Origin of the sequence: Paenibacillus taichungensis (assembly GCF_003287275.1) — a bacterium.
Classification (GTDB): domain Bacteria; phylum Bacillota; class Bacilli; order Paenibacillales; family Paenibacillaceae; genus Paenibacillus; species Paenibacillus taichungensis_A.
In genome coordinates, this window is sequence record NZ_QEVW01000006.1 from 173,015 (window position 1) to 288,357 (window position 115,343).

The window sequence follows — 115,343 nt, forward strand, 5'->3', positions numbered from 1 at the left end:
TCCACCACACTGACGATATCCGGCACACTTACAACGTTCCAGTAATACGTTTTGTTGCCTTTGTGATCCGACTGTTCTTCACCGCGTGTCAGGATATCCCCGTTTTTGGAGAAGATCGAGCTGAGTGCGTTCAGCGTTTCGGTAAATACGTTATAAATGCGGCTGTTCTCTTGGTTCAGCAATTCATACAGATCTTCGTAGAACTCGATCATCTGATCATTGCGTTCCACATCGGCATGCAACCAGTATTCATGAATTTTTGCTTCAATATAAGCATTCTTCTTCTTCTCTTTGGAGACGAACGCACTCTTCGCATCGCCCAGTTTCTCTTCGGACTGCTCCTGAGCAGCCTCAATGTCACGCGGAATGCGGAAGGCATTCTCACGCAGGGTTTCAATGTAAGACTGAATCATCTTCAGTACACAGAAGCCTTTTTCCGTGTAGATCAGACGGGAGACATAGAACGGACCCTGTTCAGGATGCAAAAACATACGCCGGATCTGTTCGGTGAACTGACCCGCAATTTCTCCCGGCAGTTGCTTCTTCGCCTTGATATATTCCTCACGGGCACGGGCCAGGAAGTTCTGCTCCAGTTCGGTGTCCATGTTCACGACCTGCGATTTCACTAAATTGCCATAGGATAAACGCTCACTGTTCTGGTAACCTGGCAACGGCTCCGGCACACGGGCTTCGAAGGACTTGACCACACTTTCGAGATCAATGCCGAGCTTGCGGGCAAACTTCTCCGTGTCCTCCTGGTTCGGCGCTTTGGAGAACATGGTACTCATTTTGTCGAACATGCGGTAAGCCAGATACGTCGTCATTTCTTCGATCGGCAGTACCGCTGAAGATGCACCGATAATGTTGTAATCATAGTTGGCCGGATAGGCTTTGTTCATCTGTGCAATGTTCGTGCGAATGTTGCTAATATAATCGTGGATGGCAAACTCCTCGCCGGATTGCTTTTCCTCACTCGCCATAAAGTTGGTGATGTTCTCGGCGGTGACGTTCATGCAGTAATCATAAGCATTCTCCAGCAGTTTGCCTTCCGTGTTGGTTGCAGAAATGAGATGACACAGGTTGAACGGCGGCAGCGGTGAATTAACGGTCAGAATATTGCCGTATTTCTGGGAGAAGCGCTCCCCCCGACTGTCCACGTTCATCCAGTAATCCAGTTCCTTGAGCGCAGCGTATCCATTCTTACGGATATATTCACGAGTGTGCTCACTCAAGCTTTTGTTGGACAGGTTCACGTCTGGAGTGAACAGATATCCCAGCGTGTTCACGCGGTCAATCCCGGCAGAGCCGTGATCACGTTCGATAATCCCGCGCACAATATAAGAAATATCGAGGAAGCAACCACTGCCCGTACCGCCGGAAAGACCGGTCAGCAGGAACACCATCAGTTTCTTGTTGGTGCCTACTGATAATGTTTTGATCTTTTTGTCGATCGCCTGCACGACCTGATTAATCTTGGTGAACAACAGCAGACGTCCAGCCTGACGCACCCCTGCGGCGCCATTCATGCCGTCGGTGATGCTCAGCTCCGGAGACAGCCAGTCCGTAATATACGGCTCCAATACGCTGCGGTTCTGAAGCAGTCCACCAATCTCGGCGTTGGACAGCAGTACGAATTCATTAATGGGATCAAGTCCGATGCCTTTATACTTTTTGGCGCGATCCTGTTCGTTCGTTTCAAAAGCAAGAAACTCCACGTTGGACGGTTTGTCCATTTTTTTCTTGGATACCGGGTCCTGTGGCAGCTTGAAACGTCGGTTAATCTGGTATTTAAGACGCAACAGTGCATCAATACCTGTTCCTCCAAGACCGATAATCAGAATCGGATTATCAATCGTATCGACTCTGATTTTCTCACTGACAATACCTCCGCCAAGTGATACATCCAGTTGCTGAATATGTTCTCTAACAATCGGTTTCATTCCATGTCCTCCCTTGGATTAACGCAGTCGGAACTACAACATAATTACACTTGCCACTCCGATGACAGAACAACCTTCCGATCGCTGTTATCCCCTTATTTTTTGATTTATTTTACAAAGGTGAAAATCCGGGGATAGCGTATGCTTCCGTAGCAGCTTTCTTTCAGAAAGCTTTCAGGCGCACGCTACGCTTCTTCAGGTTATTTCTGTCCTCTACGTTCTTGTGTAAACGGTTAGTACCAACTTCTATTGGCAATCATTTTTAGACCAAGTACTCGATCAAAATCGTTTTGTCCGCCTGTTGCAGCGGGATGCTCAGTCGGTCACCGTTCTTCAGTTCAACGCCTGAGCTTGCATCAACGGCACGGCCGGATTTCTCCAGCGTTCCGCCTGCAGTGTTGCGGATTATAATTCGATCCCCATTGCTGGGTGTAAATACATATCTCTCGGTTTCCTTCAATTCAGGGTCCAGCTGTAACAGCTGGTGCAGATGGAATCTACCCCGGAACGATGCCAGCTTTTTATATTGCGGGTACGACTTGTCGCCGGTATTCTCATCACGAATTTCGACAACCATCTGTCCGACAAACCCACGGTTTTTGCGTTTCAGCCAGCCTAACAGGAACCAACCACCCACGGCTACTATGATCAAGGCGATCACTCCCAAAATAACAGGCATCCATGGAAACGGCTTATCCTGCTCGCCCGCAGGAGTCGTTGGCTGAGTCCCGCTACCGGCTGCTCCGCCCGCATTGATCGTAATCGGAGCACTTTCCCGGTAGAAGCTGTCTTCTTCTGCACGGATAACAAGCTCGTAGTTATGTTTGTCCGGCACTTCAAACGTTCCGGCGAACCCGGAGCCCGTGTTTTCGAGCGGTTGCTCCGTGCTTTTACCTGTATCCTGATCGTTTACGACCAATGTCGCCTTCATATCGGCATACAGATCATTATCCTGCAGAGGCTGGCCTCCATTCTCCAGCTTGGCACTCAGATCCACTTTGTCGCCCTTCGTATAGGACTTGGTCTTAATTGGGTCCACGACGAGCTGGAGATCATAGTTGAATAACAGGTTGATATCGATGCTGTCTTTCGGAGCCCCTTTTACCCGAAGTTTCCAGTCGCCTTCCTGAGGTTTGAGCAGCTTCACCAAGGAATAACTCTTCGAAGTCGAAAGCTTGGCTGCGTCAGAGTTCAGATCTACGGCCTTGCCTGAAGGATCGGTTAATTCAATTTGAACTTGTTTTGAAGACATAATCGAGATGTTGGCTTCAAGTACACTGTCGTTCGGTACGTTCACGGTAACTTCCTGATAACTGCCGTTTCCAGTAATGGAGGGCAGCTTCACGACATTCAGTTTGGCATGATCGGCGAAAATCTCACTCAGAATCTGTGGCAGATCATCCGGTGTATCTGTAATAAAGGACTTGCCTCCGGTCTGCTGAGCCAGATCTGCAAGTGCGTCCTTGTTCAGTTTTCCGTCTGCGTTCAGTCCAATCGTATACACGGGAATCCCCTGATCCTGTGCTTCTTTGACGGCTTTTGCCAGATCCGCATCCGATTGAGACTGGGTGCGACCTTTCGTTTTGTTAAAATCGTTGTTGCCGTCAGCCAGCAGCACGATCATTGGTGAGTGAGACTTGTCAGCCCCATGGTTGAGCACATTCACCGCTTCGGCCACCCCAACAGAGATATCGGTATATGGCCCTCGGCCGAGCTGATCAATAAAATCTTTCAGGCTGCTCTTGTCCGCATCGGATTGAATCTCCAGCAATGCCTTTTCCCGCTCCACCTGATCGGTGTAAGCGACAATCCCTACCTTGTCCCCCTGGACCGGCAGCATATCAATAAACATTTTCATGGCTTCATTGCTGATCTTGTCACGGTCACTTGTATTCATTGAATTACTTACATCGGCTACAAGTACCGCATCGATTCCGCTTGTCTGTGCCTGAGCCGCTGCAGCATGTGGCAGCAACGCCTGAGGTAACAGCAGCGTTAGAAATGCCAGCAGAACCAGAGTTCCGCTGAGCCAGCGTATTTTGCTTGTCCGCAGCATTGGGTGTACTCCTTCACGTTTGAGATTAAAATGGGAATAGTTTATTATAGGCGTCAAGCCTTAAGGAAATCTTAACAGTCTACTAATAAATTCTGAAAAGCACCCCTATCTTGAGTTACAGTTTTGTAATGACTGACAAAAATCGACGAATTCACGTCATTAACTGGCATGAAAGTTCCAACTATGGAAATATGATATAGTTATTGCCAGCAAACTGCAATATAACGACGCTTGATCAGATTATCGTTTATAAGATGAATATAAGAATCACACTCTAACCGAGAGGGCAGAAAGGACCTGAAGAAGCGAAGCGATCGCCTAAAAGCTTTCTGTAAGAAAGCTGCATCGGAAGCATACGCTTATCACCGGATTTCTCCCTTTAGCAAAAGGGAATCAAGGAAATCTGGGGTAACAGCGATCGGAAGGTTATTCTGCCATCGAAGTGACTCGGGTCTGCAAACAATAGTTCATCTTATAATAAAAGCAAAATGATCAAGCCATAGAAAGGAACGGATTATGGTTACATACGGATGCCTCGCCATATTGTTTCTTTTTGTCATTATAAAGGTGATTGCGTTCCTGCTTCATCGGCGCAAACCCGTTTCCCGGGAAGATGCCGATCGAACCCTCTACACTATTCTGAATGGCGAGCGTGATTGAGCATGAGCACTAAACAAGTTGTATCCATCAGACCTTTTATAAGAACAACGCATGCGTTTCAAAAGTTGCGTGTTTGCAAGCGGTGTGGCCAGTACACCTGCCTGTGGGAGGACCACTGTACTGCCTGTGGACGCGGCACTCTTGCCAAAGTGGATGAACGCGCCTCTTCTCGCGTCAAACGGCGAATCGCACGCGACCTATTTATCACGGTAATCCTTGGTGCAGCGGCCACCTATTTTGGTGAAACCATAGACCAAACGATGGCAGCGGCCAGTATCTCCCTCCTGTTTCTGGCTGGATTGATCTTCATGCAAAAGCGGTCCTTCCAAGTCGAACAACAGCGTGAACTCAAACGCATGCTGCGTCAGGATGAGGAAGCGATTCGCCAAGGCATTAACCGGAATTGGGCTCTTGTCGCAGAAGCACGCAAGCAGGATGAAGCGTTAGCCTATGAAATGCTCCGGGAGATCGGTTCGCTCGTCTATAATGACCGGATTCGTCTGCAGCAGGTTGCGCTGCTGCAATCCTTTGTGCTGCGCAGTGATATGGACCTGCAGCTCAAACCTTTGCTGCTGCATAGCTTCGAGCGGCTGCTCGCTGAATATATCGGTGAAATCGCACGGCTGAAGCCCGAACTGGTCCGTGAAGATGCGATTAGGTATATCGCAACGTACGAAGTAAATATTTTGCAGCTGCACAACGGGATTCAGATTCTGACGGCTGTAGCCGCCGCCGCTGTACGCAAAAGTAAATATATTGAGTTGTTCCCAAGTCTTATTACCCGCTACGCGCGCTTTATGCCCAAAGATCGGTTTATGCGGCTCTATCAAACTCTGGAGCTGTATCCTGGTAAGGCACGCGGTGGGCTGGCGGAGTCGGTTGGTCGGGTCTATAACGAGAAATATCGGGATTCGTACGCAGATGTTCGTGTGTAGAGCTGTTGTAAATGGACTCGAAATGTAAATTAGTGCAAACTCAATCCCTGTTATATAGACGAACCAAAATCTGTTTACCCCTGCATACGTACTGGAATTACGCGTGACATTGTATAGTTTTATCATATAAGTTTCCACGAAAAAACACCCCATCCTTAGGTCTAGGATGAGGTGTTTTGATATTTGGAAAATGTATGGCGTCCTTCCAGATTACCCGCCATAGGTTTTATCGTTTTTACCGCCCGCGACGAGAATCGCGGCGGTCGCTCTTGGCCGGCCCACGTCCTGCGGAGTCCGGTCGGCGTGAACCTTCACTGCTGCGCCCGGAGCTGCGCTTGTCGGCGCTACGGCCGCCCCAGCCGCTGCTGCGCTCATCGCCGCTGCGACCTGCACCGCGCCCGCCTTGTCCCGCTGCACCGCGACTGCTGTCGCTGCTGCGCGCGGAACCACGGCCTGGGCTGCGCTCGTCGCCACTGCGGCCGCCACTACGACCACCGCTGCGACCACCGCTGCGTCCAACTTCACCGCCACGGGAACCACCACGACCGCCACGTCCGCCTTCACTGCGGCCGGTACGTCCTGCGCCGCGACGGGCACTGCCTGTCCCAGCGGAGCGTCCGCCAGAACGTTCTTCATCACCCTGACTGTTGATGGAACGTCTATTGGCTCCAGTTGATGCTACCGGACCTTCACTTGTCCACTGGATACGGGAAAGCTTCTGATTGGTGCCTTCCTCAATACGAGCGAGCTCAGGTCTGTCGTGCTGTGTCGCAAATGTCACGGCAAGGCCCGTGCCGCCAGCACGACCCGTACGGCCGATCCGGTGGATATAGCTTTCCGCATCATGCGGCATATCGTAGTTGAATACATGCGTTACGCCTTCAACATCCAGTCCGCGTGCAGCAACATCCGTAGCAACAAGGATTTGCAATTTCGCGTCGCGGAATGCTTTCATTACATTCTCACGCTTGGATTGGGACAGGTCTCCATGAAGTTCATCGCTCGCATAACCTGCTTCACGCAGATCTTCGTTCAGCTTGGATGCACGGCGCTTGGTCCGGCAAAAAACAATCGCCAGGTAAGGGCGATACGTATCAATCATGCCGCGAAGTGCCTCAAGTTTGCCACGATCCGTGCACTCCAGCACCTGCTGGCGAATCTGATTGATCGGAATCACAGACTTGGAGGATACCTTCACATCCTCCGGATCTTTCATATAGTTCTTCGCCAAGACGCGAATGCCTTTCGGCATCGTTGCCGAGAACAGCATCGTCTGACGTTTGTGTGGCAGTTCACGAAGGATGGTCTCCACATCATCCAGGAAGCCCATGTGCAGCATTTGATCGGCTTCATCCAGCACCAGTTTTTTCACATTATCCAGCTTCAACGTGCCACGACGCAGATGGTCCAGGAGACGCCCCGGCGTACCAATCACGATCTGTGTACCGTTTTGCAATTTGCGGAGTTGCTTGTCCACATCTTGTCCGCCGTATACCGCGAGAACATGCAGCTTATCGTCGTTTGCAGTCAGCTTCTTCGCTTCTTCCGTAATTTGCAGCGCCAACTCCCGCGTAGGAGCAATAATCAGTGCTTGCGGCGAGCGGTCGGATACGTTAATTTTCTGAATAATCGGCAGCAGAAAAGCCAGCGTTTTCCCTGTACCCGTCTGTGCCTCAGCAATAATATCGCGCCCACCCAGCAGTACCGGAATCGAACGCTCCTGTACCGGAGTCGGCACGGCGATACCCTGATGTTTCAGGATCTCGCACCATTCCGGGCGAATGCCCAGTTGTTCAAAGTTTGCCAATCGTTACACCTCTGTATATTCATTTAGATAAGTCCATTTCATAATTGCTTTCACTTGGCTTCAATCAAGACTAGTTTTCCGTATATCAATCATGATTATGAAATGAATTTTTTAAAAAGCAATCGGTCCGTTGCTCTTCTTCTCCATACCCTGTAGTTTACACGTTAGTCAAGCAAAACAAAAGGGGATCGGGCGTTACACCCTCAACTTGTAGCACAAAATCCCAAGATCAGTGTGACTTATAGCGACCAAGTGAGCTTAAGGATAGCTTTGAGAGCAACTATAGGAGCTTCCCTGAGAATGGTGACTACCACTTTATCACTAATTTCAACGAATCCAGTACACCCTATTCCGACAATTAGAACCGTTTGGAATTTCTAACGAACTCGAGCCACCTTATTACCCGGAAATACAAGCAGAACGGCTACAGTATTGGTGAGATCGGCAAAATAAGATGTCTGAGATTCTTTAGAATAACGAAAACATCAAATAACCCCATATAAGACGTGCCAGGTTCGTTAGAACTTACGCAGAGAGAAAGACACAACCTTCAACACAATAACATCAACCACTAAAACTAGCATTACCACTCCAACGCAGTGCACACCCATCCTCTAATAAAAACAGCGGCGCCCTCTTCCGACTTAAATCCGGAAAAAGCGCGCCGCTGATAAAAAATAACTTTTTTGTTGTCTACTTCGTTGCAACCAAGTTACGAACTGTGCCCTTGCACCGTGGCAAAACCGCTCTTCTCAAGCAAACGAGAGCTTTCCTCATTCAGTCCGCGAAGATGCACCGTTTTGCCCAGTTTCGCATATTTAAACTTCACTTTACCAATGGCAACAACCGCCGTGTTATCCCAAATATGTGAGCCCCCAAAATCAATCGTGATTTCCTGAGGATCAGCCTCAGCATTGAACTCATCAACGAAGCGGGAAGATGAACCAAAGAAGAACGGTCCGTGAATACGGTACACCTTCTGTCCCTGCTCCTCATTTGCCTGAACACGAATCTTGGTCTGTTTCCAACCAAAATGAAGCACACTAAGCACAACGCCGACCATCACACCGATAGACAGATCGTGGGTATACACCACAATGGCAACCGTGACTACCATAACGAAGGCTTCCGCACGTGGCACACGCGCAATGTTCTTGATGGAACTCCAGTCAAACGTACCAATGCACACCATAAACATCACACCAACGAGTGCACCCATTGGCACCTCTTTCACCACACCACTAAGCAATAACAACAATATGGCCAGAAAAGCACCAGCCGTAAATGTGGATAATCGACCTCGTCCACCAGATTTCACATTAATAACCGACTGTCCAATCATCGCGCAACCACCCATGCCACCGAAAAGGCCATTAACGAAGTTGGCAATCCCCTGACCACGTACTTCACGGTTCTTGCTGCTCTTGGTCTCGGTCATTTCATCCACAATCGTTGCAGTCAGCAAAGATTCCAGCAAACCTACCAGAGCCATCGTGAACGAATAAGGCAGAAGGATCATTAGCGTATTGAGGGACCAGTCGATATTCGGCAGATGGAACATAGGCAGGGTACTCGTGAGATTCCCCATATCACCTACGGTTTTGACGTCCAGATGTAACAGAGCCGTAATGATCGTCATGATTACAATAGCAATCAGTGGAGCCGGAACGCTTTTGAAAAAACGTGGCAAAATATAAATAATCGCCAACGTACCCGCTACCATCACATACATAATCCAATTAGCACCCGTGAAATGGGTAAGCTGAGCCATAAAGATGAGAATCGCCAGTGCATTCACAAACCCGGTCAGTACGGAATGAGGCACAAATGTAATAAACCGACCCACCTTGAAAATCCCCAGAATAAACTGAACTATACCTGTCAGAATTGTAGCGGCAAACAGATACTCCACGCCATAATCCTTGACGAGTCCCACCATCAGTACCGCCATAGCGCCCGTTGCTGCCGAGATCATGCCCGGTCTTCCGCCCGCAATTGAGATCACGATGGCAATCGTAATTGAAGCGTACAATCCGACCATCGGATCGACACCCGCAATGATCGAGAAGGCAATGGCTTCCGGAATAAGCGCCAGCGCTACCGTTATGCCTGCCAGCACGTCTCCGCGAATGTTACCAAACCATTGTTGTTTTAAAGTATTCATATCGTCCTTTGCCGGTCCTCCTACGTATTTAAACTCAAATTTGTCTTATCTACTGAACGGCAATGGAATGGTTCGTCACTAAGCAACTACAACAGACAACACAAAACAGCGGAATACCCTCCCGCAAAAATGTGTCTGTATAGGTTGAAAACATGTGGGTTGACCATAATCGGAATAAGATATCCGATATCATGTCCGTACATGTCTCGTCCGTTCCAGTGTGCACCTATTATTTCCACTCCAACATTCAGGTGTCTTGCTTTCGAGACATCATGAACCAATCATGATGTCTCTAGGTTTTCCCCTCTCAGAAAAACCGGGTCCGTTAATGTACTGACCTATTATTATAGTCCCAGTGTCTCTTCTACACGAACAGAGTATGTATCCGCAATTGGTATATTATCTTGTATTATCTCTTATTTATGTAAAATATCTCAGTTATGCTCTGTTTATCTTATATATGCATCACCAAGCCATGACCAAACCCAAAAAAAGTCGTTAATGCTCCCCTGCTAGGAAGCGTTAACGACTCTCTTGATTACGCTTATACTTAAAATCTTCCCGATTTAAATATCGAATAAAGCAGAAAGGCCACCATCAGAATGGCTACCAGAAAACCGATCTCAATGACCGGAATATCCCATAACATGGTGGACTGGTGACTAATCGAAGAACCGATGATCAACCCAACCATAATGATACAAAATGCGAGCAGTACAATACTGAAGGACAGCCGATTACTGATCTGGTCCATTCTGCGCATGAGCGCGTCCAGTTCAGGGACACTGATCTCCAGCCGCAGTTTTCCTTTGCTAATAATGGAAGACAATTGCCTTAACTGCCCAGGCAGACCCATGACACTCTCAGCCATATCAGCCGCGCTGCGGAACACCCGATTCCTGATCCTTCCTGGATTAAAGCGTTCCTTGATCAGCTTGCGGCCAAATGGTTCTGCCATATCCACGATACTCAAGGAAGGATCGAGATGTTCGATAACACCTTCCATGGTAAGCAGCGACTTCCCTAGCAGCAGAATATCAGCAGGCATGACGACCCGATGCCGCTGGGCTACACCGAACAGATCGTTCAATGCTTGTCCCACACTAATTTTGGAAAAGGGAATATCATAGTATTTGGTGCGCAGCTTATCCAGATCGCTATGAAGTCCTCGCAGATCCATATCATCCGGCATCATGCCCAGCTTCTCGATCGCCCGAATCATGCTGTCCGTATCTTTGCGCATCAATCCGATGATGAGGGAAGCCAGGTGCTGCTTCATCTCATCGCTCAGACTGCCCACCATGCCAAAATCAATAAAGGCAAGCCTGCCATCCTTCAGAACCATCAGATTACCCGGATGTGGATCGGCATGAAAGAATCCATGAATAAAGATCTGATTCAACAGTGAATCCACCAGCCGCTGCGCAATGTTATTCAGATCATGCCCACGTTTAATCAACTCGTCACGGTCATTCAGCTTGATACCTTCAATGTACTCCATGGTAAGCACACGAGAAGACGTTTGATCCCAGTAGATCACCGGTATTTTTACTTTGCCATCCTGCTGATATTGCTGTGCAATCTTCTCCGTATTACGACCCTCAACGGTATAATCCAGCTCGGCCATCAGTGCCTGAGCATACTCTTCTACCATTTGCGGAATCTGATATTGCTTTACCCAATCCCAGCGTTTCTCCGCCATGGACGTCAATTCTCTTAAAATATCCAGATCGCGCTGAACGATACGCGATATACCGGGCCGCTGAATCTTAATAGCTACGGCCTCACCGCTTCGGAGTTTACCCAGATGCACCTGTCCAATACTAGCCGCAGCCACAGGGGTATCCTCGAACCGGGAAAAGATCTCCTCCAGCGGTGTATCCAATTCCTGTTCCAAAATACCCCGTGCTGTCTCCGAGGAAAACGGCGGGACTTGATCCTGCAGCTTCACCAATTCCCGAATCACAGACTCGGGCAACAGATCCGCCCTTGTGCTTGCCAGTTGCCCCAGCTTAACGAAAGCTGGCCCCAGCTCCTGCAGCACGAGTCGTATGCGTTCACTTAATGTCTTGGTGGTGTGGGCTTCACGCGACATCCACCGCCGGGGTATGGCCAGCAACTGGAACAAACCCAGCTCCTCAACCATATAACCGAAGCCATGACGCACCAGCGCCATGGCAATTTCCCGGTATCTGCCGACATGTTTGATTCGCACAGCCATCTACTCGATCTCGTTTCCTTTGAGAGGAGGAACTTCAAGTGGAGCTGGGGATACATCAGGTTGAAGCTGTGGTGTGTGACCCAGTTCCGCAAGCTTTTTCTCAAGGACGGCAACACGCTGTTCCAAACTGGTTACATCACTCTCGGATGGAACGCCCACTTCCTGAAGAACGCGCTTGACCTGTTCGTGAATCATTCTTTTGAACTGGCCCTGCTCTTCATCGCCCCGTTCCATCAGGCGTTCAACCAACGCTTTGGATTCACCAGGTGCCAGTTCCCCGCGCTTGACCAGATCATCCACGGTTTTCTCAATTTTCTCCTTGCTTACAACAGTAAGACCGAGCCCTAACGAGATTGCCTTTTTGAACAAATCGCTCATTCTTGTCATCCTCCTCTTCGTTGATCTCTATAGTATACCCCTAATCAGCTGCTCACAAAAGAAACGGTCAGGCTATACGTAGCGCGCAGCCCATTTTCCTGCTTGCAGAATTAACTGACGATAGGTTTCATGGGCAAAAGATGGTACATGATGTCCTGGCATCAGGTAAACAATGCGTCCAACACCATATCTATGCGCCCAAGCTGCGGGCTTCGGCCCTTCTTCGGATTGATACTCCAGCAGAACTTTCGTTTCTGCAAATGAACCGAATTCGAACTGATAAGGCTCTTCCTCCATCGTAAATCCCGAAATGCCTTCCGTCACTGGATGGCTCTCTGCCGTTACTGTGAACTCTAGTGGGGCATAAGGTGGATGATGCAGGAATTTGGCACCAATCATCTGCTTCAGCTCATAACGATTTTGGAGCGAAATTCCGTTATGTATAATGAGCAGTCCACCTCCATTACTAACATAGGACAATAAGCCTGCTGTCTGCTGAGGAGAGACTTTTCCCTTCCAATCATCCATGTAGCAGATACACACATCAAAACCGGTTATATTTTCTTGCAGCAGCATGTTGCGATTCTCACTGCACTGCACAGTCATAGTATCGTGAAAAATCCGACTAATTTCCGCATCCACCCCTTGCAGCGGATGCCAGTCCGGATGAGTATAATCACCAAGTAACAACGCTTTTTTACGATGATCCATCAATAAAAACTCCTTTCAAATTACCTATAACAGAATTACCAAGGAAGGGTATCCCCCTTGTAATCTACATACGCGGGCGAATCGCCCATAAACTCCTTATGGCGATCGATGAGTGCTGTGATATGCTGAGCCGATTGATCTGGCGTAAGGTCCGCATCGGTATTTAATTCCCCGCTCATATAACTCTGTACCCAGCCGGGATGTATCAGCATCACTTGCCCACCCTCATTTTTCAGACCATTATGCACAAGGCGGGCCTGCATGTTTAACGCAGATTTGGACATACAATAGGCGAACCATCCATCCCGGCTACACTGCTCAATACTGCCTGCCTCCGAAGATATATCGACGATCAGCTTGTTTGTCCCTTGCAGAAGGAGGGGCAATAAGGCATGAGTCACACGTAATGTCCCCAGGGTATTTACATTGAATACTTCTGCCATCTCCGCCATATTTAACGGTCCGCGGATATGATCGGTAATACTTCCTAGTATAGCCGCATTATTGATAAGCATATCCAAATGCTCTGTATCCAGCTTAAGTGTCTCCGTGAACAAAGCTACGGACAGATCATCCGCAATGTCCAGTTCGATGATGCGTAAATGTTTTGGATAGGCATCCGTCAGAGTACGAATCCCTTCGGACTCTTCCATGTCCAACCCTGCCGCATAAACGATATAACCTCTCTTCAGCATTTGTGCCGTCAGAGCCAACCCCAGTCCCCGGGCTGCCCCGGTTACACATACGGTTTTCATCATGCTGTCCCTCCCTCACAAGCTTAATCTGTCTTTAATTCATTCCACATTATTATCCAAAAACCTTTAATTATGAATGGGTACAACTAACTTCACGACCAAAGTCTCAGGTGAATTTCCTTGAATCAGAGTCGTTCAGTTTATAGAGAGTGAACCGATCATAGAGACAAAAACAAAAAAAGTTCTGACCCGTATAGCGGATCAGAACCGGGAACAACGTGACATCTTAAATGCGTTTTATTCAACGCATCCATATGAGTCCAGACTGGATCACATGTTATTGTAAAAGATGAGCCTTGCCCTCAGATCGGGCAGCGTAATAACGCCCCAGTTCAACGATTAGTGCTCCCATCTTCTCATCCTCTGGGACCACGAGGGCCTCAATACCTTCTTCTCGCATCGCGTTTGCCGTTACCCTGCCCACCGAAGCAGGCACCACGCCTTGGCGGAAGGCTTCCTGCATGGATTCGAGCTTGCCCTTAGACGCCGCGTATTCAACCAAAAATCGTACTTGCGGCCCACTTGTAAACGCGACAGCATCAACCTCATGCAGCAAAATATCATTCAACAACTGTTCCAGTTCACCCTCTTCGGGTGGGACGTGACGATAAGGGAGCACCTGACGTACTTGCGCCCCTTGTTCCTCCAGCCAACCGACCAACTTGGGTGCGGTTTCCCCATGCAGTTGCAACATGACCTTCTGTCCTTTAAGTTCATGAGGCGCAAATTCACGAATCAGCCCGTCTGTGCTGCCATCATCATCCCGCACTAGCGGGGTCAGTTTACGTTTTCGGAGTGCATTCACTGTTTTGTATCCTCTTGCTGCAATCAAGGATTCCGATAATACGTCCAGCAATTGATCAGCAATCTCCATATCCTCAGCCATATCAAAAATAGCGTCCAATCCCATACCCGTGGTTAATACCGTCCAGTCTGGCGGGTCGGATATCCAGGATACCAGACCATCCCGAATATTACGATCGTCCAGAAAAACAGTTCCCTGTGCAGGTCGGACTATTGGAATCCCTCCCATTTTCTCAACCAGCAAGGACATCTCTTTGGATTTTCGTGGTCCTGTCAATGCTACGCGTATACCTGCCAAATGTTGAGCCATCCATGTTCCCCCCGTTAATTCAGCCGAATGTCATCAGTCTGACTACAGTATACAGGGTACTGCTATGGAGGGAAACCGAGTTCCCCCTCTTTTCAGTGGTTCATCTATAACGATTTTTGATGGGATATATCAGGAAGGCTGTAGTTCTCCACCCTGATGTCCTTCACGTTTGTCCCCGTCAGAATTCTCTCTGCCCTGTGATACTTTCCCTTGTTTGTCCTCTTTTGGTTTCTGCTTTTGTTTCTGGTTATCTGTTGTCCGTCGATCATTCGCACTTTTTTTGCGAGGACGAAGGAACACGAAGAGTATGATGGGAAATAGTATCTCGAACACAATCCCAATCCATGTCCATTCGCGTGTAAAGCGGAAGAGCTGAACAGCGTTTTTGAAAAACCAGAAGGCGCAGACAAATCCGATCAAAGCAACTGGCCCTGTCATGACTTTACCCGAGACGTTCGGAATCATTCGTTTCAGTCCCCAACAGACAAAATACAGATCAAATGCGATCTTTGTAATCAACGTAGGTAGCGTTACCGCTGCTAGTGCAAGGTCAAACCGATCAAGAAAATCACTAATTTGCAGTTGCCTTGCAAGCTCATAGGAGGGATATACCAGTCTGGATGCAATGGGTACACCCACAGCCAAGATGGTTTCGATGACAATCAGCATCATTAACAGGGCCGCAATCGTAATCCCCCACATAACCGACTTGAATCGAAAATCACTGCCTTTAATTACAAAAGGGATGGCAATCATCTCACCAAAAAAGGAAAATATGTACCAACTCCCCTTGCCAACTCCAGCAACATTGATGTCAAAATACGGCATGAGATTATCCATGTTTATTTGCTGAATGAGCATAAACGGCAAAATCAATGAATTCAGCACAAACAGAGTAACATACAGCTCGGACATCCCTATTAAGGACCCCAAACCACCCCTCACGATAAAAACAACCATGACCAACAGGGTCAATACAATTATGGAAATCGGAGTCGTCTCCAGCAAGGTAATGCTTACATAGTCACCGATTAACCGGATATCACGGGCGAAGATAAAGAGAAAAAACAGGGTATACAACACACCTGTCACACGTCCCAAAAAGGGGAAACGCTCCACTAAAGATTCAAACAAATCCCGATCGGGGAACCGTCGCTGAACACGGCTTAACATCCATAGTGATACCACCATGACAAGAAACACAGGGATATAAGATAAATAGGCGTGCTGTTCAGCATAAAAAATGGCTTGTGCATGGGGTTGCATCAACGTGCCTGTAATACTAAGAAGCATGATGAGCAGCACCAACTGACGACTGGTCACTTTCTGATTCATGGAATACCTCCTTTCTGTCTTTATGCTTCAAAATTCGTTGAAAAGCCTTACGGTAACGGTAGCCAACGTTGAATTAACTGGGTAAGCCATGCCGACACAAAGACGGTTTTGCTCAAGTTAGTCACATAGAACCAAATTCCGGCGCTGATGGCGATCAGTCCGTAGGATAACCACCGATTAATGACCGCTGCCTGCTTCACATGTTTGAAATCCATGATGATTACAGCAATAACCATACCCAAATAAGTGAATAACAGCGGCTTAATCATGGACAATATCCTCCTCTTGTAATCCAATCGGTTTATTGATAACCCCTACATTTTCAATGATGATGTGTGGTTCAACAATCACCTTCACATCCGGATAGATATCATCCCACCGATCCCTTATTTTTTTCCATTCCCGAGGAAGCTGCTGATGAATGGAACGACCCAGACCCAAAATATCCGCAGGATATTGTTTTTGAATCAGCCTAATCCCTTCCTTAATATCATCTTCAATTTTCTGGTGAAGGACCTGAGTAAGGCTCTGCATCTCCTGGTCTCGCAAATCACCATAATTGGATTCGTTATCTACCATGACTCCCTTCGCATACAACTCGATCGTCACCGTGACTTTCCCGTTTTCAACATGAGGATGCAAGGATGAGTTATTTTCGTTTAATTTGATGAACACATCACCTTTTCCACGCGGAGCTTTTACCATCACTTCCGGCTCATTGGCTTCGCCCATGGCTAAAATAAGCGCATCGGCGGGAGCCTTCTCTATCATGCCTACCAGTTTGTCCTTCTTGAAAATAGCGATCCCATCTAACTTAATGTTCGTCTTAACGTCCTTCCAGTTACTCGGCACATTGTCAGCAGTCGAAGCAACTGGTAGAAATGGATCTACTCCTTCGGAAAGAATTGCATCCGTAAATGTCTTGAGTGAACGTGGTCTGCGCATATTCAGGAAACACAGCTCACGTACCATTTCAGAAGGGAACTTTTCAATTGGCGCATCGGTATCCAGCACTTTGTAGGCAGATCCTTTGGTGACAATTGGTAGAGCAGAGAGTCGGTTAAGCGGGTAACGCGTAAGTAAGTCCAGCATGGGAGCAACGCCTTCACGTGCAAGCTCTTCTCCGATCAGCATGGTACGTCGATGTGCATAATAAAGCTCACGGGAAAGTGCCTTTTGGCCTTCAATCGAAGTCCCGCGCAAGGTTTTAGCTGTATTGGATAACATGAACCACGATTTGTCGCCACTTGTGCCCCCACCACCACCTTCACTTCCAGAGGAACCGGACTGGCCGGGAAGGGCAATTTGCAGACTGGTTCTGTAGTTATCCTCTTCTTTGTCGATGGAGAGACCAATGACAAAAGCGATATCATTAATTTCCTTCCGATCCCAGCAACCTGATATGAAAATAGTACATAGGAGCAGTATGGCTACCGCCCGCCGTTTACGGATGAGAACCATGTGCTCACCACCCTTCTTCTGCTTCAGGGGAACCGTTGATCTTCTCATTCATCCGCTGCTGGTCACGATGAACAGTTGAAGGACGATGGATCATCTTCCACCATGGTGTACGAATAACAATATCCTTGGTATCCGTTTTGCTATAGGGGCTGAGACCTGATAGATAAGGTACTCCAAAAGAGGTCATTTGTGTTAGATGTACCGAGATCAGCACCAGTCCGATTACAATGCCATACAAGCCCAGTGCACCAGCAAGCAGCATGATCGGAAAACGCAGTAAACGTACCGTAATGGCAAAGTTAAAACGAGGAATCGTGAAAGACGCAATGCCTGTCATAGATACGATAATAACCATGGGAGCGGACACGATCCCCGCCTGAACGGCTGCCTGTCCAATCACAAGTGCCCCCAAAATACTGACGGCCTGACCTACCGTTTTGGGTAACCTGACCCCCGCTTCCCGCAGAGCCTCGAATGACAGTTCCATGATGAGGGCCTCTACCAGTGCAGGGAATGGAATGGCCTCCCTTGCCCCGGCAATACTCAGAATCAGCGTGGTTGGCAACATATCCTGATGGAAGGTTGTAATGGCGATATAGAGTGCAGGCAGAAATAGAGCGATAGCTACAAACAAAAACCGAATCCATCTTACCAGATTACTGATAAAGAACCGTTCGTAATAATCCTCACTGGCCTGAAGCATTTGCCACATGGTCACTGGAGCAATAAGGGCAAACGGGCTTCCATCCACAAAGATGGCAAATCGGCCTTCCAGCAGATTACCTGCCACCGTATCCGGACGTTCGGTATAATGCATCTGCGGAAAAGGGGAATATGGATGATCTTCAATAAGTTCTTCTATATATCCCGTTTCGAGAATGCCATCGATTTTAATTTTATTGAGACGCTTTTTGACATCTTTAATCAGCTTGGGGTCGGCAATATCGTCGATGTAGGTCAGCACCACATTGGTTTTGGTCTCGGTCCCAATGGTCATGCTTAACATCTTAAGTGCAGGTGTTTTCAGCTTGAAACGAAGCAGAGCTGTGTTCACCCGTAATGTCTCGGTGAAGCCTTCGCGTGGCCCCCGGATAACCGACTCGGTCTGGGGTTCCTCAACACCACGTCGCACACCGCCCTTGACGTTAAATAGCCAAGCCTCTTTGCTGCCGTTGATCAACAGCAGTGCGGAAGATTCCAGCACACCCTCCGCTGCGTCTGCCCAGGTATCCACTCTCTTCACCTGCGTCAGGGCGATACGTGTATCATCCAGAGGAGCCGCAGGTTCATCCGTACGTTGCTCGATCAGACCACGAATGAGTGGCCGAAGCATATGATCCTGAATGTCCGTCGAATTCACGATGCCTTCGATGTATACAAGCAGTCCTTCCACTTCAGATGAAATCTTGACATTGCGGAAGACCACATCCGAGCAATCTGAGAAAATGTCTTCCAGTGCCAACATATGGCTTTCATGTGAAAGGCTTATCGGTTGCCTCAAAATAGGGGGAGACGGCAACCCCAAAGGGATGTGTTTCTTTTTTTCTGAATCCCCGGAACCATCTTTCCCTGATGTTTTGTCCGCCATATGCCGCCCTCCGTTCCTGTTTTTTTATACAAGGTAGCTTGTGCCAGAGCGCGCAGAATTATGTGATCTTTTTATAAAAATCCAGATACCTTCTTCAACTAGGGCAGCAAAAAAAGGCCTCTGTATGGATAACAGAGACCTCTGGGCTGCATAGGTCAAGCTTAAATTTTTATTAAAAGTGATCTGCTTCGATTAGTCGGCAAAATAGTCTTCAGGAACATAGCGGATCTCCGATTCCGCATATATCGTCAATGTATGGCGTTCTCTATCATACTGAACCTGGTCTCCCTGAACGTAATACCAGTGCTTCACCAAGGGCTGATCTTTACGCTGTACAAAGCGAAACACGTTCAGTTCCTGTCTAAGCTCCATAATGCTATCCACCGCCTGTTGCTCCAGACCCGTAACGGTAAAAACAAATCCATTGCCTTCTTTTTGATAGCGATAGGACATCGAATCTGTTTTGCTGTTCACCAGCCCTCGCCCAGTCACTGCATGTTTAACCATGAACCATTCCTGCTGCGTCATAAAAGTACATCCTCCTTTAATCTTGGAGTTTCAATCCATTTCGGTAATCTAGGGCAGATCGATTAACATATAAAAAGCGACCTGGCTTGCATCCAGCTTCATGGATGTCGTCTGTTCCACACGTGCCGTATCCCCTTCATTTAGCTGATACTCTCCGTTCAAGCCAATCTTGCCTTCTATAGCAAAAATGTACATACGGCGATCTTCCGCCTGTTCATATGTTAAAGTCTGACCTGCATCCAATCGGCCAAGATAGATGGTCATATCCTGATGAATGGACGCGATACGTCCCCCACCTTCAGGGGAAACCACGGGTACGAGTGCTCCCGCGAGTGCGTCCGGATCAAAAGAAGTCGTCTCATAAGACGGCTCAAGTCCTCTCGTATGTGGCATAAACCAGAGCTGAAGTATACGTACTTCTTCGGAATCCGAGGCATTGTGTTCGGTATGAATCATGCCACTGCCTGCTGACATGCGCTGAATTCCACCAAATGATGTAACTGCCACATTGCCCAGGTTATCTTCATGACGCAACTTCCCGTTCAGCACGATGGACACAATCTCCATATCACTATGCGGGTGTGCCCCGAAACCACGACCAGGGGCAATTACATCGTCGTTAGCTACCCGCATGGGTCCAAACGCAGTATTCTCCGGGTCCTGATATTCACCAAAGGAAAAGCTGTGATTGCCGCGCAGCCAGCCCCGGTCGAAGCTGGAGCGGGAATCGGATGGAATGACGTTAATCATAAAGCGCACCCTCCTATATGTTCTCTTATTTTTTCTTAGTAGCATACTTATTCTCATTGTACCAAATCGATGGGCTTTTCGTCCAAAACAAAAAGCCTTTTCCCGGTTCGAACGGTCCACACGTAAAAATTGTGCGTAAGCCGGACTAGCGAGAAAAGGCCTCTATGCAGGATATACCTGCTTGTATGAAATTATTATCCATCCCTATTGGATGGTGATAACCCCGTTATGCACTCACTTTCTGACGAGCGTTCCCTTGTCTGGAGAAGAAATGATCCACCGCCAGGAAACGGCTGCCTGTGAAGAGTAGTGTCAATGAACCGGCCAGCATCAGATATTCAAACTCAGTACCACTCATGAACGGCTGCCCCACTTTGGCAGTAAGCAGAACCCCGCCCATCACTACAATGAACAATGCAGCAAATACTCGTGTTCCCAAGCCCAGAATCATGGCTGCACCACCCACCAGCTCAATGATCGCTACAACCGATGCCAGAAAACCAGGAATGCCGATACTTTCAAAGAACCCGACTGTACCGCTAATTCCACCTTCGAATTTGCTCCAACCATGTAATACAAAAATAAGACCAATCATGATCCTTGAAAAAAACAAACCAATCTCCACGCTTCTATTCATATTCATCTTCCTCCTTGGAGTTTAAGTTCAACGTTACATTTCACCCAATTGACCAAACAAACAAGACAGACAACAGCAGGATCACTGTGGCAGAAATGAATACCGCATAGCGGGGAAGCGACAGTGAAACATCCTGTTCCGGGTCTAATAGACGGGATATACGTACATTCACCGAAGTATCGGCAAAAGACGATTGAATAGCTGTCTCTCTAATTCTCCAAGGTTCAGGGCAAGCCCGGATCAGTTTGAGCAGTGCACTACCAATGCCCGCAGCGTTCCCTGTACGTTCAATTGCTTCATTGTCAGCCAGTATTTCTCTAATGATATTGTAATGTTTTGAAGTATGCTTCAACACCGGAATATAAGGCATCATCACGGCAAATACCGACAATAATGTCGTCTTGAGTGGATCACGATGCCACAGATGGTGCACTTCATGATACACAACCGCTCTTTCTTCTTCAGCATCCAGCATCGTGAGTAGCCCTGTGGAAAGCACAATACAAGGTTTCCAGAGACCAATCGTAAATGCCACCGGTGACGGCTTGTCCACCACAATGAATCCAGGTTGTTTCAAATGTTGGTACCGCACCTGAAGGTCCTGAGACATGGCCCTATCTTCCATTGACCGAAGCTTCCTTACCGCTGCACGTGTCTTAATCATCCGATCGAACAGCAACCAGCCTGTACCTGCAAAAGTCAGGAGAACCAGTGCCATAAGAACATGCCCCATGGATAACCAACCCAGCCTGCTCATCCAATGATTACACAGCCAGAGCAGATTAAACGGAATGTCCCAACCGAAAATTTTGTACATCGCGTACATGAACATCTGCATGAACACGAATAACGGAATGCCAAACCCGACGGTAAACAACAGCTTCGAGCGGGCCTTCCACATGTCAATCGCTATCCTTTTTCCATTGCTTAATCTTCTGCTCCAGACGCTCAATCAACCCTGCATCTGCTTCATCCAGCGCATCCAGCATGTGATTCACAGCAAGTACCCCGAATTCATCCACCAACTCATGTGACAATTCCTTGGATTGGTCGTTCATAAACTCCTCCCTGCTCTGTACCGGATGGTACAGTGACGTTCGGCCCTTCTGCGACTTGTGGAGCAGCTCCTTGTCCACGAGACGATTCATCACCGTCATGACTGTATTGAAATTAACGTCTTTATCTTTTTCTAGTGCGGTTTGCACTTCGCGAATGCTGCTGCCTGGACGCGCCCATAGAATGTCCATAATCTTCGCCTCCAGCGGACCGAAAAACCGGTTCAGTCCACGCTCACCCACTTTAAAATTGTGTATTCTCATGTTCAGACACCCCTCACACTACCCATTGTAGTGCCAACAAACGAGAAGTCAACCTCTATGTCAGCTATTTATTGTAAATGATTTGTAAATATGTTTTCCATTTCAGAATATTATTTAGATGCACTAGTTCAGCCAATCGTTAAAAAAAGCCTAAAGACCGGGCAGGTCTGCTATTCCGCAGTCCTGCCCGGTCTAATTCATAAATCGATTATTCGTTTCTGAAATAATGATGGAATGATTGCTTTTTATTTACGATCCTGTGAGGGCATAAATGCGGAAATATCCACACCCAGTCCATGAGCCAAACGACCACCGAGCTGTCCATCTGCCTGGAAGAAATGGCACAAAGCACGCAGCTGGGTCTGTTCCGGTACTGCCTTCAAGTCATTGATCAGGTTATCGAGCAAATGTTGCTGCTCCACCGCCGTGAATGAACGGAACAACTCCCCTGACTGCGTATAGTTATCGGTTTTCTCTATTTTCTCCCGTGTAACATGGCCCTGTAACGGAGCTTGACTGTCACGATATTCAGGTGCTTCCTCCGGGCTGTTGCCCGAGCTGTTCGGTTCATAGTTTACCGGGGACGGGTCCTGATTCACATTCATCAATCCATCACGCTGATGATTGCGGACCGGAGCATAAGGACAGTTCACCGGAATCTGCAAATAGTTTGGTCCCAGCCGGTGGCGCTGTGTATCCGGATAAGAGAACAGACGACCTTGCAGCAATTTATCTTCGGAAGGCTCGATCCCAGGCACCAAAGCGCTTGGTGAAAAGGCTGCTTGCTCTACTTCTGCGAAGAAGTTTTGTGGATTTCGGTTCAATGTCATGGTTCCGATCGTCTGGAACGGCAGTACATCTTCCGGCCAAGTCTTGGTTGGGTCGAGCGGATCGAAGGCGAAATCATCCATCTGCTCCGGTTTCAGCAACTGTACCTGCAGCTTCCACTGCGGGTATTGCCCGTTTTTGATATGATCGTGCAAATCCCGGGTGGCATGGTTAAAATCCTGTCCTTGCACCTCAGCTGCCTCTTGACGTGAGAAGCCTCGTACGCCTTGAGCCGATTCCCACTTGTATTTCACATAATGGACTTGCCCTTGAGCATTAATCCATTTGAAGGCGTGTACGCCGAATCCATCCATTTCACGGTAACTTGCTGGTGTACCCAGATCGGAGAACAACCAGGTCATCATATGAGTAGACTCGGGTGATAGTGTCATGAAGTCCCAGTAGCGTGCAGGGTCCTGGATATTCGTATCCGGCGCAGGCTTCAGGGAATGAACCATATCCGGGAACTTCATCGCATCACGGATGAAAAAGACGGGTAAGTGGTTACCCACAATATCATAGTTCCCTTCACGGGTGTAGAACTTCACAGCAAATCCACGTGGATCACGCGCTGTCTCCGGTGAACCCGTTCCGTGAATTACGGTCGAGAACCGCACCAGTACATCCGTCTCTGTGCCCGGGTCTTGTAAGAAATCGGCTGTCGTATAAGCCTTCATGCTCTTCTCCAGCGTAAACACACCATGTGCACCAGCACCTCTCGCATGAACGACCCGTTCCGGAATACGCTCACGGTCAAAGTGTGCGATCTTCTCAAGCAGATGATAATCCTCAAGTAATGTGGGGCCTCTTCTTCCTGCTGTACGGGAGTTTTGGTTGTCACCTACGGGTGCACCCTGATTGGTTGTCATGCGTTCTGTCATATCGTTATCCTCCTCATGTTGGTCTCATGCCTGCTGTATATACTCTATTAAAATCATATTCACCATCGGTTTAAATATACATTTAGACTTGATCTAACTGTTAAATTGATTCTAACATGTCCCACTCGCCCCTTGCATGAGGTTCGTATGAGATTAAGATGAGTTTCTTGCTCATTTCATGAATGAAATATGAACATCAACTTGGAGTAAGATGAGCATTGAGCCATTCCGATTGGCTTGATCTACTCTATCTAGTGGATATACCCGCATACGAGTGACATGAACAGCATTATATGTTCACACACAAAAAAAAAAGCGGACTAATCCGCCAGGCGGTAGCCCACTCCTCTTACCGTTACTATATATTGAGGCGAAGCCGCGTTATCGCCAAGTTTTTTGCGCAAACTTTTGATATGAACATCCACCACATTGCTTCCACCCGTAAAATCAGTCTCCCAAATATCGCTGAGCATCTCCTCACGGGAAATTACTGCACCTTTGGCATCAATCAGCTTCAGCAGCAGATCATACTCTGTCTTGGTCAAATGAATACGGTCATTATTGCGATGCACGCTCATCCGCTCACGATCCAACCAAAGATCCTTGAAGCCAATACGTTGACCTTCCTGAGGCAGAAATCCGCGTTTCGGAGCTGCAGGACTATTGCCGATCATGCGTTGCACACGATACAATGCTTCCTGCGGACGGGCTGGCCAGACCAGTAATTCCTCCTGAAGCATCGGGCCACTGGCACTGCCAATCATCTTCTCTCCCACCAGATACAGGCAGGGTGTTGCATGTTCCGCTTCCCGATTCAATCGGCTGCTGATTCCCGCAAAAGCATCAATAGTTCCAGCAACAGACAGGTCATAGATCAACAGATCAAATACAAGCCGTTCATGCAAATCAGGCTCCCAGCGGTGGAACACCAGCACATCGAAGCAGCTGTCCGTCAAGGCCTTGACCAGTTCATGTACCTGCCCGGGCATCGGACTGATCAGAATGACCCGTCTCGTGACCGGGCAATTATCCACAAGGGGAGTTGAATCCGCAAGGGCAGGCTTGACCCGGAGCGGCAAACGACGACCGGACAGGTTGATTTTTACTTGACCCGTTTGTTTCTGCATTCCGCGCAGACACCTCCAAAGACCACATGAGCGTGATCAATCGCATACCCGGTTTCCTCCGCGACTTGCTTCATCCATTGCGGAGGAACCTCCGTCATGACTTCATCCACCTTGCCGCATACTTCACACATAATATGTTGGTGATCATCCATGCGGGCATCATAACGACTGGCTGTCTCACCTAACTTGAGCTCTCGAATCAATTCTTTATCTGTTAAATATCGGAGTGAATTATATACCGTACCATAAGCCAAATTATAACCTTGCTCCACCAGACGGTTCATCACTTCTGCTGCCGTTGGATGGTCTTCGGAATGACGGACTACATCGTAAACGGCTTGACGCTGTATCGTCAGATTTAGAGTTCTCACCAGCAATTCTCCTTTATTAACCCATTCAGTAGTATATAAGATGACACAGCAATCTACTGATTGCTATGATTCCCTGAAACATCAAAATCAATTTTGACTTAGATTAAGTATAAATCTCATTGTATAATGAAGTCAATATCCGACTATTTTATTCATGATTAGTGATAGGCGAACCATCTTCTACGCGGACATAACCCCCACTTGGGATAATATGGTTCGCTACTATACTGCTTTTCAGCTAAAATATAGTAATGTGCGCTAAAGGAGGGATGCTTGTTGCTAAGCACGTTTTTCGTCAATCTCTGTGTCATGATCACGTTCATGTATGTGTCCGGAATCATAGCCAAATTCTATCGTATCCGCGTGCCCTTTCCCTCGATGCGTGTTCAGATGATCGGTGGTCTGCTGTTCGGAATCTATGGAACGGTACTGATGAACTATTCCTTTCCTTTAAATGAAACTACCATTGTAGATTTACGTCATTTGGCTATTGTCACAGCAGCCGTATATTTAGGAGGACTGGCTTCGGTCATCTCTGGACTTGTCATTTCCATCCTGCGTATTGTCATGTTTGGAATGTCATCCGCTGCCATCGATGCAGCATTTGTCATGACGATCATCGGACTGTCCGGTGTATATTTTGCCTATGCTCCCTGGTCCCGATTAACCAAGATTATTACCATGAACCTGCTGGGTATGACCCTGATCTTTGTGATCCTGATGCTGAATACAACCAGCATGAACTCATTATTGAAAGTGTATCCTTTACAGATGACCATTTCTTTTGTCGGTGGAATCTTTATTTATTTCATCGCAGAATTCATTAATAAATCGAATGAGATGTTGTTCCTGCTCGAACGAAAAGCGACCACCGACCACCTTACCAACCTCAGTAATCGCAGACAATTTGAGAAATCACTTGAGTTTGAACTGGAACGGGCACGTGAGCACAAGCAAAAACTATCGCTATTGGTCATCGACATCGATCGGTTCAAAAAAGTAAATGACACCTTCGGTCATACTTCAGGTGATGCGGTCCTGAAACAACTCGGACAATTGCTCATTGAGCATGCCCGCTCAACGGATATCGTCTCTCGGAACGGAGGAGAGGAATTTGCTATACTATTGCTCGATTGTGGTCACCACCAAGCCATGGCCATTGCCGAGTCCATCAGACAATCGGTCGAGAAGTACCATTTCGCCCTACCTGATGGCAATACGATCCGACTGACTATCTCTATCGGGGTCGCTGTTTTTCCAGATCACTGCGACCACCGGGATGATAACGATTTCTTTGAACAGGCAGACCGTGCATTATATGAAGCCAAGAATACAGGCCGGAACCGGGTTTGTGCCATTCCACTGCGTTCAAGGTCGCTCTCTGGCGGCCAAAGCCCATTCTAATATAAAAACCAAAAAAAGGGATGTCCCCATAGCCTATCAGGCTAGCCAGGACATCCCTTTCTGATCTCACCATTTTGCATCATTCGAATCAACTCGCTTATGGGTACAATAGCAACCTTTGAGGTTGATTATGCCTTAAGCTAAGATTTGTTCGATTTCTTCAACGATGGCAGCATCCAACTTCACACCGGAAGCGGCAGCGTTCTCTTTCACCTGCTCAGGGCGGCTTGCTCCTACAAGTGCACTGGACACGTTATTCTGGCGCAGAATCCACGCCAGAGCCAATTGGCCGACCTTCAGGTCCAGCTTGTCTGCCACTTCAATTAACTGGCGAACCTTGCCGATCCGATCAGCGTTAATCTTCCCTTCATCCCATCCCAGCTTCGCTGCCCGGCTGTTCTCGGGAATATCGGACACCGAGGTGTATTTCCCGGTTAACAATCCTTGGGCCAGTGGGGAGTAAACAACTTGTCCAATTCCTTTGCGCTCACCCAACGGGATGATTTCACTTTCGATATAGCGGTCAAACATGTTGTACACTGGCTGGTTCACCACAATATGATCCAGCAACAGGCGATCAGCGGTACCCAGTGCAGCTTCCATCTGTGCCGCGGTCCATTGACTAACACCTACGTAGAGCACCTTACCTTGACGCACCAGATCATCAAGTGCTCGCAGAGTCTCTTCAATCGGTGTTTCGGTATGATAGCGATGGCAATAATATATGTCTACATAATCAACGCCCAGCCGTTGCAAGCTGGCTTCGCATTGTTCCTTAATATGTTTACGGGATAACCCTTGGTCATTTGGACCGTCACCCATTTTGCCAAAAACCTTAGTTGCAAGGACATAGGAATCGCGGGAATACGCTTTCAATGTCTGCCCCAGCAGTTCTTCTGCTGCACCCCGTTCGTACACATTGGCTGTATCGAAAAAGTTGATGCCTTCATCGAATGCGGCTTCAATTGATTTCACCGCGTTTTCACGTTCCACATATCCTCCGTATGTCAGCCAGCTACCCAGGCTAATCTCGCTTACTTTCAGTCCGCTTCCACCTAATCTACGGTATTCCATTGAATGCACATCCTCCTCTAAACTGATTATTGATGAAGTTCCCTTTCTATTGTAACGTATTCGGCTCGGATTAAAAGGGCTTTGGAGAAGAATTTGGCAAATAGATCGGAAAGCATATGAAAAGCTCCGCTAAATAAGCGGAGCCACGATACGCGTCAAATTATCTAGTCACCACATTCTAATAAAGGATCGCTAGTTGCTGGTTTGTCTTAGTTAGCTGTTACGATAAATTGTTCCCATGCTCCTCCCACAGCGTTACGATTGGCATACAGAACGCCTCCGTTATTCAGATCCGCACTGACATATTTACCGTTCGCCACGGATTTGAAGGCAACCAGTCCACCACCCAGATTTTCACGGGTAAACTTCTCCCATGTCGAAGGATATGTGGCCGAGGCAATCAAACGCCCGCCATTATTCAGATCAGCTTGCACATATTTGATGTTGCTCATCGATAGCAAGGATACCGTCCCATCCGAATTTTGGATGATTTTGAACCTTTCCCAATGTCCTGCAGTATCCCGATTGGCTACCAGCGGATCTGCACCACCATTCTCTGCGCTGACAAAAGTGCCATTAGCGTTGGCTTTCAGGCTGGACCATGTTTCTGTAAAAGGAGCCGTTCCCGTATGTTTCTTGACCACATTCTGGAACGAAGTATTAGAGGCAAAGTTCGCGGTTGTGAACTTGCTCCATTTGGAAGCAATCGTTGCCGCGCTGTCGGTATTCAGGTTCGGTGCCGGGTTGTTATTGTTGTTATAATAACCCCAAGTCCCTCCCCCTTTGACCTTATAACTCCAGTTCGTCCACGAAGCATTCAGTGCATTCAGACCGGATAGCCACTTCTCGGTCAGATCATCCTGACCAAACGAGAACTCGCCCGCTAACACCGGTACGTTCCAATTCTTCTGATAGGACGCCATATCCTTCAACCAGCGATCCATCTCCGAATTGGTCAGATCCCAGTTGTTGTAATCCGTGAATTGATAATGGTGCGTTTGATACATCACATTCGTCCAGCCATAAGTCGTTGGTGGAGAAGCTGCCCACCAGTCGAAGAATGCCGCGATAATGATCATGTGATCGGCATCCTTGGCACGGACGGCTTTGTACATCCGGTCATAGAAATCCATCTTTTGCTTGATTTGAGCAGCATTTTCACCCGTTCCCATGGTCACAAGAGGTTCATTGAGCAAATCGTACGCGGCAACGGTTGGATTTCCTTTGTAACGTGTTGCCATCCGTTCCCAGATCTGAATAGTCCAGTTCTGGTATGTAGAATTGGTCCACAGTTGGTTGGAATTCTCCTGACCGCAGGAATGCCATGGACAAGCTGCCCCAGGTGCACCGTGCAGATCGAGAATGACATACAGGTTCCGTTTGCCCGCTTCATCAATTAGCCAATCCAGTTTGCGGAACGTTACCGAATCAGGCTTCATGACACCGCTGGTGTTCATAAAATCCTCCCAATAGATCGGCACACGTACAACGTTCATACCCCAGTTCTTGATGTTATCCAGATCACCAGCCTGAATCCAGTTGTCCTGATATCCATTGATCAGGCTTTGTGCACCCGATTCACCAAAACGATTCGTCAATGTGCGACGCAGCGTGTATTCATCTACCGCCCCGGAGGGCGTCATCCATTCTTCCTGCAGCAGCCAGCCACCCAAATTTGTTCCACGCAGATTTACCACATTGCCTGCACCTGAATTATTGCGGACAACCGTCCCATTAGCCTTCAGAAAATCCCCTGATCCAAAAGCCGCACTTGCCTTCGGTGAACCTACTGCCGAAGCCAGCAGTCCCAGCAGCAGACAACTGCACAACAGCATGATAGTGCTCTTCTTCAACATGTTGACGCCTCCCTTAAATGGTCATATCTTGAGGTATGACTGAACCAGGATGCAGCACTCACGACAGGTAACGGTAATGCTATATAAACAGCGGGTATACGTGGGGTGAAATCCATGGGTGTCCGCTATTTATCACAATTGAAGGGGTGGTGAAATCGATTACATTTCATTAAATATTAAACCCTTTATCTCTCCACTATCCCCAATTATTGTTTCAATCGGTTATAACTTGTAATCGTTTTCAATTGGAATTATAATGAATTTGAATTAATTGTCAATCACTTATTTGGAGTTGTGAAGAATATGGATGTCAAAATCATTGATGTAGCTGCCATTGCAGGTGTGTCCCCGGCAACCGTTTCGCGGGTCATTAATCAGCACAGCAAAGTAAGCACCAAAACCAAAGATAAGGTGATGCGCGCCATTGAGCAATTGGGATATCACCCCAACGCAGCAGCCAAGAATCTTCGTTCACAGAGAACCATGACGATTGGTGTCATCGTTCCGGATATTAACAACTCCTATTATGCCGAAATTATTAAAGGCATTGAGAACATCGCCTACGCCCGCCATTACAAGGTCATTATATGTGATGCTCATAACCTGAAAGAGCGAGAAGTCGATTATCTCAATTTGCTGCTGGATCGGACCATTGACGGTGTCATCATTATCACGCCCATGCTGGCAGATGAGGAATTATTCCAACTTGCGGATAAGGGGTATCGCATTGGCATCGTCGGCAAATACATCGAACATGATCAGATCCCGTGTATATATACAGATAACGTGAAATTCTCCCAGGAAGTGGTTCAGCATCTCGTTGAGGCCGGACATCGAAATATTGTTTTCTTAAACGGTTATCCTGAAGCAATCGACAGCTATGAAAGACTAGAAGGCTACTTGAAGGCCCTGCGCAATCATCAGATTCCATTCCGCCCCGAACTGATCGAGAATGGAAACTTCAATGAAGAAGGCGGCTATGAAGCCATCAAAAGACTGTTTAACAAAGGCCTGTCCTTCACCGCTGTATATGCAGCTAATGATGAAATGGCGCTAGGTGTATACAAGGCATGTACGGAATACGGAATACGCATCCCCGAGCAATTGGCAATCGTAGGTGTAGACAACAATCGAATCAGCAAATACATCCATCCTACACTAAGTTCGGTGAACCAGCCCAAGTACACGATGGGGGCCATTCTTATGGAGAAGATGATTGACACAATGAATACGAATGAATTTCAGGATAAACGTGTATTTAAAGTAGACTCAGAACTGTTGGTTCGAGCTTCCTCTTCCTTCAAAATAACAACATAAAGCGCACCCGTTACAGGTGCGCCTAGTTTAATATATTATCTCATATTCTTAATGCACAATGATGCTTAACGCATTCAACAAATCGGCCTGCTTCACCGGCTTAGTCAGGACCGCATCGAAGACTTCCGCTTCATGCGGATCGATATGCATGCCATACGGAATCAAAACGATGACCGGTGAATCTGTAACCAGGCGCTTCAGCTTGTGTACAAAATCCACAGCACCGCCCTCCAGCAGTCCCATATCCACAACGGCCACATCAGGCGTAAAGCCCTTCTGAATCCAGTCGTACGCTTCGGTCGTAACCGAGGTCATATGCACATCCATCTCCCATCTGCGCATCAGGGAAGAAGCCCCTTGCAGAATGTCAGGGTCCTTGGCAAGCAGCACCTTTTTGCCCTTCAGTCGATGCTGAATATTGGCAAGCTGAGGCAGTTCCCAATGTCTGCGGAGCGGCAGGCAGATCTCAAATTCTGTCTCCTTGTCTCCTATGCCATGCACCTGAATACGGCCGTTCATAAGGATGGCAAGGTTTTGGCTGACCGCCAAACCGAGATTGGTTCCAACCAGCTTCTGTGTACTGATATTTCCGTCCAAATTGTTAAATGATCTAAGCTTATTATCCGAAGACAACATGCGTCCAGTGTACTTCACGTAGAGTTGAAGTGTACCCGCTTCCTCTGCATCTCCACCAGCTACGGTTGCCGTAACCAATACGGAACCTGCCCGTGTTGAATCTAGGGCATATTGAATGACATGGGACAATAGCTGCCCAATCTTGATTTCGTCCCCAACGAAAACCTGGGACACATTCAGATCAAGGTTCAGTCCCAGTTCAATGTTCTTGCTTAGCGCAAGTCCCGCGTAGAGATAAACGGTATTCTCAATCGTGGCCACCAGATCAAATGGATCATCGTGTACGACCGTTTTGCCTGCGTCATTGACGTTAAAACTCATCATGTTATTCAACAGGGAGAGCAAAATGTTACCGCTGGTTTCAATCATATTCACATATTCTGTCTGCTCGTCCGACATATCCGGTGTACGCATCAGGTCAGTTAATCCCAGAATGCCGTTCAGGGGATTACGAATCTCGTGGCTCATCAGCGACAGCATCTGCGTCTTGGTCATCGCCTCAGACTCCGCACGTTCCTTCTCTGCCTGCAATTGCTCCTGTAATTGCTCCGAATCGCTCAGCTTCTGTTCCTGAACTTGAAGCGTATCTTCCAGATCAACCACATACCCGAGAAAAACGGCCATGGCTTGCAATGTTTTCATATCCGTTTCACTGATCACATAATCAGGATCATCCATCAGACAGATCGTACCGAACGTTTCCCCGGATCTCCGCATGATGGGAATCCCTACAAAGAAACGATTGCCCAGCCCGCTTGTTACGTCCATTGATCTCGTAAGAGGATGTTCACAAGTATCCGTGATAATCAGACTGCTGCCCTTATCTCTTAATACCAGGCTGCAATAAGAAGCTTCAAATGGAAGTTCACTACCTTTGGCGATCAACTCTTCTTCGCGGTTAAAAGCTTCCATAATAACATTGGTCACGCCATCATTCGTGGCAACGAAGATGGTGTTCACCTTTAATATTCCGCTTAATACGTCTACGATATGGGATGCGGCTTCCTGTATATTTTCATAGAAGCCCCTTGTAATACTTACCGTTCCCATGACTCACCCCTCTTGTCTTAGCTGCATTTCAAATCCGTATTCCACAGTATGATTCAAACGATTAACGAGGGTTCAAATGTTTCGAAACAGGCTGTCACAAACTATTCATATATGAAGTTTTTTATCCTTTTTTCAAGCATCGTCAACTGAACTTGCACGGTAAATAGAAATTATACGCTTACCCTCCAGCTTTGAAAACCTTTATCATTCAGGGCTATAAATCATGGCCGTTGATCAACCTCTCACATGTGATTCTTATCACACCCAAATAACAATATACAGTGTATAAATGGATAAAGAAACTCTACATGTAGTGTTCAATGAATGGACATTATCCCATACATTTTCAATTTCATTATTTAGGAGGAACTGATATGAACATGCTTGAGTATGCCTCTCCACCGGCATCCGATCTGCTATCTGACCTGGGAAGACGAATTATAGGTGCTGAAGACGCCGATACGCTGAGGGAGAATGCCAATCTGAACGGAGACTCATTCAGCGGCAAGATGAGCAGGCTCGGTTCGGAGACCGCCAAGTGGCATGCTCTGCGTCATGTGCTGCCTAAGGAGCTCGCGCTAGCTGTGGAGAACGGCGATCTGTATGTACACGATCTGGATCAGTATGCACTTGGAACGACAAACTGTATCTTTATTCCGTTTGATCGACTGCTGTCCTCCGGATTCAATACCGGCAATGGTTCGGTTCGTACACCACAGACGATCATGTCTGCCATGGCACTGGTGGCCATTATTTTTCAATCCCAGCAAAACAGTCAGTACGGTGGTGTATCCGCCAATAAAATCGACTGGGATCTCGCCCCTTATGTGAAGCGTTCGTTCCGTAAGCATTACCGGAAGGGACAACGGCTGTTTGGGGAAATCACCTCAATTGAGGATGAGCAACTGCATTTGGATAGCGATGAAGCAAAGGAGAAGTGTCCTCGAGCCTTTGCCTTTGCCTGTGAAGAAACGGAACTGGAGACCGGGCAGGCTGCGGAGTCCCTGATCCATAACCTGAACACCATGAGCAGTCGTGCCGGAGGGCAGATTCCGTTCACATCGCTGAACTACGGGCTGTGTACTTCAGCCGAAGGTCGACTCGTGTCCCGATCGTTGCTGGAAGCGACCATTCGTGGACTCGGTAACGGAGAAACGCCCGTGTTCCCACAACATATATTCCAGTGCAAGCAAGGAATTAACCAATCTGAGGGGAATCCGAATTACGATCTGTTCCGGCTTGCTGTGACCTGCTCCTCACGGCGCATGTATCCGAATTTTGTCAATGTGGATGCTTCCTTCAACCTGCCCTATTATCAACCGGAAGATCCCGACACGATCATTGCGACGATGGGATGCCGTACACGCACACTGGCTGATCGCTTCGGACGCAATCGTCAGAGCGGCAAAGGTAACCTTTCCTTTAATACCATCAATCTGGTCAAGCTCGGCATTCGATATGGGATCTGCCAGGGTACAAGAGCCATCGCTGACCGTGCTGGCTTCTATACGGCGTTGGAATCCGTCATGCACAATGCTACAGATGGACTGCTGCATCGGTATCGAATTCAGACGAATCAGCCTGCCAAAGCATCGGACTTCATGATGCGGGAAGGAGTATGGGAAGGCGGTGAACGATTGGCTCCAAATGAACCAGTGGCTGGCCTGTTAAAACATGGTACGTTATCCCTTGGTTTTATCGGACTTGCTGAATGTATGACTGCTCTATATGGCCGTCACCATGGACAAGACCTGCATGTACATCGAGAGGCCTTGAATATCATTCGTACGATGAGAGATTTCTGTGACCGGATGAGTGAGCAGCATAATCTGAATATCACCTTGTTCGCTACGCCCGCTGAGGGCCTATCCGGCAAATTCACCAAGATTGATCGTGAGCGATACGGCAGTATCGCGGGCGTCAATGACCGGGAATACTACACTAATTCATTTCACATTCCGGTCTATTATAATCTTCCTGCCTATCGCAAGATTGAATTGGAAGCTCCCTTCCACTCATTATGTAATGCCGGAGCGATCTCTTATGTCGAACTCGACGGGAATGTAAGGGCCAATACCGCCGCTTTCCAACGAATCGTTCAATACGCGCTGGCCCAGGACATCGGGTATTTCTCCATTAATCATCCGATTGACCGTTGTCCGTCCTGTGGTTATGAGGGTGTCATTGGAGATGTATGCCCCGGATGTGAGGCTCATGAAAACCATGTGCATTTCCAGCGGCTGCGCCGGGTTACGGGGTATCTGACCGGTGACTATAAAGTGCGTTTCAATGGCGCGAAGCAGGCCGAAGTGAGAGACCGGGTGAAACACCGGTGAATCTGTATGGTTACATCCCGGAATCAGTGAATGAGGGGCCAGGCCTGCGTGCTGTGTTGTTCATCAGTGGATGCCGTCACGCTTGTCCGGGCTGCTTTAGCCCCGGCTCATGGAGCTTCCGTGCAGGCGAACCATTTACGATAGAGCGGCGGCAGCAGATTCTGCATGAAGTGACCTCGCATCCCTTGCTGGAAGGGGTTACTTTATGCGGAGGTGATCCTTTTTTCTCTGCCGCAGAATGCGCATCCTGGGTTCGGCAGCTTCGGGCTGCTCGATCTGATCTGACCTTGTGGGCCTACACGGGGTTTGTGTATGAAGAATTGATTACAGACCCGTCACGGGCGGAGTTATCCCAGCTATGCGACGTCATTATCGATGGTCCTTATATCGCAGCTGAGCGTGACGTGTCACTTCCTTTTCGCGGCAGTCGTAATCAGCGCATCATCGATGTGGGTGCAACCATGGCTAGCCAGACAATCGTTACCATGCAGTTAGATGCATGGTAACGATTTTTTTATTAGAGGGGAATCAGGCACAGCATGAGCGATGATTTAGTTCATTTTAAGGAGTCAAATCTGTCACTATACCAAGGTTTCATAGCAGTCAATTTTATTTCCGATCGGATTAATGATATATGTTGCAAGCCCGTAGGTTATCGTCTATGATTGGTAGCATAAGAGCAAGTATACAAAGATTGCATCATTATACAATCTATCATTCTATGCTTGGTCACCAATTTCATAGCCGGAGATGTGTACGCACATTTCTGCACACGGAAACAGGTGCCGACCGCGCGACATGCGTGGTCAGGCTTAAAAGGGAAGCACGGTGTAAATCCGTCGCGGTCCCGCCACTGTAAACGGGGAGTCTGTACATAAACAATCCACTGGTGTATCCACCGGGAAGGACATGTACAAGACCATGATCCGCAAGCCAGGAGACCTGCCTGTTTCGACAGCATCGCATGACCTACGGAAGATAGGGAGGTGTTAGAGCAGCCGCTACAACTACATATAGCAGGTGTTCTTTCCCATTCTATCTCTGTGCACAGTCGTCATTCATGATGCCTGTTTCTCGGGGTATGGAATCGGAAGGAATGCCTTTTTTTGACGCTTTCAAAAGAAACACACCACAATAGCTTCAACTTGATGAGTGCACTTATTATAAATGAGGAGGAATTTTACATGTCGCAATCACAGCAACAGCAACAACAGCCACAAGTACTGACAGGCAACCTCGGTTACCCCCGCATCGGTGCAGGACGCGAATGGAAAAAAGCACTGGAGTCCTTCTGGGCTGGCCGAATCGATGAATCCACGCTTCATCAGGAGCTGACCACACTTCGGTTGCAAGATCTGAAGAAACAACAGGCACAACAGCTCGATCTGATTCCTGTGGGCGACTTCTCCTACTATGATCATATTCTTGACGTATCCGCGATGTTTGGCGTCGTTCCTGAGCGTTTTAACCATTCAGGCGGACCAGTATCTTTATCTACCTACTACGCCATGGCCCGGGGTAACGATCAGGCAACAGCCTGTGAGATGACCAAATGGCTTAACACCAACTATCACTACATCGTACCTGAGATTAATAATGATACTGCATTTGCATTGCTTGAAAATAAACCCCTTGCCGCCTATCGCGAAGCGAAGCAGGAGCTTGGGCTGGAAGGTAAACCGGTCGTCGTCGGCCCGTACTCGTATGTACGATTCGCCAAAGGCTATGACGAAGAGCGCTTCGCAGAAATCGTCACACGCCTCGTTCCAGTATATAGCCAGCTTCTGTCTGAGCTTCAAGCAGAAGGTGTACAGTGGGTACAGATCGACGAGCCTGCTCTGACGCTGGCTGTCTCTTCCGAAGATGAAGCCTTGCTGCAACAGGTGTATGCTGCCTTGGCACAAGCTGCACCGGAATTGAAGCTGCTGCTTCAAACGTACTTCGAATCGGTGGAAGCTTATCCGGTCGTGACATCACTGCCTGTTGCCGGAATCGGCCTGGACCTGATCCACGGCTATGAAGGCAACCTGGCCAGCCTGCGGGAGCATGGCTTCCCGCAGGATAAATGGTTGGGCGCCGGTGTCATCGACGGGCGCAACATCTGGCGCGCCGATCTCGCAGAGACGGCGAAGCTGCTGGAGCAGGTGGCTGAATTCGCAGCCGAAGGCAAGCTGATCATTCAGCCTTCCTGTAGCCTGTTGCATGTACCGGTTACTGCCGCTCAGGAGAGCGCGCTTGATCCGGTACTGCGCAATGCCCTGGCCTTTGCCGACGAGAAGCTGGAGGAAATTGCGACGCTCGGCACGTTGTTGTCCGGCGGTGCGAAGCAGGCGGACCAGGAAGCGGCTTTGGCTGAAGCCAGCCGCCGCGCCCAGGCAAGCACCGAAGCGGTGCGCCTGCTGAGCGAGTCCGAATCACGGACACGCCTGAGTGGTGCGCCTGCAGGGGTACATGCTGATGAGCAGCTGCTTCGCAACGCATCATTCCAGGAGCGACGCGAGTTGCAGCAGCAAAAATGGTCGCTCCCGCTGCTGCCAACAACTACCATTGGCAGCTTCCCGCAAACGGCGGACGTGCGTAAAGCACGTGCACTCTTCCGTAAAGGGGAATGGAATGCGGAGCAATATGACGCTTATGTGCGTGAACAGATCCAGGAGTGGATTACCATCCAGGAGGAAATTGGTCTGGATGTGCTGGTACACGGTGAGTTCGAACGTACCGATATGGTCGAGTTTTTCGGTGAAAAGCTGACCGGATTCGCCTTCACCAAAAACGGCTGGGTACAATCCTACGGCTCACGATGCGTGAAGCCACCTGTAATCTACGGAGATGTGCTGTTCAATGAACCGATGACGGTAAAAGAAACGGCGTATGCCCAGACACTGACCAGCAAACCGGTGAAAGGCATGCTCACAGGTCCGGTAACAATCCTGAACTGGTCCTTTGTCCGCTCGGATATTCCACGCAGTGAAGTATCCTACCAGATTGCTCGCGCCATTCGCGACGAGGTTGAAGCCCTGGAGCAAGCAGGCATTGAGATGATTCAGGTCGATGAGCCAGCTCTGCGTGAAGGACTTCCACTCAAACGAAGCAAGTGGGATGAGTACCTGCAATGGGCCGTGGAATCCTTCCGTTTGGCTACTGCAACCGTAAAACCAACAACACAGGTGCATACCCACATGTGCTACTGCGAGTTCGATGATATTATTGAAGCCATCAGCGATCTGGATGCAGATGTGATCTCGATCGAGACATCCCGCAGCCATGGGGAACTGGTAGGCAGCTTCGAGCAAAATACTTATGACAAAGGCATCGGACTCGGTGTATACGATATCCACAGTCCGCGTGTTCCAGGCAAGGACGAGATGTTGAATATGATTGAGCGTGCACTTCAAGTGCTGCCAGCAGATCTGTTCTGGGTGAACCCTGACTGCGGGCTGAAAACACGTGGTAAAGCTGAAGTCGTAGATGCATTGAGCATCATGGTAGACGCTGCTCGTACAGCAAGAGAACGGGTAACGGCTGATTCCTCAATCTAAACGAAGCTTGTGAATGCAAACAAAAGCCTCCGAATTCATTCGGAGGCTTTTTCATTTACCATCATTCTATTTGTTTATCTGGCAAGCTCTTTATCCGGCTTAACGAATCTCGAAATGGCTAACACGTACTCCTGCGGACAACACGAGGTATACATCCTGTTGACCTGATACACCTTGCAGGTCTACCTTAACCGTGGACCACTGCTGGGCCTCGCCTTGTGTCAGATCTACACGTCCTGCCAGTGTACCGTCAGGTGCGCCCAGTCGAACTTCCAATACCGCATCTGCCTGCTCTGATGATACACGAGCTTCAAACGCTGCTGCACCGCTGCCTAGATCTGCATCCTTGAAGGCAATCCAGCCTTGTTCACCAATCACACGGACAGAAGTTCCGCCTTCTTTGCTCTCATCCAGCTCCACACCGAAGTATGCATCGTAATTCTCGGCCCGAGTAGCCACACCCAGATTACGTGCAGGAATAGTCTCCCCTTGTACTGTCAGGTCAGCAACAAGTTGAACATCGGCAGAAGATTTACCCACCATAATGGAGTAGGTGCCGCTTTCGACCACATAACGATCACGGGTTACATCCCAGATCGCCAGTTCCTGAACTGGCAATGTAAAGCTGACTTTTACTGTAGCTCCAGCTTCAATATGCAGACGACGGAACCCTTTTAACGTTTTGAGCGGACGTTTCACACGGGACTGTCCGGCACGCACATACAACTGCACAACCTCATCACTGGCGATCGTTCCTGTATTTGTCACGTCCACATGCACAGTAATGGTCTCTTCGACTCCAGCCTGAGCTGGACTGAGCTCCAAATTACTGTATTTAAACGATGCATACGTTAATCCATGTCCGAATGGATACAGTACGTCACCTTCAAAGTACTGATACGTACGTCCGGATTGAATGATATCGTAGTCTCTGATATCGGTCAGCTGATCTGCCGATTGTACCCACGTCATATTCAGGCGGCCTGCTGGCGCATAATCGCCATACAATACGTCAGCGACAGCATTCCCTAGCTCTTGTCCCGCATGGGATGTATACAATACAGCCGGAATGTTCTCCTGCACCCAGTTGGACGTGAACGGGTAACTTCCCACGATAACTACAACAGTATTTGGATTCGCTGCATAAACGGCTTCAACCAGACGCTGCTGGGATTCAGCCAGGTCCAGACTTGGGCGGTCGATCTCTTCTTTACCATTCACAAGTGGATTGTTGCCGACAAATACAACCGCCGTCTCCGCTTCCTTCGCGGCCGCTACAGCTTCCTCCAATCCATTCACCACAATATCCTTCTTGAATGTTTCCGTAACACCGAAAGATTTCAACTCTTCGGTTACCGCAAACGCATCGTTTCCGCCATTGGGTGCCGCTACGGTTTTTCCGTTCCAAGTCTTCAGCCCCACGCTTCCGTCCTGTTGTGGCAATAGATTGAATACTTCCTTCACAAACCAGCCATATACTTCATCCGCCGATGCCGTAACCGTTTCTTCATCCGTCGTCAGGTATTTCCCATTACTGTCTGCCTTCAGCGTGTAACTGCCAAAGCCCCAGTCACTCAGTGTAAATGTCTCTGCATTTCCCGAAGCAATGATGGATGATTTCTCATCTTCAGCCAATCCGACAGCCTTGCCGCTTGCCACTGAAGTCAATGTAATGCGGTCATTGCCATCCTTGAATGCAACCTTGTCGCCGCCTACTTTGCCGCTGATCGCTTCAAGCGGGGATACGCTATATGGCATGGTGCCTGCATACCAGTCACGATAGACTGTTCCGCCCAGTTGACCAATCACAGCCACTTTGCCGGATTTTGTTTTATCCAGCGGAAGCGTGCCTTGATCATTTTTGAGCAGTACAACTTGCTCTCTCGCTGCTCTCAATGACAGTGCCTTCGCCTTCTCCGTCATCATGGCTTCTTCACCAATCGAAGCATATGGATTGCCCTCAACTGGATCGAATTCACCCAGACGGAAACGCACACGGAACGTATTGAACAACGCCAGATCAATGTCTTCCATTGTGAGTGTGCCTTGCTCTAATCCTTCACGCAGCGCCTGCTTCGACAGATCGGCATCATCGGTAATACTGTCAATACCAGCTTTGACGGACTCTACTGTACCTGGTGTGTGCGAATCATAGTATTTATGATCGTTCTTGATCCCCATGACATCCCCTGCATCACTGACAATGAAGCCATCCATGCCCCATTCGCCCTTCACAATCTCGTTTACAAACGGATGCAGCAATGCCGGTGTACCATTAATAGAGTTGTACGCGGTCATCATTGACTGTGCACCGCCCTCTTTGAACGGTTTCTCGAACGCCTTCAGATAATATTCACGCATGTTGCGCGGATCAATGCTCGATGAACCACTGCCACGGTCCACTTCATTATTGTTTGCAAGGAAATGCTTCAGCGTGGCAACCGCCTTGTAATACTTCGGATGGTCGCCCTGAATTCCCTTAACCAAGGCCGTTGTCAGCTCAGCAGTCAGTTCCGGGTCTTCACCATAAGCCTCTTCGTTCCGACCCCAACGTGGATCACGCTCCATATCAACCGTAGGCGCCCACAGCGTCAGACCGTTTACTGCCGGATTGCGTTTGTAAAATACACGTGCTTCATCCCCGATCACGGAGCCGATCTCTTTCATCAGATCCGCATCCCATGTGCATGCTAGCCCTACCGGCTGCGGGAAGGAAGTCGCTTCGCCAAGCCAGGCTAGGCCATGGGCTGCTTCTGTGCCATGTTTGTATGCTGCGATACCTAGGCGTTCTACTGCGGGTTGGTATTGCAGCATCGATTCGATTTTCTCATCTTCCGACAGGCGGGAGACGAGGTCCTTTACACGTGTATCTAGTTCGAGCGTTGTATCCTGGAAAGGATATTTCGTTTGGTTGGTCATGATATGGAATCTCCTTTGGTAATTCATTGATTTATTTAGAATGATAGCGGATACATAATCCCTAAATTAATACGATGCAATCTTGATGTATCCGACCACGCAATTCGAAGATTTAACCTTTTAGAACAAGCACTTCACGATCTATCGTTAACTCTTCTTTTCATTTACTAAAACGATTTCGATAAATCTATCATATAGCATGTTTAGCAAAAAAAACAGGGGTGCCTCACAGGAAAATGTGAACTTTCCTCAGGAAAGTATGCGGACAATCGTTTTATTCTGGCACAGTATGGTAATCATGGATAGGAGTATAGATTTGACGTACTTATTGAGCTAGACATAGTCCTTAATGAAGAAGAATATTGAAGGAGGAAAATGGAGTGAGTGAACATGAGCAGCCCCCCACAGGTATGCCTTCCATTCCGGAGTCTCTGTGGAGAGCAACAAACACATTCAATGAATATCCGAAACTGACAGAAGATACAACCGCCGATGTAGCCATTATTGGTGCAGGAATTGCAGGCATTACAACAGCCTACTTGCTGGCCCAGAAGGGCATGCGTGTGGTTGTGCTTGAAGCAGGAAAAGTGCTGGATGGCACAACAGGCCACACAACAGCCAAGGTATCGGCACAGCATGGCGTGATATTTGATGAATTGCTTCATCATTTTGGAGAAGAACAGGCCCGCATGTATTATGAAGGCAATGCAACAGCTGCCAAGTGGATGCGCGATCTGGTAAAAGATAAACAGATTGATTGCCAGTGGGCTGAGGAAGATGCCTATGTCTACATTCCATCCGAGGAAAATCTCAAGAAGCTGGAGATTGAGCTGACAGCCTATGGCAAGCTGAATATTCCTGGTCAATGGGTTGATCCCCTTCCCATCCCTGTTCCGTCCAGGGCAGGGATTAAGATGCCGGGACAGGCTCGCTTTGACCCGCTCAGTTACTTACATTACTTACTGGAATCCGCAGTCAAGCAAGGTGTACGCATTTACGAACATACAACAGTTACCGATGTAGAGGAGGATGCCTCGCTACATGTGCGGACATATGAGAATGGTCCATCCGTTACAGCCGAACATGTCGTTGTTGCCTCCCATTTTCCGGTCTATGATCCCGGATTTTATTTTTCACGGCTGCACGCTGAACGTTCCTACGCTGTTGTTGTTGAACCTCAGAAACCTTTCACCGGTGGCATGTATATCTCAGACGATGAACCCTATCGATCCCTGCGTACTGTCATTCATAAAGGGAAGGAACACATCCTCTTTGGAGGGGAAAATCACAAAACCGGACAGGGCATCTGCACAGTCGGTCATTATGAAAATTTGGAGCGTTATGCAGCCGATACATTCGGCATTCGCAACATCCCTTTCCGCTGGTCAGCTCAGGATCTGATCTCCATCGATAAAGTCCCTTACATTGGTCCAATTACTGGACGACATGAACGAGTCTATGTGGCTACCGGCTTTGCCAAATGGGGTATGACCACAGGAACGATGGCTGGGCATATCCTTACGGACCGGATTACCGGACGCGACAACGCTTACGCTGCTGTATTCGATCCTGCAAGATTCAAGGTAGACCCAGGTGTGAAAAACTTCCTTGTAGAGAATGTCAATGTAGCCGCGGAACTGATCTCTGGCAAAGTTGGCATTATACACAAGAACACGGGAGAACTCGGCAACGATGAAGGGGCTGTCGTTCGCCATGACGGCAAACGTGCCGGCGCCTACAAGGACCCGACTGGCAAACTTTTTCTCGTGGATACGACCTGCACCCATTTGGGATGTGAAGTGGAATGGAATGCTGGGGAACGCTCCTGGGATTGCCCATGCCATGGCTCACGCTTCAATTACGCTGGAAAAGTCATTGAAGGCCCTGCCGTTAAAGACCTTACAGTATTGGATGCACATAAATAACTTAAGCTGATACCCCATCGTTGTATGCCTTCATCCCATAGACCCGGATCGGAATCCGTCTTCAGACGGAAGTAACCGATTCGGGTTTTGCGTATGCTGATCTATAGATAAATTAGCGAGAAAACGAAGTTAGTCCAACTTAGCGGCACATCGTGATATGGAACTATTTTAAAATCACTACCTTGCATTAAACAGTACCGGATGCTATGATGAACTCACGACTACTGAACAATACACACTAGTGATTGGATAGAGCAACAAGGAGGAACCCAAGTGAATGTTAATATTCAATTTAAAAAAGGGGTGCTGGAACTATGCGTCCTCGTGCTGATCAACCGCCAGGATCGTTACGGCTACGAACTCGCTCAGGCTGTATCCCAGCATATTGAGGTGGCGGAAGGTGCGCTGTATCCCCTTTTGCGGAGATTGGTCAATGACGGCTATTGTACGACTTATCTGCAGGAATCCAGTGAAGGCCCTCCACGTAAGTACTACAAACTGTCTGATACCGGCCGCGATTATATGAAGACTCTCACGAATGAATGGAATAGTTTTGTGCGCAGTGTCGCAAATCTTATAGAGGAAGGTACCCCAAATGAATAGACAACAATTCATGCAGGCAATGGAGATTCATCTAAGACCGATGGACCCGCTGGAACGGGCCGAATTGCTCGCTGATTATGAACAGCATTTTGAGATGGGATTAAGAGAAGGAAGACCGGAAGAAGAGATTGCACGGGAATTGGGGCATCCGATCGAGATTGCCAAAGAAGCGTTAGGTGACCGGTATGATGCACATACGCCCGGATCTGATCCGTTTTATGCGCCAACATTCGAAGAAATGCGTTCACAGCAAAAGAAGGGAAATCGAGCTGCACGCAACTTCTTCACGGCAATCGGACTTTTTTTCCTAAACATCATATTGGCCATTCCGCTAGGATTGACTCTGTGGTCGGTATGGCTAACCATTGCCAGTTTGTCGCTGCTGGTATTAGCCCCGGTTGCTGCTGCTGTGGATTTCTTATATCTTGGCCATTTCGAGTATTCTGAATTGTTCGTGTCGATTGGAGTATTCGGTGTAGGCATTCTATTCGCCATTGCGACAAAATCGGTGTTTAAAGCCTTTAAGTCAATCACTCTTCAGTATATAAGATGGAATCAAAAGACGATGAAAGGGGATGTCTAATCATGAGCACCAAAAAATGGATCGCTTTAGCCATACTATGTATCGGCATCGGTTTGCTCGGAACCTCCATTTACGGAGTTCAGTTCGGAGACAAAAGAGAACCCTACTCCAAACGTTGGGAATTTAAAAATGATGAGCTGCACAATATCATGATGAATGCCAACTTAAGCGCAGATATTGAGTTTGTTGTCAGTCCGGATTCCAATGGCTACATTGAAGTCGACGGAAAGTGGGACCCAGCCGTAATTAAAGGTTTTGAACAGGCCTCGATCACGGATGGAACCTTTACGCTAAACCAGGAAGAGCGTTTGCGTTTGCAATTTTTCATCCTTTATTGGAATAATCAGCAGCAAACGATTACGGTTGCGCTCCCTGAAGGACATCAGCTGGATGAAGTTAACATCGTCTCTTCTTCCAGTGATCTGGATCTGAAGGGTCTGCATGCCAATACCTTGGACCTTAACAACACGTCTGGAAGCATTCACCTTCAGGACATTACCGTACCAACCATTCAACTCGATCTGACTTCAGGAGACATCAAAGCCGCGGCAATTGCGGGAGATATGGAAGTCAAACAAACTTCCGGCAGTTTCACGCTAAATGGCATTAATGGCGATGTGACCCGAAATGTACAGTCGGGAGATACCAAAATTACACAATTGAACGGTGCAGCAAATGTTAAGTTCACTTCCGGCAGCGTAAAGATCGAGCAAGAAGTCTCCGGTTCAATTGATGTATCGGGACAGTCTGGAGATATTTCCATACAGGCGGCACCTGATTTTGACGGCATTTACGATGCACAGGCCACATCTGGTGATGTGAATATACCTGATTCACCCATGGTAAGCCGCGAAGTCATCAAAGCTCGCACTACTTCAGGCAGTATCAAAATCAAACAATCATGATGAAGCAAATATTCGAACTGTGGGTAATATAGTATAATTAAATGCTAGTCCAATTCTAAGGAGGAGTTACCCACATGGAACTTAAAAATAAAACGGCTGTCATCACTGGCGCCGGTAAAGGTATTGGCCGTGCCATTGCTGAAGCACTTGCCAAGGAAGGTGTACATCTCGGACTGATCGCTCGGACGGCCTCCGATCTGGAGGCTCTCCAGCAGTCGCTGAGCCAGGAATATGGTGTAAAAGTAACCAGTGCCATTGCGGATATTTCCGATCGCACTCAGGCTGAAGCAGCCGTAGCTGCGATTGAGATGGAACTTGGTGCAGTCGACATTCTGATCAACAATGCAGGCATTGCAAGCTTCGGCACACTGCTGGACATGGACCCGGAAGAGTGGGAACGTATCCTGCATGTTAATGTGATGGGTACATACTACGTAACTCGTGCTGTACTGCCAAGCATGATTAAGGAAAGCAGCGGCAGCATTATCAACATCGCCTCCACCGCAGGCGAGCGTGGATTTGCTACCGGCTCAGCTTACTGCGCTTCCAAATTCGCGCTGCTCGGCATGACCGAATCCCTGATGCAGGAAGTGCGCAAATCCAATATCCGGGTTACTGCGTTAACACCAAGTACAGTGAACACGGAGCTGGCAACCAATGCTGGACTCAAAATTGGAGACGAAGACCGCATGATGCAAGCGGAAGACGTAGCTGAACTGGCTTTGGCGACGCTCAAACTGTCGGACCGTGTATTTGTTAAAGCCGCAGGCATCTGGACAACTAATCCACAGTAAGCAGGAGTAGTCAGACCATTTATAAAGAACTATGCATGATAGAAGCAACCATTTCTAATGATGCACTCCGTCGCCATCTGGCCGCCAGAGAAACCTCTGGGCGGCCTTTTACATATTCAGCAGCCGCCGCCATCGTGTCCGAATACGATTCATCACGCGGATTCTCTACCCTTATAATTAATGAAGCGTTACTTTTCCTTCTCCATTCCACTATCCTCTGCTTATGCGTTCCACAAATGGTCCAAATCCAACTCCTTGGACACGGCGATCAGTACTACCGCGGGTTCCTCCCCAATATTGGTTACTTCGTGGGGAACGATGGCATTCCAGCTGAATGAATCCCCTGCCTCTAGAATCTCTACATCCTCACACTGCTCTGCGCGAATTCGGCCTTGCAGAACCAGATGACTCTCTTCTCCGGCGTGTTTATTAACTCCAGTCGATGCACCTGCTGGCAGCTCCACAATGGACATGCGCATGGCACCCTTGGCCGTTAGATGCTGTACTTTGATCTGCCCACTTCCGGCAGTCGTCTCCTTGCGCTCATCCTTGCGCACCACATTCATCCGCTGCTCCGGTGACAGCAGCAAGTATGGCAGTGGCACTTCCAGATAATCGGCGATACTTTCGAGCGTGGCGATGGACGGTGATGTTTTATTATTTTCCACGTTGCTGATAAACCCCTTGGATAGCCCCGTACCCTCGCACATTTGCATGATGGTGATCTGTTTTTGTTTGCGAATCGTACGAATGGCTAGACCAATATCCATGCTGCAATCATCCTCCTTTGATCTTCTGTATATCCGATTTGAATATTCAATACATAATCTTATCCCACGTTAGGTTCATAAAAAACAATTCGGTTACCAAACGGATCAATCACTGTCAATTCCCTTAGATTCCACGGCGTGTCGGTAATGCCGGGTCTCGAATGCTTGTACTTTTTCCGATTAAGCACCTCGCATAAGGCATCGAGCGCATCCGTTTCTATTCGTAAAGCCGCTCCAGGCGTACAATCGCCATGATGTTCTGATAGGTGTAATTGAATGGAATCCAGAGATACCTGCATATATAGCGGCAGATCTGGCTCAAACCGATGTTCCCAATCCAATTGAAAACCCAGATATTCCAGGTAGAACTCTTTCGCCTTGTCTTCATCAAATATCCTCAAAATGGGCACGGTTCCTTTAAGCATAATGATCACGTCCTTGGGAGTAATATGTGGTTTACTTTGGCGATCCGCCTGCTACATCGTTATAGATCATTATAGATTTCTTATACGGAACATATTTTCATAATACAAAAAAAATATTGACCCTACAATGGAATCATGATAAATTTTGTTCATTAATAAGAATATTAATTTCATATTAGTGAACTTTATTTTGATTACTCATTTCATATCAGGTGGTGGTTGCATTGAATTATTCATTGACTTACGAGGTTCGGCTTCCTTCCAATTACAATACAGAACAACAATCCCCCGTCATTTTTGCCCTGCATGGCATGGGTTCAGATGAACAGGATATGCTTCGTTTACTGGAGCCTCTTCAGTCCGATTTTATTATCGTCGCCGTACGTGGGCCCATTGTTCAGGGTAGTGGCTACGCCTATTTTCAAATTAAAAGCATTGGCAATCCCGTCCGTGAGTTGTTCGACGCCTCTGTTAAGGGACTGCAACAGCTAATGGTTGACCTGTCCGCTCAATATGCCATTGATCCCGCACGGCGTTACATCGCCGGGTTCAGTCAGGGAGCTATTATGGCGATGACGCTCTCGCTAATCATGGGAGATGCAATCAAGGGAATTGTGGCCATGAGTGGTTACATTCCGCAATTTGTGAAGGGCGAATACAACATACAGCCCAACTCGGAGTTATCTGTATTTATTTCGCATGGTGATCAGGATCATCTCTTCCCGCTGCAACTTGGTGAAGATAACGCCAGCTTTTTCCGTGAACAGACCAATAACGTTACGTACATTCCATATCACGGTGGACACCAAGTCACCCCCGACTTATATCAACAATTTCAACAATGGCTTCGGACGGATGCCAAGCTGACTGCCGAAGAACCGAAAGGACTGAATTCATAATGATGCCATCCCTGTTTATCGCTCACGGTGCACCATCACTCGCACTGGAGGAAAATGCATACACTGAGTTTCTGCAAAAACTTGGACAGGAACTGCCGAAGCCCAAAGCGATCGTATTGTTCTCAGCTCACTGGGAATCCACAACTCAGTTGGTTTCTTCAGTAGCCAATTACGAGACCATCTATGATTTTGGCGGCTTCCAGCCCGAGCTGTATCAGATCAAATATCCTGCCCAAGGGCATGAAGAGACAACCGCGGAGATTCAGCGCCTGTTCGCGAATGCTGGTATTCCGGTAGAAAGTGACTCCGTTCGTGGCCTGGACCACGGTGCGTGGGTCGTCCTTCGTCTGCTATATCCAAATGCGGATATTCCGGTCGTTGCATTATCCGTGAATCGATATCTGTCCAATGAACAGCAATATCAGGTAGGCCAAGCGCTGGCTACATTGCGTGAGCAGGACGTTCTTGTGATTGGCAGTGGAGGAACGGTACACAACCTGCGTCAGTTAAACTGGGAAAGCGCAGGCGTTGATCCTTGGGCCATGGCGTTTGACAACTGGCTGCAAGACAAGCTGGTGAGCTGGGATACAGAGTCCCTCTTCGCCTATGACAAGCTGGCACCATCAGCTCAAGCAGCCGTGCCTACGCCAGAGCATTTTGTACCATTGCTGCTCGCCATGGGTGCGGGAGATCAGAACAAGCAGGCATCACTCCTGTTCAAAGCCTATCAGTATGGCAACCTGAGCCTGTCATGCTGGAAATTTGATTGATCCGTTGATATAACACCTTATATAAAAATAACCAGACACTCGTGCGAGCTCGCACGGGTTTTTGTAGTGATATGACCTTTTTCGCATAATGCTGGGAGTTGTAAAGCAAGCTATAATAACATTTAGTGGAAATGACCAAGCTGTAATTAAGGAATACTCTTTCTACACCTATCACATCTTTCTGGGAGGAACATTCGAAGTGGCTGAACAACCAAAGTCTGAGAGCTTAATGTCTCTCGTCAAAAAGGGGAACACATCCTCAGCCGTAGCTATGGCAGGAAATGCCGTACTTGCACTGTGCAAAGGAGGAGCCTTTCTATTCAGTGGCAGTGGCGCCATGTTCGCTTCGGCGATGCACTCTTTGGCCGATGCCATCAACCAAGGGTTTGTCTTTGTCGGGAGTGTGTTGTCCGAGAAAAAACCTACACGCCGCTTTCCGACCGGATTCGGACGGGTCATCAACATTTTCTGTATGATTGCCGTTATCGTTGTTACCATCATGGCGTATGAAACGATACATGAAGGGATTCATCTGTTACTGCATCCGGCTGCTCATTCCGGTGGTATCTGGATTAACATCGGCGTGCTGGTGCTTAACATTGTGATCGATGGAGCCATTTTGATTAAAGCGATGAAAGAAATTCTACACGAAGCACGCGCGCCCAAAGCATCAGGCCTCGCCCTGTTCCCTGCTGCGATCAAAAATGTAGGACGCGCCGCACCGCCAACACGCCTTGTATTTTACGAAGATATTGTAGCGGTACTCGGTGCGACACTCGCACTGATCTCTGTCGTCGTCATTGCACTGACCAATTTTGCATTGCTCGATGGAATCGTGACGACCATTATTGGATGCCTGATGATCGCTGTCGCTTTCCGTGTAGGTTATGACAATATGATCGGACTGATTGGTGTAGCGGCTCCACAGGATGTTGAGGATAAAGTATCCCAGACCATTCTGGCAGACTCTCATGTTGCAGATATCCAGATGATGCGCATTATTCAGGAAGGTCGTTATTACCACGTTGAGGGTCTCATCGAACTGACCAAAGGCTTGAGCCTTGCCGATGCCGATGATATCAAGTTCCGTATCCAGGAAAAGTTAATGACAGATCCCGACATCGCCGATGCGGCAATATCGATTATCGAAGATGATGGCGTGAACAGCTGGAGCAAGAAGCATTCTGATGTGGTGAAATAAAGGTATGCCCCCTTTTATAAAAGTTAAAAGAAGCCTACTCTTCGCGGAGTGGGCTTCTTCACATAGCAAAGCAACGTGACATAGCTAATATAACTACATGGCTACTAAAGGCTGGGCTAAACTTGTTGGTTGGGATTCGCTGACTGACCAGCATGGGGTTTAGTTCTGGCACTTTGCTTCATGCCCATCTCCATCAATTTATCCAGCCATTTCAGGCGGAACGCCTCAGTGGAGCCTTTGATTGGACTAATCTCGGTTATACGTACCGGGGAGACCCCGCAGAATTTGAGAATATTGGATTTCATGACCCGATGCCCTGCATGTCTGTAAATGAATCGATTGTACCAGCGTGGTGTGTCCATGGTCACAATGATGTGGGCAGACCTTCCTTTCAGCAATTTGTCCCATAGGGGCGAGTCCTCCCGATCTTTCATCGCGAATCCGGGCAAAAATACCCGATCAATAAACCCTTTCAAAATTGCAGGCATCACTCCCCACCACGTCGGATATACAAACACCAGATGGTCCGCCCATCGGATCAATTCCTGAGCTCTCACCAAATCAGGTTCCAATTCCGTCCGCTGCCGGTACCCGTACTGAAGATTCGGATTAAACTGAATATGGCTCAGGTCGATCAGCTCCACAGAACTGCCCGATTGTCGGGCTCCTTTTACATAGGCTTCTGTTAATGCTTTGCAGTAACTTTGCGGATCAGGATGACCGTTAATCACCAGAATATTAGATTTCATACATCTGTTCCTCCTGTATAATAATGTTCATGAAGGCCGAAGAAGCTGGCATATCACAAGCATAGAATGAACGCATACATAAACAAATGATCAACGACGCCGAAACATTGCTGATTCGCGCAAAAGGGGGTAGCATGAACAACCATAATCACGGTGTGTCCATTTCCATGTTGTATCCAATTATGAAGACGCTGGTGAACAAAGGGTATGAATCTGAAGCGTTTTTCGAGTACGCAGGCTTAGATCCTGCTATCATGAAAAATCCGGAAGCACGTATTCCAGTTGAAGAGTTGGAACGGATTATGCAGTATGCTGCCAGATACTCGGATGATCTGTATTTTGGATTGAACCAGGGACAACTGCTGGACTTTGCGGACCTTGGCCTCCCCGGTTACGTCATGATGCATTCCAAGACGATTGGAGATGCCCTCGCTGCTTATCAACGATATAACATCATTCTATATAGTGGATTTAATCTGGATTGGAAAGTAGACGGAACGGATCTGATCCTTCAATTGTCCTTGCAGCATTCGGAGAAGCAGATGTCCCGTCATTGTGTGGAAGATATGGCTGTCTCGATGGTGTATTTGATCAGCAAACTGGCGAATCGCCGGGTGGAGTTAAAGGAGGTGCGATTCGGTCACCAGGCCCCCGAGACTTCAAACGATCTATCTCCTTATGTTGACATGTTCGGAATAAAGCCGAGATTCGGGGATACCCGTACGCTCCTGCGAATGCACAAGGATATTCTGGATCAGCCCGTATTATATTCGGATGCAAGAATGCTGAAGGTCTTTGAAACCATGGCTCAGGAAAGCAAAGACGAGCTTCATTCGTCTCAACCGTTCTCCAGCAAAGTAAGCCGGTGGATGACTGATAGCCTTCCAACCTTCTTTCCCACATTACAACACACCGCAGAGCATCTGGGCGTGAGCATTCGCACACTTCAGAGCCGGTTGCGTGAAGAAGATACAACGTATCATGAGATATCCGTTCAGGTACGTAAGTTACTGGCCATGCGATATTTGCAGAAAGGTACCTATTCGGTAGGGGATATTGCCTATGCCTTGCATTTTTCGGAGCAAAGCGCGTTTCAGAATGCCTTCAAGAAGTGGACCGGACAGACGCCCGGGCAATACCGTTCGAGTCTCAAACAACCCATGCAGCCCGTGGCTGAATAATTCCGAATCCAATCCTTCTAAAGGGAAATATGGATTGCATGTTTTGAACCTAGACTTTAGTCTAGGTTCAGTTTAACTCCAAAGACCGAGGAACCCCTTTTGCGGTTCATGGTATGCTGTGAATAACGAGAAAACATACTCCATGACCGTTCGGGAATTGATCTTGTATTGAAAAGGAGAGATATCATGGCTAAACGCACCATTCTTGCGCCTGTGCTTATTTTGCTCGGCGTGTACCTGATTTTGAACCAGGGAGGTTCACTCGGTCCGGGTACAATCTTCGCCACGTTCTGGCCCACCCTCTTTGTGATTCCACTGGGGCTATTCTTCCACTGGCTCTACTTCTCCATGATTGGACGAGGGGTCGGATTGCTGGTTCCCGGGGGCATCTTGCTTACGGCAGGTATTGTCAGCCAGATCGCCATGCTCTTCGGTAACTGGAGCACCATGTGGCCTGGCTTTATTCTTGCGGTAGCCGTAGGTCTGTTTGAACTGTATTGGTTTGGTGGCCGTAACAAATGGTTGCTGATTCCGATCAACATTCTGACGGTGATTTCCTTGTTGTTCTTCTCCGTCATGTCGATTGGCACGATGCTTAACAGTCTGTCCTTTGTCCAACCGTTCGTGGCGATTGTGCTGATAATGGGCGGGGCATGGATCATTGTGGGTCGCAAAAAGCGCATGTAAATCTTATGTCGTTTACACTTGACCACTGCGGTGACAGAACAACTTCGGATCGCTGTTATCCCCAGATTTTTTTGAATCCCATCTAGAATGGGAAAATTTGGGGATAAAGGCGCACGCTTCGCTTCCTTCGTTTGTTCTGTCTCCTCCGTTAACGTGTAAATAAGGATAAGACAACCTACCTGAGCTATTTGCTCTGAAGCAGGGTAAAAATATAGGGGTGCAGCTCGTCATTCAATTGAAATGACGAGCTGCACCCCTATTTATTCTAACGAACTGTACATGCGCTTTTGGTGGTCATTAACTCCCATTGGAGTTTTAGAGAATTAGAAAGACGCTGTACATCTCACTCGAATACCTTTATTTACTATGCATTTTAAATTCGAGGAACAAATCATTATAATGCGAGAGCATTTTTTTGCCCAGATTATTGTACACTTCCAGCTTGCCCGTCAGCGTCTCATCTGGATAAAATCGCTCATCCTCTGAAATATCCTCCGGAAGCAACTTCAATGCCTCGGCATTCGGTGTAGAGTACCCGACATATTCAGCATTACGAGCCGCATGATCCGGGTCCAGCATGAAGTTGATAAACTGATGAGCGCCTTCAATATTACTCGCGGTCTTCGGAATAACCATGTTATCGAACCAAAGGTTCGAGCCTTCCTCAGGAACCACGTAATCCAGCTTGTCATTCTCATCCATAATTTCTGAAGCATCCCCGGACCATACGAGTCCGACCGCCGCTTCCTCATTTGCCAGCAGCATTTTGATCTCGTCTCCGACAATCGCTCTGACGTTAGGCGTGAGGTTGGACAGTTTCTTCAAAGCTTCCTGCAGATGGTCTTCATTCGTATCGTTCAACGAATACCCGAGGCTGTTCAGCCCCATGCCGATGACTTCACGGGCACCGTCGAGCAGCAGGATTTGATTTTTCAAACGTGGGTCCCACAGGTCATTCCAGCTCTCGAACGTTAACCCATCAACCAGTTCAGGATTGTACACAATCCCCACTGTTCCCCAGAAGTAAGGGATGGAATACTTGTTGTCCTCATCGAAGGAAAGGTCCATAAACCGCGGATCGATGTTGCTCAGATTGGGCAGCTTGCTGTGATCCAGCGGAATGAGCAGATTTTCCTCTTTCATTTTGCTAATCGCATACTCGGAAGGAATCGCCACATCAAACGTCGTTCCGCCCTGCTCAATCTTGGTTAACATCGCTTCGTTCGAGTCAAACGTCTGGTAGATCACCTTGATGCCGGTCTCTTGCTCAAACTCCTTCAGCAAATCCGGGTCGATATAATCGCCCCAGTTGTAAATCGTCAGCGTGTTGCCGCCGGAATATCCCTGACTCTTGTTCAGGTACGAAGCGAGAATCATCAAGGCAAAGGCAGCCACAAATACAATCGCAAATGTCCGAACCAGTTGCTTCATGGACGCAGCCCCCTTCCCGCAGGCGTACGCGCGGCACGGCGGTTAATGAAGTAATACCCAACCACCAGCAGCACCGTCAGCAGGAACAGCAGTGTCGACAGCGCATTGATGGACAATGACACGCCCTGCCTTGCTCTTGAATAAATCTCCACCGAGAGTGTGGAGTATCCGTTACCCGTGACAAAGAAGGTTACCGCAAAGTCATCCAGCGAGTACGTCAATGCCATGAAGAATCCGGCAAAAATACCCGGTTTAACGTATGGAAGCACGACTCGAGTCAGGATCTGCCATGATCCAGCACCCAGATCGCGCGCCGCATCCATCAAGGTCGGACTCATCTCCTGAAGCTTGGGCAGTACCATAATTACGACAATCGGCACGCTGAATGCGATATGAGACAACAGTACCGAAGTGAATCCAAGCTTGATGCCAATCATGGTGAACAGAATCAGAAAGGACGCACCGATGATGACATCCGGACTAACGATCAGCACGTTATTGAGTGACAGCAACGTATTCTTGGTCCGTTTGCGCCGCACATGATAGATCGCCAGTGCCCCTGCCACACCGAGCATCGTCGAGATCGCCGAAGACAGAAGCGCGATAATAAACGTATTCAGTACAATGATCAGCAGCCGGGTATCGGCAAATACTTCCCTGTACCATTCCAATGTAAATCCTTCGAAGCCGCGCATATGCCCGCCACTATTGAAGGAATAGAAGATCAGATACGCAATCGGTGCGTACAGTATGGCGAATACAACGGCCAGATAGACGTTAGACAGCTTTCCGTTTCTTCCCATTACGCACCTCCTTCTTGCCTGATCCAGTCAGGAACATAATGATCGCCATCGCAATAATCAAAAAGACGGCAATCGTCGAACCCATCCCCCAGTCCTGGGTGACGAGAAAATGCTGCTCAATCGCTGTTCCCAGTGTAATTACCCGGTTCCCCGCAATAAGGCGGGTAATCATGAACAAGGATAGCGCCGGAATAAATACGGCCTGACAGCCGGATTTCACTCCGCTGAGCGTCAGCGGGAAGATAACCCGGCGGAACGTCAGCCATGATGATGCCCCGAGATCCCGTGCTGCATAGATCAGCGATGGATTCATCTCTTCCAACGCGTTGAAGATCGGCAGGATCATGAATGGAATGAAGATGTACACCGAAACAAAGATAAAGCTGAAATCGGTGAACAGAATCTGTTGTGTGCCAATGCCCACCACTTCAAGCAGGGAATTGGTCAAGCCATACGTGCCGAAGAGGCCGATAAAGGCGTACGCTTTTAACAACAGATTGATCCAGCTTGGCAAAATTATAAGCAGCAGCCACAGCTGCTTGTGCTTTGTACGAGTCAGTAAATACGCCGTCGGATACGAGACCAACAGCGAGAACACCGTGATCAGAAATGCATACCAGAACGAGCTCAGGGTCATCTGCATGTACACAGGTGTAAAGAACCGAGCGTAGTTACCCAGCGTGAAATTGCCCTCCACATCGAAGAACGAGTAATACACGACCAGCAGAACCGGAGCAACTACAAACAACACCATCCATAATACATATGGAATCAGATACGCATTGCGTGTACTCGCCTTAGTCTGCATGAACGGCCTCTTGGTAGGCTTCCAGACGTTTATCGAACTCTTCTTCCGTCTCGTTAAAGCGCATGACGTGGATGGCTTCCGGGTCAAAATACAGTCCAATACGAGCGCCTACGACGGCTTTCTTCGTGGAATGCACCAGCCACTCATTGCCCGCATCATCGTAGGTCGATATCTCGTAATGCACCCCACGGAACAGCTGGGAGTCCACCTTGACCTGCATCTTGCCCTGTTCCTCGGTTGTAATCTCCATATCCTCTGGACGAATCACAATCTCAACAGGCTCGTCCCGCTGCAAACCCTGATCGACACACTCGTACTCTGCGCCAGCGAATTCCACCACAAAGTCCTGCTTCATTTTGCCGGATACAATGTTCGATTCACCAATAAAGTCCGCCACAAAACGGTTAATCGGCTCATCATAGATATCATTCGGTGTGCCGCTCTGTTGAATAACGCCGCCGTTCAGGACAAAGATCTCGTCCGACATCGCCAAGGCTTCTTCCTGATCATGCGTGACAAAAATAAACGTAATGCCCAATCGCTGTTGCAGCTCGCGCAATTCATACTGCATTTCGGTCCGCAGCTTCAGATCGAGCGCCGATAACGGCTCGTCCAGCAGCAAAATTTCGGGTTCGTTCACAATCGCCCGCGCAATCGCGACGCGCTGCCGTTGTCCGCCGGACATCTCGCCAATTTCACGGTTTTCATAACCGGAGAGATTGACGAACTTGAGTGCTTCCAGCACTTTGCCGCGAATTTCAGCGGTTTTCATTTTTTTGATCCGCAAACCAAAAGCTACGTTCTCAAAAACGTTCAAATGTGGAAATAACGCGTAATCCTGAAATACGGTATTCACCTGCCGCTGGTGAGCCGGCACTTGGTTAATCAGTGCACCGTTAAAATAAATACTGCCCTGTGTCGGCTCCGCAAAGCCGGCGATCAGGCGCAATATCGTTGTTTTCCCGCAGCCTGACGGGCCGAGTAGCGTATAAAATTTACCCCGCTCAATCTCGAAGCTGACTTCCTTCAATACGGCTTCATCCTGATCGTATTGCTGGGTCACCCGGTCGAACCGGATAATCGGTTGTTGTTCTGACATGCTTCATTTCGCCCCCTTTAAACTTGAGGTATACCTTGAGCCTGTACACTTCTATTCATGCATGCTTCATTACAAATCCCATCTATTATATATGATTCAGCTATATCCGCAATGGTTTTGATGTAAACGCCATGTGTTATTTCTTCTTATTCTCACAAATACAGCATACATTACGGGTATATGTCGATATCTACGCATCCAAGTAGAGCGATTTCATGAGGATTTCGGAATCAAGTCATGTGAAAGGAGTCCTGTTCGTGGACATTCGCCGCAACCTGCCTTTGCTGATGATCATTTGTTTTCTGAGTCAGATGGGCGGTTTCATGATCCTGCCCCTGTTCCCTTTGTTTATTGAGGAATTCGGCCTGTCCGGCTGGATGATGGGGGTTATTTTTGCACTCTTTTATGTCGGCAAAGTCATTGGCGGGGTGCCCGCTGCGGCACTCTATCGGAAAGTTGGGGGAAAGCGGGCACTTATTGCCATGCTGCTGCTGCTCGCTGTTTGTATGGGTGGTTTCGCTGTATCTTCTGCCGCGCTCGTATTCGGCCTGCTGCGGCTGCTGCAAGGGCTCGCTTCTACCGGACTTACGGTCGTCGTACGTTCCATCATTGGGGATGAAGGGAATGTCGACAATCGGGGGCTGTACAACGGTTATATCAGCAGCAGTGAAGGCGGAGGCATGGTGCTGGGTCCGGTCATCAGCGGCTGGCTCTCGTTGCATTGGCCGTTGTCGGTGCCTTTTTTACTCGTGACCGTGTGCTGCCTGATGGCTGTGGTTGCGGCAATGGGGATGAAGACAACAGCAAAGCCCAATCCTGTATCTGAAAATGTGGTGGACGGTCACGCCTCAAACGAGTCTCCAACGGATGCCGAACCAACGCAAACGCCTGCGGATTATACAGTTTCTCCAGTAAACGCTACTCCTAGCCCAACCACTCCTGAACCGTCCACCGGACTTACCCGGAGGCAGCAACTGATTGGCTACGGTACGGTTCATTTCCTGGAGATGAGTGCGTATGCCGTGTTTCTGACTTATTTTGCGTTGTACGCGGCTCATATCATGCACTGGGACCCGTTTGCGATCAGTCTTGCCTTTACCGTCGTTGGTATCTCTACACTCGCGGCTGCTCCGGTAGCCGGTTACCTGTCTGATCGGATGGGTGATCGTCTGCTTCTCTGTATGTTCGGCATGCTGATGATTGGCATCGAAGTGGTGGTTTTTCTGAGCACATCTTCATATGTGCTGGTTTACGTGGGTATGCTGATCGGCGGTGTAGGCGGTGCATGTTACATGGATTCGTTCTTTGCTCATATCGGGGATCATATCCCGGACGAGGGCAGGAGCTCCGTCATAGGCAAAATTGTCTCTGTGGCAGAGATCGGCTCGATCGTGTCCCCTCTGGTGGCTGCGCTGCTTGTGGAGCATGGATCGCTGTATACCGTGTTTGTGTTCAATCTGCTCCTGATTGCTGCTGCGATTGCCGTACAGGCAGTGATGCGCAGCCGTTACAGATCGAAACGAGTTTAAATGCACAAGACTGCCCACATCAGTGGGCAGCTTCCATTCATTTATTTACTCCTAATAAAGTTGCTATATGTAGTGCATTTTCTTCAATTTTACTTTTTAGATAAGGATCTGTGTTCTCAGGCAATTCCGTCGGCTTGTAAAACTTCGCTTCAAGAACTTCCACCCCATCGGGCTTTAGCTCGCCTTCGAACTCCGTGCATGGCTAACCCTCCTATATTAAGTCATGATCCTCATTATAGAAGTTCAATTAATTTCCATATAGAGAAATAATATTAAGCTTTATTTCCTATTTTAGAGTCTTTGGTTTGATGAAAAAACAAAAAACAACCCGTTCGCACATTAGTGTGCAAACGGGCATTTCATTGGTGAGTTCTCAACCTGAGGCTGCTCATCCCCCTCGGGTTGTTGTTTCCCCCTGTCCAACCGTTCAGCTTCCGATTTCTCTATATCTGGTTTGTAGGAATGATCTCCATAGAAAAAGTTGGGCTTCACAATCTCATTGCGATAGGAACTGTGGAAAATATGCGTCGTTGCCGGAGACACCGGCGGAATCAGCCAGACCCAATCACCTGTCAGCTCGCGCCCGGCCTTCTCCTCCCGCTGCTCAAACAAGGCAAATTGCGCTGCCGCTGTGTGATGATCCACAATGCTGACGCCTGCTTTCTTGAACGAATGCAGAACAGCTACATTCAGCTCTACCAATGCTCGATCCTTCCAAAGTGTCGTTTCACTCGATGTATTCAGGCCAAGTGCTGCCGCTACCACTGGTAGTTTATTATACCGAAACGTATCTGCCAGATTGCGTGCGCCAATCTCAGTTCCCATATACCAGCCGTTGAATGGGGCTGCCGGGTAGGATATGCCGCCAATCTCCAGCCGCATATCGGCAATCATCGGCACACCGTACCAACGCATGTCCAGTTCAGCAATCTCGGGACGTTCCGGGTGTTCGATCCTCACTTCCACGATGTCTTCCCCGGGCACAGGATACCACTCTGGAGCTTGTCCCTGAGCCTGGATAATCAATGGCAGCACATCATAAGGCGTACCTTCCCCCTGCCAGCCAAGCGACATTGCTGTCTTCGTAAGCTCAACAGATGCAGGATCGCCTACAACGCCTTCCGTCGTCTCATATCCGGCATAACGGATCAACTGGTGATTCCAGATCCGCACGGGGGCTCCCTTCGGACCGTCCGGTGGAAGGATCGTAATCATCGGTATGATCTTGCCTCCGTTAGAGGCCGCTCGAATGTGCTTCATCACAGCATCCGCTGCCGTTCCAACCGTATCTGCATGACGTGCATCAACGATGCGCAGTTTATCCCAGAACAGCCGCCCGATGCAGCGATTGCTATTCCGCCATGCCATTTTACAGCCATTCTCCAGTTCATCCGCAGTATGCACATATGTGCCTGTGTGCTCAATCTCGTTCAAAACTGCAACAAGCCGGGCCTGCGCGTCTTCACGCGAATGGCCCAGCTCTTCATAACATTTATATATAAACCGTTCAGCTTCATCCCGCAGTTCATCCAGGTCTTTCCGCATTAATCACTCCACCAATCTATACATCTTGAATGCCATCATTATACGGCAAGCACACCGGATTTGTAAGCGAACGGGCACTTTGTTCACGGACTCTACATATCGTTGTTCAGGATGCAGGGTATCTTAGCTTATTTGCCCAGAAATGCGTTTAACATCCAGACCTCTTTATCCAAGGCAGCAGTGAATCCAATCAGCATATCTTCAGTCGCATTATCCTCAGCTTCGCCAGCTGCTTGAATACCCTGGTTAATAACACCCACCATCGCTTGCAGATCAGCAACTACGGTTTCTACCATTTTTTCAGCTGACAACTGTCCCTGTGCTTCCTCAACAGGTGATAACTGCAGTTGCTCAGCCATCGTTGCGACCGGACGTCCACCAATTGCCAACAGACGTTCTGCGGCTTCGTCCATATTCGCTGTAGCCATGTTATACAACTCTTCGAATTTTGTATGCAGTGTGAAGAAATGAGGACCTTTCACATACCAGTGGAAGTGGTGCAATTTGGTGTACAGTACAGACCAACCTGCAATCTGGCGGTTCAGGACATCTTGAAGTTCAGTGGTATGGTTTGCAAAAGTATTGTTTCTAGTTTGGATTGTGCTCATGGAATTTATCCCCTCTCGAGTATCATATAGTTTTGAATTTGATAACGTCATTTAACTTGCTTCCGTTTGTTTAATTTAGACTTAATCTAAATCTTGTTTTAATTATAACACTGCCCTTATCCTTTGTGAAGACTTTAGCCTACTCTTTCGAATGAAGATTCCATGAAGCTACGCTTCATGTTTGGCCCGTGTAAAAAAAACCTTTGACACTGTTATACAACGTATCTCGTATCTATACCTCGATTTTCACCGATAAACAATGACAATCATCACCCCACCCCTTGTAAACTACATGCAACAACAACAAAAGCCCGGATCCCCATGAGGGAACCGGACTTGATCAAGTCTAAAAACATCACACACTGCATATGAACACTCTTTATTGATGAACCAACTCGGATGTAAGGACCCGGCTTATCTCTTCATAACTGCGCGCTACATGATGTGGCTGATGCTCTGATTCTGGCAAAGCATCCCGATGGTTGAACCAGATCACTTTCCATCCGGCATCCACTGCACCAACAACATCATTACGCCAGGAATCGCCGATGTAATAACTGGAACTGGAATCCGATCCCGTCTGCCTGCTTACATGCTCAAATAATCTGCGATCCGGCTTGGCGTAACCAAGGGTACCCGATATGAAAATCCGTTCCTCGGGAATAAGACTGAATACATCCAGCGCTTCGAGCTTCCGCTGCTGATGTTTTCCTTCTCCGTTGGTAATTAACCCTACCCTATGCCCTTCTGCAAGAAGTCTTCGGATAAGTTCATATGCTCCCTCAAAGGGCTGAATCTGAAACTGTCTACTCAAATACCGTGCTTGCAGTTCTTCAGCCTGCCCCTGTTGTAGAGGATATCCAAGTTCCGCCATGGTCAGCTCAAATCTGCGATGACGCATCCGTTCAACCGCTTCGGGTTCGGGTACAGCCGACAAATCCTCTTGAGCAGACAGCCAGTCGCTATAATAACGGAAGCGATGGTATGCCTCCCCATACGGGAAATCATCCGGTAAACCAAGAACTTCCTGTAGTGCTCCTTTTAGCGGCTGTAAGTGGTCGTACAAGGTATCGTCTACATCGAAAAAGATGGCTCTTGTTTTATTTAATTTTTTCATAAATGCTACTTATCCTCCTGGCGTTGGCTCCGAACATTCTCTTCTTACTATATATGTATTCATTTGCTTCGTCCAAATAATGAACCACTTCCAAGTCCTCTCTGTTTGATCCTACACATAAAAAAACACCCCAATTCAAAACATGATGGTTGTGAATTGGGGTGTCGCCATTTTTTATAATTAAACACTATTCCACGATCAACGGTACAACCTTACCTGCATTTACATCAATCAGGCCATGATCCGTAATTTTCAGAGCCGGACTTACCGCAAGGGAATGGGTACTGATGGACATGATCGGGTTATAGTGCACATAACCAAGAGACAACATCGCTGCACGCAGCTCTTTCACTTGGTGTGACACCACCGCCAGCGGTTCCTCCGTCAAGATACCACCCACAGGAAGTTCGAGATGGGACAACACTTTGCCGTCTTCCACCACACAGAATCCACCCTGGCTCGAAATTACCGTGTTAGCTGCTAAGATCATATCTTCACGATTGCGTCCTACGACCAATAGGTTGTGGTTATCATGTGAATATGTTGTTGCAATGGCACCACGCTTGATCGTGTCTCCACCAATCAAACCGTGTGCTCGGTTACCGTTCACACCATAACGTTCAAAGGTCGCAATCTGTCCATATTCGCTTTCTTCCCAGAGCAGTTCACCATTCGCAGCCTGAACCTGTGCGATATGTTCTTCCACAAAGGTTGAACCATCCTTTACCATCATGACCCGGCAGTTGTTTACACCATTTTCAGATATCTGTGCATCTGAGTCGGACGCTTCACTTTGCCCATTCACCTTCGGATCAGACAAACGGATTGCAAAATCCTCGGCTCCCAACAAATCCAATTGCACGCTTTGGTAAAAGTGAGGTGGGAACTGTCCACTAATTCGGTCCTGCTTGTACGGTTCGTAGTCGTCATAAGCTTTACGGCCATTTTTGTATACCTGCTCTACTGCAAGTGTATCTAAGTTGGACAGCAGCACATAGTCCGCCACTTTGCCTGGGGCAATGCTACCGCGATCAGTCATTTTCATACGGGATGCAGGGGTTGAGGTTGCAGCGTAAATCGCATCTTCGGGGCGCATACCCATCCGAATGGCCTTACGTACGATATGATCCAGATGTCCCCGTTCCACCAGCGAATCCGGCATAACATCGTCTGTTACGAAGCAGAAATGCTGAGCAACATCATGCTGAATCAGGTATTCCATGACTTCTGGCGTCATCGATTTTTCCTGGATTTCAATGAACATGCCTGCCGCAATTCGAGCCTGCAAGCCTTCAATGCTCTGATGCGTATGATCCGAATCGATGCCCGCATAGATCAGTCGGTGCAGATCCAGCCCAAGCAATTTCGGTGTATGACCTTCGATTACGAGATCTGGATAGTTTTTGCGAATATGCTGAAGAATCTGATTGGTCTTGCACTCCGGATCACGGATGACGTCCACATAGTTCATGATCTCACCCAGACAGATGATCTCTCCAGTAGCCAGAAGAACATCCATGTCTTCGATTTCGATTGAACCACCTGTTGTTTCCATCGGCGTCGCCGGAACGGAGCTTGGGATAGCGTAGAACATGTCCACCGTTGTCTCACGACTTGCCGACATCATCTCCTGCACACCTTCCAGCCCAAACACATTCGCCATCTCATGCGGTTCCGCCACAATGGACGTTACCCCGCAGCGGATCAGGCCATGGGAAAAGGTTGCTGGTGTCACCATTGTACTCTCAATGTGCAGATGAATATCAATAAGGCCCGGGATCATGTAACGTCCGCGTGCATCAATCACTTCATCGGCTTCAATCATCTCCGGGCCGCCTGGACCAACATACATAAACCTACCGTCCAGTACAGCCACGTTGTTCATTTCGAATCGTTTATAATAACTGTTATACACATGTACATTCTTAATTAGTTGATCTGCACGCATGGGGCATAATCTCCTTCTCCATGAGCATCTTTCAGCGATCCAGAGCAGCAGCTACAATTAGCTATATTGCTCTGAATTCAGCTGATAAATGCCTCTTTTGCTGCTGCTGCTTCCTGCTGCTATTCCACAAGGACAAGTTTATCCTGCGGGAAAATCAGATTAACCCGCTGTCCGCTGAGATAAGGTGTCTCCATCTCCTGATTGGCTGTGAAGTCGCCAAGCTCTGTCTCGATGACGTACTGATAACTGCGTCCAAGGTACGTGCTTACTTTGATAATCCCAGGCAAAGCATTTGCCATGTCCCCGGAGGTATCCCCACTAACCATCAGATCATCCGGGCGAATCGCACCTTTGCGTGCACCGGGACGTGCTGTTCCAGGATGCGCTGTTGCTGTGAACAAACGACCACCCGCTTTCAGCGTGATCACCTCTCCTGCATCACTGCGCTCTGCGAATTCAATAAAATTGTGGAAGCCAATAAATTGGGCTACAAATTCCGTGGCCGGGTATTTAAAAATAGTCTCCGGGCGGTCGAGCTGCTCGACAACGCCTTTGTTCATAATCGCTACCTGATCCGAGATGGAGAAGCACTCCTCCTGATCATGAGAGACATAAAGTGTCGTAATGCCCAGTTCCTGCTGAATCCGGCGAATCTCGACCCGCATGTTGAGTCGCAAGTTGGCATCCAGGTTACTGAGCGGTTCATCGAACAATAGCAAATCCGGTTCAATGACGAGTGCGCGGGCAATCGCCACACGTTGACGCTGTCCACCGGACAGTTCCTGCGGGAAGCGTTTCTCGAAGCCGTTCAGGTTTACCACTTCAAGGATACGCATTACGCGTGAAGAAATGTCTTTGTCTTTTACCTTGCGCATCCGCAGGCCGAAGGCCACGTTGTCATAGACAGACAGATGCGGGAACAGCGCATAACTCTGAAATACAAATCCGAAATTCCGCTTGTTGACCGGAACCTTCGTATAATCCTTGCCGCCGAACATAAACTTGCCCTGTGTTGCTTCCAGGAATCCGGCGATGAGGCGCAGCGTAGTTGTTTTGCCGCAACCGCTCGGTCCGAGCAGGGAGAGCAGCTTACCTTTTTCCAGCTCCAATTGAAAATCCTTCAGGATCGTCTGGTTATCGTAAGCCACCGATACGCGATCCAATGTCAGCAATGCCATAGCGTTCTGCGCCTCCAATTAACGTTTAGTAAAGTATGAGAATCCGCCCATGATCCGTTCGATCACGAACATTAAAAGTCCAGTTAATACCATCAAAAGCACGGAAATGGCTGCAATGGTTGGGTCAAAATAATTTTCTACATAGGTCAGCATCTGAATTGGCAATGTGCTTACCCCTGGTCCGGTCATAAACACGGAAATGTCCACGTTGTTGAACGACTCCAGAAAGGCAATCAGCACCGCCGCGAGAATTCCTGAGCGAATGTTAGGCAGCACAATCTGGAAAAACGTTCTAACCCGTCCTGCGCCGAGACTCAGTGCTGCTTCTTCTACCGCAAAGTCAAAGCTCGACAGACTCGATGCGATAACGCGAATGATAAATGGAAGCATAATAATCGTGTGGCCGATCAGCAGACCCAGATACATCGGCAGATGATAGATCACGATCAGGTATTTCATCAATGTAAAACCAAGCACGATTCCCGGAATGAGTACCGGAGACAAAAACAATGCATTCAGCACGGACTTGCCTTTGAAATCATAACGACTAAGTGCGTACGCAGCCGGAACCCCGAGCAACAGCGCCAGCAAATTCCCCAGCAGGGAAATGATGATGGACGTCTGGAACGTGCGGAGGAAACCACCTGTGTTGAAAATATTCTCGTACCAGCGGAGGGAGAAGCCCTCCGGCGGAAATTTGAGTACCGTCCCCGGTTCAAACGAAGTGACCGATATGATCAGAAGCGGGCCCAGCAGAAAGATAAAGACCAGCAGACTGAACAGGCCCAGCCCGATATGTTTCTCCCGCATATGTCTACCCCTTCGGATTTAAAGTTTTGGCCATTTTGTTCATGACACCGACCACGACAAACGTAATGACAATCATAATCGCAGCAACGACCGAGGCCAGATACCAGTCGTTCAGGGTCATGGCGTTCTGATAGAGGAACGTCGCAATGACGCGTTGTTTGCCTCCCAAAAGCGCAGGCGTCGTATAAGCCGTCAGGCTTCCGACAAAAACAAGTACGGCTCCGATCACAAGCCCTGGCACAGCCAGCGGGAACACCACCCGGCGGAATGCCGTGAAGCGAGATGCACCCAGGCTCTGTGCTGCCTTGAGCAGATCACCATCGATGTTCTCCAGCACACCGACCAGGGAAATGATCATGAGCGGCAGGAACAGATGGGTCAAACCAATCATCATGGCTGCCGGCGTATACAGAATATCGAGCGGCTTGTCCACGATACCAAGCCCAACAAGGGCGTTGTTGATCAGCCCTTTGCGTCCGAGAATAATCATCCAGCTAAACGACCGCACAACCGGGCTCGTCAATAGCGGGAAGATTGCCAGCGCGAGCAGAATGCCTTTGCGGCGCGGCGCTTTCTGTGAAATATAATAAGCTGTCGGGAATCCGAGCACCACGCAGACGATGGTGGTGACCACGCTGACCTGCAGCGTCGTAAGCAATATTTTCAAAAAGTAAGGGTCTCTGAAAAAATGCATGTATCCTTCAAACGTGAAGGAGTTTTCCTGAAAAAACGTCGATCCGATCGTCAGGACAATCGGAATGATCATAAATGCCGCCAAAAACACAAATCCCGGCAGCAATAGCCAGTATACTGATTTCTTCATCGCGGTACTCCTGACATAAGAATTAGAGATTTATACTCGGATACTCCGATTGCAGTACCGTCCTTCGATCCCTGTTATCCCCCGATTTTTCTGATTCCTTATCAATGGAGAAAATCGGGGGATAAAGGGGAACGCTTCGCTTCTCCAGATCGGTTCTGCACTCTCCGCAATCGTATAAATATCTTATTGGGTCGAGCAATTAAGAATTTAATGCGTTAATAAATAACTCAAGGAATGCTTCGGCATCTACCGTTTCGCATACCAATGTGTTGGGCTGTTCACCCAAACGGTTTTGGAAGTCACATACCATCTGACCATCACACAGGCGGCTGGCCGTCTCTACATCGACGTAGTACGATTTGCGTCCAACCAGTTCCGGGGCAAGCGCGACGCCAACGGCCAGTGGATCATGAAGGGCACACGCGCGTATGCCGTTCATTTCTTCATACCGCTTGATGTAAATCTCCGTGCTCTGTGCCACGTAATCGCGCAATACCGGATCAGTCAATCGTCCGATGGCTTCTTCATTCAATAGCGTTTGGCGGGTAACATCCAAGCCCACCTGGGTAAGCTTCTCGAAACCTGCATGCAATACAATGCGTGCAGCTTCGGGATCAGCGTACGTGTTGTACTCCGCAGTAGGTGTAACGTTGCCATGCCCACGAACGACGCCACCCATGAAGATGACTTCCTTCAATAATGTAGGTAGTTCAGGACACTTCATTAACGCCAGAGCCAAATTCGTTAACGGCGCGGTCATGATCAGTGTTAGTTCCCCTGGGTACAACTTCGCTTGTTCAACGATAAATTCCGGGGCAAAACCTGCATCCGCCTGCTTGGACACGGCAGGATCGGGCAGCGCACCACCCAATCCGTCTTGCCCATGTACCCGGTGCTCATAGTGAGACTTGCGTGTGAGTGGCCCAGCCGCTCCGGCAATAACCGGAATGGAGGGTGCTCCCACCAGCTCGAGAATTTTGCATGTATTATCCGTTGCCTGCTGGAGCGATACGTTCCCGCAGACCGTGGTAATCCCGAGAATGTCCAGCTTCCGACTCTTGACGGCCAGCAAAATCGCCAGCGCGTCATCAATACCGGTATCCACATCCAGAATGATACGATTTCCTGTTTCACTCATACATTCCCAACTCCTCTGCCGTTAAATGATTGCTTGCTGCAAATGATATAAGTTCAATTAAAGAATATTTACACTTACCACTCCGATGACAGAATAACCTTCCGATCGCTGTTATCCCCAGATTTTTTTTTAATTCCCTTCTTCAAAGGGAAAATCCGGGAATAAAGGCGAACGCTTCGCTTCTTCACGTTATTTCTGTCCTCTCCGTTCTCGTGTAAAAAGTTTAGTTAAGTCAATCGGCTACTTGTTTTACTGTGCAATCTCGCGGTTCCAACGATCTGTCCATGCTTTGGCCTGTTGATTCACAAATTCCATATCCAGCTTGTTCAGCTTGCCAACGACGTCCGCACCATACGTTACGCCTTCCGCTTCTTCCGCATTCAATTCAACTTTCGTATTTACCGGGGAATCCACTTTAGCTTTGGCCGATTTGGTTTGTACATCCTGGCTCAACTGCCAGTTGATGAATTCTTCGGCGAGTTCTTTGTTCTTGCTGCCTTTTACGACATTGATCGTATTCATGACGGCATATGCACCTTCGCTAGGTGTAACAAACTTCGCATTTGGCACTGCGGCTTTCAGGTCTTTGAAGTACATTTCCATAATCGGTCCGCCAGCAATCTCTTCCTGGGAGAACATGTTCACGAATTCGGAAGTTTGCGTGTAGAATTTAACAACATTTCCGCTTAATTTTTTCAGTTCCGCAAATGCTGCATCTTCATTAAATGTTTCGTTTCCGGCTACACGGGAAGCTGCATCCAATACCATTGGGCCTGCTGTTGCCGTAATGTTCGGAATGGTCAGGTTACCTGCGAACGCCGGGTCCCACAGATCAGCCCATGAAGTGACTTCTTTGTTAACGAGGTCCGGGTTATAAGCGATTCCGAGCTGTCCAACGGTGTAGGCCGGGCCGTAATCTTCGCCAAGCGGTGCTTTGGCAATATCATAAATATCGTTCACATTCGGAATTTTGGAGCGGTCGATTTTCTCAAACAACCCTTCATCAATACCTTGCTGTGCATAGTAATCGGACAAATAGATCACATCAACATTGGATGTACCTTGGCGGATTTTGTTCAAACGCTCAGCGTTGTTACCCACTTCAAGCACGATGTCTACATTATGTTCTTTTTCAAATGGACCAAATACTTCTTCATTGAAGAAATCTTCCGAGAAACCCCAAGTGGAGATGACCAGCTTGTTTGGCGCCTTGCCTCCGCTGCCTGATCCGCCTGTTGCGTTCTCTGTACTGCTGCCGCATCCTGCAAGTAACACCGATGTCATTGCCACTGCCGCCAAACCGCTAATCCACTTTTTCATCATGATCCTGATTCCCCCTGATATGTGTGTTTTAACAACCCAACCATTAAGATGAACTAGCCGATAACGCAATTCACGTAGAAAACAGAAAGAACCTGGGGATAACAGCGATCGGAAGGTCTTCTGATTTTCGAAGTACACGCGTTATTTAGGGCTAGTTCAACTTAAAAAAACAAAAAGAAAAGCATTCTTGTATAAACAAGAACACTTTTCTTCGTAAACAAAGGAAAGCGACACCCGCTGCCGGTACATCATCGGTTTCTGCTTCAGAATCAATCCGAAGTCAGACGCCATCATATGAAATTGTTCGGAATCCGAATGATGAATTAGAATTGTGTGCATCGCATGCATCGAACCTGTCGATTCACCCTATGCTTGTTCCAATATCACATTCGTAATGGCCCACTGCGTGGACGCATCGTAATCCCGTAATACAGCTTCGATTGGCAAACCCATGTGCTGCTCCAACTTCTCCCTGAATTTCTTCTTATACAAGACAGACATGCGGAAGTCCACTTCCAGCTTCAAGCCGGGGGCCTCCCCTTCCAGGGCGTCAGAGCGCGGTGAACGTCGGTGCTTCGCGTAGAAGGTCACAATGTTCTGATCAATGGTCACTCTCAGGAGAGTGGTACCAAAGCCGAACAGTTCCTTCGAAATTTCATTATAATACTGGCACATCTTCTTCTTGCTCTCATTGCTGTCCAGCAGTTCCATGAACTCACCCACATCATTTACTACCGTACGTTCGACGTGTTAACACGATTGATTATACATATATCTACGATTTTAGGCAACCCAAAAGATATAGTTAACATGCAAATAACACATAAAAGCGAACGATAGGCATAAAACTAGCGAAAACAATTCGTAAATGTTCACCGTGAGCGTGCTTGGAGATAACTGCACCTCTTTTCTCTATTATTGTGGCTTAATAACCCACTTTTGATACTCGTTCTCTTGACGATACTCATCTATTACCAGCTCCGCCCCATCCTCGGATACGCCAAGTGCTTTCCCGTTATGAGAACTTGTAATGCGCATCGTCCCATCGGCATTCTTTGAAATGTTCCAGCGTTGATTCGCATAACCCAGATACGAATAGAGCTGAATACGATTCTGTCCTACATCCCAATCAAGAGACATTCCACTCAAGGTTCGAATGGAGTAAGACCCGGAATCATCGCCTGTCGGTACAAGTACCCATTTGAAGCCTTCACTTGCATTCCCTGCCTCGTCAGCAACCTTAATCATTTCTCCTGCTTCAGATGGAACAGCTTGCACCGCAACGGGACGTCCTGCGTTATGAATCATCACCTGCTCCAATTCTGCTTCCTTCCTATGGATGGCATTCACATTCTGGAAAGATGCATTCCCACCGAACACATGAAGTCCAAAATGTCCTTCGGCAAACGTTCCATCCTGAAGATCCAGGATTCGCTCACCATCTACATCAACCTGGATTCGAGGACCGTGCGCCTGAATCTGGATATGATACGTATGATCTTTACGAACGAATCTCGGGATTTGAGCAAGTACCTGTCGATTTTCGATTTTTCCATTCACTTTATAAAATAGCCGGATGGACTTCAGGTTCGGGTCAATATTCAAATAGTAGCCGCTTCGTCCATCCTCACTTGCACGGAATACAATAGAACCAGCTCCACCCTGAGCTCCCAGCGTCAGATCAGCATTATATTGAAAATCCCCTGCCGTTTCCTGTGCGATGTATTGTGTATCTCCACTATAGTTGCCCTGTATGCCTTGTTTGGAAATAAGCCATTGAGCAGATGACTTATCCGACTTCCAGCCGGACAAGTTGGTATGGAATATGCCACTGGATACCGTTATCGGTATTTGGGCAGAAGCTTTGCCGTCTGTAGTTGATACCGTTACTACTGCTTCGCCTCCACCCACAGCTCGAACCGTCGCTTTCGTTTTATCAGAATGAATGATTTGCACCACTTTAGGATTGCTCACCTTCCATTTCAACGGTTGAGTGGCACCTTTTCCGGGTCTGCCTTCCACCGTGGCGTAAAGCGTTTGTGTCTGCCCAACATTTGCCGTTCTTCTTTGCATATCTGCAATAACCTGAGACTTGGAGGAAGTGCTCTTTCTCCAGATGTTATCTAAATCATACACCTTCAAGGAGCTCACCTTCACTTCCCCACCAAGGCTGTAAAAAGCCATTGCCCTACCCGCTGGATCTGGAAAAATGACATCTGAGAAGACAACCTTGCCATCATTGGCAAAGACCTCAATAGAGGATTCATCGACGAATATACGTAACTTCACCTTTCGATTATCCGGTTGTAACGGGGCCTCATGAACCTTGGTAAATAAGTCGGAGAAGCTTACGTCCCCCGAGGTGGTGCGATCCACGAACATGTTCTGCGTATTTACTCTGTATCCTATAGTGGTCTTCTGCCCTTCTCTTTGACGCAGTTGAAAACCAAACTCGGTTACAGAGCTGTTGGCCGGAATTTCCACTTCAGCTTCAATCTCATACGCCCCTGCCGTTAGGCCCTTCAGCGGATTTTTTGTTTTTGGTCCAATGATCATTTGTTGTGCACTATACAGGTTATGCCTCAGAGTCTGGAGTTCAGTAATTGGTGTTTGTACCAAACGCACTCCTTCATCCGTCGTTCGAAGAGACACTTCTCTCGGTATGGTCAGTTGTCCTTTCCATGAGGAAGTTGGGAATTCAAACGGATAATCCCAGTTCGTCATCCATGCAAGCATGACTTTCCGCTGATCTGGCATATTCGCAAAGGACATCGACGCGTAAAACTCCTTACCAAAGTCCGTTCTCAACACTTGCCCAGCCGGATGATCGTTCATGAATTTACCATCAGCTGTTAGCTGGCCTACAAAATATTCCGCATCTGATCCCTGAGTTTTCGGATTAGCCCCTGTACTGATCATAAGCACCCACTTACGTTGTCCCGTTCCATCTACAGGCAGTTGAATCAGATCTGGACACTCCCACACACCACCTCGAACATAATCGCCATATCCGAAGTTATCGGTTAAGGTCCAATCGAGCAGATTGGTTGAAGTAAAGAACCGGATGTGATCCCCGCCGGACACCACCATCACCCAACGGTTGTGATCTTCATCCCGGACGACCTTCGGATCACGGAAATCCCAGCTTCCCGGATCATCACCATTCTTGCCAGGGTTCTCAATAACAATCGGACGATCTTTAGCGTATTGCCAATTCCTGCCTTGATCGGTACTATAAGCGAGGCCGATACGCTGATTGCCACCAGGTTTATCCGGATGATAGGAAGTGTAGTACGCAATCAGACCTTTTCCGCCCGAATCCGTGAACAGACCGGAGGCATTATTCAGATCAGCAATTGCTGATCCCGACCATACATGGCCCTGATCATTCCAGGGCAACGCAATAGGTAAACGCTTCCAATTAATAAGATCAGAACTGACTGCATGAGCCCAGGTGCCTCCATCCTGATGAAACAGATGATATTCACCTTCGTAATAAACCAGTCCGTTTGGATCACTTGCCGATCCCCGAATCGGAGAATAATGGTACTGAGGGCGATAGTTCTCCTTGTAGTACACCGACTCTTCCGTCACATAGATATCCTGAAAATAAGCGATGCCTTGTTGAACGACAAGTCCAGCATTTCCATTAGCGTAGCTTTTATCTGTGACCTCAACAGCGGCAGGCGTGTACCCATCTAAATAGACCTGAATCAAGCTGCCCGAGGCTATAACTTCGATGTGATGCCTCGCTCCCGGTTGGCTTGGAAACTTGCGATTCGAGCTGGCGAGCACGGTACCGTCCGCTTTTCGAAGTTGTACCCGAACTTCTTCTCCCTCCCGAATCAGGGCTGCTTCATATCCCTTCGTTCCATCTGCATTTGCCCTGAATACCAGCGCAGCTGTGCTACTCGCATTGGCAAGAGATATATTTCCTTCATATACAAAATCAGATCCCGCTTTCTCGTAAATGACTCTCCCTTTCCCCTGCGCGTTCGTTTTCCCTTTATATCCTTTCAAATCCGGCTGCCATTCACCTAAGATGCTAATCGTTTTGCCGATATTGCCATTCAGGGTACTAACCTGCACATTCTGGAACAAAGCCGACCCATCCCACACATGAAGCCCCAGATTACCTGACAAGTAGGCACTGTCTTTCACATCAATCACCGGGTCATACCGATTATCCCAATATACCTGCAGGCTCTCTCCGTCCGCTTTCACTTTCAGATGATAGATACCTCCAGATTCCAGGTTTGCTTTATGTTCTACATTTAACGTTCCCGGCTGTCCACTGGCATCTCTCAGACGTATCACACCAGTCTGGGGAACCACTTGCAGCATATATGAAGACCAACCTGTATCATTGGATCGAAAAACAAGACTCGTATCCGCTTTCATATCCTGAATCATCAGATCCGCTTCATAGATAAAATTATCGGCTCGTGTGGCCGATATGGCCATCACATTCTCCCCGGCATCCGAAGTCAGACGAAGTCCTTCATCCGTATCTTCCAGATTGCCTCTACCTTGCAATGCCCAATCTGACAAATTCGTTATTGCCTTAGACACTTGGGTTAACATGTGAACCGCCTCCCCCTGTTTTGCTGATTCCTTGGAGGTCTGCTCTATCCTTTGCGAGGTATTTGTCTCCATAACAGATGCTGTGGAATAGGCTCCAGCAGAAGAAGATCCAAGGACACATGATAGTAGAACACAACCAATGGAACGGAAAATGATTTTCATGAGCATTCCCTCTTTTCATATAGTAGATGAGACAAAAATCCCACAAAGGACGGCGCAGTCTCTTAGATAAGTGAACCTGCATCCGCCCCTTCTGGGACGTCCATACATATCAAACGCTATGAAGCCTATGTTTCATGCTGCAATGCTTCTAAACCCAATGCGAGGGCGCCGCATAGTCCTGCGTGCTGGCCCAATCCAGGCTGAACAATATATTGGTCAATATGTTGCGTTATTGCGGCTGCATTCACATAACCATTCAGATTCCGTACAACCTGATCCCGGATCATGGGAAACAGATGACTTTGCTGCATCACCCCTCCGCCCAAGATGACCTTTTGAGGGGAGTGAAGCAGAATGGCCGTTGTGATGGACTCCGCAATGTAAAAAGATTCGATCTCCCAAGCCAGGTGGTCTGTCGGGAGTTCGCTGCCAGGGCTCTGCCAGCGGGCTTGAATGGCTGGGCCCGCAGCCATTCCCTCCAGGCAATCGCCATGGTACGGACATAATCCACCAAAATGATCCTCCGGGTGCCGTCTCGTCCGGATGTGCCCACCCTCTGGGTGCAGCAACCCATGCACACGTTTACCTCCCGCCACAAGTCCAATCCCAACACCTGTGCCGATCGTATAATACACACAATTGTCCAGTCCCTTTGCCGCTCCCCAAGTGACTTCTCCAAGGGCCGCTGCATTCACATCCGTATCCCATCCGAAGGGAACCGGGAATTCGCGCTTCAACGCTCCAATAACATTACAGTTTTCCCACCCTGGCTTGGGCGTTGTTGTAATGTAACCATAGGTAGGGCTATCCGGTTGCAGATCAATCGGACCAAAGGAACCGATCCCGATCGCCGCCACCCCTTTGTCCCTAAAATAGTCGATGACCTTCGCCAGTGTGTTCTCGGGATGTTCCGTTGGAAAGCTGCACCAATCTTCAATTTCCCCTCGCTCGTTACCTACACCACATACAAACTTCGTTCCACCAGCTTCTATTGCTCCTATACGCATCTTACAGTCCCCCTCACGATTATTCCGACTGACATTCAACCCGGATGGGGGATAGCTCGTAGATATGAAGCGAAGCAAATACTACATCCTTATTTTCGGACCGAACAGAGATTCCCTCGGAACCTACATCCGGATAGATCAGATCCGTAATAACCGCTTGACCGTCATTGGCAAATACCTCTACGGATGAGTAATCCACATAAATACGCAGATGTTGGTTTCCGTCCACTGCTTTTAATCCAGCTGCATGGCGACCCATGAAATGTTCATGAAAACCCGATATACCCGATCGACTGCGATCAACATATACCTCATTCTGGCTAGCGTCCACACCAATGAGCGTTTCGTTGTCCGCACCACTTCGTAATGCAAATTGAACAGACTGATCAGAAGCCCATTCCGCATAAATCTCATAGTTTACTAGGCGCAAGGTGTTCAACTGCTCACTCACTTGACTGATGGAAGCATTCCGTAAGGACAGTACTGGCGTACGGGCGTGCTTGAGCTCGCGTGCAGGACGCTGAACCAGCAGGACTTCTCCGTCCCTTTTCTCCAATGTCAGCTCTCTTGCAATCGTCATCGCACCGCGGTAACCTTCGGTTGGTGTCTGATTGGCATACATCCAATTGCTCATCCAGCCCATAAACAGGCGTCTGCCGTCTTCTGCCGGAATGTCGGACCAACTGACCCCTGCGTAGTTATCCCGACCATGATCAAGCCAGCGAACGGTAAGGGAAGCTTCATCTGGAACAAATGTAAGCCCATCAAAATCTCCAGTGAAGTACTGCGTCCTGGAGCCCTCCTTAAAGGCCGGATCTGCACCAATGCTGACGAGCATCACCCATTTCTCCTGGCTCGCATCCCCATCCACGGCCAGCGGGAACAGATCAGGGCACTCCCAGACGCCATCATGCGAACCGATCCCGGCGCCGAATTCACTGCCCAATGCCCAATCCTTCAGATCGGGAGAATGGTACAGACATACCGTCTGACCACAAGCGATAATCATAACCCATTCCTTGGTCTGCTCATGCCAGAACACTTTGGGATCACGGAAATCCACGAACGACTCATGCTCCAGCACCGGATTCCCCTCGTATTTCATCCATGTTCTGCCACTGTCCTTACTATAAGCAAGGCTCTGTCGCTGAATTGGATGATCGTTTGGCACCTCCTGATGATGGGTGAAAATAGCCACCAGTCCTGGCTCATCGTCAAAGAATCCGGACGTATTGTTCCAGTCCACCACGGCACTGCCGGAGAATATCATGCCAAGTTCATCCGGCGTCAAAGCTACAGGAAGCTCTTCCCAGGTAACCAGATCCTTGGTCACCGCATGTCCCCAATGCATTGGTCCCCAGGTTGTGCCAAACGGTTGATGCTGATAGAACAGGTGATACTCACCTTTGAAAAATACCATGCCATTCGGGTCATTCATCCACTTCTCCTTGGGTGAGAAGTGATAGACGCCCCGGTAATCGATTGTTGAAATGGTAGACATATTGGTTTACTCCTTTGAATCAAACTGTTGAAGAGGAAACTTTGCTTCACTCACGCACCTTAATGCTATGTACGGCAAGAGTCTCCTCATCCAGTTTGTTTTATTGGGTGTTGCGGTCATATCCCGCTTGTTTAATCTGCAGCCACTCTTGTAATCCCAGACGATCCAGCTCTTTCAGATAAGCGTCCCACTCCTGATCGATCTTTCCATTCTGGTACCATTCCGTGCGCATACGCAGCACATAGGCGAACAGATCAGTCTCAATGGTGGAAAGGCGGTCGAGTTCATCGATTGAGAAAAATACACTTGGATAGACGTTTTCTGCTTTCATATGCGGAACCATATATTTATCAAGCAGGTCCATACGCCATGCAGCATCTTCCGGTTTGGTCGTGTATTTGTCATAGTAACTGTCGAGGATAGCCAGTGGTCCTGCAATACTCGTTTTCTGTCTGAGCTCTACAGGTGCAGCGCCTTCCAGCGGCAGATGCTTCAGCATGCCTTTGGCTTCATCGAATTCAAAAATATTCTGCTGTGTCTCATCACCGTAAGTTCCCCAGTTGTTCTGCACGGATTGGAGCGGATCGTACAATTGGTCCACCCACTTCGCTGTGGATTCCAGATTTTTATTGCTGCTCGTAACAACCATGCGTCCCCGGTCTAGACCAATACCGTTTGTACGTGTGACATTAATTTCTCCATTGGGACCAGCAACCGGAGGCAGAATATCATAGGTATCATTCATGCCTGTAATGTTGGCCTTATCCCAAGTGAAGTACATGCCATACTTGTTGTCTTTGCCCTTGGCCAGATACGTATTCCAATCCTGCTGATAGGCTTCCACATCCACAAGACCTTCCTGAACCAGTTCGTGAATGTATTTGACCGCTTCTTTGTAGCCTTCATCCGCTGCCGTGAAGACCACTTTTCCATCGTTGGTCACCACGGTGTGGTCCCAGTTCTCCCCGAGTCCAAATGCTGCAAATAAAAATGTCAGATCTTCTCCGCCCGGCTTGTTAATGAAGGACAACGGAATTTCGTCAGCCTTGCCATTGCCGTTCGGGTCCTGGGTTTTGAACGCAATCAGCACTTGTTTCAGTTCTTCGGTTGTCGTTGGCATCTTCAGTCCGAGCTTGTTCAGCCATTCCACGTTGATCCAGGGCAAGTCATCAACCGCCTGTATACGCTGCTTGCCACTTCCGAGCTCCTCAATCCAGGGAAAGGAATAAATATGTCCGTCTGGTGCCGTAATCATGCTCTTGTATTCGGGAGCTTCCTCCAGCACCTTTTGCAGATTCGGCATGTATTGCTCAATCATGTCCTCCAGTGGAATGATGGCTCCATCCTTAGCCAGTTTCAGGAGATCATAATCCCCATAACCTGCGTCAAAGATGGCATCGGGCAAATCACCGCTGGCTACCGCCAGGTTTCTTTTTTCCGCAAACACATCACTCGTATAGTTCTTCCAGTTGATATGCACATTGGTTTTCTCTTCGAGTCTCTTGTTAATCAGCTTCTCATTCGGATCAGCAGGGGCCAGCGGAGAACTCTGTGTTATAAAATTCAATGTCACTTTGCCATCAGGCGACTGGGCTTCACTCGCTGCACCGCCTCCTCCCCCGCCACACGCCGAGAGCAGGAGCATGGCTGACAACATGGAGATGGATGCCGTTGTAGCGGCTTTTCTGGACTTGTTCACTTTTTTCATGATAATGACCTCCGTGGATTGTGTTGGGTCGAACGTGCTTTATTTCAGGCTGTTCACTATTTAAGTGAACCTACCATGACACCTTTTTCGAAATATTTCTGAAAGAACGGATACATGATGATGAGTGGCAGACTCGAAATGACAATGGCTGAATATTTGATCATTTCCGAGAGCCGTTTCAGTTCAGCCATCGCAAGCTGATCACTGATCATGCCCGGTGCAGCCTGATTCTGAATCAGAATGGAGCGCAGAACGAGCTGTAACGGATGGAGGTTCGGATTATCCAGATAGATCATGGCGTCAAAATAGGAATTCCACTGCCCTACAAACGCGTACAACGCGAGGACAAAAATGATGGGTTTCGATAACGGAATGACGATCTGAAAGAAAATCTTCATCTCGGAGGCGCCATCCACATTGGCAGCTTCTTTCAGTTCTCGCGGTACCCCTTTGAAGAAGGTTCTGGAGAGAATGATGTTCCAGACGTTGACTGCGCCTGGGATGATAATGGCCCATACCGTGTCCAGCATGCCGAGATTACGAACAAGCAGATAGGTAGGAATCAAACCGCCACCGAAGAACATCGTGATGATAAATATAATCATGAAAAATCCTCGCCCAGCCAACCTTTCGTCAGACAAGGCATACCCTGCAAATATCGAGACGGTCACCGTCACGAGTGCAAAGGAAACCGAGTACAGCACCGCATTGGCAAACCCTCGAATCATGGCCGGATTGGACAAAATCATCTGATACCCATCCAGACTCCAGTCGGACACATTGAAGGACAGTCCACGGTTCAGCAGCACCGTTGGGTCCATGAATGAGGCAACTACGATATAAATCAGGGGGACAACCACAACCAGTACGGCACAGGTGAGAAAAATCGCGTTCAGCGCGAGGATCAGACGATCCAGTCCCGTATGTTTGACTACCATGGATAACACTCCTTTCCTAATAGAGGCCTTCGCCTTCATTCAATTTCTTCACGATCAGATTCACAGTAACCAGCAAAATGACATTGATGACCGAGTTGAACAATCCCACTGCCGCAGAATAAGCGTAATCTCCGGACTGCAAGCCCACCTTGTAGACATACGTGGCAATGATCTCAGAGGAAGGCAGGTTCATTGACGTCTGCATCAAGTAGGCCTTCTCAAATCCAATCGACATGATCCCGCCAGCGGCAAGAATAAATACGATGGCCATAATCGGTCGAATCGTCGGAAGGTCGATATGGCGAATACGCTGAATGAGATTCGCTCCATCCAGATTGGCTGCATTGTGAAGTTCCGGATCGACATTGGCCAAAGCAGCGACATAGATGATGGAAGCCCAACCCGCCCCGGTCCAGATATCCGACAAAATGTATATCCAGCGGAAATATTCCGGCTCGGACATGAACATGATTGGCTGACCGGTAATCCAAGTGGCGAACTGGTTAATCGGTCCTGTCGGGGATAGAAAGATGAACAGCATACCCACAACGACAACAACCGAGATGAAATTGGGGGCATACAGAAACAATTGGATGTTTTTCTTCACTCCGGCCTTACGTACCTGATTGAGCATGAGTGCAAGCAAAATCGGTACAGGAAAGCTGAATATCAATCCAAAAAAGCTAAGTTTAAGCGTATTCATAAAAATGACATCAAAATTGGGCGAAGCTAAAAACTTCTCAAAATGCTTCAAACCTACCCACTCACTGCCCATGATGCCTTTGATCGGACTAAAATCCTTAAATGCAATAATGGCTCCGTACATCGGGATGTATTTGAAGATAAGGGTCAGGATCAGAGCTGGTGCGAGTAACAAATACAAAAAATAATTCTTTTTGAACTGCTGCATCCTGCCGGTTGATGTCCTCTCTTTCAACGCCCTTCCTGTACCTTTTTTGGTATCCACCGTGTTTTCCAACACATGACCTCCGTTCATTCCTGAAGTTGACAATTGTTTGTAGTAAGGGCTTTCATTATTTACAATTGCTCATTTGATAATTTACAATTTAGCAGGTAATCTAGGCATCAGTCAATATGTAATGTAAAAAATAATTGTGCATTTGATAACATTTTGTGAGTTTTTTGAGTTCTGAATGTGCATTTCATTGTATATATAACGTTTATTTCTTTCCCTTCAACCTATCATCGCCACTATTAGCAGTAGGATATTTAGAACTAATTATCATTTGTAACGAAACTGCTGAATACAAATAACAGCGCACTGTCTGATTCAAAATGTAAACTTGATTGTGCATATGTAAAATTAAGATTGCTATTTGTTCCGATCTATTATACATTTGACTAAGATAATACTATGGACGACCATATGATCATTAGAGGTGAAGCACTAGATGGCAAAAGAAAAAATCACGATACAGGACATCGCGGATGCTTTGGGCATCTCCCGGAATACAGCTTCCAAAGCCTTGAATGATAGCGGAAATATCCCGGATGAGACACGTAATCGTGTAATTAAAAAAGCAATTGAACTTAAATATAAACAGTTTGCCTATATGGAAAATGAGCATGTTCTAACCAAGGCTCCAAGCAATATCGCCCTGTTAACAGAGAATCTGCCCAATACATCCCACTTTGGTTCGATGTTAATCAGTGGTCTGGAGAAAAGAATCAGCGCAGAAGGATACAATCTCTCCATTCATATCGTGCGTGAGGTAGATCAGGACTCACTTACACTTCCCAACAATTTTGATATTTCCAACGTGGACGGTATCATTTGCATTGAATTGTTTGATCTGAAATATACTCAGCTTATTACTGATCTCGGAATTCCCACGATCTTCATCGATTGCGCTTCCGACATATGTTATCCGGAATTTCATGCCGATTTGCTGTTGATGGAGAACGAGCACAGCACGTATCAGTTAACCAGAAAATTAATTGAGAGTGGATACAACCATATTGGATTTGCCGGGGATTACAATCATTGCAAAAGCTTCAACGAACGTTGGGTAGGATACCAGCGGGCTATGCTGGAGGCGGGTTTGCAGGTCGATCCATCCCAATGCATTGTGGATGATGACCGCCTGTTCTTCTCGAAGCCCGGCTGGTTGAACGAGCGAGTGGCAGAACTGAAGTCGCTGCCGGATGCGTATGTATGTGCCAACGACTTTATCGCCGTCGAACTGATCAGAGCGTTGAGAGCGAGGAATATTACTGTTCCTCAGGATATTGTAATATGCGGATTCGATAATGCGCCTGAATCACGGATTATTGAGCCTCCATTAACAACTGTGCATATTTACAGCAACGAAATGGGCATCAAAGCTGCGGAGATGCTGTTATCCCGAATTGACAATCCGTCACAGCCTTATCAGGTCTCGCATATCGTGACCAAACCGATCATACGGGAGTCCACACCCACTATGATGAAGGCCAATCCACAGACCGTTTAACCTGTCTCATATCCCATAGACCTCTAAAAAAATAAAAAGCCGTATCTTTCACGCAGAATAGATCGTGAAGGATACGGCTTTTTACATAGGGACTTAAGGATACTCTTTGATGATGGCAATCATCATATGACGTGAACAGGACGCAGCCTCTAACCAAAATTCGCAGCTCCGTGCTACACGGATGCCTTGGATGCTCCTTTGGCTGAACGTACTTCTGTACGAATCAAATTAAAGATCATAAAGAGCAGAACAACGAGTTGTGGAATAAAGGTCTCCCATGTCGGATACATGCCAAGCCAACCAATTGTCGGCAGACTTGGTGCGACATGAGCCCCAAGGGTTGCCGAAACTTGTAGGGAGTGAATACTCTCTCCAAGGAAACGAAATACCAGATAATAAATCAGCAGCGTTGCGGTCAGGAAAAACCATCGTACAGGCAGACGTACACTGAACTGAATAATGGCCACAGCCAATACAATCAGGATGAGCAACGCCGCCCCCATACCGATCAACATCTGCGAGGTCTCAATTGCAGGCGCCATGCCGATATAAAAGATTGCAGTCTCTGCACCTTCTCGCAATATGGCAAGACCCGCCACAGCGAAGAGTGACCACAGACTTCCCCGGGCCAGTGCACCCCCCACCTGTCGCTGTACATAGCTATTCCAGGAGCGGGTATTCGATTTGCTATGCATCCAATGTCCAACCGTCAGCATCAGTACAACGGCAGCAAGGCCCGTATACCCTTCAATCATCTCCCTTGTGCTGCCCGATGATGCCACAGCTAGGGTCAGCGACAGCACAACAGCCAGCGCCGCACTGATCAGCAGGCCACTACCAGCTCCCGCCCAGATCCAGCGCCGGGCCGCATTCTCTCCACTCTTCTTGGCATAAGCAAGCAATGCAGACAGTACCAGAATGGCTTCCAATCCTTCGCGGAGCAGAATTAATGCCGCATCCCAAGCCGTGTATGAGGTGGTAGCCGTTAACGGCTCCAGCCGATTGATCATACGGGTTACAACCTCGGATGCCTTCACCGTATTTGGCGGATTGGAGACGACATACCCGGATGCTTCCGCCATCTCATTCTCAATTGCCGTATATGAAGCCGGAGATGATATCTGTACCTGACCTTCAACCAAAGGCCAGGCCACGATAAACCGCTCCAATCCCGCCGCAGCAGAAGTGGCATCCCCCGCCTGAATTTGCTTCTCTATTTGCTCCAGTAATTTCAGCAGGTCGGATAATGAAGAAGCCTCTGAGGATGCTGATGTATCCTCAACTTCCCCTTCCTTGAGTGTCCCTGCACTGTAGTCTGTGAGCAACGTGACCAGTTCCTGCATACGCTCTGTTGCCTGTACTTCCTTGCGGGGCTCGGCCTGCATTGCAATTCGAACCAAGCTGATGTCTTTTTCCAACTGGCTGTATACGCCAAAATGATCCTGACGGATTGGAGCTTCGGTGCCTTTCCAGGCCGTAACAATCCGTTTATAGGCAAGCTCTGCCTGAGTCCAATCGCCCTGTTCCATTGCATTCAAACTTTGACGTGCGTCTGGCAGCAACCTTTCGGCGGCTTTACGTCCTGCGTCGTTGCTCTCTTCCGCACCTTGAAACGCCTCAATGTACTGATTGGTCGCACGGGCCAGATCGGCCAGTGCTTGCTTGGCAGCATCAGAATCATTGCCCGCCAGTGCCTGTTCGGCTTTGGACAAGGCTTCACCTACAACGCTGGCGGTCGTCGCAACCTGATCAGCATTCTGCCCCGGCTCCAACGTGCTGGCATCATTCCACAGTTGCCGGAATTCGGCGACGTCCTCTGTGGCTTCTGTCAGCTTGCCCTGTCCCGCTTCAACCAAGGCGCTGCCTACAGGCGGCAATAGACTATCCAGTTGTTTTTGCACAGACTGCTCATTGTTTTGTAGCCCTTCAGCAGAAGCGTGTGGCATATCTAGTAAACGAATTACCCCAGACCCCACCATCAGGAACACCAGCAGCATCAGCAAGGAGCGCATCAATCTTCCTTTGTACAGCCGCTTCTGCGCCTTCCGATCTGCGATCCTGCCCATCATCGTCATCCTCCCCATTAAATTAAGGTGTCACCGATATATCCGCCATTCGTAATTCCGGGGAAACAGGCAAATACAGCACTGCCCGTGTGCACGGTATATTCGTTCAGCTTGTCGTTCGTTGCCAGTCGTTTCTGAATCGGAATAAATTGCTTCTCCAGGTCCCTTTGATAGCTAATGAACAGCAAACCTGCATCCAGCTGTCCGGTCTTGGCATCAAGCCCACTCGAATACGAGTAGGAGCGGCGTAAAATTTGCTGACTGCCGTCTCCCTTGGCGAGGCGCAGATGTGACGTTGCCGGAATGACAGGCTGTCCATCGGCAGACTTGGCCTTCAGATCTACCGGATCGAACTCGCCGCGGCTACCGAGCGGCGCTCCGCTATCCCGGTGGCGTCCAAATGTCGCCTCCTGGTCTTTCAGTGTGGAGCGATCCCACACCTCCACACGCATGCGAACCCGGCGGACGGCCATATAGCTGCCACCGGCCATCCACCCCGGACCGTCAGCCGGCTGCGCCCAGACGGTCTGATCCATCAGCACGGCATCCGTTGTATCCGGATTGCCGGTGCCATCCTTGAAGCCGAGCAAATTGCGCGGTGTTCCACCCGCAGGGTCAGCTCGGCCTGTGCGCTGGAAACCTTCCTGCGTCCAGCGCAATACCGCATGCCCGCGTGCGATGCGCGCGAGATTGCGGATAGCATGGAAGGCGACCTGCATATCGTCTGCGCAGACTTGCACGCACAGGTCGCCACCACACCACTGCGGGTCCAGCGCATCTCCGGCGAATGCCGGCAGATCACGCAGGCCCTTGGGCTTCCGGCCCTGCAGCCCGAAGCGCCCGTCAAACAAAGAGGGCCCCACACCAAACGTCAACGTGGTTCGTGACGGTGTCAGGCCTGCCGCTTCGCCCGTATCGGTAGGCGGAGTATTCAGCGTTGTATTATGTTCGCCAATCATCTCTCCGGTGGCCATGGCAGCGGCAGCCGCCGTCCAGTTCTTGAACAGACGGCGCAGTTCATCCGCACTTCCCGCCGTCACATCAAAGGCGGCAAAGCAGATGAAATCCTGAGCCGGGGTAATAATGCCTGCCTGATGCTTGCCGTAGAAGGGCAGTGCATTGTCCGGCGTGTTCACATCCAATGCCGCCGGACTGCTTTTACGGCTCAGCGCCATCAGACCGCTGGCACCGCCTCCGCCCAAGAGCAGACCCAATCCGGCCACGCCGGTTAGCTTCAGCATTTCACGCCGTGACAACGGCTTTTTCAGCGAATCCTTTTTCTGCTCGGTCATCGTTCTACACTCCCAGTACTTGTCCCATGTTCGACAGCGGTTCAGCCAATGCATCCAGGTTCTGACTCAACTTCTTCACGTCCTCATCCTTCAGCTTCTCGTAGGAAACGTACCCGTCTCCATCCTTGAATGGAGCAAGCTCTTTTTCGAGCGCATCGAATCGGTCTGCAATTTGCTGATTCAGATCCTTGTCTTTGGCAGCCAGATCATCCTTGAGCAGATTATATATCTCGCGTGCCCCCTCTACATTCGCTGCAAAATCATACAGATCCGTATGGGAATAACGTTCTTCTTCACCGGTTACCTTGCTGGAGGAAACCTCATTCAGCAGTTCTACCGCACCCGTTACCATCAGACTCGCATCGATGTCCATCGTCTCGACTTTGGCACGCAGGAGCTTAGCATCACTTAACAAGGTATCCGCAAAGTCAGTCATGCCATCGGTCGTCTTGTCTTCCCAAAGCGCTTTCTCAATCCGGTGGAATCCACGCCAGTCGGCAGCCTCCACATCTCCGTCACGTGCATCAATATTCGGATCCAGATCCCCAAGTGCCTCGGCTACCGGTTCAATGCTTTCATAATACATACGAGCTGGTGCATATAATGATTTGGCAGTCTCCAGATCACCCGCTTTCACAGCATCCGTGAACTTCTCCGTTTGCTTCACGAATTCATCGATCTGCTCAATTGCAAACGTGCGATAGCCATCCACTGCGGTTGTATAATCGCTCCCCGCCGTTTCCTGACCTGCTGCATCCGTGGTTTCTGTGGAAGCTTGATTTTCGCTTTGAGCAGCAGGCGTCTCTGCCTGCTTGTCCGAAGTATCATTGTTGCCGCAAGCGGCGAGTAAAACCGAAGTTGCCAGCACAACAGCCGGCAATGCCAATATTTTTTTCAACACGATACACTCCCCATTGGTTAGACTGATTTGAATGTACACCTGCGATTAATATGTCGATGAGTACAAACCCTTAGATTAACGTCTATTTAATGATAATGATTATCAATTTCGGTAATGACATCATAATTCCGGCGCATACTTATGTCAATATGAAAATAAGGGGACCGGTTTAATCACATACCTAGGTGGAAAATAACGGGTATTAATTCCCTTGAAAACATAGACAAACTTCGTCATCAACCGTTAAAATGAGACAAAATGTCTATATTATCTTAATTTATGAAATTGGAGGCTCATGCCATGAAATGCCCAGTATGTAATCATGAAAATGGAAATGCTAGTTTTTGCGAGAGGTGCGGCTCTAATCTAACCCCTTCCTCCCCTACTGCAGATTCCGCTCAGGATCAACAATCCGCTGCTGCCGAACCCGAATACACCCGTTGGTCGAGCACACAGGCAACACCTTCTCATGATCCCATTTCTTCCAACACACCTTCTGCTCCCAGACCTGTACAACAGGTATCCGACTCTTCCGCCGCAGAGGGCGCTTCATCTTCTGGAGACAACAATGCCAATCAGTGGAATAACATCGTACAAAATGAGAAAGTTCAGCAAGCCAAAGAAGTAAGCAAACAGTATCTATCCTATTTCCTTAGTGTTCTCACCCGTCCTTATCAAACTATGAAAACTGTTGGTGAACAGCATTCTCTTAACGGCTGGATCACGATGGCTCTGATTGCGGTTCTATCCTCTACATACTTTTTGATTACTTTCGGCCGGATGGAAATGGACGGATTGTTCATTGGCGGGTTTATCAGACCGCTGTTGTTCACCGCCATTTCTTTGATCGTAGCTATCGCATTGATGTATGCCATATTGAAGATTGAAAAAATAACGTTCCGCCCCAAAACACTGGTTGCCCAGTTCGGTACATTACTTGTGCCCGCTGTAGCGTCGCTCGTCCTGGCGAATCTGTTTATTGTTATCTCGTATTCCATCGCTATCTTCTTCCTCGTTGTCTCGTTTTTGATTATCTTTGTATCTCTTAACACGGTGCTGTTCCAGTATCCGCTGAATCGGACCAAGGCAGCTATCGATAGCATGTACAGCGTGTTGATTGCCAATGTTGTATTGTTTTATATTCTGTATCGCTTGTTGGCTACAATGATCATTGGATTGATTAGCCTGATGTTTTCTCCATTTGGTCGTATGTAGCATCTAGTTCAAAACTCTTACGAAGGCTCTCTCTGCTTATGCAAGGAGGGTCTTCTTTTGTTTTCAACATCAACAGATTGCACTCGTTGTGCTCCATACACTATAATGTGTAGTGTAAAAGGTATGTCCTTTTTTACGTAAGGATATGAGGTGAGAAACCCTCTATGTTTATATAGGACCTGTACCATTGTCATTAACACTACATTATGTAGTGTATAGTTATCATTCATTTTATTAAGAAGGGTAGAGAAAATCGATATGGACATGAATATGAATCATATGCAAATGGAGCACGAGGCAGGCACATCCTACCTATGGCTTATCGTCGGTGCAATCGTTCTATTGCTCTCCATCGCAGCTTATATCTGGTCTGCACGCACCCAGAAGTCTGTACTTGCACATATGAAGAAGAATGAACGAGCTGTGATTAAAAAGAAAACCCGATCCATCCGCCTGGCTGCTCATGCACTACTGGGGGTGTCGATCATTGCGTTTAGTCTTTTCTTCATGCAGGGCGCACTTACCAAGTATGATGTTGCGGATCTGAATGCTGGTGCTGCGATTGACGTGACCGACGATAAATATTACGGAGCCGATCATACAGAAGAACCGATCCAATATGAGATGACCATCCCGACGTCAGGGCCTCATAACCCGCATGATATCAAGTTTGGATTTTACACCGATTTCCCCGGCTATCCATATCTGGTACATAATCTGGAACATGGGGATATCATCATTTATTATCGTGAGAACGCAAGTGATGAGTTGAAGGAGCATCTGAAATACCTTGCCAAGTTCCGCAAAGCTGGATCAGGTATCCTTGCTGTGCCGAGCAAGGACATCCCTGAGGGCAGTGAGGTCGTCGTGACGGCATGGACCAAAACGATGAAGCTGGACCAATTCGATGATGCCAAAGTAGGCACTTTTATTAATAAATATATTAATCAGGGACCAGAAAAGATCCCTGCCTCCATCCGCCAGGGTGGCGGGACGATGTAAAGCCCTCTTTGTAGTAACATCAGCAATTGGCTCCTGCAATCATGGGGAGTCCATGGGATGAGATATTCATTTATACGTTTCAAACAAAATAAGCTCCTGGATCTACTTGATCCGGGGGCTAATTCTTTATCATGCAGATGCCGATATTTTAAATAGAAATGAAATACATATACATACGTTATCAAAGAAGGAAACGTAGTTTTAGCAAGACGATTCATCCAACTTCAATATAAGAATTCATAGTCCTACATATCAAGGGGGAGCATTTCTACTAATGAACAGTTTGTTTATGCGTATCTTTTTATTTTTTTCCTGTCTGATGCTGGCGGCAGGAGCCGTTCTTGGCATTACCATGTATCGCTCATCCGCACAGTTGGTTGAACAATCGATGGGTATGCAGGCACAAGCTGTTGCCGAACGAGCAGCACAATCCATTGACACCTCCCTGTATGCGCCACTCAGTACAGGACGGGATCAAACCGAGTATTACGATACCTTGCGCGAACAACTCAGCCAGCTTCGCCAGGCCAATGGGTTGAAGTATCTATACACGCTTGGTAAGCGTGAAGAGAACGGAGCCTCATCGTATTATTACGTGGTGGATGGAGCTGCTCCAGATGTAGAAGAGGATGATTTCTCGCCTTACGGGTCGCCTGAAGAAAATCAATATGCAGGGATGCTGCAAGCCTTTGCACAAAACGAACCTTTCCGGGGCGATCTGACCCAGGATGAATACGGAGCAACGATTACAGCCTATGTACCAATTCATGGGGCTAACGGGGAACTGCTTGGTCTGGTTGGCGCCGATCTTGACTCCACTGCCGTCTACGAGTTGATGACACGCAATCGGATGACCATGATCTGGACTGCTCTTGCCATCGTATTACTCAGCGTACTGCTGGTCTATGGATTTGCGCATTATTTGACCCGTCCTCTGGTGAAACTGAAGAAAATCATTGCTGAGGTGGGCAAAGGTGATCTGACTGTCAATGTCGAGCTTGGACGCAAGGATGAGGTTGGGCAGCTTGCTTCGGAGTTCAAACATCTGGTCACGGATACAAGAGATGTCATGACAGGTATCCGTAAAAGCTCCGATTCCCTGCTGCAAGCAGCCGAAGGGGTATCCAGACACTCGCAGGCGACAGCGGAAGCCAGCCAGCGCATTGCTGAGCACACAGACCACACAGCCAAAGGCGCTGCGGAGCAGGTTGCACGGGCAGGTGAAGTCACTGTAGCAATGGAGGAGATTACACGCAGCATGCAGCATATTGCGAATTCATCTTCCATGGTGGCTGATGTATCCGAGGAGACAACCCATAACGCGATACAGGGCCAGACCAACATCAACACAGCAATTGACCGCATGGACAAGATTCATCAGGCCAACGCTCAGATGGAAGCATCCACCTCCCAGCTCGCGCAATACTCCAGCAAAATTGAATCGGTAGCCCACATGATGAAGGGTATTGCTTCCCAGACTAGTCTGCTGGCATTGAATGCAAGCATTGAAGCTGCTCGTGCCGGGGAACATGGCAGCGGATTCGCCGTAGTTGCTTCCGAGGTTCGAAAGCTTGCGGGGGAATCAGAACAATCGTCCCAACATGTGACTGAACTGATCGCCGAAATGACGCGCCAGACTGCCGTTTTATCTTCGCATATGTCAGCCAGCACCTCAGAAGTTCAGGCTGGTCTTGCTGTTGTTCAGGAAGCAGGACGTTCGTTCACATCCATTCATTCCGGCATTGAGACGATGAATGAACGTTTGCATGAAGTGTCCGCCGCTTCCGAGCAGCTCTCTGCCAGTGCCGAAGAGGTATCCGCCTCCGTTGAGGATATGGAACATATCTCGCGTAAGTCCTCTTCCAGTATTCAGGAGGTTTCCGCTGCAACTGACGGGCAGCTGCAATCGATGGATGAGATGAGCACATCTGCGGAATCGCTTCGTGTGTTGTCCAGTGAATTGAATGGGTTGATAAGCCGATTCAAAATTTAAATCCGATTGCAGGTGGGCCATCAATAGAGCCCACCGGATGAATACAAAAAAGCCGCAAGGCAGGGAACGGACATGGGGTTTACCCCATTCCTGTTCACTCTGCCTGCGGCTTTTTATTGTTGTACCTTAATGGAGGCTGGCCTCGCAGCTGCCTGAATTAATAACGCTGCGGAGCAGCTTTTTTGCCCAAATCCGTCATGTATGTGAAGAACGCTTCCGGATCGGTATCATACACGAGTTGTACCGGACGTCCGTCTGCTTGTTCCACCGTACGGCCTTGGCTTGGACCATCCGGGATAACAATACAGTTCACCGTTTTCTTCTTCACGATGTCCTCACGTCCAACGGAAGCCGTAGTCAACACATCCCACAGATAGTACGTGGAATTCGTTTCACTGTATACCAGTGGCGGACATCCTGCGTAACAGTTACCCAGGAAGTCAACGCCTTCAAAGCGACGCTCTGCAGCCCAACGGTTACGTACAGCAGGTGTCAGAGGTACTTTGTTCGTGCTTTCCAAGGCTACCAGATCAATCTGGATACCGCTCTGCCATACACGGTAAGCCGCCTCCGGGTCCCAGAATACGTTCCATTCTGCTGTACCATCATGCTCAGGCTCTTCAACGTTCCCTCTTTCGAACGTACCACCCATCCACACAAGCTTGTCGATTTTCTCTTCAATGTCTGGTGCTTCGTCGAGTGCACGCGCGAGGTCAGTCAGCGGTCCTGTGAACAGGAGCAGCGTTTTGCCTTCGGTGTTGCGCACTTTCTCAATCAGATGCTGGTGAGCCGGAACAGCAGACAAAGGAGCTTCCATTTTGCCGGATTCGTTCAGTACTGGAAGTGCATCTACATAGAAGGAGTGTAATCTCCACGCCGCAGGAAACGGATTCTTCCCTCTGGAGTTGGATTTCGCTACCTCTACGGAATATGTGCCGAAGCGATCGATAATTTTACGGCTGGCATCTGTGGCTGGCTCCAGATATCCGTCTGCCGGAATAACCGATACACCGGTTACATTTACATTGTCCATTTGCAGAAGCATGAACAGCGATACGAGGTCATCTACGCCGCCGTCATGGTTAAAATACACATTAAGTTGGTTCGTCATGCTTGTTTTCATCCTTCCCCCTGGTTGTCCCATTGATGTTCATCCCATCCGTCTGCCTGAGGCTGACGTTACCTCTATTATGTCCCAAAACCCTTGGCCACGTAAACCTTCCTTCTACAAAGAAAATAGCGGGCAAATCTGTTTCTGCGGATATTTTACAGTTCCTCCATTCCATCTCAGCATTTGCTCGGATCAACCTGCATTTCAATATGAAAATGGGTGAAAAAAGGACAGCAGGTTTGAGGTTCCCACTGTCCTTGTCTGAATCTATCCATTGATTACATGGATTGTTTTTGTTTCTCTTTGTCTTTCTCTGCAACAGGCACATATTTGCCTGGCCAGAAAGCCCATTTGCCCAGCAACGTTGTAATGGCTGGCACCATGAACGGTCGAACAAGGAACGTATCGAGCAAGACACCCGCAGCCGTGATAATACCGAACTGCACCAGCACCTGTATAGGCAGTGTTGCCAGTACGGCAAACGTACCTGCGAGAATCAGACCTGCGGAAGTAATAACAGATCCGGTTTCACCCACACCTTCCTTGATCGCTTGGCGAAGTGGCATCGTTTTGCGTTTTTGCCAGATGCTTGAAATCATGAAGATGTTGTAGTCCTCACCTAGCGCCACAAGGAATACGAAGGAGTATAGCGGAATCGCTCCCTGAATGGCCTCTGCTCCCAGCCCATAGTGAATAATGAGCCATCCCAAGCCCAATGCAGAGAAGTAGGATAGTACTACTGTTGCGATCAGATACGCCGTCGCTACGACGGAACGCAGGTATAACAGCAGCAGCAATGTGATCATCCCGATTACCACTGGGATAATGATGCTTGCATCCCGCTCTCCGGTGACTTCGATATCATACTGCTCAGCCGTCTGACCGTCGATCCAGACATGGCTGTCCACACTTGTTATTCCAGCATCTTTCAGTGCCTGTTCAGCCGTTGCCCGCAGATCCGGGATATGCTGCATCGCCTCCATGGAATATGGATTCAGATTGAATTCCACATCGTAAGCGGTGATGTTCGCATTCTCAGCACCCTGCTGCGCTTCACCTACCTTGCTTACGTAATCCAGCGATTCCAGACGTTGTTTCAGATCTGTCTCGCTTCCTTCTGTATCAATAATCACTTTCGCCGGAGCGAGTTCACCTTCCGAGAACTGTTCTCCAATGACTTTGAAGCCTTCACGAGATGCAACATTCTCCGGGAAGGACGATAACAAGTCATACGTGAATTTAATTTGGCTAGAGAAAGCAGCCAGTCCACCCAACAACACCAGCGTAATCGCCAGTACTGTCCACGGTTTGGTTACTACTGTACGGCCAATCCAGCTTTCCTTGATTTTACGCGGAGCAGGCGCTGTTTTGCCTTTTTTCTTCGCACGTTCCACTTCCATATCGTGCGTACGCGGTACAAATGGGTAGAATGAACCCCGACCAAAGATCGCAAGCAATGCCGGAACCAGCGTCAGGCTCGCAATAAACATGATGAAGATGGATAAACTGAATGGTACGGCAAAACGGTGATAGGCACCGTACTCTGCGAACAACAGTACAAGCAATGCTGCAACGACTGTAAATCCACTCATGGCAATCGCACCAGATGATCCAGTAATCGCTTGGAAGAGTGCTTTCTTTTTATCCGGCTCATGATAGAGGATTTGACGGAATCTGGAGATCATGAACAGGCAATAGTCCGTTCCTGCACCGAACAACAGCACCGTCATAATGGAGATGGACTGCGCGTCTACTGTAATCCAGCCCTGATCCGCCATGAATCCAAGAATCGGACTAGTGACCATATAAGCGAACCCAACTGCAATAATTGGTATAATAGCCAGTACGGGCGAACGGTAGATCAACAGCAACAGCACGAGTACCAGCACAACGGTCGCAATCAGCAGGGATACATCTGCAGATGAGAACAATCCACTTGCATCAATGGATATCCCAACCGGACCTGTAACCCGTGCACTTAGTGCGCTGGCATCATCAATGGCAACATCAAATGGGTTGGAGCCAAAAATGTCTTTCGTTTTCTGCTCCAGCGCTGCAATGCCTTCCTTCAACTGTGAGGAATCAGCTTCCTGATTGAAAAAGAGCGGCATAACCAAGGTGCTTCCGTCTTCCGAAAGCTGACCTTTCAGAGCCTGTGGCGGCAACTGATATAGTGGAACTACAGATTGCTGCTGCTCAACTGGATCTTGATCCAGTCGCTCCGTTAACGCCTGAATGTTCTCAATCTGTTCATCCGTCAGCCCGCCGGCTTGACGCCATACGATGAGCGCGGGAACACCTTCGCCGCCGGGGAATTCTTTCTGGGCAACTGCTGCCGCCTGCACCGATGGCTTGGAATCACTCAGATCCTGCGCGTTATTCGTTTCACGGTCACCTACAGCTGGCCATACCACACCAAGAACAACCGCGATGATGATCCATACCAACAGTGTAATCCATTTGCTTCGTTTGCCAGCAACCCAGCGGCCGTAGCCCGAACCTTCTTGCATTGTCTCTTCATCTCCCTATTTTGGTTCTATGAAGCCGTTTTTATGTGATAAATATAGAAATGAACCACGGGTCATAGTATAATTGACTTAATTATATATACCGGAAGGTTAATATTGCAAATACTAATTTTGTGAACACTTTTGTACAGCCAACATGAATAAGTAAAGAGGTATGCAATCATGAACAAAAAAACGAACCCTCCCCGCTCGCCGGGCAGGCCCAAAGCCGGTGCCGATCAGGCATCAGCCCAGTCGAAAATACTGATGACCGCCTCGCGGCTTTTTATGGAACACGGGTATGAGCCCGTTTCTCTCCAGCAAATTGCCTCGCTATGCGGTGTGACCAAAGCATCGATCTATTATCATTTTTCCAGTAAACCGCAGCTATTCACCGTCGCCATCACCAGTATGATGGCCATGGGCATGCAGCAAACAGCTCTTCGTATGGATGCACCCGGTACATTACAAGAGCGGCTGGAGAAAGTTGCGGAAGGACGGATGCAACACTCCCACGTCGATACCGAGACCATGATGCGTGAAGCCAATACCTATCTGGATACAGATCAGCTGGCCCAGATCCGTGAAGCCGAAGTCCGCATCTATGAAGTCCTCGCTATCCACTTCAAGCGGGAGATGGACAACGGTTATTTGCGATCTGCTGATCCGATGCTGCTTGCCCACGCGTTCACTTCCTTGCTGATGCTGGCAAACCGTGAAGGCGTACGCGACATGCATGCAACGATTACCGATTTGGCACGTGAGCTGGTCGCTTTATTTTTGGACGGATCCGCTCACAAGACTTAAAGCTCTCTCCAGACCTTTGCCAATGCGGCGATACCCGGTCCAATGCGTTCCGTCTCAATACCAGCAAACCCTATAATGAATTCCCTTTTGCCATCTGCTGGTTCACTCCCATCCGTCCACAGGTATTCTGTTGAACTAATCTGTATACCAGCGCTTAACGCCGCAGCCACAAGCTCCGCGGCTGTTTGTGTTGAATCAACTCTGAGCACTAGATGAAATCCGGCATTCTGACCCATTATCTCAACCTTTTCTCCGAAATAATGTCGAATTTCCTGAATGATCAAGTCATGTTTGCGTTTATAAACGTTACGCATTTTACGAATATGTTTACCCAATTCTCCCTCATGCATAAACACTTCCAACGTACGCTGATGAAGACGTGAAGCTGACTGTTCAAACAAAATCGTCTTGTACATCTCCCGAAAAGATACCATCAACTCCTTGGGAAGTACCATATAATGAACACACAGAGCAGGCGCGAGAACTTGGGAGAATCCGCCCATATAAATCACCCTGCTGCCCTCTAGCAAACCCTGCATGGAAGGAATAGGTCGTCCATGATATCGAAATTCGCCGTCATAATCATCCTCAATGATGTACGCCCCCGTTTGCTCCGCCCAGTCCAGTAAAGCCACTCTTCTGGCAATGGGCATGGTCATGCCCAGAGGAAATTGGTGCGAAGGTGAGACACTTATTATTTTCACTCCCAAACGATCCAGTTCTAATATATCTAATCCTGCATCATCTAGGGAGATTGGAACCACTTGATAACCATAATTTCGGAATGTGCCCGGCAGTAGCCGATAGCCCGGATTTTCTACGCCAATAGATTGTAGTCCATTCGCGTGAGTTAACGTCTGCACAAGCAAACACATTAACAAGTGCTGCTCTGCACCCAATACAACCTGCTCTGGAGAACAGTTTACGCCCCTGAATTGTCCAAGGTAATTAGCAATTTCACATCGCAGGCCCCACTCACCCTGTGGATCTCCGTAGAACAATAATTCCTCTGCCTCTTCGCGCCAGATACGGTTCGCATACTGGTGCCACTTGCCAAACGGGAACAGGCTGAAGTCATTGCGTGACATATGAAAATCAAATTCGATCACTTTTGTTGGACGAATCGCATTTCGCTCTATTTTTCGTTCATGATGGTGGTGTTCATGAATTTGCATATCCTTTTGCTCAGTTCTCACCGGAATTTGAATTTCACTATAACGATCCGTGATGGGACGTACCCGATATCCTCTTCGCGGCTGACTGTATACATAACCTTCAGCAATTAATTGTTGGTATGCCCATTCTACCGGAGTTGTACTTATGCCCAGCATCTCGGCCAACTTGCGTACAGAAGGCAATTTGCTATGTTCCACCAGTTTCCTCTGAATGATTTCCCTTTTGATGTGATCCGAGAGCTGTACGTAGATTGGGATGCTTTCGTTTATCTCCAATTTCGGTAATTGATTCATGACTTCCACCTCATCTGTCCTGTTCAATTTGTCCAAACTGTATATTTGGAAGTATACAGTATTCAGCTATACTCATGGCATGACGATTTGAACTCACAGGAGGGAATAACCCATGTCTCAACCAACACCATCCCCACGCATCCCACGTCTGTTGGAAACGAAGCGCATCTATCTGCGTCCATTTGAATCGACTGACGTTGATACCTATTTTCCCGGGTTGTTTGACGCCGAGATGCGCAGACTCACCGGGACACAAAACAGCTTCACCCGCCCCCAAGTGGAGCGCTACATCGAAAACGCGTCCCAGGATGACTCACGCTTGATGCTGCTGATTGCCTTGCAGGAAAATGATCGGGTCATTGGAGAGATTGCCCTGATGGACATGCATACCAAAAATCGCAGTGGGCACATCCGGATCGCCATTGATCATATAGAGCATCAAGGAAAAGGCTATGGCAGCGAGGCATTGCTGCTTATGCTGGACTATGGTTTCGGCATCTGCAATCTGCACCGAATCGAGCTTGAAGTGTATGCCTTCAATCAGCGTGCGATTCGTACGTATGAGAAGCTCGGATTTCAGCGCGAAGGTGTGCGGCGAGATGCCTTGTATTACAATCATCAATATCACGATGCCATTCAGATGAGCATGCTCGAAAATGAATTTCGAGAGCGGCATGTCAGCAGACTTGGATAACGAAGTCTACGTGCTACCGGGAGGGGATATCTTCCGGTTGGTTTACGTTTCCGGCAAATAACCATGCTTCAGTGGATTTATCAACTACAGCGACCATAAATGGACGATTCACATCCATCCTCACCGGATCAGTTGGTGGAGCACTTCCAGCCTGCATCTCTACCAGCGTTGAAGCTGCAGCTACAGTCCCTTGCTCGCTCACCTCCATCACCGCACGATGCAGTACCTGACCAATGTATGCTTGCAAGTTCGGCCCTGGAGAAATCATTTCCGTGAAATTAGCGGCATAAGGGTCAAAGGCCATTTCCATCCCCATCAGTTGGAACGTCTCTTTCAGGTTCATGCCATACTCCGCACGAAAACGTGGCAAGGACAGCTCAACTAACCTGTATTCGGAGCCGCGATCAAGCCGTTTTGGGTCATCCAGCAACTGCTGCTGAATCTCATCCAGCGTACGTCCCTCTCGCGGCAAAACGACCAGCAGATGCATCTGGCCATCTCCGTAAGGCAGTCTAACCGCCTGCCAATCCTCATTCTCCGAGTATTGGAACTGCTTTGTCTGATGCATCATCCGCACAGATAGTGCCTTTCCATTTGCCAACTTGAATCCTTCGTCCGTCGTGTACTCCGGGTCAAACTCATCCATCCAGTTACCATCAAATGCAATGGCATTCACCAGAATCATCAGGGCTTCCTTTTCAGGCGGCTCCTGCATCAAGTTTGGAATCATACCTTCGGTGTGCTGCTTCACCCATTGATTGATCTCTTCCTTTGCTTGTGCTGGTTGTCCATTGAGTGTCCTAATCTCGGCTTCATACGTTTGCTTTACCGTTGTTTGGTACGTTTCCTGTACCGGGATTCCGTCCTTCACCCACATGGAGTTCGCAATACCGATCTGTATGCCTTTTCCCGAATGGGTCAACAACTGCTGCAAAGCCGCTTGAGAAGCATTCACTTGCTCCATTTCTAGCCCCGACCAGCCCATGACCTCTGCCATCTCTCGCCTAGTCTCACCTACGCTGCCGTTATATGCCATGCCAATCGCTGCCGTAATGCTGTAAGGAGAAATCAACAGATTATTCCCATCGGCATTCTCTTTGGTACCCATCTGTTGAAGGATGTGCAGCCCCACGGTGTTCATGGATTGGATTGTTTCGGGTTCAATCTCTTTCAGAGCCGTTTTTCGTTCTGACTCGGATAGCTCCTGAATCAAATTGGATTTCATCTGGTTCGGGTCCCCCTTTGCTGAACAGCTCGTAATGATCAGCCCACTTATACAGCATAATAACAGTAACGCTCCTAACCTTGCATGCATCTTAATCCCCCCTCATCCGTAATACTCAGATACCGTCATAGCAATTCACTGATTTCCTTTTTTCACTAGACGTTCGGTTGAGAAAAAAGGTTACTTTACACTCATATGCCAAGGTCACCAATTTCTACTGTAGAAAACACCATTCAAAACGAGTCAAAACGGTTATATCTATACCATAACGAATGGAGGGATTGCCTATGATTCCGGCAACGTTGGAACAATTGGAGCAAGTTCGCAAGGAATGCCGCACCATGGTCAAAAAAAGAGCCACCGCTTCCGCCGGTACAACACTCGTTCCTCTTCCAGGTACAGACGTCCTGGCCGATGTGGGAATGCTCATGCAGCTACTGCCTGCCATTAACAATAAATTCGGATTATCGCAAAAGCAGCTCGACGGTATGGACCCTGAGACCAAATCCATGATCTACGGATTCGTCATGTCCATCGGAAGTAAAGTCATTGGACGTATGGTAACCAAAGAACTGGTGGTACAGGTGCTGAAAAGAGTCGGGGTACGCGTAGCTACCAAATCAGTCGCCAAATTTGTCCCTTTTGCAGGTCAGGGATTGGCAGCCGCGCTCAGCTTCACGGCCATGCGGTATGTCGGCAATAAACATGTCGAGGACTGTTATGAGGTCGTAAAACGCATGATTGAGCAGCGTGAATTAGTACCGGGCGAGCCGGCACCTTCTGCGCTTGAGGAGACAAATGAAGATCCGAAGCTGGAAGTAAAGACGTCATCCGACAACTACGCAGATGTACCTGCGAAGAAGTCTGAAGATCAGTAATTAAATAAGGCAGATGATTCGTTATAGCAAAGTTAGGGCACCATCGCTGGCATCTTACAATGCATAGCATGATAAACTCCCTCTTGCCCTGAATCGCACACATTCACAAATAAAAAGCCGGGATCACCCAAAGGGTGCCCGGCTTTTTATTACTATTTCACCATAAACTGCGATCAGATCGCCTGTGGCTGTTGCTCCGTAAACTGACTGTTGTACAGATCCGCATAAAAACCCTGTTTCTCCATCAGTTCCTCATGATTACCCTGCTCAATCACGTTACCATGATCCATAACAAGAATCAGGTCGGCCCCGCGTATGGTGGATAATCTGTGGGCAATGACAAAGCTGGTGCGATCTTTCATCAGATCATTCATCGCTTTCTGGATGAACACTTCGGTCCGAGTATCCACGCTACTCGTTGCCTCATCCAGAATCAGAATAGCCGGATTCGCCAGAATGGCTCTCGCAATCGTCAGCAATTGCTTCTGACCCTGTGAAATGTTCGAGGCTTCTTCATTCAGCACCGTGTCATATCCATCAGGCAAGGTACGAATGAAGTGATCGGCATGGGCCGCATCGGCTGCCTTGATGACTTCCTCTTCCGTTGCCCCTTCTCGGCCATAGGCGATGTTGTCACGGATCGTCCCGTTGAACAGCCATGTGTCCTGAAGTACCATCCCAAACAGGCTGCGCAGCTTGCCGCGTTCCATGTCCACGATATTAACGCTGTCAATCGTAATTTGGCCGTCCTGAATTTCATAGAAACGCATCAGGAGGTTGATTAGCGTTGTTTTACCCGCTCCAGTCGGCCCAACAATGGCCACCGTCTGCCCCGGTTTTACATCAATATTCATATTATGAATGAGTAACTCATCCGCTTTATATCCAAAATTCACACCATGGAATGCAACGGCACCCTGTGGATACTGCAATTGTACTGGTTTCGAAGACTCTGGAACCTCTTCCTCTTCATCCAGCAATTCAAATACCCGCTCCGCCGAAGCGATAGTGGACTGAATGATATTCGAGATGTTGGCAATCTGGTTAATCGGCTGAGTGAACTGACGGGAGTACTGTGTGAATGCAAGGATATCCCCGATGGAGATGGCACCACGTGTAACAAAGATCCCGCCGACCACGCAGATCAGCACATAACCAAGGTTACCTACAAACGTCATCAGTGGCATGATAATACCTGAGATAAACTGGGCTTTCCAACCGGATTCATACAGCTCTTCGTTCACTTTTTCGAACTGTTCTACCGAATGTTCTTCCCGTCCAAAGGCTTTAACCACCTTGTGTCCGGTGTACATTTCTTCGACATGGCCGTTCAATTCACCAAGTGATTTCTGCTGGCCTGCAAAGTGTTTTTGCGAACGGGATGCCACCAGCATAACTACTACCACGCTTAATGGCAGTGTCAAAATGGTAATGAGGGTCATCCATGGACTAATGGTCAACATCATGATGATAACCCCGACAATGGTAACGACAGACGTAATGAACTGCGCCAAACTTTGCTGGAGCGTATTACTGATGTTGTCCACATCGTTTGTCGCCCGGCTTAATGTTTCACCGTGGGTACGGGAGTCAAAATATTTCAGCGGCAGCCGTCCAACCTTGGCACTGATCTGCTCACGCATATCATATACAACTCGTTGAGCAACACCAGCCATCAAGTATTGCTGAATGTACATGAACGCTGCACTAAACAGATACAGTCCTCCAAGCAGATACAATACTTTCATCAAGGCAGGAAAATCAATCCCGGCCCCCTGTACACCCTGAAGGATGGCAATGGCGCCTTTACTGAGAATATCCGTACCTTCCGCCATAACCTTAGGACTGATAATGCTGAACACAGTACTTAGAATCGCAGCGACCAGCACACCCAGCAATCTATAGCTGTGGGGCTGAAGATAACGCATCAAACGCCGCAGTGTACCTTTGAAATCCTTCGCTTTCTCCACGGGAGCCCGCATGCCCATTCCGCCTCCGGGATGTCCCGGCCCGCCAGGGGGACGAGATGACTTGCGTTCTGTACGTTCACTCATGCGATCTCCTCCTCTGTCAGCTGGGAGGATACAATCTCGCGATACACTTCATTGTGCTCCAGCAGCTCTTTATGTGTTCCCGAACCAACAATCCGTCCCTCATCCATAACCAGAATGCGATCCGCATCCATAACCGTACTTACACGCTGAGCTACGATTAACACAGCTGCTTCAGTCGTTTCGGACTTCAGGGCAGCACGAAGCTTGGCATCGGTTTTGAAATCGAGAGCCGAGAAGCTGTCGTCAAAAATATATACTTCCGGACGGCGAACCAGTGCGCGTGCAATGGACAAACGCTGCTTCTGTCCACCGGAAACGTTGTTACCTCCCTGCGCAATGACGCTGTCGTAACCGTCTTTCATCTCCGTGATGAAGTTCTCTGCCTGAGCCGTTTGAGCGGCTCGAACAATCTCCTCCATCGTGGCGTCATCCTTCCCGTGGCGGATATTCTCCGCAATCGTTCCGGTGAAAAGGACCGCTTTTTGCGGTACAAATCCGATTTTGGCCCGCAGATCTTCCTGCCGCAGCTCACGGACATCTGTTCCATTTACGCGTACACTGCCCTCCGTCACATCATAGAAGCGTGGAATGAGACTGAGCAATGTGGATTTCCCAGAGCCCGTACCCCCAATAATGGCTGTGGTTTCACCCGGACGTGCCGTAAATGAAATGCCTGACAATGCAGCATTCTCTGCACCTGGATAACGGAATGTCACGTTATCGAATTCAATCGTACCTTGCAGCGATTTCATATGACTAGGCTGCTCTGGATTGCTAAGATCCGGATGCATATCCAATACTTCGTTGATCCGTTCTGCCGAAGCCGAAGCTCTTGGAATCATGACAAAGATAATGGAGACCATAATGAGGGAGAACATGATCTGCATCGCATACTGAATAAAGGCAATCAGTGAACCAATATTCATATTTCCACTATCGATACGCTGTCCACCGAAATAAAGGATGGCTATCATTGAAAAGTTCATAACCAGCATCATCACAGGCATTAATGTTGCCATGAGCACATTCACTTTAATGGAAACGTCTCTTAGATCCGTATTGGCTCCATTAAAACGAACACGCTCATGTTCCCCACGATTAAAGGAACGAACCACGCGAATCCCTGTTAGTTGCTCACGCAGAACCAGATTGAGTCGGTCGAGCTTTTTCTGAATTTGTTTGAACAAAGGCAGACCTTTCGCACCAATCAGGGCGATAGCCCCAGCCAGCACAGGCAGGACAACTAAGAAAATGGTCGATAATTTGGCATCCTGGGATACCGCCATGAAGATACCACCGATACACATCATCGGGGCCATAACCATCATGCGCAGCATCATCGTTAATACGTTCTGAACCTGCGTAATATCATTTGTGGTACGGGTAATCAGCGAGGCTGTACCCAATTTATCAAATTCCTGCAGCGAAAAGTTCTCCACATGGCGGAACACTCTGCTGCGTAGCTGTTTGGCAAATCCACCCGCTGTACGGGAGGAGAGATAACTGGCTGTTACAGAACAGGCCGTGCCTGCCACAGCAATTAACAGCATCCAGCCACCAATTTGCCAGATGTATGGAACATCTCCTTTTACTATGCCGCCATTAACGATGTCCGCCATCAGGGTTGGCAAATACAGTTCAGCTAACGACTGTAACAGCACCAGACCCAATATGAAGAAAATGGGGACTCGGTAAGGCTTAAGCATGCGAAACAATTTCATCATGGCTTATCATCTCCTTGTGTGGACGCATCCATCTGTTGGGAAACCTTTGTATCGAAAAAGGTGTACACCTTGGTCAACAACTCCGCTAATTGAAGACTGTCTTCCTCACCCAGATGCTCAACGAGCTTATTGAATATCTCCATGCGCTCCTGATGTGCAGCACGAATAATATCACGGCCTGCTTCGGTAATGGTGATGCGGACTGCGCGACGATCCTCCGGGTCCATGGTTCGTTCAACCAGACCTTCGTCTTCAAGCCCCCGAATGACAGGAGTAATCGTTGGCGATTTTACACGCAACAAAGCACTAATTTCCGATACTTTCAGTCCTGGGTGTTTTGAATGCAGCGTGTCATTGAAATTAGGAGGATTATCCTGCCAATTCAATCGTTCTCCCGGATGCATGCCGTGGAGCAAACACCCCAAAACCATAATTTCATTGTGATTACGCCCATGCGGTTTATGTTGCCTCCATTTGCCTTTATTAAACTGCATAATGGAGTACAAAAGCTTCTGGGCAACCGGATCTATGCCAGTCATTATTGTCCCCCCCTTATTCACATTATCATTCCATAGAAATCCAACACCGTAGGACATCTATTAAATAGCATTCCAATTAAATAGCGAATCAATTAATTAGGTGTACTAAGTATATTCCTGCAAAAGTTGAATGTCAAACGGCAAATGCACAACAAAAAACCGTGACTTTAAAGTCACGGTTTTGAACGAAATATAGAAGAATCAGGACTGCGAAGCAGAAACCGTTTTGAGCGCGGAAGCAAAAGGGAAATAATCCTTCGCATTGTTGTAGGCAATGCCCTGTACGATCTGTCCAAGTAGTTCCATATCATGCGGTACCTCACCTTGTTCGGCCCATTCACCGATAAGGTTGCAGACCAGGCGGCGGAAATACTCATGTCGTGTGTAGGAGAGGAAACTGCGGGAATCGGTTAACATGCCGACGAAACGGCTGATTAGACCTACATTGGCCAGCGCCTTCATTTGAGCAAGCATACCATCCTTCGTATCATTGAACCACCAGGCTGCACCAAGCTGAATTTTGCCTGGGATGCCGCCGCCCTGGAAGCTGCCGATAATCGCTGCGAGCACTTCATTGTCCCGGGGATTCAAGGAATACAGAATCGTTTTCGGCAGTGCCTGCTGCTGCTCCAGCGCATCGAGCAAACCGATAATGGCTGAAGAAAGCGGTGTATCATTAACCGCATCATATCCGGTATCCGGACCAAGCTGGGCGAACATCCGGCTGTTATTGTTTCGGGCCGCGTTAATATGGAATTGCATAACCCAGCCACGATCTGCGTACAGCTTTCCAAGGAAAGTTAGCGTTACCGTCTTGTACTTGTCCTCTTCCTCACGGCTAACCTTCTGCCCAGCGAGAGCCTTCGCGAATATAGCCCCTGCTTCCTCCCGTGTAGCCACACCGAAAGGTACATAATCCAGTGCATGGTCAGACACCCGGCCTCCTACGGAGTGGAAGAACTCTACCCGTGATTCCAGAGCAGAGAGGAATGAGTCATAATCGGAAATTGCCGTTCCGGCTGCCTGCGACAGCTTGCCTACCCATTCCGAGAAGGTATCACGGTTCAATTCCAATCCTTTATCCGGCCGGAAAGAAGGCAATACTGCGGTATCGAATCCTTCAATCTCCTGAATCTTCAGGTGATATTCCAGGGAATCACATGGATCATCCGTCGTGCATACCACGGTCACATTGGATTTGGTAATGAGATCACGTGCACCGAATCCGTCACTGTTCAGTTTTGCATTTACTTTTTCCCAGATGGCCGGGGCGCTCGTCTCATTCAACACTTCGTAGACACCGAAATAACGCTGTAATTCCAAATGAGACCACGCGTACAGCGGGTTACCAATCATCATCGGTACGGTTTTGGCATACGCCAGAAAACGGTCGTAATCGGTTACGCCCTCTCCACCCGTAATGTACTGCTCCTCAATTCCGTTTGCGCGCATCAGCCGCCATTTGTAGTGATCACCGTATAGCCAGGCCTCTGTAATATTGCCAAAGGTTTTATTCTCGTAGATCTCCTGTGGACTCAGGTGGCAGTGATAGTCAATAATCGGCATGTCCTTCGCATAGTCCTCATATAACTTGATCGCCGTTTCATTGTGCAGCAAAAATTGTTCATCCAGAAAAGACTTCATTCGCCTCGCACGCTCCCTTTAGGTGAGTTTACGTTCATATGGGTTCACTTCCCAATCTTTACGCTACACTGTTTGCCTACAAAGTTCAATATAAAATGATAGCGTTATCACAAAAGGTTGATTTAGGCATATTTTCTGGAACGAGGTATACTGGATTTAATCTAATTGATGCTGATCTGAAGATGATAGAAGGAGATGAAATGGATGAAAATAACATTTCTCGGTACAGGGGACATGTTCAGTGTGGAGCAACACCACAACAGTATGCTGGCCGAATTCGGCGATACACATCTGGTGATTGATTTTCCAGAATCCAATGCAAGAGCATTAAAGGAAAACGACTATCCAATGACGGATATCCACAATGTGTATATCACCCATCTGCATGAAGATCATATTAACGGAGTCCAGATGCTCGGATATTATTCGCAGATTGTGGGCAACCGCAAGCCACGCCTGTTTATCCACGAAGAACTGGTTGATCCGTTATGGAATATTTTATCCCCAGGCATGCGTTATACAACCGATGGGGAGCGTACGATGAGCGACTATTATGATATCGTAGCTTTACCGGATGGAGGCACATTTGAGCTGGGTGGCGTGACGTTTGAGACTTTTCGAACACAGCACGTGCCCGGTATGGTCAGCAATGGCCTTCTTGCAAAGCCCTACTTCTACTATAGCGCAGACAGCACGCTGGATCAGGAACGCGTAGAGCAGGCCGCCGCAGACGTACAGCTGATTTTCCACGAATGTCATATGCACGATCTGGTGATCAAATCGCACACCTCACTGAAGGATCTGCAACAACTGCCTGCCGAAGTGAGACAGAAAACTGTGCTAATGCACTATCATGATGAATATGCGGATGCGGACAAACGGGCACAGTTCAACCAAGAACATGATCTAAGAATGGTGGGTACACTGGAGTCGTTTGAACTGGAAGTGTAGTACGCATATCAAACCATATTTAGCGCCAAAATGAAGAGGCAGCATCCATTCAGGTTCCTTTGAAGGAGCTTTACGGGTGCTGCCTTTCTATTGATCTGTATTCCATGATTTCATATATTCAACGGTTTCAGGAGATGGTTCGGCTTTAACATGAATATAATCTTCCGTTCGCTGATCATATGGTCCGTAGGAAATTTTGACATACATATCCTGATAAGTATTAATGATATTACTATGAATCTCCGCTTTTGGCTTCAAAATATAATCTCTGAGTAAACTTAACCCCAGCGGTTCTTTTCCAGGACCCATGGTCGTCTCGTGCGTATTTCCCACATTGGAGTTAAAAAGCTCTATAGCGTTAATGCTGTTCATCAAGGATGGATCAAGTGTAAAAGACTGTATCACATTGACCATCGGCACCCGGGCCTCTTTAACTGAAATCTCATATATAATTCGGTCTAGATCAGATTGAGGACTAACTCTAACAGTAGCAGTCAAGCTATAATCATCTCGCTCCTGAAAGGAATCCGGATTTTTCTGCAAACGCTCGGTCAGATCCCTTTTCTCAGTATTCAGCGTAAAATCATCCGTTCGCTTCGGTTCCCCCCTGGGGCCTTTGTTTGTTCCCAAACTGCAAGCCCCCAGACAGACCGCCATTACAAGCAGCCACAAACCCAATTGTACCAATCTCCTCATCCGATTTCCCCCTCGGTATGATCTATCAAAAATAATCAAGAATCAATTTTAATAGGAATCATTATGTTGGTTTATTATTCCATATAAGGATAACACGAACAAACTCACTCCACCTAATATAAAAAAACCACCTGCTGGCAGAAAGATCGCCAGTTCAGATGGTTTAACAAGATATATGAAATTACCCTGACCCTCAACGTATTATTGAGCAGCAGAATCCTCACCCTGATCCGGAAGAGCCCATACGGAGACGCCTCCGCCACATACATGGAAGGTGGCCCAGCCGTCTTTCTCAATGGTAATGCTGTCCTCGCAGCTGTGCGTCAGATCGGTCCAGACTTCGCCAGCGCGGTGTTCGCCGACCAACATCCGTTTCTCACCATCATCACCATTTGAGATAACCACTGCACAACCGGAGCCTTCGATTTCGTCCACCCCACGGCGTACCCACCCAATCGTATTCGCGTGATCGAAGTAATCCTCCTGCTCTCCATAAGCTTTGTTGTAACGGGCTGACATCAGAATATCCAGAATATCCTTCTTGCCCTCGACAGGTTCGGGACCACCAATACCGTAATAATCACCGTAAAAGACAACCGGGTAACCGTCACGACGCAGCAGCGTCAGCGCATATGCGCTTGGCTTGAACCAATCGCCCACCCAGGATTCCAGCGCTTCGTGCGGCTGGGAATCATGGTTATCGACAAACGTAACGGCATGCGTTGGATGTGTCTGCACCAGGGTATCATCAAAAATTTTGGTAAGATCGAAATCCCGGCCAGCCAGGGAAGCTTCATGAAGTTTGTAATGCAGGGACACATCAAACAGATCAATCTTGTAATCAACCGTATCCAAAAATTCACGACAGGCATCGAGGTTGGAGTTCCAGAATTCACCCACAATGTAGAAATCCTGACCCCGTTTGCGTATCATCTCGGCGGCGAATTCCTTGATGAATTCGTGATTGATATGCTTGATCGCATCCAGTCGAAAACCGCTGCATTGCAGCGTATCGATGAGCCATTTTCCCCATTGGAGCATTTCCTGCCGAACATCCGGGTGATTGTAATCAATATTGGCGAACATCAGGTAATCATAGTTACCGAACTCATCGTCGACATTCTGATTCCAGTTCTTGTTCTCCCCTGCAATGCGGAACACACCACTCCGTTCTTCCTTGGCATCAAAGTCGGTGCCGTTGAAATGTTCGGCGTTCCATTGGAAAGAGGAGTATTGATCCCCGCGACCCGGAAATGAAAATTTGGTCCAGCCCTCAATCTCGAACGGTTTGGAGATTTCCTTCAACCGATCATTGGGATCGACCTCAATCACCTTGAAGACTTCCTTCTCATCCGCACCCGCCTTATGGTTCATCACCAGATCGACATAGACGGCAACGCCATTCTTCTGGCACTCGGCAATTGCATCGACCAGTTCCTGTTTGGTGCCATATTTGGTGCGCACGCTGCCCTTCTGGTCAAATTCACCCAGATCATACAGGTCATATACACCGTAACCGGTATCCTCGGCAGATACGGCTTTGGTCACCGGAGGCACCCACACCGAATCAATGCCTTTGGCTTTTAGCTCTGGCGCCATTTCGGCCAATCGCTTCCAGTGGTTTCCGTCTGCGGCCAGGTGCCATTCAAAAAACTGCATCATCGTATGATTTCTCTTCATTCCCAACCGACCTCCTTGATTGCTTTCGAAGCGGACCACGGCACGGATCTGTATCGTCCTTGTTCGTTCGTATGCTATCCAAGTAATACCCTTTTCGGCCTACCCTTCAATCATGCACAGCAAAGAAAGCTGAAAAGTCTACGATCGATCTTTTAGCTATAAATCGTTATTAGGGTGAAATCCGTGTGTAGTCCTGCCACTCCTCGGGCAGCAATGAACGATAAGGTTCCTCGGTGAAACGATCATCGACCAGCACCAGTACGCCCTTATCCTCTTCCGTACGTATCAGCCTTCCACCTGCCTGCAATACCTTGTTCATACCTGGGAAAACATAGGCATAATTGAATCCATTTCGCCCTGTACGACTATAATAATCACGGAGTACGTTGTTCTCCAGACCAATTTGGGGTAATCCAGCACCGACCACCACAACTCCATTCAGACGATCACCCGGCAGATCCACACCTTCGGAAAATACACCGCCCATCACGGCAAATACCAACCGTGTTCGTTCAGGATTTGGCTGGAACGCGTTCAGGAACGCCTCCCGTTCCTCTTCACTCATGCCCTGCTCCTGCATCATGACTTCTGCCTCGCCCGGCTGTTCCATATACGTCGCATGTACTTCGCGCATATAAGGATAGGATGGGAAAAAGACGAGCAGGTTGCTATGGGGCCACTCGGCAACCAACTGGCGCAGCATACTGGCAATAGGCTGTCTGGAACGTTCACGATCCCGATAGCGAATCGATAATGGCAGCAATCTCACATCCAGCTGCTCCCGCTGGAAAGGCGAAGCAATACGCAAGGTATAATCCTCTTCCTCCGCACCTAGCATATCCCGGTAATAACCAAGAGGTGACAATGTCGCAGAGAAATGAATGGTAGAACGGAACCCTTTGGCAGTCTGGCGCAGCAGCACAGACGGATCCAGGCAGAACAGCTTCACTCGTACTTCACTTCGCACACATTCCATATAGGTAATGAAGCGATCATCATACAGCTTGGCAATACGCAGGAAATTCTGTGCGGTGAAATAGGCTGTCAGCAGCAATTCATCCGTCTCGGCATTTCCCGAACCCCCTTCAACAAGGCATTGCTCCGCAACCATGACAAAAGGCTCCAGCAGTTCAATCAGCTCCTCCGGCGCCTCCTGTTGCAGCAATTTGCCCTCATCCCCGCCGTTTTTGCGAAGCGTAATCAGGTATTTGTCGATGGCACCCGTACGATCCGCGATGGCTTTGGCAGCGGTCACACTGCTGCCCAGCGTCTGGAACTCCCTTTTGACATCCAGAAAGACGGCCTTCTCCAGCTCTGCCGAAAACATCATTCGACCCCGATCAACCAGATTATGTGCCTCATCGACCAATAATACCGTCTTGCGCTTCTGCTCCTCCAGCATGCGTTTGAGCGAGATGCGTGGATCGAAAATATAGTTATAATCGCAAATCACCGCATCAGCGGCATACGCAGCATCCAGTGAAAATTCAAACGGACATACCCGATGCTTGCGCGCGTACTGTTCAATAACCGGGCGTGTCATTAACGTCTCATGTTCCAGCATATCCAGCACCGCTCCATTAATACGGTCATAATATCCTTCGCACATGCCGCACTGTCCCGTATCACAGGCTTCCTCTTCCTTGAAACAGATCTTGTCCTTTGCGGTGAGACTGATCACATGCATCTTCAATCCTTCGGCCTGCATCCGGGCAAAAGCTTCTTCTGCCGCCACTCGCGTCGTCGTTCTAGCGGTCAGATAAAACAAACGTTTGGCTTCTCCTTCACCAATCGCCTTGACCGTGGGAAACAGTACAGACATCGTTTTGCCAATACCCGTTGGCGCTTTCGCCATCAGTCCCTGTCCCTCACGAATCGTCTTGTATACAGCTCCTGCCAGCTTGCGCTGTCCCTCCCTGTATTTGCGAAAAGGAAAAGGCAGCTCGCGCACGCTTATATCTCGCTTCTCTTCATATTCCACGATCATCTCTGCATATGGCGCGTAGCCAGCGACCAGCTCAGCTGCAAACTGTTCCAGCTCCTGCCGTTCCAGCATCCGCCGAAACCGTCTTTCTTCATTGTTCACGGTGTGCACGTACGTAAGCTGTACCTGCATACATGGTTCATCATGCTGAACGGCGTACATATAGGCATACATCATGGCCTGCGCCCAGTGTACGGGGGCCCCATCGCCCAGCTCGTCCAGATTTCCCGCAGTCGATTTGATCTCATCCACCGTCAGCTGACCATCCAGACGAATCAGTCCGTCACATCGTCCCTCCACCACGTAGGTCAAGTCTCCGTGCTGCAGTTCCACTTCGAGAACCACTTCTTTCAAATCCTCTTCTGTGTAATCCTTCTGCACCCGCTGGTGTATCCGGGTTCCCTCCTGCATCGATGCATTGGTGCGGAACCCTGGACGTATGCTGCCACTGCGGTACACATATTCCACCAAAGGCCTGACTGATATTCGAATTGCGGTTGTCATGCGATCACCCGTTCTGATTGTAGTGTCTATACTTTATCACGAAAAGCAGTGCTCAAACCAGCCAATCCGCGGATTGGACTCGCCCCTTCCCATATGCTATGTTGAGGGGGAGAATGTACGTAAATAAGGAGGCATCTTCTATGTATATCTATTTGGTCCCTTCACCGATTCCGTATGCACTTGCTGCATATCCTCATCTGACATTGCGCAGCGAGGAACAGCTTCGTTTGGCCATTGAATCGACAGAACGTCTGATGAACATCGAGTCCGATGACAATGTAGCGGCGTATGAAGCCTTCGATGCCGCAGGCTCCTGGACAGGCGGTGGTTATGCCGTTCTCAACAACATCCCTGTTACCGAAGATGGACGGAACGACTTCGAGGAACGTTTCAAGAATCGTGCACGCAAAGTGGAAGACGAACCCGGCTTTGTCGGCATTCGTGTGCTTCGTCCGTTAAAGGACGATACGTATGTAGTCCTTACACTTTGGCAGACCGAGGATCATTTCAAAAACTGGCAGCAGTCTCAAGCCTATAACCATGCTCACCGCAACCGCAGCACGAGTGAAGGGCTGACCGCAAAGAAGCCCACCATGTTTCCAAGACCTTCATTCGTCACGACATTCACCATAGAGTAAACGAACGGGAGCAGAACTGGTTTTACGCTCCATAATCTGTATGCAAGTCTACAGATATACTGTGATTACACTTTGGGTTAGCATCGTCTATATTATTTGTACTTTAAATTGACAACCCCTTCCGCCTCTTCTTCAATGGAAGGGGCTTTTTGTATATGCGAGGTCATAAATGACCCAAACTCCTCTCTCCTTTTTCCAATAATTGCATGAGGCGAGCAACCAAGAGGTTTGGTGCTTTTGACACGACATGCCATGAGATAGCATAATACTTGTTAAATGAAACTTCGGAAAGGAAGGAAGGCGGTAACTTGTCACGCAATTCACTCACCCGGTTTCTAAGCGGACCGTTTATAGTATTCACCGTTATTATGATGATCAAAAGCTCTCTGGCCTGGATTGTGATCTTCGATGACATCCCCGTCTGGAAACCGCTGCTGACAGAGTTGCCGCTGATCTGGATCTGCTTCTGTCTGATTGAGTGGTTCGCAGCCAAACGCCGGATGTGGCTCTATCTCGGACTAAATCTGGTTCTATCGGGCATCTTCTTCGCAGCGATCATGTATTACAAATATTATGGTGTCATTGTCAATTATCACGCGCTCGCACAGGTTAATCAGGTCACCTCGGTCAAGAGCAGCATGTTCTCTTTGCTTGATCCGTATTATTTATTTATTTTTGCGGATATTCTGGTCATCGCGGGCATTCTGATTCGTCGGCGGATCAAGCTCGGCGGGACTGAACGTCCAGGTAGCGTACCGCTTGAACGAAGGGCCAGAAGGCGGATTGCCTCGGTCATCCTGGTTCTGTCGATGATGCTGGTCATGCTCAACATATACCCCAATCGGGCGAGTATGAGCGAAATTACTCAGGCGGAGCAGATGGGGATTCTCGGTTACGAAGCGTACACCATCCTGGCTGATCGGCCTGACAAACCCGTGCCCCTCGATCAAATCGATCAGAATCATATCGACGAGATTAAACAAACGACAATACTACCCACTGTTGTGAAGGAGGGTGCAGCCAAAGGACGCAACGTCATAGTCCTCCAGCTCGAATCATTTCAGAACTTCCTGATCGGATTGCAGTTGGACGGACAGGAAGTTACACCCAATCTGAATCAGTTGGCTGGACAAAGCCTGTATTTCCCGAACTTTTATCAGCAAGTCGGACAGGGCAATACGTCGGATGCCGAGTTTGTCGTGAATACATCGTTTTACACACCGCCCAACGGGGCTGCAACTACCGTTTATGTCAATAAGGAGTTGCCAAGTCTGCCCAGACTGATGTCCGCGAACGGGTACCAGACAGCCACATTCCATACGAATGATGTGCACTTCTGGAATCGCGATCAGTTATACAGGGCGCTTGGATTCGATCAGTATTATGACATAAATTATTTCGGAACAGAGGATTCCATCGCCTTCTCGGCATCGGATGAAGTGCTGTACAGTAAGACGCTGGATAAACTCGAGGCCATGCAGGCATCAGGGTCACCTTTCTATGCACAAATCATCTCCATGTCTGCGCACCATCCTTACCATTTGCCAGAAGATAAAAAAAGTCTGACGTTGCCGGAACGGTACGTTAATACGTTGCCAGGGGATTACCTCGTGTCCCAGCATTATGCCGATCAGGCGGTGGGACAATTTATTGAGGGACTTAAGGAACGAGGACTATGGGAAAATAGCCTGCTGGTCGTTTACGGTGACCATCTGGGTCTGCCTATCTATTCGCTGGATCGGACTGACGAGAAACTGATGCAGGAAATCTACGGTCGGGAGTACACGTCTGCGGACATGATCAATATTCCACTCATCGTCACGGCTCCTGGCATCACGCCGGCAGCTCAGCTGGAACAGATCGGAGGACAGGTGGATATTCTGCCAACGATCGCCGGGTTGACCGGAACCTCTCTCCAGAACCAACTGCATTTTGGGCAGGATTTGCTGCGTGAGGGAAATAATCTGCTGCCAGAGCGCTATTACCTGCCTTCCGGTTCCGTATTGAATGATGCTTCACTGTTCGTTCCTGAGACGGGATACGGTGACGGTACGCATTATTCTCTTGCTGATGCCGGGAGACAGGATGTCGTTTCGGCTGAGCCTGATCAGGAGAAGAGCACGATTCCGGACAGTCTGGAGGATGAACCAGCCGTGCCCGCATCTGCCATACCAACCGAAGAGGAATCGACCTCTTCCGCATATATTACGAAGGAACAGTACGAACGGGCTTTGGATCTTCTACACTTATCCAACAGTTATCTGACTCAGTTACCGAATCGGAATGCAGTGAAATGATCCACTATGCAAAATGAACTTTTTTTCTTTTAACAATTTTAATCCATGATGATAAAAGACAAGAGCCCATGAAAGGTCGTCCGAGAACGATCTGATGCATGGGCTTTTCCATTCCTTCCAACCTCTATATCTAACACTTTCCCCCCCAATCTTCTAACAAAAAGACACCTATAGCCTCGCGAATCATCCAATGCCAACAAATTCCCCTCTCTAGCGAAAACACCTGGACGTTCCTGTTCCTTGTGCAGCGGTTTACAATGAAAGCGTATTATTGCTTGTTGAAGGAGGAGCATTATGAAATTCGATCTGAACTTTGTACCCTTTAGCCGCAGGGAATCGTTTCTTGCCGTCTCTCTCCTGCCTGAAGGCCAGAATAGACAGCAGGGCCTCTACCTACGAACGGTGCGGGGTGGAGATGATAAATTTGGCGAGGCATTCCGTATCGAACTGTTGGATCAGCAGAATCAGACGATGCCATTCACGGCAGAAGCTTCTCCAGAAATCGTCCGGCTGAATTCACCAGTGTCGGCAGTCTTTGCTGAAATCTGTATTTCGGATAGCCGCACGGTGCGGTTCCGTTCAAAAGGATGCGGGATCCGCTTAACCTTTATCCCCTCAACTTATGATTATGCATATGAAGTAAATAAGAACAGCTGGGAAGTGAACAGCTTTACCCATGAATGCCGCTTCATGCTGACTGGAATTGCAGGCGACATGAAACTCGAAGTGCCGTGGGATAAAATCAAGAGCTCACGCGTAATCGCAGAGTTCAGTATGGATACGGACACGAATACAGCTGAGTTTGCCGTTGAGGAATTCCGCACAGTATGGGAGCCTCGTCCACAATGGGAGTCCTTTGATGATGACGTAGAAACAGTTCGGACTGAATTCAACCAGTGGCTGGACAGCAGTCTTGCGATCCCTGATCGCTGGCAGGATGCGCGGGAGCTCGCGGCTTACATTACTTGGTCCTGCCTCGTTCCAGCGGAGGGTTGTCTGACGCGCCCAGCTATGTATATGTCGAAGAACTGGATGACGAATATATGGAGCTGGGACCACTGTTTCAATGCGATGGCGCTTGTTCGCCATGATCCAAAGCTTGCATGGGACCAGTTCATGATCTTTTTTGATCGGCAAGATGAGAGTGGATTAATTCCTGACTTTGTGAACGATAAATATGAGCTTTGGAACTGTAACAAACCTCCGATTCATGGATGGACACTGGCTTGGATGATGCAACGTACGGATTATATCCGCGAGGCACAGCTCCGTGAAGTATATGGTCCATTGTGCAAGTGGACGAAATGGTGGTTCCGGTATCGTGATGATGATGGTGATGGAATTCCCCAATATAACCACGGTAATGATTCCGGCTGGGATAACAGCACCGCGTTTAATCATGGAATTCCCGTAGAAAGCCCGGATTTAGCTGCCTTTCTCATTATCCAGACAGAGCTTCTGGCTGAAATTGCCGGGTTGCTTGGGCTTACCGAGGAGTCTTCGGAATGGAGAAAACTGGCGGATGATACGCTGGAGAAGATGATCAGCCACTTCTGGAAAGAGGATAAATTTATCTCCTTACGTTCAGGTACACATGAGCCTTCAGTTGGAGACAGTCTGCTGTTATTTGTTCCGATTCTACTGGGTAAACGCCTGCCTGAACCGATCAGAAATCTTCTTCTGGAAGGGTTACGGGAGGAGAATCGCTTCCTGACGGACAATGGTTGGGCGACCGAGAGCATAAGCAGC

The 115,343-nt window shown here is 48.4% G+C and carries 91 protein-coding genes and 1 riboswitch (2 of these 92 running past the window's edge); of the genes, 29 read left to right on the forward strand and 62 right to left on the reverse strand.

Annotated features, from left to right (window positions below; all coding sequences use genetic code 11):
• Both DC345_RS10055 and DC345_RS10060 read right to left on the reverse strand, forming a co-directional pair.
• A protein-coding gene (locus DC345_RS10055; protein WP_113052971.1) for a tubulin-like doman-containing protein crosses the window boundary here: on the reverse strand, nt 1–1,940 show its 5' portion. Its footprint begins 1,450 nt before the window's first position; only the first 1,940 of its 3,390 coding nucleotides appear in the window; the start codon lies at nt 1,938–1,940; its stop codon lies beyond the left edge, outside the window.
• A gap of 262 nt (nt 1,941–2,202) precedes the next feature.
• Nucleotides 2,203–3,996: a vWA domain-containing protein gene (locus tag DC345_RS10060; RefSeq protein ID WP_113052972.1), complete on the reverse strand. Its 1,794-nt coding sequence runs from the start codon at nt 3,994–3,996 to the stop codon at nt 2,203–2,205.
• A 516-nt stretch (nt 3,997–4,512) separates the two neighbouring features.
• On the opposite strand from DC345_RS10060, the gene DC345_RS31700 reads away from it, so the two are divergent.
• Together DC345_RS31700 and DC345_RS10065 are read left to right on the forward strand one after the other, a co-directional pair.
• Nucleotides 4,513–4,656, forward strand: a complete 144-nt coding sequence (locus tag DC345_RS31700) for a hypothetical protein (protein WP_167434777.1) — start codon at nt 4,513–4,515, stop codon at nt 4,654–4,656.
• A gap of 2 nt (nt 4,657–4,658) precedes the next feature.
• Nucleotides 4,659–5,591: a hypothetical protein gene (locus DC345_RS10065; protein ID WP_146752123.1), complete on the forward strand. Its 933-nt coding sequence runs from the start codon at nt 4,659–4,661 to the stop codon at nt 5,589–5,591.
• A 235-nt stretch (nt 5,592–5,826) separates the two neighbouring features.
• Here the strand turns inward: DC345_RS10065 and DC345_RS10070 are convergent, their stop codons facing one another.
• The 19 genes from DC345_RS10070 to DC345_RS10160 all read right to left on the reverse strand — a co-directional run bounded on the left by DC345_RS10070 (nt 5,827) and on the right by DC345_RS10160 (nt 25,566).
• The gene (locus DC345_RS10070; RefSeq protein ID WP_113052974.1) at nt 5,827–7,398 is read right to left on the reverse strand and encodes a DEAD/DEAH box helicase; all 1,572 of its coding nucleotides are present in this window, start codon (nt 7,396–7,398) and stop codon (nt 5,827–5,829) included.
• Between the two features lie 712 nt (nt 7,399–8,110).
• Complete coding sequence (locus tag DC345_RS10075; protein ID WP_113052975.1) at nt 8,111–9,562, reverse strand: SulP family inorganic anion transporter; 1,452 nt, start codon at nt 9,560–9,562, stop codon at nt 8,111–8,113.
• A gap of 550 nt (nt 9,563–10,112) precedes the next feature.
• Entirely contained in the window at nt 10,113–11,783 is a 1,671-nt protein-coding gene (locus DC345_RS10080) for an ABC1 kinase family protein (RefSeq protein WP_113052976.1), read from the reverse strand.
• Entirely contained in the window at nt 11,784–12,161 is a 378-nt protein-coding gene (locus tag DC345_RS10085; protein WP_053782782.1) for a phasin family protein, read from the reverse strand.
• Between the two features lie 72 nt (nt 12,162–12,233).
• Nucleotides 12,234–12,872 (reverse strand): ThuA domain-containing protein, encoded by a 639-nt coding sequence (locus tag DC345_RS10090; protein ID WP_113052977.1) that lies wholly within the window; start codon nt 12,870–12,872, stop codon nt 12,234–12,236.
• Nucleotides 12,873–12,907: 35 nt separating this feature from the next.
• Nucleotides 12,908–13,630, reverse strand: a complete 723-nt coding sequence (locus DC345_RS10095; protein WP_258530608.1) for an SDR family oxidoreductase — start codon at nt 13,628–13,630, stop codon at nt 12,908–12,910.
• A 274-nt stretch (nt 13,631–13,904) separates the two neighbouring features.
• The gene (locus DC345_RS10100; RefSeq protein WP_113052978.1) at nt 13,905–14,741 is read right to left on the reverse strand and encodes a uroporphyrinogen-III synthase; all 837 of its coding nucleotides are present in this window, start codon (nt 14,739–14,741) and stop codon (nt 13,905–13,907) included.
• A gap of 129 nt (nt 14,742–14,870) precedes the next feature.
• Complete coding sequence (locus DC345_RS10105; protein WP_113052979.1) at nt 14,871–16,076, reverse strand: GerAB/ArcD/ProY family transporter; 1,206 nt, start codon at nt 16,074–16,076, stop codon at nt 14,871–14,873.
• 47 nt (nt 16,077–16,123) lie between these two features.
• Complete coding sequence (locus tag DC345_RS10110) at nt 16,124–16,345, reverse strand: hypothetical protein (protein ID WP_113052980.1); 222 nt, start codon at nt 16,343–16,345, stop codon at nt 16,124–16,126.
• Nucleotides 16,338–17,585: a Ger(x)C family spore germination protein gene (locus DC345_RS10115; RefSeq protein ID WP_113052981.1), complete on the reverse strand. Its 1,248-nt coding sequence runs from the start codon at nt 17,583–17,585 to the stop codon at nt 16,338–16,340. Before DC345_RS10115 ends, DC345_RS10110 begins: the two co-directional genes overlap by 8 nt.
• Nucleotides 17,542–19,002 carry a spore germination protein gene (locus DC345_RS10120; RefSeq protein WP_397333661.1) on the reverse strand — a complete coding sequence of 487 codons (1,461 nt, stop codon included), beginning with the start codon at nt 19,000–19,002 and terminating at the stop codon, nt 17,542–17,544. Before DC345_RS10120 ends, DC345_RS10115 begins: the two co-directional genes overlap by 44 nt.
• Nucleotides 19,003–19,317: 315 nt before the next feature.
• Nucleotides 19,318–19,653 (reverse strand): hypothetical protein, encoded by a 336-nt coding sequence (locus DC345_RS10125; RefSeq protein ID WP_113052983.1) that lies wholly within the window; start codon nt 19,651–19,653, stop codon nt 19,318–19,320.
• A gap of 48 nt (nt 19,654–19,701) precedes the next feature.
• Nucleotides 19,702–20,403, reverse strand: a complete 702-nt coding sequence (locus DC345_RS10130) for a pirin family protein (RefSeq protein WP_113052984.1) — start codon at nt 20,401–20,403, stop codon at nt 19,702–19,704.
• A gap of 226 nt (nt 20,404–20,629) precedes the next feature.
• On the reverse strand, nt 20,630–21,040 hold the full coding sequence (locus DC345_RS10135; protein ID WP_181586545.1) for a DoxX family protein: 411 nt from the start codon (nt 21,038–21,040) through the stop codon (nt 20,630–20,632).
• A gap of 40 nt (nt 21,041–21,080) precedes the next feature.
• Entirely contained in the window at nt 21,081–21,941 is an 861-nt protein-coding gene (locus tag DC345_RS10140) for a M56 family metallopeptidase (protein ID WP_113052986.1), read from the reverse strand.
• 1 nt (nt 21,942) lies between these two features.
• Nucleotides 21,943–22,359, reverse strand: coding sequence for a BlaI/MecI/CopY family transcriptional regulator (locus tag DC345_RS10145; RefSeq protein ID WP_076287498.1), 417 nt, complete (start codon nt 22,357–22,359; stop codon nt 21,943–21,945).
• Between the two features lie 245 nt (nt 22,360–22,604).
• Nucleotides 22,605–24,068, reverse strand: a complete 1,464-nt coding sequence (locus DC345_RS10150; RefSeq protein WP_113052987.1) for a catalase — start codon at nt 24,066–24,068, stop codon at nt 22,605–22,607.
• A gap of 320 nt (nt 24,069–24,388) precedes the next feature.
• Nucleotides 24,389–25,195, reverse strand: a complete 807-nt coding sequence (locus DC345_RS10155; RefSeq protein WP_113052988.1) for a winged helix-turn-helix transcriptional regulator — start codon at nt 25,193–25,195, stop codon at nt 24,389–24,391.
• Complete coding sequence (locus tag DC345_RS10160; protein WP_063567221.1) at nt 25,171–25,566, reverse strand: Fur family transcriptional regulator; 396 nt, start codon at nt 25,564–25,566, stop codon at nt 25,171–25,173. Before DC345_RS10160 ends, DC345_RS10155 begins: the two co-directional genes overlap by 25 nt.
• 276 nt (nt 25,567–25,842) lie before the next feature.
• Here DC345_RS10160 and DC345_RS10165 point away from each other — a divergent pair, with 276 nt between their 5' ends.
• Nucleotides 25,843–26,970, forward strand: a complete 1,128-nt coding sequence (locus DC345_RS10165) for a GGDEF domain-containing protein (protein ID WP_113052989.1) — start codon at nt 25,843–25,845, stop codon at nt 26,968–26,970.
• Between the two features lie 135 nt (nt 26,971–27,105).
• On the opposite strand, the gene DC345_RS10170 is transcribed toward DC345_RS10165, so the two are convergent.
• Together DC345_RS10170 and DC345_RS10175 are read right to left on the reverse strand one after the other, a co-directional pair.
• Nucleotides 27,106–28,044: an aldo/keto reductase family protein gene (locus DC345_RS10170; protein ID WP_063567219.1), complete on the reverse strand. Its 939-nt coding sequence runs from the start codon at nt 28,042–28,044 to the stop codon at nt 27,106–27,108.
• A gap of 209 nt (nt 28,045–28,253) precedes the next feature.
• Nucleotides 28,254–29,900, reverse strand: a complete 1,647-nt coding sequence (locus tag DC345_RS10175) for a cellulase family glycosylhydrolase (protein ID WP_113052990.1) — start codon at nt 29,898–29,900, stop codon at nt 28,254–28,256.
• Nucleotides 29,901–30,203: 303 nt separating this feature from the next.
• Between DC345_RS10175 and DC345_RS10180 the strand changes: the two genes are divergently transcribed.
• Nucleotides 30,204–31,217 carry a LacI family DNA-binding transcriptional regulator gene (locus tag DC345_RS10180; RefSeq protein ID WP_113052991.1) on the forward strand — a complete coding sequence of 338 codons (1,014 nt, stop codon included), beginning with the start codon at nt 30,204–30,206 and terminating at the stop codon, nt 31,215–31,217.
• A gap of 48 nt (nt 31,218–31,265) precedes the next feature.
• Here the strand turns inward: DC345_RS10180 and DC345_RS10185 are convergent, their stop codons facing one another.
• Entirely contained in the window at nt 31,266–32,903 is a 1,638-nt protein-coding gene (locus DC345_RS10185) for a hybrid sensor histidine kinase/response regulator (RefSeq protein ID WP_113052992.1), read from the reverse strand.
• A 374-nt stretch (nt 32,904–33,277) separates the two neighbouring features.
• Between DC345_RS10185 and DC345_RS10190 the strand changes: the two genes are divergently transcribed.
• From DC345_RS10190 to metE, 3 genes are all read left to right on the forward strand, one after another.
• On the forward strand, nt 33,278–35,239 hold the full coding sequence (locus tag DC345_RS10190; RefSeq protein ID WP_113052993.1) for an anaerobic ribonucleoside triphosphate reductase: 1,962 nt from the start codon (nt 33,278–33,280) through the stop codon (nt 35,237–35,239).
• Nucleotides 35,236–35,745 (forward strand): anaerobic ribonucleoside-triphosphate reductase activating protein, encoded by a 510-nt coding sequence (gene nrdG / locus DC345_RS10195; protein WP_113052994.1) that lies wholly within the window; start codon nt 35,236–35,238, stop codon nt 35,743–35,745. The genes DC345_RS10190 and nrdG overlap by 4 nt, the downstream gene beginning before the upstream one ends.
• Nucleotides 35,746–36,002: 257 nt before the next feature.
• Nucleotides 36,003–36,203: riboswitch (cobalamin riboswitch) on the forward strand.
• Nucleotides 36,204–36,423: 220 nt separating this feature from the next.
• Entirely contained in the window at nt 36,424–38,778 is a 2,355-nt protein-coding gene (metE, locus tag DC345_RS10200; protein WP_113052995.1) for a 5-methyltetrahydropteroyltriglutamate--homocysteine S-methyltransferase, read from the forward strand.
• A gap of 99 nt (nt 38,779–38,877) precedes the next feature.
• Here the strand turns inward: metE and DC345_RS10205 are convergent, their stop codons facing one another.
• Nucleotides 38,878–41,697, reverse strand: coding sequence for a glycoside hydrolase family 3 C-terminal domain-containing protein (locus DC345_RS10205; protein WP_113052996.1), 2,820 nt, complete (start codon nt 41,695–41,697; stop codon nt 38,878–38,880).
• Nucleotides 41,698–42,107: 410 nt separating this feature from the next.
• Between DC345_RS10205 and DC345_RS10210 the strand changes: the two genes are divergently transcribed.
• The 5 genes from DC345_RS10210 (at nt 42,108) to DC345_RS10230 (ending at nt 46,507) form a co-directional block, all read left to right on the forward strand.
• Nucleotides 42,108–43,622 (forward strand): FAD-dependent oxidoreductase, encoded by a 1,515-nt coding sequence (locus tag DC345_RS10210; protein WP_113053340.1) that lies wholly within the window; start codon nt 42,108–42,110, stop codon nt 43,620–43,622.
• A 273-nt stretch (nt 43,623–43,895) separates the two neighbouring features.
• A complete protein-coding gene (locus DC345_RS10215) occupies nt 43,896–44,225 on the forward strand; it encodes a PadR family transcriptional regulator (protein ID WP_113052997.1) in 330 nt (109 codons plus the stop codon).
• Complete coding sequence (locus tag DC345_RS10220) at nt 44,218–44,808, forward strand: HAAS signaling domain-containing protein (protein ID WP_113052998.1); 591 nt, start codon at nt 44,218–44,220, stop codon at nt 44,806–44,808. The genes DC345_RS10215 and DC345_RS10220 overlap by 8 nt, the downstream gene beginning before the upstream one ends.
• A 2-nt stretch (nt 44,809–44,810) precedes the next feature.
• Nucleotides 44,811–45,713, forward strand: a complete 903-nt coding sequence (locus DC345_RS10225) for a DUF4097 family beta strand repeat-containing protein (protein ID WP_181586546.1) — start codon at nt 44,811–44,813, stop codon at nt 45,711–45,713.
• A gap of 74 nt (nt 45,714–45,787) precedes the next feature.
• Nucleotides 45,788–46,507: a 3-ketoacyl-ACP reductase gene (locus DC345_RS10230; RefSeq protein WP_064641804.1), complete on the forward strand. Its 720-nt coding sequence runs from the start codon at nt 45,788–45,790 to the stop codon at nt 46,505–46,507.
• A gap of 221 nt (nt 46,508–46,728) precedes the next feature.
• On the opposite strand, the gene DC345_RS10235 is transcribed toward DC345_RS10230, so the two are convergent.
• Nucleotides 46,729–47,277 carry a helix-turn-helix domain-containing protein gene (locus tag DC345_RS10235; protein ID WP_064641803.1) on the reverse strand — a complete coding sequence of 183 codons (549 nt, stop codon included), beginning with the start codon at nt 47,275–47,277 and terminating at the stop codon, nt 46,729–46,731.
• A gap of 59 nt (nt 47,278–47,336) precedes the next feature.
• Entirely contained in the window at nt 47,337–47,702 is a 366-nt protein-coding gene (locus DC345_RS10240) for a glyoxalase superfamily protein (RefSeq protein WP_113053000.1), read from the reverse strand.
• 224 nt (nt 47,703–47,926) lie between these two features.
• Between DC345_RS10240 and DC345_RS10245 the strand changes: the two genes are divergently transcribed.
• From DC345_RS10245 to DC345_RS10255, 3 genes are all read left to right on the forward strand, one after another.
• Entirely contained in the window at nt 47,927–48,601 is a 675-nt protein-coding gene (locus DC345_RS10245; RefSeq protein WP_113053001.1) for an alpha/beta hydrolase, read from the forward strand.
• On the forward strand, nt 48,601–49,371 hold the full coding sequence (locus DC345_RS10250) for a DODA-type extradiol aromatic ring-opening family dioxygenase (RefSeq protein ID WP_113053002.1): 771 nt from the start codon (nt 48,601–48,603) through the stop codon (nt 49,369–49,371). Before DC345_RS10245 ends, DC345_RS10250 begins: the two co-directional genes overlap by 1 nt.
• A gap of 199 nt (nt 49,372–49,570) precedes the next feature.
• A complete protein-coding gene (locus DC345_RS10255; RefSeq protein WP_113053003.1) occupies nt 49,571–50,572 on the forward strand; it encodes a cation diffusion facilitator family transporter in 1,002 nt (333 codons plus the stop codon).
• 116 nt (nt 50,573–50,688) lie between these two features.
• On the opposite strand, the gene DC345_RS10260 is transcribed toward DC345_RS10255, so the two are convergent.
• Nucleotides 50,689–51,321, reverse strand: coding sequence for an NAD(P)H-dependent oxidoreductase (locus tag DC345_RS10260; RefSeq protein WP_113053004.1), 633 nt, complete (start codon nt 51,319–51,321; stop codon nt 50,689–50,691).
• A gap of 134 nt (nt 51,322–51,455) precedes the next feature.
• Between DC345_RS10260 and DC345_RS10265 the strand changes: the two genes are divergently transcribed.
• Nucleotides 51,456–52,502, forward strand: coding sequence for an AraC family transcriptional regulator (locus DC345_RS10265; RefSeq protein ID WP_113053005.1), 1,047 nt, complete (start codon nt 51,456–51,458; stop codon nt 52,500–52,502).
• A gap of 186 nt (nt 52,503–52,688) precedes the next feature.
• Nucleotides 52,689–53,189, forward strand: a complete 501-nt coding sequence (locus tag DC345_RS10270; protein ID WP_113053006.1) for an NfeD family protein — start codon at nt 52,689–52,691, stop codon at nt 53,187–53,189.
• 357 nt (nt 53,190–53,546) lie between these two features.
• Here DC345_RS10270 and DC345_RS10275 read toward each other — a convergent pair whose 3' ends face one another.
• The 4 genes from DC345_RS10275 to DC345_RS10290 are packed head-to-tail and all read right to left on the reverse strand — an operon-like array spanning nt 53,547 to nt 57,330.
• A complete protein-coding gene (locus DC345_RS10275) occupies nt 53,547–54,620 on the reverse strand; it encodes an ABC transporter substrate-binding protein (RefSeq protein ID WP_113053007.1) in 1,074 nt (357 codons plus the stop codon).
• A complete protein-coding gene (locus DC345_RS10280) occupies nt 54,617–55,423 on the reverse strand; it encodes an ABC transporter permease (RefSeq protein ID WP_064641797.1) in 807 nt (268 codons plus the stop codon). The genes DC345_RS10275 and DC345_RS10280 overlap by 4 nt, the downstream gene beginning before the upstream one ends.
• Nucleotides 55,398–56,231, reverse strand: coding sequence for an ABC transporter permease (locus tag DC345_RS10285; protein ID WP_024632841.1), 834 nt, complete (start codon nt 56,229–56,231; stop codon nt 55,398–55,400). The genes DC345_RS10280 and DC345_RS10285 overlap by 26 nt, the downstream gene beginning before the upstream one ends.
• A complete protein-coding gene (locus tag DC345_RS10290) occupies nt 56,221–57,330 on the reverse strand; it encodes an ABC transporter ATP-binding protein (RefSeq protein WP_113053008.1) in 1,110 nt (369 codons plus the stop codon). Before DC345_RS10290 ends, DC345_RS10285 begins: the two co-directional genes overlap by 11 nt.
• A 215-nt stretch (nt 57,331–57,545) precedes the next feature.
• Between DC345_RS10290 and DC345_RS10295 the strand changes: the two genes are divergently transcribed.
• The gene (locus tag DC345_RS10295) at nt 57,546–58,859 is read left to right on the forward strand and encodes an MFS transporter (protein ID WP_113053009.1); all 1,314 of its coding nucleotides are present in this window, start codon (nt 57,546–57,548) and stop codon (nt 58,857–58,859) included.
• 339 nt (nt 58,860–59,198) lie between these two features.
• Here DC345_RS10295 and DC345_RS10300 read toward each other — a convergent pair whose 3' ends face one another.
• From DC345_RS10300 to DC345_RS10375, 16 genes are all read right to left on the reverse strand, one after another.
• Nucleotides 59,199–60,404, reverse strand: coding sequence for a nitric oxide synthase oxygenase (locus DC345_RS10300; RefSeq protein WP_113053010.1), 1,206 nt, complete (start codon nt 60,402–60,404; stop codon nt 59,199–59,201).
• Between the two features lie 128 nt (nt 60,405–60,532).
• Nucleotides 60,533–61,012: a Dps family protein gene (locus DC345_RS10305; RefSeq protein WP_113053011.1), complete on the reverse strand. Its 480-nt coding sequence runs from the start codon at nt 61,010–61,012 to the stop codon at nt 60,533–60,535.
• Between the two features lie 379 nt (nt 61,013–61,391).
• Nucleotides 61,392–62,129 carry an HAD family hydrolase gene (locus DC345_RS10310; RefSeq protein WP_113053012.1) on the reverse strand — a complete coding sequence of 246 codons (738 nt, stop codon included), beginning with the start codon at nt 62,127–62,129 and terminating at the stop codon, nt 61,392–61,394.
• 187 nt (nt 62,130–62,316) lie between these two features.
• The gene (locus DC345_RS10315) at nt 62,317–64,077 is read right to left on the reverse strand and encodes an adenine deaminase (RefSeq protein WP_113053013.1); all 1,761 of its coding nucleotides are present in this window, start codon (nt 64,075–64,077) and stop codon (nt 62,317–62,319) included.
• 119 nt (nt 64,078–64,196) lie between these two features.
• Nucleotides 64,197–65,255: an ABC transporter ATP-binding protein gene (locus DC345_RS10320; protein WP_063567191.1), complete on the reverse strand. Its 1,059-nt coding sequence runs from the start codon at nt 65,253–65,255 to the stop codon at nt 64,197–64,199.
• Between the two features lie 18 nt (nt 65,256–65,273).
• Complete coding sequence (locus tag DC345_RS10325; RefSeq protein WP_024632851.1) at nt 65,274–66,065, reverse strand: ABC transporter permease; 792 nt, start codon at nt 66,063–66,065, stop codon at nt 65,274–65,276.
• A 4-nt stretch (nt 66,066–66,069) separates the two neighbouring features.
• Nucleotides 66,070–66,888, reverse strand: coding sequence for an ABC transporter permease (locus DC345_RS10330; protein WP_063567190.1), 819 nt, complete (start codon nt 66,886–66,888; stop codon nt 66,070–66,072).
• A gap of 199 nt (nt 66,889–67,087) precedes the next feature.
• On the reverse strand, nt 67,088–68,026 hold the full coding sequence (locus DC345_RS10335) for a nucleoside hydrolase (protein WP_113053014.1): 939 nt from the start codon (nt 68,024–68,026) through the stop codon (nt 67,088–67,090).
• A 249-nt stretch (nt 68,027–68,275) separates the two neighbouring features.
• A complete protein-coding gene (locus DC345_RS10340) occupies nt 68,276–69,346 on the reverse strand; it encodes an ABC transporter substrate-binding protein (RefSeq protein ID WP_113053341.1) in 1,071 nt (356 codons plus the stop codon).
• 369 nt (nt 69,347–69,715) lie between these two features.
• Complete coding sequence (locus DC345_RS10345) at nt 69,716–70,060, reverse strand: Na-translocating system protein MpsC family protein (protein WP_024632855.1); 345 nt, start codon at nt 70,058–70,060, stop codon at nt 69,716–69,718.
• A gap of 204 nt (nt 70,061–70,264) precedes the next feature.
• Nucleotides 70,265–73,933: a GH32 C-terminal domain-containing protein gene (locus tag DC345_RS10350; protein WP_113053342.1), complete on the reverse strand. Its 3,669-nt coding sequence runs from the start codon at nt 73,931–73,933 to the stop codon at nt 70,265–70,267.
• A 287-nt stretch (nt 73,934–74,220) separates the two neighbouring features.
• Complete coding sequence (locus DC345_RS10355; protein WP_113053015.1) at nt 74,221–75,102, reverse strand: ROK family protein; 882 nt, start codon at nt 75,100–75,102, stop codon at nt 74,221–74,223.
• A 19-nt stretch (nt 75,103–75,121) separates the two neighbouring features.
• Nucleotides 75,122–76,603, reverse strand: coding sequence for a glycoside hydrolase family 32 protein (locus DC345_RS10360; protein WP_113053016.1), 1,482 nt, complete (start codon nt 76,601–76,603; stop codon nt 75,122–75,124).
• Nucleotides 76,604–76,703: 100 nt separating this feature from the next.
• Nucleotides 76,704–78,311: an ABC transporter substrate-binding protein gene (locus tag DC345_RS10365; RefSeq protein WP_113053017.1), complete on the reverse strand. Its 1,608-nt coding sequence runs from the start codon at nt 78,309–78,311 to the stop codon at nt 76,704–76,706.
• A 56-nt stretch (nt 78,312–78,367) separates the two neighbouring features.
• On the reverse strand, nt 78,368–79,249 hold the full coding sequence (locus DC345_RS10370) for a carbohydrate ABC transporter permease (protein WP_024632860.1): 882 nt from the start codon (nt 79,247–79,249) through the stop codon (nt 78,368–78,370).
• A 16-nt stretch (nt 79,250–79,265) separates the two neighbouring features.
• Nucleotides 79,266–80,159 (reverse strand): ABC transporter permease, encoded by an 894-nt coding sequence (locus tag DC345_RS10375; RefSeq protein WP_247903336.1) that lies wholly within the window; start codon nt 80,157–80,159, stop codon nt 79,266–79,268.
• Between the two features lie 502 nt (nt 80,160–80,661).
• On the opposite strand from DC345_RS10375, the gene DC345_RS10380 reads away from it, so the two are divergent.
• Nucleotides 80,662–81,723: a LacI family DNA-binding transcriptional regulator gene (locus tag DC345_RS10380; RefSeq protein ID WP_113053019.1), complete on the forward strand. Its 1,062-nt coding sequence runs from the start codon at nt 80,662–80,664 to the stop codon at nt 81,721–81,723.
• 173 nt (nt 81,724–81,896) lie between these two features.
• Here DC345_RS10380 and DC345_RS10385 read toward each other — a convergent pair whose 3' ends face one another.
• From DC345_RS10385 to efeO, 3 genes are read right to left on the reverse strand one after another with little or no spacing between them, the layout of a single operon-like run.
• Nucleotides 81,897–83,792, reverse strand: a complete 1,896-nt coding sequence (locus tag DC345_RS10385; protein ID WP_258530609.1) for an FTR1 family iron permease — start codon at nt 83,790–83,792, stop codon at nt 81,897–81,899.
• 14 nt (nt 83,793–83,806) lie between these two features.
• Entirely contained in the window at nt 83,807–85,081 is a 1,275-nt protein-coding gene (gene efeB / locus DC345_RS10390; RefSeq protein ID WP_113053020.1) for an iron uptake transporter deferrochelatase/peroxidase subunit, read from the reverse strand.
• Between the two features lie 4 nt (nt 85,082–85,085).
• On the reverse strand, nt 85,086–85,979 hold the full coding sequence (efeO, locus tag DC345_RS10395; RefSeq protein ID WP_113053021.1) for an iron uptake system protein EfeO: 894 nt from the start codon (nt 85,977–85,979) through the stop codon (nt 85,086–85,088).
• A gap of 303 nt (nt 85,980–86,282) precedes the next feature.
• Here efeO and DC345_RS10400 point away from each other — a divergent pair, with 303 nt between their 5' ends.
• The 3 genes from DC345_RS10400 to DC345_RS10410 all read left to right on the forward strand — a co-directional run bounded on the left by DC345_RS10400 (nt 86,283) and on the right by DC345_RS10410 (nt 90,192).
• A complete protein-coding gene (locus tag DC345_RS10400) occupies nt 86,283–87,197 on the forward strand; it encodes a zinc ribbon domain-containing protein (protein ID WP_113053022.1) in 915 nt (304 codons plus the stop codon).
• Nucleotides 87,198–87,467: 270 nt separating this feature from the next.
• Entirely contained in the window at nt 87,468–88,199 is a 732-nt protein-coding gene (locus DC345_RS10405; protein ID WP_181586549.1) for a DUF3105 domain-containing protein, read from the forward strand.
• Nucleotides 88,200–88,473: 274 nt separating this feature from the next.
• The gene (locus DC345_RS10410; RefSeq protein ID WP_113053024.1) at nt 88,474–90,192 is read left to right on the forward strand and encodes a methyl-accepting chemotaxis protein; all 1,719 of its coding nucleotides are present in this window, start codon (nt 88,474–88,476) and stop codon (nt 90,190–90,192) included.
• Between the two features lie 157 nt (nt 90,193–90,349).
• On the opposite strand, the gene DC345_RS10415 is transcribed toward DC345_RS10410, so the two are convergent.
• Together DC345_RS10415 and DC345_RS10420 are read right to left on the reverse strand one after the other, a co-directional pair.
• Complete coding sequence (locus tag DC345_RS10415; RefSeq protein WP_063567354.1) at nt 90,350–91,303, reverse strand: nucleoside hydrolase; 954 nt, start codon at nt 91,301–91,303, stop codon at nt 90,350–90,352.
• A gap of 278 nt (nt 91,304–91,581) precedes the next feature.
• Entirely contained in the window at nt 91,582–93,813 is a 2,232-nt protein-coding gene (locus DC345_RS10420; RefSeq protein ID WP_113053025.1) for an MMPL family transporter, read from the reverse strand.
• A 180-nt stretch (nt 93,814–93,993) separates the two neighbouring features.
• Here DC345_RS10420 and DC345_RS10425 point away from each other — a divergent pair, with 180 nt between their 5' ends.
• Complete coding sequence (locus tag DC345_RS10425) at nt 93,994–94,617, forward strand: TetR/AcrR family transcriptional regulator (protein ID WP_113053026.1); 624 nt, start codon at nt 93,994–93,996, stop codon at nt 94,615–94,617.
• Here the strand turns inward: DC345_RS10425 and pdxR are convergent.
• On the reverse strand, nt 94,614–96,086 hold the full coding sequence (pdxR, locus tag DC345_RS10430) for a MocR-like pyridoxine biosynthesis transcription factor PdxR (protein ID WP_113053027.1): 1,473 nt from the start codon (nt 96,084–96,086) through the stop codon (nt 94,614–94,616). The genes DC345_RS10425 and pdxR overlap by 4 nt on opposite strands.
• Before the next feature lie 112 nt (nt 96,087–96,198).
• Here pdxR and DC345_RS10435 point away from each other — a divergent pair, with 112 nt between their 5' ends.
• Nucleotides 96,199–96,780: a GNAT family N-acetyltransferase gene (locus DC345_RS10435; protein ID WP_113053028.1), complete on the forward strand. Its 582-nt coding sequence runs from the start codon at nt 96,199–96,201 to the stop codon at nt 96,778–96,780.
• Between the two features lie 13 nt (nt 96,781–96,793).
• On the opposite strand, the gene DC345_RS10440 is transcribed toward DC345_RS10435, so the two are convergent.
• The gene (locus DC345_RS10440) at nt 96,794–98,005 is read right to left on the reverse strand and encodes a serpin family protein (protein ID WP_181586550.1); all 1,212 of its coding nucleotides are present in this window, start codon (nt 98,003–98,005) and stop codon (nt 96,794–96,796) included.
• Nucleotides 98,006–98,292: 287 nt separating this feature from the next.
• Between DC345_RS10440 and DC345_RS10445 the strand changes: the two genes are divergently transcribed.
• Nucleotides 98,293–98,883: a hypothetical protein gene (locus tag DC345_RS10445; protein ID WP_113053030.1), complete on the forward strand. Its 591-nt coding sequence runs from the start codon at nt 98,293–98,295 to the stop codon at nt 98,881–98,883.
• Nucleotides 98,884–99,056: 173 nt separating this feature from the next.
• Here the strand turns inward: DC345_RS10445 and DC345_RS10450 are convergent, their stop codons facing one another.
• The 4 genes from DC345_RS10450 to uxaC all read right to left on the reverse strand — a co-directional run bounded on the left by DC345_RS10450 (nt 99,057) and on the right by uxaC (nt 104,844).
• Nucleotides 99,057–100,937: an ABC transporter ATP-binding protein gene (locus tag DC345_RS10450; RefSeq protein ID WP_113053031.1), complete on the reverse strand. Its 1,881-nt coding sequence runs from the start codon at nt 100,935–100,937 to the stop codon at nt 99,057–99,059.
• Nucleotides 100,934–102,661 (reverse strand): ABC transporter ATP-binding protein, encoded by a 1,728-nt coding sequence (locus tag DC345_RS10455; RefSeq protein ID WP_113053032.1) that lies wholly within the window; start codon nt 102,659–102,661, stop codon nt 100,934–100,936. The genes DC345_RS10450 and DC345_RS10455 overlap by 4 nt, the downstream gene beginning before the upstream one ends.
• On the reverse strand, nt 102,658–103,200 hold the full coding sequence (locus DC345_RS10460) for a MarR family winged helix-turn-helix transcriptional regulator (RefSeq protein WP_113053033.1): 543 nt from the start codon (nt 103,198–103,200) through the stop codon (nt 102,658–102,660). The genes DC345_RS10455 and DC345_RS10460 overlap by 4 nt, the downstream gene beginning before the upstream one ends.
• Before the next feature lie 201 nt (nt 103,201–103,401).
• Nucleotides 103,402–104,844, reverse strand: a complete 1,443-nt coding sequence (gene uxaC, locus DC345_RS10465; protein WP_113053034.1) for a glucuronate isomerase — start codon at nt 104,842–104,844, stop codon at nt 103,402–103,404.
• 204 nt (nt 104,845–105,048) lie between these two features.
• Here uxaC and DC345_RS10470 point away from each other — a divergent pair, with 204 nt between their 5' ends.
• Nucleotides 105,049–105,795 (forward strand): MBL fold metallo-hydrolase, encoded by a 747-nt coding sequence (locus DC345_RS10470; RefSeq protein ID WP_181586551.1) that lies wholly within the window; start codon nt 105,049–105,051, stop codon nt 105,793–105,795.
• An 87-nt stretch (nt 105,796–105,882) separates the two neighbouring features.
• On the opposite strand, the gene DC345_RS10475 is transcribed toward DC345_RS10470, so the two are convergent.
• From DC345_RS10475 to DC345_RS10485, 3 genes are all read right to left on the reverse strand, one after another.
• On the reverse strand, nt 105,883–106,491 hold the full coding sequence (locus tag DC345_RS10475; RefSeq protein ID WP_113053036.1) for a hypothetical protein: 609 nt from the start codon (nt 106,489–106,491) through the stop codon (nt 105,883–105,885).
• Nucleotides 106,492–106,692: 201 nt separating this feature from the next.
• Nucleotides 106,693–108,171 carry an alpha-amylase gene (locus tag DC345_RS10480; protein WP_113053037.1) on the reverse strand — a complete coding sequence of 493 codons (1,479 nt, stop codon included), beginning with the start codon at nt 108,169–108,171 and terminating at the stop codon, nt 106,693–106,695.
• A 169-nt stretch (nt 108,172–108,340) separates the two neighbouring features.
• Complete coding sequence (locus tag DC345_RS10485; protein WP_113053038.1) at nt 108,341–110,659, reverse strand: helicase C-terminal domain-containing protein; 2,319 nt, start codon at nt 110,657–110,659, stop codon at nt 108,341–108,343.
• Nucleotides 110,660–110,799: 140 nt separating this feature from the next.
• Between DC345_RS10485 and DC345_RS32340 the strand changes: the two genes are divergently transcribed.
• The 3 genes from DC345_RS32340 to DC345_RS10500 form a co-directional block, all read left to right on the forward strand.
• Nucleotides 110,800–111,297, forward strand: a complete 498-nt coding sequence (locus tag DC345_RS32340; protein ID WP_113053039.1) for an antibiotic biosynthesis monooxygenase family protein — start codon at nt 110,800–110,802, stop codon at nt 111,295–111,297.
• 308 nt (nt 111,298–111,605) lie between these two features.
• The gene (locus DC345_RS10495; protein ID WP_258530610.1) at nt 111,606–113,594 is read left to right on the forward strand and encodes an LTA synthase family protein; all 1,989 of its coding nucleotides are present in this window, start codon (nt 111,606–111,608) and stop codon (nt 113,592–113,594) included.
• A gap of 294 nt (nt 113,595–113,888) precedes the next feature.
• Nucleotides 113,889–115,343 carry the 5' portion of an amylo-alpha-1,6-glucosidase gene (locus tag DC345_RS10500; RefSeq protein ID WP_113053040.1) on the forward strand. Its footprint extends 252 nt past the window's final position, so 1,455 of the gene's 1,707 nt are visible here — the first part of the coding sequence; its start codon is at nt 113,889–113,891; its stop codon lies beyond the right edge, outside the window.

Bases quoted from the DNA above. Each gene is read 5' to 3' on its own strand.
- DC345_RS10060 (WP_113052972.1), bottom strand. From the start codon at position 3,996: ATGCTGCGGACAAGCAAAATACGCTGGCTCAGCGGAACTCTGGTTCTG.
- DC345_RS31700 (WP_167434777.1), top strand. From the start codon at position 4,513: ATGGTTACATACGGATGCCTCGCCATATTGTTTCTTTTTGTCATTATA.
- DC345_RS10065 (WP_146752123.1), top strand. From the start codon at position 4,659: ATGAGCACTAAACAAGTTGTATCCATCAGACCTTTTATAAGAACAACG.
- DC345_RS10075 (WP_113052975.1), bottom strand. From the start codon at position 9,562: ATGAATACTTTAAAACAACAATGGTTTGGTAACATTCGCGGAGACGTG.
- DC345_RS10080 (WP_113052976.1), bottom strand. From the start codon at position 11,783: ATGGCTGTGCGAATCAAACATGTCGGCAGATACCGGGAAATTGCCATG.
- DC345_RS10085 (WP_053782782.1), bottom strand. From the start codon at position 12,161: ATGAGCGATTTGTTCAAAAAGGCAATCTCGTTAGGGCTCGGTCTTACT.
- DC345_RS10090 (WP_113052977.1), bottom strand. From the start codon at position 12,872: ATGGATCATCGTAAAAAAGCGTTGTTACTTGGTGATTATACTCATCCG.
- DC345_RS10095 (WP_258530608.1), bottom strand. From the start codon at position 13,630: ATGATGAAAACCGTATGTGTAACCGGGGCAGCCCGGGGACTGGGGTTG.
- DC345_RS10100 (WP_113052978.1), bottom strand. From the start codon at position 14,741: ATGGCTCAACATTTGGCAGGTATACGCGTAGCATTGACAGGACCACGA.
- DC345_RS10105 (WP_113052979.1), bottom strand. From the start codon at position 16,076: ATGAATCAGAAAGTGACCAGTCGTCAGTTGGTGCTGCTCATCATGCTT.
- DC345_RS10110 (WP_113052980.1), bottom strand. From the start codon at position 16,345: ATGATTAAGCCGCTGTTATTCACTTATTTGGGTATGGTTATTGCTGTA.
- DC345_RS10115 (WP_113052981.1), bottom strand. From the start codon at position 17,585: ATGAGAAGATCAACGGTTCCCCTGAAGCAGAAGAAGGGTGGTGAGCAC.
- DC345_RS10120 (WP_397333661.1), bottom strand. From the start codon at position 19,002: ATGTTGGCACTGGAAGACATTTTCTCAGATTGCTCGGATGTGGTCTTC.
- DC345_RS10125 (WP_113052983.1), bottom strand. From the start codon at position 19,653: ATGACGCAGCAGGAATGGTTCATGGTTAAACATGCAGTGACTGGGCGA.
- DC345_RS10130 (WP_113052984.1), bottom strand. From the start codon at position 20,403: ATGATTAACGTCATTCCATCCGATTCCCGCTCCAGCTTCGACCGGGGC.
- DC345_RS10135 (WP_181586545.1), bottom strand. From the start codon at position 21,040: ATGAATAGAAGCGTGGAGATTGGTTTGTTTTTTTCAAGGATCATGATT.
- DC345_RS10140 (WP_113052986.1), bottom strand. From the start codon at position 21,941: ATGTGGAAGGCCCGCTCGAAGCTGTTGTTTACCGTCGGGTTTGGCATT.
- DC345_RS10145 (WP_076287498.1), bottom strand. From the start codon at position 22,359: ATGAGAATACACAATTTTAAAGTGGGTGAGCGTGGACTGAACCGGTTT.
- DC345_RS10150 (WP_113052987.1), bottom strand. From the start codon at position 24,068: ATGACAGAACGCATGACAACCAATCAGGGTGCACCCGTAGGTGACAAC.
- DC345_RS10155 (WP_113052988.1), bottom strand. From the start codon at position 25,195: ATGCAGAAACAAACGGGTCAAGTAAAAATCAACCTGTCCGGTCGTCGT.
- DC345_RS10170 (WP_063567219.1), bottom strand. From the start codon at position 28,044: ATGGAATACCGTAGATTAGGTGGAAGCGGACTGAAAGTAAGCGAGATT.
- DC345_RS10175 (WP_113052990.1), bottom strand. From the start codon at position 29,900: ATGTTGAAGAAGAGCACTATCATGCTGTTGTGCAGTTGTCTGCTGCTG.
- DC345_RS10180 (WP_113052991.1), top strand. From the start codon at position 30,204: ATGGATGTCAAAATCATTGATGTAGCTGCCATTGCAGGTGTGTCCCCG.
- DC345_RS10185 (WP_113052992.1), bottom strand. From the start codon at position 32,903: ATGGGAACGGTAAGTATTACAAGGGGCTTCTATGAAAATATACAGGAA.
- DC345_RS10190 (WP_113052993.1), top strand. From the start codon at position 33,278: ATGAACATGCTTGAGTATGCCTCTCCACCGGCATCCGATCTGCTATCT.
- metE (WP_113052995.1), top strand. From the start codon at position 36,424: ATGTCGCAATCACAGCAACAGCAACAACAGCCACAAGTACTGACAGGC.
- DC345_RS10205 (WP_113052996.1), bottom strand. From the start codon at position 41,697: ATGACCAACCAAACGAAATATCCTTTCCAGGATACAACGCTCGAACTA.
- DC345_RS10210 (WP_113053340.1), top strand. From the start codon at position 42,108: ATGCCTTCCATTCCGGAGTCTCTGTGGAGAGCAACAAACACATTCAAT.
- DC345_RS10220 (WP_113052998.1), top strand. From the start codon at position 44,218: ATGAATAGACAACAATTCATGCAGGCAATGGAGATTCATCTAAGACCG.
- DC345_RS10225 (WP_181586546.1), top strand. From the start codon at position 44,811: ATGAGCACCAAAAAATGGATCGCTTTAGCCATACTATGTATCGGCATC.
- DC345_RS10230 (WP_064641804.1), top strand. From the start codon at position 45,788: ATGGAACTTAAAAATAAAACGGCTGTCATCACTGGCGCCGGTAAAGGT.
- DC345_RS10235 (WP_064641803.1), bottom strand. From the start codon at position 47,277: ATGGATATTGGTCTAGCCATTCGTACGATTCGCAAACAAAAACAGATC.
- DC345_RS10240 (WP_113053000.1), bottom strand. From the start codon at position 47,702: ATGCTTAAAGGAACCGTGCCCATTTTGAGGATATTTGATGAAGACAAG.
- DC345_RS10250 (WP_113053002.1), top strand. From the start codon at position 48,601: ATGATGCCATCCCTGTTTATCGCTCACGGTGCACCATCACTCGCACTG.
- DC345_RS10260 (WP_113053004.1), bottom strand. From the start codon at position 51,321: ATGAAATCTAATATTCTGGTGATTAACGGTCATCCTGATCCGCAAAGT.
- DC345_RS10265 (WP_113053005.1), top strand. From the start codon at position 51,456: ATGAACAACCATAATCACGGTGTGTCCATTTCCATGTTGTATCCAATT.
- DC345_RS10270 (WP_113053006.1), top strand. From the start codon at position 52,689: ATGGCTAAACGCACCATTCTTGCGCCTGTGCTTATTTTGCTCGGCGTG.
- DC345_RS10275 (WP_113053007.1), bottom strand. From the start codon at position 54,620: ATGAAGCAACTGGTTCGGACATTTGCGATTGTATTTGTGGCTGCCTTT.
- DC345_RS10280 (WP_064641797.1), bottom strand. From the start codon at position 55,423: ATGGGAAGAAACGGAAAGCTGTCTAACGTCTATCTGGCCGTTGTATTC.
- DC345_RS10285 (WP_024632841.1), bottom strand. From the start codon at position 56,231: ATGCAGACTAAGGCGAGTACACGCAATGCGTATCTGATTCCATATGTA.
- DC345_RS10290 (WP_113053008.1), bottom strand. From the start codon at position 57,330: ATGTCAGAACAACAACCGATTATCCGGTTCGACCGGGTGACCCAGCAA.
- DC345_RS10295 (WP_113053009.1), top strand. From the start codon at position 57,546: ATGAGGATTTCGGAATCAAGTCATGTGAAAGGAGTCCTGTTCGTGGAC.
- DC345_RS10300 (WP_113053010.1), bottom strand. From the start codon at position 60,404: ATGCGGAAAGACCTGGATGAACTGCGGGATGAAGCTGAACGGTTTATA.
- DC345_RS10305 (WP_113053011.1), bottom strand. From the start codon at position 61,012: ATGAGCACAATCCAAACTAGAAACAATACTTTTGCAAACCATACCACT.
- DC345_RS10310 (WP_113053012.1), bottom strand. From the start codon at position 62,129: ATGAAAAAATTAAATAAAACAAGAGCCATCTTTTTCGATGTAGACGAT.
- DC345_RS10315 (WP_113053013.1), bottom strand. From the start codon at position 64,077: ATGCGTGCAGATCAACTAATTAAGAATGTACATGTGTATAACAGTTAT.
- DC345_RS10320 (WP_063567191.1), bottom strand. From the start codon at position 65,255: ATGGCATTGCTGACATTGGATCGCGTATCGGTGGCTTACGATAACCAG.
- DC345_RS10325 (WP_024632851.1), bottom strand. From the start codon at position 66,065: ATGCGGGAGAAACATATCGGGCTGGGCCTGTTCAGTCTGCTGGTCTTT.
- DC345_RS10330 (WP_063567190.1), bottom strand. From the start codon at position 66,888: ATGAAGAAATCAGTATACTGGCTATTGCTGCCGGGATTTGTGTTTTTG.
- DC345_RS10335 (WP_113053014.1), bottom strand. From the start codon at position 68,026: ATGAGTGAAACAGGAAATCGTATCATTCTGGATGTGGATACCGGTATT.
- DC345_RS10340 (WP_113053341.1), bottom strand. From the start codon at position 69,346: ATGAAAAAGTGGATTAGCGGTTTGGCGGCAGTGGCAATGACATCGGTG.
- DC345_RS10345 (WP_024632855.1), bottom strand. From the start codon at position 70,060: ATGGAACTGCTGGACAGCAATGAGAGCAAGAAGAAGATGTGCCAGTAT.
- DC345_RS10350 (WP_113053342.1), bottom strand. From the start codon at position 73,933: ATGTTAACCCAAGTGTCTAAGGCAATAACGAATTTGTCAGATTGGGCA.
- DC345_RS10355 (WP_113053015.1), bottom strand. From the start codon at position 75,102: ATGCGTATAGGAGCAATAGAAGCTGGTGGAACGAAGTTTGTATGTGGT.
- DC345_RS10360 (WP_113053016.1), bottom strand. From the start codon at position 76,603: ATGTCTACCATTTCAACAATCGATTACCGGGGCGTCTATCACTTCTCA.
- DC345_RS10365 (WP_113053017.1), bottom strand. From the start codon at position 78,311: ATGAAAAAAGTGAACAAGTCCAGAAAAGCCGCTACAACGGCATCCATC.
- DC345_RS10370 (WP_024632860.1), bottom strand. From the start codon at position 79,249: ATGGTAGTCAAACATACGGGACTGGATCGTCTGATCCTCGCGCTGAAC.
- DC345_RS10375 (WP_247903336.1), bottom strand. From the start codon at position 80,159: ATGCAGCAGTTCAAAAAGAATTATTTTTTGTATTTGTTACTCGCACCA.
- DC345_RS10380 (WP_113053019.1), top strand. From the start codon at position 80,662: ATGGCAAAAGAAAAAATCACGATACAGGACATCGCGGATGCTTTGGGC.
- DC345_RS10385 (WP_258530609.1), bottom strand. From the start codon at position 83,792: ATGATGGGCAGGATCGCAGATCGGAAGGCGCAGAAGCGGCTGTACAAA.
- efeB (WP_113053020.1), bottom strand. From the start codon at position 85,081: ATGACCGAGCAGAAAAAGGATTCGCTGAAAAAGCCGTTGTCACGGCGT.
- DC345_RS10400 (WP_113053022.1), top strand. From the start codon at position 86,283: ATGAAATGCCCAGTATGTAATCATGAAAATGGAAATGCTAGTTTTTGC.
- DC345_RS10405 (WP_181586549.1), top strand. From the start codon at position 87,468: ATGAATCATATGCAAATGGAGCACGAGGCAGGCACATCCTACCTATGG.
- DC345_RS10410 (WP_113053024.1), top strand. From the start codon at position 88,474: ATGAACAGTTTGTTTATGCGTATCTTTTTATTTTTTTCCTGTCTGATG.
- DC345_RS10415 (WP_063567354.1), bottom strand. From the start codon at position 91,303: ATGACGAACCAACTTAATGTGTATTTTAACCATGACGGCGGCGTAGAT.
- DC345_RS10420 (WP_113053025.1), bottom strand. From the start codon at position 93,813: ATGCAAGAAGGTTCGGGCTACGGCCGCTGGGTTGCTGGCAAACGAAGC.
- DC345_RS10425 (WP_113053026.1), top strand. From the start codon at position 93,994: ATGAACAAAAAAACGAACCCTCCCCGCTCGCCGGGCAGGCCCAAAGCC.
- pdxR (WP_113053027.1), bottom strand. From the start codon at position 96,086: ATGAATCAATTACCGAAATTGGAGATAAACGAAAGCATCCCAATCTAC.
- DC345_RS10435 (WP_113053028.1), top strand. From the start codon at position 96,199: ATGTCTCAACCAACACCATCCCCACGCATCCCACGTCTGTTGGAAACG.
- DC345_RS10440 (WP_181586550.1), bottom strand. From the start codon at position 98,005: ATGAAATCCAATTTGATTCAGGAGCTATCCGAGTCAGAACGAAAAACG.
- DC345_RS10445 (WP_113053030.1), top strand. From the start codon at position 98,293: ATGATTCCGGCAACGTTGGAACAATTGGAGCAAGTTCGCAAGGAATGC.
- DC345_RS10450 (WP_113053031.1), bottom strand. From the start codon at position 100,937: ATGAGTGAACGTACAGAACGCAAGTCATCTCGTCCCCCTGGCGGGCCG.
- DC345_RS10455 (WP_113053032.1), bottom strand. From the start codon at position 102,661: ATGATGAAATTGTTTCGCATGCTTAAGCCTTACCGAGTCCCCATTTTC.
- DC345_RS10460 (WP_113053033.1), bottom strand. From the start codon at position 103,200: ATGACTGGCATAGATCCGGTTGCCCAGAAGCTTTTGTACTCCATTATG.
- uxaC (WP_113053034.1), bottom strand. From the start codon at position 104,844: ATGAAGTCTTTTCTGGATGAACAATTTTTGCTGCACAATGAAACGGCG.
- DC345_RS10470 (WP_181586551.1), top strand. From the start codon at position 105,049: ATGAAAATAACATTTCTCGGTACAGGGGACATGTTCAGTGTGGAGCAA.
- DC345_RS10475 (WP_113053036.1), bottom strand. From the start codon at position 106,491: ATGAGGAGATTGGTACAATTGGGTTTGTGGCTGCTTGTAATGGCGGTC.
- DC345_RS10480 (WP_113053037.1), bottom strand. From the start codon at position 108,171: ATGAAGAGAAATCATACGATGATGCAGTTTTTTGAATGGCACCTGGCC.
- DC345_RS10485 (WP_113053038.1), bottom strand. From the start codon at position 110,659: ATGACAACCGCAATTCGAATATCAGTCAGGCCTTTGGTGGAATATGTG.
- DC345_RS32340 (WP_113053039.1), top strand. From the start codon at position 110,800: ATGTATATCTATTTGGTCCCTTCACCGATTCCGTATGCACTTGCTGCA.